This is a genomic window from Amycolatopsis sp. NPDC051716, from assembly GCF_040681595.1.
Classification (GTDB): Bacteria; Actinomycetota; Actinomycetes; order Mycobacteriales; family Pseudonocardiaceae; genus Amycolatopsis.
The window spans coordinates 1-111,112 of sequence record NZ_JBFAZA010000037.1; the positions used below are offsets into that span (position 1 = coordinate 1).

Sequence of the window (111,112 nt, forward strand, 5' to 3'; positions counted from 1 at the left end):
GAAGGCCGCCTTGGGTGCGTTCAACGCAACCAAGGCCACATTGGGGCGCTCGGGGACCGGGTCGCTGTCACTGAACTTCGGACGCGCGACACTAGCGGAGCAGCTTCGCCAGCGGGGCCGCCAACTCTCCCCGCGCGCCCACTGCCACTCCCGACAAACCCAGCCACTCCGCCATGTGACGCAACTCCGCCGCCAGCTCCGGCAGCACGCGAGCCACGTCCGCACCCTCCTCCGCGAACGCTCCTTGGACCCGCAGCACCCCCGCCGCGCGGTCGGCCTTCAGGTCCACCCGGGCGACCAGCGAACCGTCCAGGAGGAACGGGAACACGTAATACCCGTACACCCTCTTCGGCTCCGGGACGTAGATCTCGATCCGGTAATGGAAGCCGAACAAGCGCTCGGTGCGGGCTCGCTCCCAGATCAGCGGGTCGAACGGGCACAGCAACGCCCGGCCCGCCACGTTCCGCGGTGTCCGAGCCGAAGCATGGCGGTACGCGACTTGCTTCCAGCCGCGGACCGCGAGGGGCTCCAGCTCTCCCGACTCCACCAGCTCCGCCACCGCCTGGCGGGCCGGGGCCGGGCCGAGGCGGTAGTAGTCGCGCAGGTCCGTCTCCGTTGCCACCCCCAGCGCCCGCGCCGAACGCGAAATCAAGCCCCGTGCGCCCTCCTCCGCGGACACCGAACGGGCCAGGATCTCCGGCGGGACCACTCGCTCGGTCAGGTCGTAGAGCCGCTCGAACGACCGGCGCGTGCCCGTGGTCAGCTGGCCGATGCCGAACAGGTACTCGCAGACGCGCTTGACCTCCGAGCGCTCCCACCACGAGCCCGGGCCGCGGCGCTGGGCGTCCGCTTCCACCGCGCGCTCGATGCCGCCCGCGCCGATCGGGCCCAGCTCCTTCACCACCGACAGGATCTCCTCGACCAGGCCCGGCGACTTCTCGATCAACGGCCCGTAGTGCCGCCACCAGCCGTCGCGCTTGGCGCCCGAGCGGATCAAGGGCCAGTCCTCGATCGGGAGCAGGCTCGCCTCGTGCGCCCACGTCTCCACCAGCATCCGCGGGCGACGCGCCGAGTGCGCCCACGCCGCTTCGTCGAGCAACGCCGGGTCGTACGCGCCCAGCCGCGAGAACACCGGCATGTAGTGCGCCCGGACCGCGACGTTCACCGAGTCCAGCTGCAGCAGCTGAACTCTCGACAACACCCGTTTCAGGTGCTGCCGCGAAGGCACGCCGGACGGACGCGGGTCGGTGAAGCCCTGTGCGGCCAGGAACGTCTTCCGGGCCGTCGAGACGCTGATCGTTTGCATGGTGTGCTCATGGTGCCACCCACCACCGACAAAAACCGGCGCCCCAGTATCTTCGGCCCATGAGCGACGCCGCCGTCCGTCCCGCCGATCTGTCCGACGCCGCGGAGATCGCCCGCATCCAGCGCGAAACCTGGCACGCCGCCTACGAGGACCTGCTCGGCAAGCAGGCCCTCGCGCAGCTGGACGCCACCGACCTCGCCGGCACCTGGACCGAGACCATCGACTACCCCGGCAGCCTCGTCTACGTCGCCACCGAGGGCGAGTTCACCGTCGGCTTCTGCGTCGCCGGCCAGGCCCCCGAAGACGAGGTCGCCGCCGCGGACGGCAGCCTGCCCGAGGACGCCGCGACCACCGGGCTGATCGCCACCCTGCTCGTCGAGCCGCGCTGGGGACGCCGCGGGCACGCCGGACGGCTACTCGCGACGGCCGCCGCGGGCCTGCGGGCCGACGGCGCCTCCCGGGGCATCGCCTGGGTCGCCCAGGGCGACCACGCCACCCTCGGCTTCTACCGCCGGGCCGGCTGGAACCCCGACGGCACCGTCCGCACCCTCGACACCGGCGAGCGCACCCTCCGCGAGGTCCGGCTCACCGGCACCCTCGACCTCGGTCTCAGCTGAGTCGCGGAAGATCACCCACCGCATCACGGCGTACATGAACACGCCCTCGCCGACGCCCGCGAGCACCCGCGAGACGTGGTATTCGACGCCCAGCGCCGTCAGCCCCGCGCCCACACCCAGCAGGAACGCCGCATAATTGACAACAATCGCACCTATGTAAAGCGCCAGTTGGATTCCGACGGCGGCGTGGGAATGGAAGTTGAACGTCCGGTTCAGCGCGAAGCTCAGCCCGAAGGCGCAGACGTACGCCAGCGTGATCGCCAGCCACACCGGCCAGCCGAGCACGCCGTGGAAGACGGTCAGCAGCGTGAGGTCGACACCGAACGTGAACCCGTTGATCAGGCAGAACCCGAGAAACGTCGGCGCCACGATCCGCGACAGACCCAAGGGCAGCACACGCACGACGGCCCGACACAGGGCGCCGAATCGGTCAGCGGGCGTACGGGGTTGCTCGGCGGCCACCTCGTCAGTGTTCCGGCGGAGAGTGACGGGAAGCCGTCCGGCAGGTGATCTTCTGGTGCGGACCACCGGCCGAAGACGGGGGCTAACCCCCGTGCGCGGAGATTTCGAACTGATAACTTGGAAGAACGCGAGCGGTTTTCAGGAGGTGACACGATGAGCTGGATCCTGCTGACGCTGGGCGTCGCGTTCGGTTCGGCCATCGTGCCGCTGATCAACGCCGAGGTCTTCCTGCTCGGGCTGTGCGCGAGCCAGCCGGGGCTGCACTGGCTGTGGCTCGGGGCGGCGGTGGCCGTCGGGCAGATCGCCGGGAAGACGCTGTACTACCTGGCCGCGCGCGGGACGATCAAGCTCCCGAAGCCATTGCACGACCGGCTGCACCGCGAGCGCCCGATGACGCCCCGGCGCGTGCGCTGGCAGCTGCGGACCAAGCGGATCCGCGGGTGGGTCGACGGGCTGCGCGAGCGCTGCCACCGGCACCCGCACTGGATGGCCGGGACGTACGGCGTGAGTTCCCTGGTCGGCCTGCCCCCGTTCATGGCGACGAGCGTGCTGGCCGGCCTGGTGCGGATGCGGCTCGCGACCTTCCTGACGACGGGGCTCGCCGGAAGGTGGATCCGCTTCAGTCTGATTGCGGCTTCACCCGCGGTGTTCGCGGGCTGGCTGCACCACTGAGAGCAACGCGGTCCACGCAGAGCGCGAGACGGTGAGCTGGCCGAGGTGACGGGCTTTCGTGTCCCGCACGCCAACAGTCTCGGCGAGGAGAACCTCGACGCATTCGATGTTTGCCGTATAGCTCGACTTCCGCCACGTCGACACGCTGCCTCCGACCTATCGCGCTGCCTCCCGAAGCAGTTCTCGCGAGACATCTTCGGACAATGCCTTGTCCAGCAAGACTTTAACGAGCTTGCGGTAGCTCGCGATAGCCTCCAACTCGTTGACGAAGGCGCTGGCGTGGTGGTGCTCGAGGAACACGATCGACGGATCGCTGGGGAAGTCGTAGAGAGCGAACATGCCGATCTTGCCGGGGTGGTAACCCACATCCGCGGGCACGATGCGCACTGAAATGTTAGATGTAACAGCTAAGGCGAGCAGGTGGTCGATCTGATCGGACATGGTGCCTGCTTCTCCGACCACCTCACGAATCGCCAGTTCGGAGATGATGGCCTTGAGTCGAACCGGCTCATACCCGGAGAGGATCCGCTGGCGTTTCAGCCGGGCCACCAGCCGCTCATCGACCACCTCCGCCTTGGTCTCGGCGGCGGACAGAAGAGTGCGGGCATAGTCGGGAGTCTGCAGCAGCCCGGGAATGATCTGCGGGGACCAGTTGGTGATCAAGCTGGCCGACCGTTCGCACTGCACCACCCCGGTGAGCGCCGCGGGGAGATCCGACGGGTTGGAGTCCAGCCAGTTGGGGTTCCTCACGTGCTGCACCAGGGCCAGAATCCGGTTGGTCACCACCCGATCCACCCGGAGGTACCCCAGAATCCGGGCCACCTCCTCGATCGGCGGCACCCGGATCCCCAGCTCCCACTGGGACAGCAACCGCGGATCAACCTCGAGTGCCCGCGCGAGCTCGCGCAACCCGAACTTCCGCGCTTCACGCACTTCGCGCAGCGACGCGGACAACGCCCGTGAACCAGGAGAAGACGAAGTCGGTTTCATGCGGGCGATAGTACGAAGCCCCCTCATTTCCCGAATGAACGACAACTGTCAGCGAATTGCCACACCACCGTCCCGGCGACCGCAACGACGAAAGCCCACCCTCCGATCGGCTCCACCAGCACCACCGTCAGAAAACAAAACGCCGAAAACCCGCCGAGCCCGCGCAGCACACCCCGCACCGTCGCCGCGGCCGCCGGCGGGCCGCCTTGCGCGTGCGCGAACACCGCCACCACGCTCGTCCCGGTCGGGAAGGGGGCCAGCACGCCCGTCAGGTCGGGGCCGAGGCGTCCGGCCGCCGCCGTCAGGGCCACCACGAGCCCGGCCGTTGCCGCCGCGCGGGCGGGCAGGTCCCACCACGGCAGCGTCACCGGCCCGGCTTCCCCCGGCTCCGGCAGCAACCGGCTACCCGCCCAAGCCGCCGCCAGCGCCAGCCCGAGCGCCACCCACACCGGCACCGGCGCATACGACAGCGCCAGATCCAGGGCCAGATCCAGCGCCAGGCACACGAGCCAGCCGGCCAGCAGGGTGCCGAGCCAGCCCCGGGCCCGGGACACCCGCGCGAACACCACCGCGAACGCGGCCAGCGACACCAGCCCCAGCAACGACGCCGACGCCGCCCGCGCGACGAACGCCGCCCCGTGCTCCAGGTACGTGATCAGCAGGATCGGGCCCGCGACCACGGGCATCGCCACCAGCAGACCCGTCACGCCCGCGCCCCAGCGCCGTCCGGCCAGCGACGAGCCGACCACCAGCAACGGCGCCAGGACGAGCTTCAGCAGCAGCGTCACCGGTTCGCCGCCGCCGCGATGCGCACGAAACCGCGCACCAGCGGGCTGCTCGCCGCTTTCGGCCACGCCACCACCAGCTCGCTCGGCGGGCGATCGGCCACCGGCACGATCCGCAGTCCGGGCGACACCGGCTGGTCGACCGGGGCGAGGGCGGCGATGCCGTTCCACAGCACCGCCTGCAGGCACTCCTGGATCGTCCGCAGGACCGGGGCGTCGGCACCGGGCGGGCCGCCCGTCCAGTAGGCCGTCCAGCGGGCGTCGGCGCTGTCCGGGAGCCGGACCCAGCGGCGGCCCGTCAACTCCGCCGTCGACACCTCGGGCCGGTCGGCCAGGGGGTCGTCGTCGCGCAGCACCACGCCCACCCGTACCTGGCGCAGCACGTGGACGCCGAGTCCCGCGCTGGCGAACGGCGTCCGGGTCAGCGTCACGTCGACCAGGCCGGCGCGCAAGCCCGCCGTCGGATCGGCCAGGTCCGTTTCGTGCACCCGGACGTCCACGTGCGGGTACTGCTCGCGGAACAGCGGGACCAGCCGGGCGCCGACCTGCTCCGCCGCGTCGGCCAGGGTGCCGATCGTCAGGGTCGCCGCGCCCGCCGCCGCGGTCACCCGGTCGCGGATGCGGCCCGCCTGGGCCAGCAGCGCGACGGCCTCGTCGAACAGGGCCGTTCCCGCGGCGGTGAGCGCGACGCCCTTGGGCGTGCGCTCGAACAGCGTCGCGCCCAGCTCGTCCTCCAGCCCGCGCACCGCCCGGCTCAGCGGCGGCTGCGCCATGTGCAGGCGGCTCGCCGCGCGGCCGATGTGCCGCTCCTCGGCCACCGCGACGAAGTACCGGAGCACCCGCAAGTCCATACCCCCACGGTATCGAGTTGCCGCAACCGGTCTTGGACGCCCTCGTCCCCGCGCGCCGATGATCGGACCATGCGCATCGGCACCTTCACCTACGACACGACCCGGGACCTGGCCGCCACCGTGGAAACCGCCGCCACGCTGCCCGAGATCTTCGAACGGGCGGTCCGCGGCGAATTCGACGTCGCCGAACTCGGCCTGACGTTCTACCTCCGGCTCCTCGAAGCAGGCACGCCCTTCGTGGCACTGCCGATCTTCCCCAACCGCGTCTTCCGGCACTCGTGCGTCTTCATCAACACGCGGTCGGGGATCACCGGTCCCGGCGACCTCACCGGCCGGACGATCGGCGAGTTCGGGACCTACGGGCAGGACTCCGGCGTCTGGGCCAAGGGCATCCTGATGGACGAGCACGGATTCCGGCCGGAGACGAACCGCTGGGTGATCGGCGGCCTCGAACACCCTTCCGAACCCTTCGGCTTCATCCCCCACCCGCACCCGGCCGCCGTCGACGTCACCACGGCCGGAGGGGGAAAGACGCTGAGCGCGATGCTCGCCACCGGCGAGATCGACGTGCTGTTCTCCGCCAACGTCCCGCAGTGCGCGCTCGACGGGCACCCGGACGTCGCCCGGCTCTTCCCGGACTTCGTCGCGCGGGAACGCGACTACCACCGCCGCACCGGGATCTTCCCGATCATGCACACCGTCGTCGTCCGGCGGGACCTCCTGCGGGACGATCCCGGCCTGGCCCGCCGCGTCTACACGATGTTCGAAGCCGCGAAGGACGCCGCCGCCGAGCGCTACCGCCGCGGCCGGCGGCTCTACCAGGTCCAGACCATGCTGCCGTGGACGAACGCGCTGGTCGACGAAACGCTCGACGAGTTCGGCGAAGACTGGTGGCCCTACGGGATTTCCGCCAACCGCGCCACCCTGGACACGTACCTGCGGTACCACCACGAACAGGGCTTGTCGGCACGCCGGTGGCGGATCGAAGAGATCTTCGCGCCGGAACTACTCGGCACGTGAGCGTTCGGCGGCTTCCAGCTCGATCGCCTTCTTCATCGTCTCGCGCGCCCGGCGGCGGTCGCCCGCGATGTCGTACGCGTACGCGAGCTTGTACCAGGCCCGCCAGTTCTCCTGGTCGGCCTCGAGCTCCGCGCGGCGCTGTCCGAACCACGCGTCGGCCGCCTCGCGATCCACCCGGCCCGACGGGCGACGCGGAAGGTCGGCGACGTCGGGGAGCGCCCCCTCGGCGTCCAGCTGCCGGGACAGGCGCTGGACCTGCAGGCCGTTGCGCCAGGTCACGACGACGACCCAGATACCCAGGACGGGCAGCAGCAGCACGCCCGCGCCGAGGGCGATCCCGACGCCCGTGCCCGTCTTGAACAGGGCGAACGCCCGATCCGCCAGCAGGAACAGGTAGACGATCAGCGCCGCCGTCAGCAGCAGCGCCACATTGCGAGCCTTCACAGGTCGAGGACGTTTTCCAGGCCGACCGTCAGGCCGGGGCGGTTCAGCACCTCACGCACGCCGAGCAGCACGCCCGGCATGAACGACGTCCGGTCGAGGGAGTCGTGCCGGATCGTCAGGGTCTCGCCCTCGCCGCCGAACAGGATCTCCTCGTGCGCGACCAGGCCCGGCAGGCGGACCGAGTGCACCCGGACCTCCTCGACCGAGGCGCCGCGGGCGCCGTCCAGCTCCGCCGTCGTCGCGTCCGGGCCCGGCGTCACGCCCGCTTCCGCACGGGCCGCGGCGATCATCCGGGCGGTGTGCGCCGCGGTGCCCGAAGGGGCGTCGGCCTTGCGGTTGTGGTGCAGCTCGATGATCTCGGCCGAGGCGTAGAACTTCGCCGCCTGGGCCGCGAACCGCATGGCCAGAACCGCGCCCAGGGCGAAGTTCGGCGCGATCAGCACGCCCAGCGACGGCTTCGGCTCGAGCAGGGCGCGCAGCTGGGAAAGGCGCTCCTCGCTGAAGCCCGTGGTGCCGACGACCGCGTGGATGTCGTGCTCGACCAGGTACTCCAGGTTGCCCATGACGGCGTCGGGGTGGGTGAAGTCGACGACCACCTGGGCGTCGGCCAGCGGGGCGAAGTCGTCGCCCGCGTCCAGCGCGGCCACGAGCTTCAGGTCCGAAGCGCCTTCGACGGCGTTCACCACCGTCGCGCCCATCCGGCCGCGCGCGCCGAGCACACCGACGTTGATGGTCATGAAGCGATCACCTCGTGCAGGTCGTCAGGAAGGTCGTCCGCGTGAGCGTACGGCCCGACGACCGCCGCCGCCGAGACCCCGCCCGGCCGCGCGAACAAAGTGCGAGCGAGCGCACACACGTCGTCGGTGGTCACCGCGTCGATGCGGGCGATCGTGTCGTCGACGCCCAGGTAGTGGCCGTAGTTGAGCTCGTTCTTGCCGATCCGCGACATCCGCGACGACGTGTCCTCCAGGCCCAGCACCAGGCCGCCGCGCAGCTGGCCCTTGGCGCGGGCCACCTCGGCGTCGGTGAGGCCGTCGACGCCGACCTTGTCGAGCACCTCGCGGATGACGCCGGCGACGTCGCCGAGCTTCTCCGGCTGGCAACCCGCGTACACGGCCATGTGCCCGGTGTCGGCGTAGCTCGCCACCGACGAGTACACCTGGTAGGCCAGGCCGCGCTGCTCCCGGATCTCCTGGAACAGCCGCGAGGACATCCCGCCGCCGAGGGCTGCGTTGAGCACCGACAGCGCGAAGCGACGGTCGTCGTGGCGCGACAGCGAGCGCAGGCCGAGCATGACGTGCGCCTGCTCGGTGTCGTCGGTGTGCAGGGCCAGCTTCGGCACGGTCTTGATCCGGGCGCGGCCCTCACGCGGCGCGATCGGCGACGCGGTCCCGTTCAGGCGCTCGCCGAGTGCCTTGCGGACCAGCCGCAGCACCTGGCTGTGGTCGATGTTGCCGGCCACGGAGAGGACCATCCGCGGCAGCGTGTACCGGCGCTTGTAGAAGTTCCGCAGCGCCGCGGGCGACATCTCCACGATCGACTTCTCGGTGCCGAGCACCGGGCGGCCGAGCGCGTGCTCGCCGAGGATCGCCGTCACGAACGTCTCGTGCAGCAGGTCCTCGGGGTCGTCGTCGCGCATCGAGATCTCTTCGAGGACGACGCTGCGCTCCATGTCCATGTCGCGGTCGGTGCACAGCGCCTCGAACACGACGTCGGTGACCAGGTCCACGGCGAGCGGGAGGTCGGCGTCGAGCACCTGCGCGTAGTAGCAGGTGTGCTCCTTCGCCGTGAAGGCGTTGAACTCACCGCCGACGGCGTCGATCTCCTCGGCGATCTGCGTGGCGTCGCGGTGCTTGGTGCCCTTGAACAGCAGGTGCTCGAGGTAGTGCGCGGCGCCGGCGACGGCGGCGGGCTCGTCGCGGGAGCCGATGCCGACCCACAGCCCGACCGTGGCCGAGCGGGACGCGGGAACGTGCTCGGTGATCACGCGCAGGCCGCCGGGCAGGACACTGCGCTTGACGACCGCACCGTCCGGAGTGGACTCGAGCGTGCGGGTGGTGCCGACGGGCTGCTCGTGCCCGGAAACCTGCCGTGCCATGGGTTCCTTACTCACCTTGCCGTGAAGGCCACCTCGGGAGTCCCCCGAGGTGGCCTTCACGGACCGATATTTCGCAGAACTGCGGCCTTACTTGGCGTCGGCCTTCTCGGCGTCGGCGGCGGGAGCCTCAGCGTCGGCGGGCTTCGCGGGCTCGTCTTCCTTGACGACGATCAGGCTGATCTTGCCGCGGTTGTCGATGTCGGCGATCTCGACGCGGAGCTTGTCGCCCACGTTGACCACGTCTTCGACCTTGTTGATCCGCTTGCCGTTGCCCAGCTTGGAGATGTGCACCAGGCCGTCCTTGCCCGGCAGCAGCGAGACGAACGCGCCGAACGCGGCCGTCTTCACCACGGTGCCGAGGAAGCGCTCGCCGACCTTGGGCAGCTGCGGGTTGGCGATGGCGTTGATCAGGTCGATCGCCGCCTCCGCCGACGGGCCGTCGGCCGCGCCCACGTAGATCGTGCCGTCGTCCTCGATGGAGATGTCGGCACCGGTCTGCTCGGTGATCGAGTTGATCATCTTGCCCTTCGGGCCGATGACCTCGCCGATCTTGTCGACCGGGATCTTCACCGAGGTGACGCGCGGCGAGTACGGGCTCATCTCGTCCGGGCTGTCGATCGCCTCGGCGATGACCTCCAGGATGGTGAGCCGGGCGTCCTTCGCCTGCTTCAGCGCGGCCGCGAGGACCTCCGACGGGATGCCGTCGAGCTTCGTGTCCAGCTGCAGCGCGGTGATGATGTCCTTGGTGCCGGCGACCTTGAAGTCCATGTCGCCCAGGGCGTCCTCGGCACCGAGGATGTCGGTGAGCGCGACGTAGCGCGTCTCGCCGTCGACCTCGTCGGAGACCAGGCCCATCGCGATGCCCGCGACCGGCGCCTTCAGCGGCACACCGGCGTTGTACAGCGCCATGGTGGACGCGCAGACCGAGCCCATCGAGGTCGAGCCGTTGGAGCCCAGCGCCTCGGAGACCTGGCGGATCGCGTACGGGAACTCGTCCCGCTTCGGCAGCACCGGCACCAGGGCACGCTCGGCGAGCATGCCGTGGCCGATCTCGCGGCGCTTCGGCGAACCGACGCGCCCGGTCTCGCCGGTGGAGAACGGCGGGAAGTTGTAGTGGTGCATGTAGCGCTTGTGCGTCTCCGGCGACAGCGAGTCGATCTGCTGCTCCAGGCGCAGCATGTTCAGCGTGGTGACGCCCAGGATCTGGGTCTCGCCGCGCTCGAACAGCGCCGAACCGTGCGCCCGCGGGATCACGGCAACCTCGGCCGAGAGCGACCGGATGTCGGTGAGGCCACGGCCGTCCATGCGGATCTTCTCCGTGAGGACGCGCTGGCGCATGATCTTCTTCGTCAGGGCCTTGAACGCCCCGCCGATCTCCTTGTCGCGGCCCTCGAAGGCTTCGCCTTCGCCCAGGCCGACCTTCGCCAGGACGGCGGCCTTGACCTCGTCGGTCGCGGCGTCGCGATCCTGCTTGCCCGGGATCTGCAGCGCGCGGGCCAGGTCGTCGGTGGCGATCGCCGCGACGGCCTCGTAGACGTCCTGCTCGTAGGCCAGGAAGACCGGGAACTCGCCGGTCGGCTTGGCGGCGACGTCGGCCAGCTTCTGCTGGGCCTCGCACAGCACCTTGATGAACGGCTTCGCGGCTTCGAGGCCCGCGGCGACCGCGGCCTCGTCCGGCGCCTTGCCGCCGGCGGCGATCAGGTCGAGCGTGTGCTCGGTGCCCTCGGCCTCGACCATCATGATCGCGACGTCTTCACCGACGATGCGGCCGGCGACGACCATGTTGAAGGTCGCCTTCTCCAGCTGCGACCAGGTCGGGAACGCGACCCACTGGTCCTCGACCAGCGCGACGCGCACGCCGCCGACCGGGCCGGAGAACGGCAGGCCGGCGATCTGGGTCGACGCCGACGCGGCGTTGATGGCCAGCACGTCGTACGGGTCGTCCGGGTTGAGGCTCTGGACGGTGATGACGACCTGGATCTCGTTGCGGAGACCGTCGGTGAACGACGGGCGCAGCGGCCGGTCGATCAGGCGGCAGGTCAGGATCGCGTCGGTCGACGGGCGGCCCTCGCGGCGGAAGAACGCGCCGGGGATGCGGCCGGCCGCGTACATGCGCTCCTCGACGTCCACCGTCAGGGGGAAGAAGTCGAAGTGGTCCTTCGGGTGCTTCGACGCGGTCGTCGCCGAGAGCAGCATGGTCTCTTCGTCGAGGTACGCGACGACGGCGCCGGCGGCCTGCTTGGCCAGGCGGCCCGTCTCGAAGCGGACGGTGCGGGTGCCGAACCGGCCGTTGTCGATCACGGCTTCGGTCTCGTGCACGGTGACTCCGGTGGAGTCGGTCATAGATTGTTCTCCTCTTTGGTTCCTTCGTACGACGCGAGTCTCCCACCCTGGGACCCATTTCGCCTGAGGACGCTCGAGGAATGAGGCCGGTCTTCGATCGAAGCCCCCGGGACGCTTCCCGGGAACCACTACCGAGGACCGGCGGACGGACCCTCGTGCGCGCTCGCGCCGTTTCTTCGGTTTGCCTAGACCAGGGGGGAGCGACCGGCGGCCACTCCCCCCTGGGTTCGAGCTATCGGCGCAGGCCGAGGCGCTGGATCAGCGCACGGTAACGCTCGATGTCCACCTTCATCACGTAGTTCAGCAGCCGGCGGCGGCGGCCGACCAGCAGCAGGAGCCCGCGACGCGAGTGGTGGTCGTGCTTGTGAGCCTTGAGGTGCTCGGTGAGGCCGACGATCCGCTTGGTCAGCAGCGCGACCTGGGCCTCGGGGGATCCCGTGTCCGAGTCGTGCACGCCGTACTCGGCCAGGATCGACTTCTTCTCTTCGGTGGACAGCGCCACTTGTGTTGCTCCTCGAAATAATCAGTGCCGTGCGGCCCCGGGCGTGGATGCACGCCGGGAAGACGGTCACGGCCGCCACGGACTGCAGCCGGACCCGAACGTTGAGGTTACCAGCCCGCTGAACAGCGCCTTCAGGTGCGTGCGTTCAGCCGCGGTCCAGCTCGAAGGCACGGGCCACGCGGTACCGGGGGCCACCCGGCTCGCGCTCGCTGGCCATCAGGACCACTTCCGCGGCCTGCCACCACCGGCTCGTGAAACCACCGAAGCACTTGGTCCAACGCGCGGCGAGCCCGGGTTCTTCCCGGGGGAACCGCGCCAGCGTGAGGTGGGGCACGTACGGCCTCGCCTCGGCACCGGCCCCCCGCGTCGAGCGCGAGCGGCGTCAGCTCGCTTCCGGCGGCAGTCAACCACAGCACTCCGGGGAACGTCGCGGCCTTTTCCAGCCGGACGTCGACCGCCGGGCGCCCGGCCAGCCGCTCGCCCAGCCAGGCGGCGCGGGTTTCGACGTCGTCCGGCCCGTAGTAGGCGAGGGTGACGTGCCAGCGCTCCGGCGGCTCCCAGCGCAGGCCGTCGCCGGGTTCCCCGAGCACCTCGGCGATGGCCTCGACGACGTCGTCCGGCGGGAGCAGCGCGCTGAACAGGACCGGCATCAGGCGCCGTTGCCCGCCCGGCGGAGCAGGTCGGCGATGGCCGGGAAGTCGTCGTCGAGACGCTTGGCGGCTTCGCCGAGGTCCTCGTCCTCGGCCAGGTCGCGCAGGTAGGCGAGGACCTTCTGATCGTCGTTGACCACCGGGATGTTGTCGCGCCCGACGGTGGGGCGGGAGTCGCGGACGTCCTCCATCGCGGCCAGCATCGCGTCGCGGTTGCCGGCGGCGACCTCGGGCACCAGGATCTTGCGCTCGAGCATGATCATCCTGGCCAGCACGACCGGGTTGCCGATCTTCGCCCGCCGCCCGCTCATCACCTGGCTGAGCATGGGGGCGCTGATCCCGAGGACCTCGGCCAGGAACGCCTGCGAAACGTCGAACGCGACCACGAGCCGGCGCACGCGGTCACCGAGCGGCTCCCCGTACCACTCGCGCTGCAACGCGATGTTCCGCTGGACGATCTTGTGGTCCTCCACCAGTCTCCCGCTCCCCTGTTTCACTGCGCGCACACCGTCCGTGAGCATCTTGCCATCGCGGTCACGTGCGTGGACGCGGAATCCCCTATTCGTCCCCGGTCAGGGCGCCCGGGGGCAGTTCGAGTGCCTTTCTCGTCTCGACCACGTCGTCGTCGATCTGCGCGACCAGCCCGGCCGAGTCGGCGAACCGCACCTGATCACGCAGCCGCGTCACGAAGTCGATGGCCACGTGCTGGCCGTAGAAGTCCTCGTCGACGTCGAGGACGAACGCCTCCACGGTCCGCTCGCGCCCGGAGAACGTCGGGTTGGTGCCCACCGAGACCGCGGCCCGCAGCCGGCGCGCCGGGTCGGCCGAACGGGTGAACCACGCGCTGTAGACGCCGTCGGCCGGGACCGCGGCGAAGCGCGGGGTCGACAGGTTCGCCGTCGGGTAGCCGAGCTCGTGGCCCCGGCCGTCGCCGCGGACGACGATCCCCTCCAGGCGGTGCGGGCGGCCGAGCGCTTCGGCGGCGGCGACCACGTCACCGGCGTCGATGCAGGACCGGACGTAGGTGCTCGAGAACGTGATCGCCGATTGGTCCTCTTCGGACAGTTCCTTGCCCTGCAGCTCGGCGCCGAACGCGGCGAAGCCGAACCGGCGGCCCAAGGTGCGGAGCAGGGCGACGTCGCCGGCCGCCTTGGCGCCGAAGGTGAAGTTGTCGCCGACGATCACCGTGGCCGCGTGCAGCCGGTCGACCAGCACCTCGTGCACGAACTCCTCCGGCAGCAGCCGGGACAGCTCGAGGGTGAACGGCAGCACGCAGAAGACGTCGACACCGAGGCCCTCGACGATCTCGGCCTTGCGCCGCAACGTCGTCAGCTGCGCCGGGTGGCTGCCCGGGCGCAGCACCTCCGACGGGTGCGGGTCGAACGTCAGCATGACGCTCGGCAGGCCGCGCTCGGCCGCCGCCGTCACCGTCCGGCTGATCAGCTCTTGGTGCCCGCGGTGGACACCGTCGAACACGCCGATGGTGACCACGCACCGGCCCCAGCTGCCGGGAAGGTCCCCCAGTCCACGCCACCGCAGCACGTCACACTCCCGTCTCTCGAGCCCACCCTAGGCTGGCAGCAACACGACCACCGCGCGGGACACACCCTGTTCGTCGGCGGCCAGGGCGAGCACCCGGCCGTCGGGACCGAAGAGCCCGTAGGTGCCTTCGACGCCGGCCGCCGGGATGCGCTGGCCGTGGCGGACCGCTTTCGCCGTGGCGGCGTCGAGGTCGCGCCGCGGGAACGCGGCGGCGACGGCGGCGTCGAGGTCGAGGCTCAGTTCGGGCTGCTCTTCGAGCTGGTCGAGGGTCCTCGCCTTGGCGAGGGTGAAGGGGCCGACCGTGGTGCGCCGGAGGGCCTGCAGGTGGCCGCCGACGCCGAGGTCCGCGCCCAGGTCACGGGCCAGCGCGCGGACGTAGGTGCCGGACGAGCACTCGACGACGGCGTCGACCTCGACGTGGTCCTCCTCGTGGCGGACGGCGAGGACGTCGAAGCGGTAGACGGTGACCGGGCGGGCCGGGATGACGACGTCCTCGCCGGCGCGGACGCGGGCGTAGGCGCGCTTGCCGTCGATCTTGACCGCGCTGACCGCGCTGGGCACCTGCTGCAGGTCACCGGTCAGCTTGGCGACCCCGGCCGCGATGTCTTCGTCTCGCACGCCCGCGGTGCCGGCCCGCGTGAGGACTTCGCCCTCGGCGTCGTCGGTCGTGGTGCTGCTGCCGAGGTTCAGGGTGGCCAGGTAGGTCTTGCGGTCCAGGGCCAGGTGGCCGAGCAGCTTGGTGGCGCGCTCGATGCCGAGCACCAGCACGCCGGTCGCCATCGGGTCGAGCGTGCCGGCGTGCCCGACCTTGCGGGTGCCCATGATCCGGCGGGCGCGCGCGACGACGTCGTGCGACGTCATGCCGGCGGGCTTGTCGACGATGACGAGGCCGGGAGGCGGGGCGGGACGGCGGGGCGGTTTCGGGCTGGACACGCGGCAAACCCTAGCGGCCGCTCGCTGTGGAACGGAGGACGCCTCGGGCGCCACGATGGAGGCGTGACGGAGATCGAAGTCCGGGCCGCCCGGCCCGCCGAACTGGAAACGGTCGCCGGACTCCGGTGGCGCTGGGTGGCGGAGCAGGACGGCCTCCCCGGCGACGGCCGCGCCGCGTTCGTGCGCGAGTTCGCCGCGTGGGTGCGGGAGAACGCGGCCACCCACCACTGCCTCGTCGTCGTGCGCGAGGGGCGGGTGCTCGGGATGGCGTTCCTGGCGGTCACCGCGCGCGTGCCGACCCCGGCGGCGTTCTCGCGGGCCTGCGGTGACGTGCAGAGCGTGTACGTCGTCCCGGAAGCGCGCGACGGCGGCCTCGGCGGCCGGCTGATCGACGGCGTCCTGCGGCTGGCCGGGGAGCTGGGGCTGGAACGGGTCACCGTGCACTCGTCGTCGCGGGCCGTGCCCGCCTACCGGCGGCGCGGGTTCGCGGTCGCGCCCCAGCTGCTGCAGGCGGTGGTTCCGGCAGACTGGGGGTCATGCGGATCAACCACCAGGTCGTCACCTTCGACGCGGCCGACCTCGCCGCCGAAAGCCGCTTCTGGGCCGGGGTCCTCGGCGGGGAGGTGAGCGAGGACGGCGACTGGCACATGGTCCTGGTGGCCGGCGCGCCGCGGATCGGCGTCCAGCTCGCGCCCGACCACACGCCGCCGCAGTGGCCGGACGGCCCGGCGAAGCAGCAGATCCACCTCGACCTGTGGGTCGAGGACTTCGCCGAAGCACACGAAGAGGTCATGGCGCTCGGCGCCACGGTGCTGAAGCCCGCGGCCGGCAGCACGTCCGGGGACGACTTCCAGGTGTACGCCGACCCTGCCGGGCACCCCTTCTGCCTGTGCTGGCTGGTCCCCCGGCGCGGGTGATCAGGCCGCGACGATCGGCGTCTCGGGGAGAGCGGCGTCCCAGCGGCGGCGGGTGATGCGCACCGGCAGCTCCTCGCCGCGGGCCTCGGCGAGGAACAGGTGGGTGCGGGTCCGGCGCCACCACACGAGCATCCGGACCGTGCCGAAGGCCAGCACCGCGACCAGCGCCAGCAGCGACCACCGGAAGTTGCCGCCGGTCACCTGCAGGAGCACGCCGACGGCGAGGGCGGCGATCGTCGTCGCCACGAAACCGCCGACGTTGACCACGCCGGTGGCCGTGCCGACGCGGCTGAGCGGGTTGTAGTCGCGGGCGAGGGCGAAGCCGATCATCGACGCCGGGCCGCCGAGGGCGAGGAAGGCGAACGCGGGCACCAGTACCGGCAGCGGCACCTGGCCCGGCCAGCCCAGCAGCACCGCCCAGACCAGCACGGCCCCGCCGATGTAGCCGCCGACCAGCGGCATCCGCAGCGATGGGCGGCGTCCGATCAGCCCGCCCAGCAGCGGGCCGCCCGCCATCGAGCCGAAGACGAACACGGTGAGCAGCGCGCTCGCCGTCGCCTTCGACTGCCCTTGGCCCTGCACCAGCCAGGGGACGCCCCACAGCAGCGTCAGGGCGTTCGGGGCGAACATCGTGCTGAAGTGGACCCAGAAGCCCAGGCGCGTCCCCGGCGTCCGCCAGGCTTCGGCGACCCGGCCGGCGAGCTCGCGCGGACGGACGTCTTCGCGGACGGGCGGCTGTTCGCCCGCCGGGACGTCGCGGACCCGGAGGGCCACGACGACGGTGTAGAGGACCGTGACGGCGCCGGCGGCCAGGAAGGTGGGGGTCCAGCCGGCGCTGTCGAGCACCAGCGAGAGCGGGACGGTGGCGGCGAGGTTGCCGATGTAGCCGACGGCCGCGGTGAACGACGTCAGCAGGGCGTACTGGCGGCCCGGGAAGTGGGCCGCGACCAGGCGCAGGACGCTGACGAAGGTGAGCGCGTCGCCGAGGCCGAGCACCCCGCGGGCGAGCAGGCCGAGGCCGTAGGAATGGGCGACGCCGAGCAGCAGCTGACCGGCCCCGAGGACCAGCACGGCGACGGTGAGGACGCGGCGGGGGCCGTAGCGGTCGACCAGGACGCCGGTCGGGATCTGCATCGCGGCGTAGACGCCGACCTGCAGGACGGTGAAGGTGCCGAGCGCGGCCGCGCCGACGCCGAAGCGCTCGGCGGCCTGCAGCCCGGCGACCCCGAAGGACGTCCGGTGGAAGACGGCGAGGAGGTAGACGGTGACAGCGGCGAGCCAGATCAGCCAGGACCGGGCGGTGGCACGGCCGGTGGCGGGCACAAGTTCCTCCAGGGTTTCGGCGTTCGTTCGTCCGGACGCCTGCGCTGCCGTCCCCACTACTTGTATCGCCTAAGCAACCGCGAACCATAGCCACGACCCGGGTGGTTTTCCCCACAGGTAACGGCCATCACCCGTGCTCAGAGGGTCGGCTCGCGTACCTGAACGGTCGGCTCGCGGACCTGGAGGGTCGGATGGCGTACCTGGAGGGTCGGTTCACCAGCCGACCCTCTAGGTGCGCGAGCCGACCGCCTGGGTACGCAGGCCGACCGTCCGGGTACGGGTCAGGTGGGGCGGGTGGCGCCGGTCACCGCCCAGTTTCCGGAGCGCCAGCGGACCAGGACCGCGGCCAGGCGGAGGAGCATGAACAGCGAGAGGCCGGTCCAGATGCCCGTGAGGCCCCAGCCGAAGCCGAGGGAGGCCCAGATCAGGGGGAGGAAGCCCAGCGCCGCGCTGCCGAGTGTCGCGTTGCGGAGGAAGGCCGCGTCGCCCGCGCCCAGGAGGACGCCGTCCAGGGCGAAGACCACTCCCGCGATCGGCTGGAGGGCCACGAAGAACCACCACGCGTGCGGGATCTCCGCCAGCACGCCCGGGTCGGACGTGAACGCGTGCGGCAGCACCCCCGACAACGCCGCGAACAGCACGCCGAGGAAGCAGCCCATCAGCAGCCCGTACCCGGTGATCTGCGACGCGACCCCGCGCGCCTGCCGGGCCGCGTTCGCCCCCAGTGCCGCCCCGACCAGCGACTGCGCGGCGATCGCCACCGAGTCGAGCACCAGCGCCAGGAACGTCCACAGCTGCAGCACCACCTGGTGCGCCCCGACGGCCTCGGTCGACGTCCGGGCCGCCACGGCCGCCGCCGAGACGAAGCACGCCTGGAACGCCAGGCTGCGCAGCACCAGGTCGCGGCCGAGACCGAGCTGCGCGCGCATCACCTTGAAGTCCGGCCGGAGCCCGACCTTCTCCCGCGCGAGCGCCACGAAGAACAGCGACGCCGAAATGACCTGCGCGACGACGTTCGCGATCGCCGAACCTTCCAGCCCCAGCCCCGCCCAGTAGACGAGGACCGGGCACAGCACGGCCGAAATCCCGTTGCCCGCCAGCACGTACCGCAACGGCTTCGCGGCGTCCTGCACCCCGCGCATCCAGCCGTTGCCGGCCATGGTGACCAGGATCAGCGGCGCCCCGAACAACGCGATCCGCAGCCACGACACGGCGGCGGACGCGATCTCGTCGCTCCCCGAAAGGACCCGCGCGATCGGCCAGGCCAGCAGCTGCCCCGCGGCCAGCACGACGAGCCCGACGAACACCGCCAGCCACGTCGCCTGGACGCCTTCGCGGACCGCGTCGGCCCGGCGGCCCGCGCCGTGCAGCCGGGCGGTGCGGGACGTCGTGCCGTAGGACAGGAACGTCAGCTGGCTCGACACCTGGGCCAGCACGACGCCGCCGAGCGCGAGCCCGGCCAGCGACAGCGCGTCGAGGTGACCGACCACGGCGGTGTCGACCAGCACGTACAGCGGCTCGGCGGCCAGCACCCCGAGCGCGGGCACGGCCAGGCCGAGCACGCGCTTCGCCGGGACCCGCTCGATCTCCTCCACGTTCACCACGAACCGGACTCTAACCGCCGCCACCGACCGTCCTGACCGGCGGGAACCCGGGAACTTTCCGGCCCCGCCGGCCGACGCGCTACAGCAGCGGCGCCCGCTCCAACGCCGCGCGCAGGCCCGCGACGACCTCGTCGGCGGAGCCCGCGATCGTGCAGCCCGCGGCCTGCCGGTGCCCGCCGCCGCCGAACTCGGCCGCCACCGCCGAGACGTCGATCCCGATCGAACGCAGCGAAATCTGCCACTGCCCCGGGTGCGCCGGGTCCTGTTTGAGCACCGCCGCGACGGCCGCTTCGCGCACCGAGCGGACGACGTCGATGACCGACTCGACCTCTTCGGCGCGCACCGTGCGGGCCGCGTCGACGCCGACCACCGCGTGCACGAAACCCCGGCCCTGCGCGGCTTCCGGCTCCAGCCGCGCCTCGCGGAGCACCGACGAGAGCATCGGCAGCCAGGCGAACGGGCGCTCGTCGACGATCCGGCGCACGATCGCTTCCGGATCGGCCCCCGCTTCGAGCAGCCGGGCCGCCATCCGGTGCGTCTCCGGGCTCGCCCGGCGGAACCCGCTGGTGTCGGTGACGATCCCGGCGTAGAGCCCGCGCGCGATCGGCTCGTCCAGCTCGGCGCCCAGCGCCTCCAGGACGCGGAACACGAGGACCGCGCTGGCCTCGGCGCTCTCGTCGACCACGTGGCAGGTGCCGTAGAACGTGTTGGTCGCGTGGTGGTCGATCACCAGCACCGCGCCGGCGAGCTCGACGCGCCCGGCGAGCCGGCCGAGCCGCTTCGGCGTCGGCGTGTCGACGCAGACGAGCAGCTCCTCGGCGTCCGGGAGGTCGTCCGGGTGGGTGAGCAGGCCGTCCTCGTCGAGCCAGCGCAGCGTCTCCGGGGCCTCGTCGGGCTCGCCGAAGGAGACGCGCACGCGGGCGCCGCGCTGCCGCAGGGCGCGGCCGAGGGCCAGCGCGCTGCCCAGCGCGTCCGCGTCCGGCCGCACGTGGCCGAGGATCGTCACGTCGGTGGCCGGGGCGAGCAGCGCCGCCGCGTCCCGGATGTCCTGCGCCGAAGTAGAGGTCACGGTGCGTCACGCTACGCTCTGCGGGATGCCTGAGTACGCGATGCTGGTCTACCCCTCAGCCAACCGGGTCTACGCCGCCTCCTCCCCCGCGCTGCTGCGCGCCGAGCTGGCGGTGTTCGGCGCGCGCCTGGCGGCCGAGCTGTCCGCGATCGACGAGGTCGAGCTGGGCGGCGTCGGCTACGTGCGCTTCACCAGCTCGGCGCCCCTCGGCGAGAGCGATCTCGCGCTCCTGTCGAACGTCTCGTCGCTGTACGCACTGTTCGAGCTGGGTGACGGCGTCCTCCGTCCGGTGCCCGTGACACCGCTGGCGAAGGCCGACTCGGACCTGCTGACCATCCAGAAGTACGCGGGCAAGACGAACGAGCTGTTCACCAAGCTGCTGGTGAACGTGACGCTGCTGGCGACGGCGGACCCGTTCTCGGACCGGCCGAAGTACCTGCTCGACCCGCTGTGCGGCCGCGGGACCACGCTGAACCAGGCGATGATGTACGGCCTGCACGCGACCGGCCTGGACGTCGACGCCAAGGACTTCGAGGCCTACGAGGCGTTCATCAAGACGTGGCTGCGGAACAAGCGCGTCAAGCACACCGCCGAGTCGGGACAGCTGCGGCGCAACAAGGTCCGGCTCGGCCGGCGGCTCGACATCGAGTACGCACTGGACAAGGAAGCGTACAAAGCGGGCGACACACGCAAACTGACCTACTTCAACGCCGACACCCTGACCACCGACGAGGTGCTGCGCGCGAACTCCTGCGACGTGATCGTCGCCGACGCGCCGTACGGCGTCCAGCACGGCAGCCACCGCGAGGCGGGCCTGCAGCGCAGCCCGCGCGACCTGCTCGCCGCGGCCGTCCCGGTGTGGACGCGGGTGCTGAAACCCGGCGGGGCGCTAGGGATTGCGTGGAACACGACCGTGCTGCCGCGCGAAGAGCTCGTCGAGGTGCTCCGGAAGGCCGGCCTCGACGTCCGCGAGGGCGGGCCGTGGGACGAGTTCGCCCACCGCGTCGACCAGGCCATCCTGCGTGACCTGGTCGTCGCGGCGAAACCCGCTTCCTGAGTCGACAAAGCGCTTTCAGGACGCGGTGAGCTCGCCCGGCTTGGGCAGCTGCCCGTTCGCTTCCGGCGAGGCGGCGGGCGCGGGCGCGGGCGAGGTGCTCAGGCCGCGCTTCACCGAGTCCAAGATGGACAGTCCCTGGCCGACGAGGCCCGCGGCCATCTCGCCGAGGCCGTCGGCGCCGTTGAGGATGTTGACGTTCGCTCCCGACAGGCCCCGGCCGGCTTCCTTGACGATCTGCGGCAGCTGGTCGATGAGCATCCGGTCGAGCGCGACCCGGTTGTTCGACGCGGCCGCCTCCGCCTGCACGCGCATCTTCTCCGCTTCGGCGAGCGCCAGGATGCGGATCCGCTCGGCCTCGGCGTCGGCGGGCTTGATGACCTCGGCGACCAGCTGCTGCTGCCGCAGCTCGGCTTCGCGCTGGGCCAGCTCGGTGCGCGCGTCGATGACCTCCTGCTGCGCCTTCGCCTGCGCCAGCGGCCCGGCCTGGGACGCCTGGGCCTGAGCCGCCTCGACTTCGGCCCGGTACTTCGCCTGCACGATCGACGTCTGCCGGGCGTACTCCGCCTGCGTCCGCTGCGATTCCTGCTCGGCCTCCGCCGCGGTCTTGTTCGCCACCGCTTGGGCGATTTGGGCGTCCCGCTGGATGGCGGCGTTGTGCGGCGCGGCCATGGCGGCGATGTAGCCGAGCTTCATGTCGTCGATCGACTGGATCTGCAGGGCGTCGACGGTGAGCCCGATCTTCGCCATCTCCACGGCCGAGCCGTCCAGCACCTCGGTGGCGAGCTTCTGCCGCTCGGTGATGATCTCCTCGACGGTCATCGAGCCGATGATGGACCGCAGGTGCCCGGCGAAGATCCGGCCGGTCAGCACGGACATCTGGTCCTGGTCGGAGAGGAACCGCTGGCCGGCGTTGACGATGCTCTCGGTGTCGTTGCCGACCTTGAACGCGATCACCGCCCGGACCGTGAGGGCGATGGCCTGCTTGGTGACGCACACTTCGGTCACTTCGGCCTCGCACATGGCGAGGGTGAGGAACCGGACTTTCCGGAAGACCGGCATGACGAACGCGCCGTGGCCGGTGACGACCCGGAACGGCGCCGCGCTCTTGCTGTTGCCCCCGGAGATCAGCATCGCCTCGTTGGGGGCCGGCACGCGATAACCGAACATCGATTTTCCTTCTGCGAGCACTAGGAAGCGGGATCCGAGGCGTCCCACGCCACGACGTCGACCGTGCGCCGGCCCCGGGTTTCCACGACCAGGACGGTCGTGCCCTTCGGCAGCTCCGTGTCGGACCAGGCCAGGAAGGTTTCCAAGCCACCCCTGATCCTGATCAGCACCTCCCCGGGGCCCCGCTGCCCGCGGGTGCCGACCAGGAGGACTCCGGTGCGGCCGGACGGGGAAAGGTCGGAGTGCATGGTGCCGACCTCCCCTCGGTGGCCGTCTCGGTGCGGGTTCACCCCCGCTGACACCATTGTGCTCCCGGCCGGCCCCCGAGGTGGGCACTGTGAGGTTCCGATCAGAAGGCAACCAGGCGGGCCGCTCAGGCGTACACGGTTATACTCGCGGACCGTGACCGTCGAGCAACGTCCCCTGCGCGCGGACGCCCGCCGCAACCGGGAAGCCCTGGTCGCGGCGGCGCGGGAAGTCTTCGGCGCCAAGGGGGTCGACGCCCCGCTCGACGAAATCGCGCGGCGCGCCGAGGTCGCGATCGGCACCCTCTACAACCGGTTCCCGACGCGGGCGGACCTCGTCGAAGCCGCCTTCCTGCCGACGCTGGAAGAGGCTCAGGCCGTGTTGGAAGAAGCCCTCGCGTGCGAAGACCCCTGGGAGGGTTTCGTCCTGTTCCTCGAGCGTTCGGTGCTGATGCAGGTCTCCGACCGCGGCTTCACCGAAGTGTGCTCGCGGACCTTCGACCCGGCGTCGGGGCTGGAGAAAGCCAAGCAGGCCAACGGTTCCCGGATGAACCGGCTCATCTCGCGCGCCCAGGAAGCGGGCGCGTTGCGGCCGGACTTCCGCGGGCCCGACCTCGCGATCGTGTTCGCCGCGGCGACCGCCACCCCGGACTGGCGGCGCGCGCTCGGCATGGTCCTCGACGGCCTGCGCGCGCGATGACCTGGCTCGCGGACACCGCCACCTCGTACGACACGGTGGCGTCGAGCTACGCCGAGTTCGTTTCCGGCGCGCTCGAGGAACAGCCGTACCTCAAGGCGGCGCTGACGCTGTTCGCGTCCCGGGTCGACGGCCCGGCGGTGGACGTGGGCTGCGGTCCGGGGCACTTTACGGCGTACCTGGCTTCGCTGGGCGTCGACGTGTCCGGCATCGACCTGTCACCGGGGATGGTCGACCTCGCGCGCCGGTCGCACCCCGGGCTGTGGTTCGAGGTGGGGTCGATGACGGACCTCGCGCTGCCCGACGCGTCGGTCGCGGGCGTGCTGGCGTCCTGGTCGCTGATCCACGTCCCGGACGAGTCGGTGCCGGTGACGCTGAGTCACTTCCACCGCGTGCTGCGGCCGGGCGGGCTGCTGATGATCGGCTACCACGTCGGCGCGGGCACCCGGCTGAAGACCGAGGGCTACGGCGGGCACCCGATGCGCGTCAACATCCACCTCCGGCAGCCGTGGTGGCTGGCCCGGCGGGTGCGGGACGCCGGGTTCACCGTGGAAGCCGAATGGCTGCTGCGTCCCGGGGCCGAGGTGCCACAGGCGATTTTGTTCGCTGCGAAATAGTGTTGATGACTCTCGCTGCCCCGCGCAGATCGGGGTTTTCCGCCGGTTCGGCGTGTTCGTCAAGCGAACGCCTGCTCGGCGAAGCCGAGGCCGCCGCGTTGGGACATGGTCAAGACCTGGTGGTCGACGTGCTGCGGGGGCGTGCGCAGGTACTGGCGGAAGCCGCCGGCCCGGAGCTTGAGGTCGAACCCTTGCCCCTCCAGGTGCCACAGCGGGTACCGTCCGTCGCCGTCCGGAGGGTCGAGGCGGGTGGAGGTCCGCGATCTCCAGGCTGCCGTGCAGCGGGCCGATGTCGCCGGTGATGTCCCAGGCTTCGTCGAACACCAACGTCGCGGGGGTGATCCAGAACGTGAAGTGCTTCTCGCGCCGGGCGGGCTCGACCCAGCGGACGATGTAGTCCAGGTCCAGCAGGAGCCGGCCCGGTGGCGGGTCGTCGTCCTCGAGGAAGGCGAGTGCGTGGATGCGGCAGTCGTGCCAGCCCATCTGCGGGAAGTCGGCGTCGGTCCACACCGCCTTGGACAGGCCGGACGGGTCGGTCATGACAGGCGCTCCCCCACGAACTTCACGATCTCCGGCAGTACGCCCCGCCAGTATTCGTCATCGTGGCCGCCCGGCGAGAACCGGGACACAGCCGGCGAAACCGCCTTCACCAACCGGCGATCCGCCCCCAGGAACGGGTCCGACTCGCCGCACCACACACCCAAGGCGCCGGGGTGCAGCTCGGCCGGGTGCAGCAGCGGTTCCGAGTCGCGCCAGTTCGCCTCGTCCGCGAAGACCTTGCGGCTGCGGGCGTCCGGCCAGCTGACGAACAGGGCCGCGCTCGCCGTGGCCACCGCCTTCAGGTCCGGGTGGGCGCGGGCGAAGCGCAACGCGCCGAAGCCGCCCATCGAAATGCCGAACACCGCCGACGCCGGGCGCAGGTCGCGGCTCGCCAGCCAGCCGGGGACTTCGTCGGTCAGCATGCGCTGCGGGTCGTCGTCCGAACCGACGTTCACCCAGTAGTGGTCACCGTCGATCGCCGCGATGGCGAACGGTGGCGTCCCCGCGCGGACCGCCGCCGTCAGCAGCGCGGGCACGCCGAGCGATAGGAAGGTCCGTGCCTGGGCGCCTCGGCCGTGCAGGGCCAGGCACACCGGCAGCCCCGAGGCCGGGACGCCTTCGGGCGTGATGAGCACCAGGTCGACGTCGGTCCCGCGGGCCGCCGAGTGCATGCGCTGGACCGTCACCGGGTCGCGCAGCGCCGACGGGTGGGCCGGCTCCGGCACGGCGGGAGGGCCGGGCGGGGGCCCGGCGGGCGGAGACGAGCAGCCCGCCAGCAGCGCGAGTGCGCTGCCGGCGAGCAGACCGCGGCGGGAGAGCACGAGGGTCAGCCCCGGCTCTCCTCCTCCGCGAGCTCGTCGTCTTCGGCGCCTTCGGTCTCGCGAGGAGCCTTGTACGGGTCGGCTTCGCCCGCGTGCTGAGCTTCGGCCGCGCGCCGCGCGACCTCGGCGTCGGCCTCACGGGCCTTCGCCAGCAGGGCCTCGATGCGCTTCGACTCCTCGGGAATCGTGTCGGCGACGAAGGTCAGCGTCGGCGTGTAGCGGACGCCGGTGCCCTGCCCGACCTTCGTGCGCAGCACCCCGCGCGCCGATTCGAGCGCGGCGGCCGCACCGGCGAAGTCCGGGACGGAGTCCAGCTTCTCGCCGAGCACCGTGTAGTACACCGTCGCGTCGTGCAGGTCGCCGGTGACCTTCGTGTCCGTGATGGTCACGTAGTCGAGCCGGGGGTCCTTGACCTCGTGTTCGATCGCCGACGCGACGATCTGCGAGATCCGCTTGGCGAGCTTGCGAGCCCGAGCCGGATCGGCCATGTCGTTCTCCTAGGAAGATCTAGTCATCTGGGCCGAGCAGCCGGCGGCGGGCGGACAGCAGTTCGAACTCCGGCCGGCTCGCCACGTACCGCTCACACGAGTCGAGCACGTCACGGACGTGCTCGCCACCTTCGGCGACCACGGCCACCCCGATGAGGGTCCGGCGGTGCAGGTCGGCGTGCCCGGCTTCGGCCACCGACACGGCGAAGCGCTTGCGCACCTCGGCCAGCACCGGACGGACCACGGATCGCTTCTGCTTCAGCGAATGGACCTCGCCGAGCAGGATGTCGAGCTCAAGAGCTCCGACGAACATAGGCAAATTTTGGTGGTGTAGTAGGGAGACACCGGGTGTGCGCGAGAACGCACACCCGGTGTCGATCGTCCTTACGCGCGCGGCTTCTCGCGCTGCTCGTACGTCTCGATCAGGTCGCCGACCTTGAGGTCGCCGTACGAACCGAGCGTCAGACCGCACTCGTAGCCCTCGCGGACCTCGACCACGTCGTCCTTGAACCGCCGCAGCGAGCTGACCGGCAGGTTCTCCGCGACGACAGTGCCGTCGCGCAGCAGCCGGGCCCGCGCGTTGCGCCGGATCTCGCCGGACATGACCAGGCAACCCGCGATCGTGCCGATCTTGGAGGACTTGAAGACCTCGCGAACCTCCGCGCGGCCCAGCTCGACCTCTTCGTACTCCGGCTTGAGCATGCCCTTGAGGGCCTGCTCGATCTCGTCGATCGCCTGGTAGATGACCGTGTAGTACCGGACGTCGACGCCCTCGCGGGTGGCCCGCTCGGTCGCCTTGCCCTGGGCGCGGACGTTGAACCCGAGGACGATCGCGTCGGACGCGGTCGCCAGGTCGATGTCCGACTCGGTCACGCCACCGACACCGCGGTGGACCACGTTCAGCTCGACCTCGTCGCCGACGTCCAGCTGGAGCAGCGAGGCTTCGAGGGCCTCGACCGTACCCGAGTTGTCACCCTTGATGATCAGGTTGAGGCTGTTCGTCTCCTTCAAGGCGGAGTCGAGGTCCTCGAGGCTGACCCGCTTGCGGCGCGACGCGTTGAGCGCGTTCCGCGTACGAGCCGACCGGCGCTCGGCGATCTGCCGGGCCACGCGGTCCTCGTCGACCACCAGGAAGGTGTCACCCGCACCCGGCACCGAGGTGAACCCGATGACCTGGACGGGACGCGACGGCAGCGCCTCGGTGACGTCGACGTTGTGCTCGTCGACCATCCGGCGGACGCGGCCGTAGGCGTCACCCGCCACGACCGAGTCACCGACGCGCAGCGTGCCGCGCTGGACCAGGACGGTGGCCACCGGGCCGCGGCCGCGGTCGAGGTGCGCCTCGATCGCGACACCCTGGGCCTCCATGTCCGGGTTGGCCCGGAGGTCCAGAGCGGCGTCGGCGGTCAGCAGGATCGCCTCGAGCAGGCCGTCGATGTTGATGTTCTGCCGCGCGGAGATCTCGACGAACATCGTGTCGCCGCCGTACTCCTCGGCCACCAGGTTGTACTCGGTCAGCTGCTGCCGGATCTTGTCCGGGTTCGCGCCTTCCTTGTCGATCTTGTTGATCGCGACCACGATCGGGGCCTTGGCGGCCTGCGCGTGGTTGATCGCCTCGACCGTCTGCGGCATCACACCGTCGTCGGCCGCCACCACGATCACCGCGATGTCGGTCGAGTTCGCACCACGGGCACGCATGGCGGTGAACGCCTCGTGACCCGGGGTGTCGATGAAGGTGATCAGGCGCGGGTTGCCCTCGAGCTCGGTCTCGATCTGGTACGCACCGATGTGCTGCGTGATGCCGCCGGCCTCGCTCTCGCGGACCTTCGTCTTCCGGATCGTGTCGAGCAGGCGGGTCTTACCGTGGTCGACGTGACCCATGATGGTCACGACCGGCGGCCTGACCTGCAGGTCCTCTTCGCCACCCGCGTCGTCGCCGTAGGTGATGTCGAAGGTCCCCAGCAGTTCGCGGTCCTCCTCCTCGGGGCTGACGACCTGAACGTGGTAGTTCATTTCGCCGCCGAGCAGCTCGAGGATGTCGTCCGACACGGACTGCGTCGCGGTGACCATCTCGCCGAGGTGGAAGAGCACCTGCACCAGCGAAGCCGGGTTGGCGTCGATCTTCTCGGCGAAGTCGGTCAGCGAGGCACCACGCGGCAGCCGGATCGTCTCGCCCTGGCCCTTGGGCAGGCGGACGCCGCCGACGCTGGGCGCCTGCATGTTGTCCATGTACTCCTGGCGCTTCTGCCGCTTCGACTTGCGGCCCTTGCGCGAGGGACCACCGGGACGCCCGAAGGCACCCGCGGTACCGCCACGGCCACCGGGGCCGCCACGACCGCCGCCGCCACCGCGGAAGCCGCCGCCACCGGCCGGGGCACCGCCGCCGCCACCGGGACCGCCGCCACCCGGACGGAAGCCGCCGCCGCCACCGCCGCCGCCACCGGGACGGAAGCCGCCACCGCCGCCACCGCCACCGGGACCGCCGCGGAAACCGCCGCCGCCACCGCCACCGGGACCGCCACGAGCGCCGCCACCGGGACCGCCACGGGCACCGCCACCGGGACCACCGCGGGCGCCGCCACCGGGACCGGCGGGACGCTGCGTGCGGCCCGGCATCATGCCGGGGTTCGGCCGCGGGGGCATGTTGCCCGGGCTCGGCCGGTTGCCACCGGCGCCACCACCCGGCCGCGGGGCCGGACGGTCACCGCCGGCGCCACCGCCGGGACGCGGGGGCCGGTTGTCGCCGCCCTGGCCGCCACCGGGGCGCGGGCCCTGCGGACGCGGCGGGGCGCCGGAACCGACGCCGAACGGGTTGTTGCCGACACGCGGGGTGCGCGGGCCGGGCTTGGGACCGCCGGGCTTGGGGCCCTGCGGCTTCGGCGGGACGACCGAACCGGTGCCGCCCGCGGGGGGCGTGGCCGGGGTGTCCTGCTTGGGAGCGGCGGGCGCGTCCGCTTTCGCGGCCGGGACCTGCTCCTGGGGTGCGGGCGCGGCGGGCTGCTGACGCGGGCCGGGCCGGGGGCCGGGGCGCTGCCCCGGGGAAGCCGGCTTCGACGCCGCGGGCGCCTGCTGCTGGGGTGCGGCCTGAGCCGCGGCCGGGGCCGGAGCCGCCTTGGCCGCCGGAGCCTGCTGGGCAGGCGCGGGGGGCTTCGGGGCGGCGGGCGCACCGGGCTTGGCGGCCGGCGGGCCGGGGCGCGCCGACGGACCGGGGGTGGGCTTCTTGGCGCCCTTGGGCGCATACGCGTCGCGAAGACGGCGGGCGACGGGCGCCTCGACCGTGGACGACGCGGACTTGACGAACTCGCCCTGTTCCTTCAACTTCGCGAGCACGTCCTTGCTGGTGATGCCGAGCTCTTTCGCGAGCTCGTGTACGCGGGCCTTGCCTGGCACAACTCTCCTCATCTAGGGGAGGCCAGGCGGAAAACCCGCTGACCTCGTCCTTATTGTCTGACGCTCATGGCTTCAGCTTCACGGCTGACTCATGACGGGTCGACCTGCTTCCTTGAATCCTCGCGACCCCGGGGATGTCCCGGGCTCGTGGTGCGGGGTGGTGCGCCCGACGTGCTCGCGGACCTCGCGGGCATCGAGCGCCCCGAGAGCCCGCAAGGCTCTCGGGAAGGCTCGCCGCCGTTCGGCCTTGGCCAGGCAGTCCGGGTCGGAGTGCAGCCACGCTCCCCGGCCCGGCAGCCGCCGACGCTCGTCGACGACCACCCGCCCGGCCACTGCGACCACGCGCAGCAGCTCACCGATCAACGCCCGCCGCTTGCAGCCGACACAAGTCCGCACCGGGGAAATCCGGTGGGGCTGGTGCTCGGCTACCCGCCGCGGGCTTCGAACCACTCCTGAGTCTAGCGCTTCGACCTTCACTCAGCCGAACCGGTTGTCGCGGCGGGCCGCGGCGGACGGGCGTGGTCTTGATCACCCTCGTCGTCCACCGGTGCGGCGTCGCTGCGGATGTCGATCCGCCAGCCGGTCAGACGGGCGGCGAGGCGGGCGTTCTGGCCCTCCTTGCCGATCGCCAGCGACAGCTGGAAGTCCGGCACCACGACCCGGGCGGTCTTCGCCCGCTCGTCCACGACTCGTACCGAAACAACCTTGGCGGGCGACAGCGCATTCCCGACGAAGCGGGCGGGATCCTCGGAGAAGTCGATGATGTCGATCTTCTCGCCGGCCAGCTCGCTCATCACGTTGCGCACGCGCGCGCCGACCGGGCCGATGCAGGCGCCCTTGGCGTTGACGCCCGCCACGGTGGACTTGACCGCGATCTTCGTGCGGTGTCCCGGCTCGCGCGCCACGGCGGCGATCTCGACCGTCCCGTCGGCGATCTCGGGCACCTCCAGCGCGAACAGCTTGCGCACCAGGTTGGGGTGCGAGCGCGAGAGCGTGATCTGCGGGCCGCGGTTGCTGCGCGACACGGTGACCACGTACGCCTTGATCCGGCTGCCGTGCTCGTAGGACTCCCCGGCGACCTGCTCGCCGGAGGGCAGCACGCCCTCGGTGTCACCCACCTGGACCACGACCATGCCGCGCGCGTTGGCGCGGGCGTCGCGCTGGATGACGCCGGCGACGATCTCGCCCTCCTTGGTGGAGAACTCGCCGAAGGTCTTCTCGTGCTCGGCGTCACGCAGCCGCTGCAGGATGACCTGGCGCGCGGTGGTGGCGGCGATCCGGCCGAACCCCTCGGGGGTGTCGTCCCACTCCTCGTCGACCTCGCCGTCGTGGGTCAGCGTGTGCGCGAGCACGCGCACCAGGCCCGTCTTGCGGTCGATGTCGATGCGGGCGTGCGACTGGTGGCCCTCGGTGTGCTTGTAAGCGGTGAGCAAGGCCGTCTCGATGGCCTCGATCACCGTTTCGAAGGGGATGTCCTTGTCCCGTTCGATCGCCCGCAACGCGGCGATGTCGACGTTCACTTCGACCCCTTCTCCGTCTCGGCCTGACCGGCAGCGATCATGCCGGACGCGTCGTCTTCGAGCAGTTTCAGGTCCTCGGCGGGCGGCTGCTTGAACTCGATCTCCACGACCGCCTTCGCCACGTCGGCGTAGCGGACGTCGCGGAGCTTGCCGCCGGCCAGGACGCGGGCGGCGTCCTCGCCCGCGTGACCGACCCGGCCGACGAAGGGCGCGCCCTCCGCCGGGCTGACCTTCACCAGGCGGAATTTCGCGCGCCGCCAGTGCCGCGGCTGGGTCAGCGGCCGGTCGAGGCCCGGCGAGGTGACCTCCAGCGTGTACGCGCTCGCGAGCACGTGCTCGTTCTCGTCGAGCGTCGCCGAGACCGTGCGGCTGATCTCGGCGATCTCGTCCAGCCCGACCCCGTCGTCGGAATCGACGACGACCTTGACCAGCTGGCGCCGGCCGGCCTGCTGCACCTCGAACGAATCGAGGTCGAAACCCGCGGCGGTGACGGCTTCGGCCACTATCGGCTGAAGCCGGCTGGCGAGTTCTCCTGGCACGTGGGGCTCTCCTTGGTTCGGACCGGGGTTGCGCGGGTCGGTGGTGGACCAGCTTATCCGGTCGCCCGCTCGGCCCGCGCGAGCGGCGGGGCCGCCCCGGGCCTGGCAGGATGGGGCGGCGTGACCGGAAGACCGACCGAGCTGACCCGCCGCGGCGCCCTCCGTGCGGGGGCGCTGGCCGCATTGGCCGTGCCCCTCGCCGCCTGCGGGCCCGGCTACGACGAAAGCCCCGACCCGTTGCAGCCGCTGCTGGCCGCCGCCCAGGCCGACGCCGACGCCGCGCGGGCGCTGGCCAAGGGCGCGGACGCCGACGCCGCCGGCCAGCTGGCCGATGCGCGCGCGGCCCACGCGGCCGCGTTGAAGTCCGAAGTGGACCGGCTGAACCGGCCCAAGCCGTCGCCGTCCGCGGCCCCACCGGCCCCCGCGGCGCTGGGCGGCTTGAAAGACCGGCTGGCGGCCGCCCGCAAGCAAGCCGAAGACCTCGTCGGCGGGCTGCCGCGCTACCGCGCCGGGCTGGTCGCGGCGGTGGCGGCGGGCTGCGCGGCGCTGCAGCGCACCGCCCCCGCGCTGGGCCCGGGCGAGGACGCCCCGAAGGTGGGGACGGCCCCGGCCGGCGCGGTGCCCCCGGAAGCGGTCGACCCGCTGCAGGTGGCACTGGCGGCCGAGCACGCGGCGATGTGGGTGTACGGGCTGGTCAGCGCGTTCCTGCCGGGCGAATTCGGCGACGCGCAGAAGAGTGGCACGGCGGAGCACGCCCTGCGCCGCGACTACCTGCAGACGACCCTCTCGGCGGCCGGGGCGACCCCGGTGGCCCCGGAGGCGGCGTACGTGCCGAAGACCCCGGTGACGGACGCGAAGTCGGCGTCCCAGGTGGTGGCGACGGCCGAAGCGGACTGCGCGGCGGCGTGGCTCGCGGTGATCGACCACACCGACGACGCCGGCCTGCGCACGACGGCGCTGCACGCCCTGGTGGCGGCCTCACGACGAGGCACGCCGTGGCGATCCGAGGCGGGCGAGAAGCCGGTGGCGATCGCCATGCCCGGCCAGACCGGCTGACCCCATCGTGAGCGCCCCAATGTGGCCTTCGGTGCGCTCAACGCACCCAATGTGGCCTTCGGTGCGTTGGACGCACCCAAGGCCACATTGGGGCGCTGGGGGCCGGGGTGACGGTCAGGGGTGGAGGTCGGCCGAGAGGCGGAGGGCGTCGTCGGCGATGCTCTCGATCAGGTCCTTGTCCTTGTGCTTGGCGTAGAAGTCGGCCAGCACGATCGTCGTGTTCGTGCCTTCCACCTTCGACGCGTACGCCGCGTCATCGCTGCTCACGCTCGGGGTGCCGGGGGCGGCGAACGTCTTGTCGCGGACCATGTCGGTGACGTTGCCGGTGCCGTCCTTCTCGGTCAGCGCCTTGAGGGCCTTCGCCTTCGCCGAGTCCGGCATGCCGACCACCACCACGGACACCAGCGCCTTCGCCCCGCCCGACTCCGTCGTGTACAGCGCACGGACCAGCGATCGGCACGGGTTGTCCTGGAAGAACTCCTTGGTCTTGGTGTAGGACTTCGCGACGCAGTCGTCGGACTTCTCCGGCCCGGCGACCTTGGTGAACTTGAACTGCCCGGTGTTCTGCGCCGGTGGCTGCGCGACCGGCCCGTCCGGCGTCGAGTCGTGCCGGATCAGGAACCACAGCAGCCCGGAGACGACGGCGATCGCGACCAGCCCGGCGCCCCTGAGCAGCAGGGACCGGGTGTCGCGAGCCGGCGGTCCCGGCACGGGCGGGCGGGGCTGCGGGGGTACCGCGCCCAGCGGGGCCGTGTCGGACGGGCCTGGGGTGAAATGCGCACCAACCACGGGGTCATACGGTAGTTCACCCGTGTTCCGAGGTTCACTCGAATGCGGGTAAGACGCGTTCGACGTCGTCAAGGGTGTTGTAGAGGTGGAAACCGACCCGCACCCGGCCGCCGCGGACGCTCGACACGACGCCCGCCTCGGCGACCCGGGCCGGGTCGCCCTCGAGCGACACGATCGCGGTGCCGCGCGGCGGCCGGCCCAGCTTCTCCAGCAGCGTGTCCGCGAGGCCGGTGTTGTGCGCCCGGACCTGGGCGAGGTCGAGGCCGGCGAAGTACTCCAGCGCCACCGCCGAGCCGACCTGGGCCAGCCAGGCGGGCGAGAGGTCGAACGCGCGGGCGTCGCCGGCCAGGCGCAGCGGGAGGCCGTAGACCGTGGCCCAGGGGTCCTCCCCCGCGTACCAGTTCGCCGCGACCGCGTGGGTGCGCTCCTGCGCGTCCGGCCGGACCGCGAGCCACGCGCTGCCGCGCGGCGAGCCGAGCCACTTGTAGGCCGTCCCGGCCACCCAGTCCGCCCAGGCGAGCTCCAGCGGCAGCCAGCCGACCGCCTGCGTGGCGTCCAGCAGCACCGCCGCCCCGGCGGCCTCGGCCGCGGCCCGCAGCGCCGGGAGGTCCACGATCCGGCCGTCGGCGGACTGGACGACGCTCACCGCGACGACGTCGTGGCCCTCGACCCGCGCGGGCAGTTCGGCCAGGGGCACCTCGGTCACCGTGACGCCGGGGTGCACCGCGAAGGGGAACGTCACGCTGGTGAAGTCGCCCTCGGCGACGAGCACGCGGGTGCCGGCGGGCAGCGCCGCGGTGACGTTGGCGATGAGCTGCGAGACCGACGCGCCGCTCGCGACGCGCCCGGGCTCGACGCCGACCAGCCGGGCGAACCCGGCCCGCGCCCGCGTGACGTACTCGTCGAAATCGTCCGGCCGGACCGCGCCGGTCCGCCACCGTTCCACCGATTCGGCCACGGCCTCGGCCACCGGCGCGGGCGGGATGCCGATGCTGGGCGTGTTCAGGTATCCGGGCGGGGCGGCGAAGTCGGTTCCGAAGGCACGCATACCCCCGAGCCAAGCAGACCGGGCCGGGCCGGCTCACCCGAATTTACGGCAGCAGCGCGGTGACGTCGGCGTAGGCCGGCGGGCTCAGCGGCAGGTCACGGCCGTCGCGCACGGCCAGCGCCGTTTCGGCCGCGGCGGCGAGCGCCATCCGGTACGGCAGCGAACCGAGGCTGACCCGCGCGACGCCCAGCTCCGCCAGCCCGGCCACGGTGACCTTGCCGGGCAGGAACAGGAGGTTGAGCGGCAGGCCGGCGCCGACGATGCGCTCGACGTCGGCCGGCTCGGCGAGGCCGGGCACGAAGACGCCGTCCGCACCCGCCGCCGCGTACGCCCGCACCCGCCGCTCGGCCTCGGCGAGCGAGCGGTCGCCCGCCCAGTGCGTGTCGGTCCGGGCGTTGACGAACAGGCCGGGTGCGCGCTCCTTGACCGCCGTGACCAGGGCGCACTGGACCTCGACCGGGGCGAGCGAGCCGTCGATCCGGCCGTCTTCGAGGTTGACGCCGACGACGCCCGCGCCGGCCAGCTCGGCCGCGAGATCCGCGACCGCGGCCGGGTCCGCGCTGAAGCCGTCGGCGATGTCGACACTGACGAGCGCGTCCAGCCGCGCCAGGCGGGCGGCGAGGGCGACGGTGGCGTCGCGCGTCGACGGCGCCCCGTCCGGCTCCCCCGCCGCGGCCGAGACGCCCAGGCTGGTCGTACCCAGGGCGCGGAAGCCTTGCGCGGCGAGGAAGGCGCCGACGCCGAACTCCCACGCGTTCGGCAGCAGCAGCGGGGAACCGGGGACGTGCAGGGCACGGAATTCGTCCATGCCCCGAACCTAGGCCCGCGTCGCTTCGGCGGGCGCCGAAGCGAACTGCGCCAGCAGCCCCGGAACGACCCCGGCCGCGAAGGCGAGCCCCTCGGCGGCATCGGCGTCGCGGATCGCGTAGGCACCGGCGCCCGCCGCGGTGGTCGCGGTGAACGTCGCCAGCCCGCGACGGCGCTGGAACACCGACTGCTTCACGGTCCAGCCGATCACCCCGTCCCGGGTCAGCACGGCGGTGCTCCGCCGGACCGAGCCCGCACGCGTCACCAGGTAGCGGCCGCGCGTGCCGTGCCCGAGGCCGCGGTAGGCGTCCAGGGCCAGCAGGACGGCCACCGGCAGCGCGACGACGGCGAGCACCCCGCCGAGCACGAGCAGGACGCCGGTGAGCACCGTGCCGAGCAGCAGCAGGACGAGCACCGGCGCGAGCACGGCCGCCGACGCCCAGCGCAGCCGCCGTCCGCGCGCCGCCGGCGGGTGCGGCACCAGCGCGACCGCGTCGATGCGCTCGCCCAGGACCTTCGCGGCGACGTCGTGCGCCACGGCCCGCGGCGCCGCGGGCAGGAGCGTCTTGGACTCCGTCTCGTCGTCGGCACGCTTCATGCCGGTGGCGACGGCGTCCACCCGGGCGGCCCCGGCGAGCCGGGCCCCGAGCGGCTCGACCAGTTCGACGCCGCGCAGGCGCCGTTCTTCGACGGTGGTGGATCGGGTGGTGAGCAGCCCGCGGCGGACGCGCAGGGTTCCGCCGGGTTCGCGGTCCAGCCGGTAGTGCCACCACATCTCGGCGAACAGGCCCACGGCGCCGGCCACGCCGGCGACGTTCGCCAGGGCCGGCAGGAGCAGGATGCTCACGGTCAGCGGAAGATCGCCGAAGAGGTGCAGCAGCCACTTCAGCAGCCCGCCGCCGGCGCCGAACCAGTCCGCGACCTTGAAGAGGGTCCCGAATGCGGCCAGGCCGAGCGTCGGCGCCACGAAAGACATCGGCGCGTACCGGATCCAGCGTGGATCGAGTGTCGCGAGTGGACCGTCCTCCGTGGTCTGCTCCGGGAGCCGGTGCAGGAGCTCGGCGCGCAGGGCTTCGGCGTCCGCTCTGGCCAGCGGGGAAAGGATGATCTTCTCCTGCTGCCCGGTGCCGATGGCCAGCGCCGCGACGCCGAACGCGCGGTGCAGCGGGTTGGCGGTCAGGTCGGCGCTGCGGATGCGTTCGCGGAGCAGGGACTTGCGGGTGTGGACGGCGAAGCGGAACTCGATCTCGAGCCGCTCGGCCGTGCAGCGGAACCGGGTGTGGCGCCAGCGGACGTATTCGGCGAGCACACCCGCACCGGCGAGGAGGAGCGCGGCGGCCGGGACGAGCCAGAGGGAGCGGGTGCCGATGGCGGTCGGGGTGCCGGCGGAGACGGCGACGCCGGTCAGAAGGACCGCGGTGACCCCGAGGGTGCGCCGGTCGAGCCGGCGCCAGCCGCCCGGGTCGCGGCGGTCGGCCTGTGTCGGGTCAGCCGCGGAGGCGTGCTCGGGCGAGGGGCTCATACCGCTGCCGGGGACAGGCGTCGGGCCAGCCGCGGAGGCGTGCTCGGAGCTCGTGCCGTTGCTGCGGACAGGCGCCGGGGCGGCCGCCGAGCCGGACTCGGGCGCCGGACCCATACCGCTGCCACCGACAGGCGCCGGGACGGCCGCGGAGGCTCGCTCAGGCGAGGGGCCCGTGCCGCTGCCACCGACAGGCGTCGGATCACCCGTGGAGGCGTGCTCGGGCGAGGGGCCCGCGCCGCTGCCACCGACAGGCGCCGGGTCAGCTGCGAAGCGCGTTCCGGGCTCAGGCGAGGGGCTCGTGCCGCTGCCGCGGACGGGCGTCGGGGCGCCGGCGGAGCCGGGCTCGGGCGAGGGGCTCATGTCGCGTCCCCCGGGGTGGCGTCCGTGCGCTCGGTCAGCCGCTCCGCCACCTCCGCCGCGAGCCGCGCGTCGAGGCCGACCAGTCGTACCGCGCCGCGGGCCGAGGCCGTTGTCACCGTGACCGTCGCCAGGCCGAACCGCTGCTGGAGCGGGCCGCGCAGGGTGTCGACCGTCTGCACGCGCGACAGCGGGGCCACCCGCCACTCCTGCCACAGGAACCCCGAGCGCACGTAGACGGCCGTTTCGGTCACCTCCCAGCGGTGCAGGCCGAACCACCACCGCGGCAGGACCGCGCACCAGGCCGCACCGAAGACGGCGACCACGGCGGCCGGGACCAGCAGCCAGAACGCGGCCGGCGGGATCAGCAGGCCGAGGCCGGCGAGCACGAGCACGGCAGGCCCGAACGTCAGCGCGCCCTGGGTCCGCCACCAGGCGATCGCGCGGTGGTCGACTGCGTGGCGCGGTGGCCGCAGCCGTAGTTCTCCGGTCTCCACCGGAACCCCCCGAGGTTGTTTTACAATGCGATCGCATCGTAACGGCGGAGCCCGGGTTTTCGCAATGCGATCGCATGACAACGGGAGCGGACGTGCCGAAACAGGTGGACCACGAGCAGCGCCGGGCGCAGATCGCCGAGGCGCTGCAGCGGCTGACCACGCGCGCCGGGCTGGAAGGCGTCAGCCTGCGCCAGGTCGCGGCCGAAGCGGGCATGTCCATGGGGTCGGTGCAGCACTACTTCAAGACGAAGGACGAAATGCTGCGGTACGCCCTCGAGCACCGCCACAAGCTCCGCAGCGAGCGGATCACCGCGAAGGTGCTGGCCGAGGGACCGCCGACCCCGCGGTCGATCCTCCGCGCGTGCCTGGTGGAGATCCTGCCGCGCGACCCCGACAGCGAGGCCGACTTCCTGATCGGCGTCGCGTACTTCATCCGCGCCGTGGCGGACCCGGCGATGGCGAAGGCCTTCGGCGAGGGCATGCCGGAACTCCTGGACTTCTTCGCCGACCAGGTCCGCCAGGCCCAGGAGGCGGGCGACGTCGCCGCGTCGGCCGACCCGGCGACCGAGGCCGTCCTGCTCTGGGCGATCGCGGACTCCCAGGGCACCGAAATCCTGATGGGGCACCGCACCCCGGCCGAGGCGATCTCCACAGTGGACTACTACCTCGGCCGCCTCTTCACCCCCTGACCGTGTCGTCCCGGCCATCACGCGTGTCGGCTCCTCAATCACGCGTGCCGGCCCTTCGCGCACGAACGGCGTGTGCGGGAACGGTCGACGCGCGTGATCCCGGGGTCGACACGCGTGATCGGAGGGACGACACGACGTCAGCCTCCGCCGCCGCCGGAGGCGGCGGAGATCGCTGCCGTGCGGGCGGCGCGGAGTTCGCGGATCACCTTGCGCAGGGCCGGGACCGCGGCACCCGCCTGCTCCTCCAGCCGGGCGAGCCGGTCGCGGTGGCGGCGGCGCTCGGCGCGCGGGAGCACGTCACCCAGCTCGACCGCCGCGGCCAGCGACGTCAGGGCCGCGATGTCCGCGGACACCGGCGCGTCACCGCGCAACGCCGCCCGGACCTCGTCCCGCAACGCGGCCGCGGAAGCCGGCTCGCGGACCTCCGGACGGCGGCGCGGGAACAGCCCCAGCACCCGGGACGTCCGCAGCGTGATCACCCCCGCCGCGTCGAGCTGCGCCTCCAGCGAGTGCAGCGTCCCGCGCGCCCCGCGGCGCACCCAGGCGCGCCACTTCCGGTGCGGTTCGGCGGTGAGCTCGGCGAGCAGGTCGTCGAGCACCAGGTGACCGGTGCCGCCCGCGCCGGTCACCGCCGGCCGGCCGCCGTCGTCGGCGACCTGGCCGCGCAGCACCAGGTCCGTCAGCGCCGCCGCGCGGACCAGCAGCGCCACGCGCTCGCGGTCCGGCAACCGGTTCCGCGCGGTGTCGCACGCCAGCAGGTACGCCCGGGCGGGCAAGGACAGCTCGGTCATCTCAGGTTCCGTCCCTCGTCGTCGGGTCCCCAGTCCACCGGTTCCGGCGCCCGGGCGGAACCGGACGACGGCGGTGATCGCGGCGACGAACGTTGCCGCCTCCCCGGGCGGGCCGCAACTTTGGTTGCGCATCCGGGGCGACGGCCCGGGACAGCCGTTACCGTGACCGCGTGACCACCGCCCGGCGGCCGCTCTGGCCGAGCCGCTCCGACGCCTGCTGGCTGATCTTCGCGGCCCTCGCGTTCGCCTGGATGAACGTCCTCTTCCACGTCCTCGGCGACCGGACGACCGGCGCATGGGGCCCGGCGGCCGGGCTGGTCCTGCAGCTCGCCTGCGACCTCTCGCTGGTGCTGCTGTTCCGGTTCCCCGGCCCGGTCTGCGCGTTCGTCACCGCGGCGGCGTTCGCGATGCTCGCGGCCGACACCTTCGCGCCCGGCCTGCTCGTGCCGCTCCACCCGCTCGCCCTGACGACGGTGCCGACGATCACCCCGGTGATCCTGTCCCAAGCGGCCCGGGTGCTGGACAAGCGGACCGTGCTGTGGGTGGCCGGCATCCTGGCCGTGCTGGCCGCGCGGCCGTGGACGCCGAACTGGGCGACGACGTCGTTCGGCCTGCTCAACACCGCGCTGCCGGCGCTGGCCTCGCTGTACTTCGAAGCCCGCCGGCAGCTGCTGCAGTCGCTGCGCGACCGGGCGGAACGCGCCGAGCGCGAGCAGCACCTGCTCGCCGAGCAGGCCCGGGCGGCGGAACGGCGGCGGCTCGCGGGCGAGATGCACGACGTCGTCACGCACCGGCTCAGCCTGATGGTGCTGCACGCCGGCGCGCTCGGCGTGACGTCGGCCGACCCGGCCGCGCGGACGGCGGCCGAGGACATCCGCCGCGAAGGCGCGCTGGCGCTGGACGAGCTGCGCGACCTCGTCGGCGTCCTGCGCAACGGCGCCGAGACCGGGCCGCGGACGCTCAGCCCGGAGGAGCCCGGCGATCCGGCGCGGCTGGTCGAGGAGTCCCGGTCGGTCGGGGTGGCGACGGACCTCGTGGTGGACGGCGATCCGGCGCAGGTGTCGCCGACCGTCGCGCGCACCGCGTACCGGCTCGTGCAGGAGGCGCTGACGAACGTGCGCAAGCACGCGCCGGGCGCGTCGGTGACGGTGTCCCTGCGCTACCACCCGGGCGGCCTCGACGTCTCGGTGGCCAGCACGGCGGCGGCGCACCCGCCGGACCCGGCGCTGGCGGGCAGTGGTTCCGGCGCGGGGCTGGCCGGGCTGCGGCAGCGCGTCGAACTGGTCGGCGGGCGCTTCGACGCGGGCCCGCGACCCGGCGGCGGGTTCCGGGTCGGTGCGATACTGCCCGCCTACGTCCCGACGGCGGAAGGCACGCACTGTGATCCCGGTGCTCGTGGTCGATGACGAGCCGATGGTCTGCGCGCACCTGCGCACGATCCTGGGTTCGGCGGCCGACATCGAAGTGGTCGCCCAGGCCGCCGACGGCGCCGAAGCCGTCGAGGCCGTGGTCCGGCACCGGCCGCGCGTGGTGCTGATGGACCTGCGGATGCCGGGCGTGGACGGGCTGACGGCGATCGCGCGCATCACGGCGCTGCCCGACCCGCCGGCGGTGGTCGCCCTGACGACGTTCGACGCCGACACCTACGTGATCCGGGCGCTGCGCGCGGGTGCGGCCGGCTTCCTGGTGAAGTCGACGCCCCCGGAGGACCTGATCGGCCTGGTCCGGGTGGCGGCGGACGGCCACACGGTGCTTTCGCCGTCGGCCGCGCGCCGCCTGGTGGCGTTGTCGTCGGACAGCCGCGAACGCGGGGAAGACGCCCGTCGGCGGACGGCGGTGCTGACGGAACGGGAGCGGGACGTCTTGGCCTGCCTCGGTTCCGGACTGTCCAATGCGGACATCGCGGCGAGGCTGCACCTGGCCGAGGCGACGGTGAAGAGCTACGTCTCGCGGATGCTCGTGAAGCTGGACTGCGCGAACCGGACCCAGGCCGGGCTGCTGGCCCACGAGGCCGGGCTGGTGGCCCGCTAACGAAACAGCAGCGGCGCGGCGTGCCAGATCGCCCAGCCGTTGAGCAGGAACCACCCGCCGATCCACAGGGGCGAGGGCATCTTGGTGCGCTTGGCCAGTGCGGCGGCGTCGTCCTTCTGGGACTTGTACCCGTTTTGCTTGCGGTTGACGGCCAGGATCCGCACGCCGTCGAGCTCACTGGTCAGCAGCAGCCAGGCTTCGGTGTACGCGATGCCGGTGCGCAGCCAGCCCGGGGCGTAGCTCAGGGCCGAATACACGACCGCCCCCACCAAGACGATCAGGACGACGGTGAGCAGGTCCCGGGCGAACAGCAGCAGGAACGCCAGCGCGGCGAGGGTCAGGACGAGCACGGCCTGGACGTGCCCGCGGTGCAGCAGGACGGCCGCGCCCAGCCCGGCCAGCGGCGGCATCGCGTACCCGGCCGCCCCGGCCAGCACGGCGCCGAGCCCCGAGTCGTGCTTGCCTTCGACGTGGCCGGAGCCGGCGCTGGTGATGGCGACGCGGGCGACGTCACCGCCGGTCAGCAGGATCACCAGCGCGTGGCCGCCTTCGTGGAACAGGGTGCCCAGGACGTTGGCGTTGCGCAGGAGACTCCGCCGCCCACTGGGCGGCGTGACGACCGAGGTCAGCGACACCGCGAAGGCGAACAACGCGGCGACCGCAACGACTCCCCAGCCCGGTGTGGGCACGGTCTCGTTGAGCACCGCGACAGTGTCCCTGCGGACGGGACGGCGGAACCCGGAACGCTACGGATTGTCCAGGAGCTGTCCAGCCGAGGTGACTACGCGGACGCGGGCGTGTGCTCCGCGTCATAGGCGTCCCGGGCCTCCTGGACCGACGACATGTGCCGCCGGGCCCAGCGGTCGAGCACGTCCAGCGGCTCGGACAGGTTGCGCCCCAGCGCGGTCAGCTCGTACTCGACCTTCGGCGGGATCGTCGGGTACGCCGTGCGGGTGAGGATGCCGTCGCGGACCAGGCTGCGCAGGGTCTGCGTCAGCACCTTCTGGGAGATCCCGTCCACCCGGCGGCCGATCTCGGTGAACCGCAGCGGGCCGGCGGAAAGGGCGCCGACGATCAGCACCGTCCACTGGTCGCCGATGCGGTCGAGCAGCTGGCGGGTCGGGCAGTTGCGGTCGTACGGATCGGGCTCCACGGCACGCCTCCTCACTCTCCCCGGGAGAGTAACACGCCGATCAGGCGGTGGCGGCCAGCCCGGCGGCCACCCGCTTGATGAAGGAACCGAGGAACCACCGGTAGAACCAGCCCGTGCCGGGGATCTTCGGCGTGAACGTCGAGTGCCAGTGGATGTCGGTGCCGCCGTCGCGGGGCGAGAGGTCGACGTAGGCCACGTAGTCCCGCAGCGGCAGGCCGTGCTCCAGCGCGTAGCCGAACCGGCGGCCGGGCTCGAGCGCGACGATCTTTTCGTACGAGCGGACCCCGTTCGTCTTGAACAGCCGGACCGCGCCGAGCCCTTCCGGCTCGCCCTCCCCCGCGCGGACCAGCTCGAACGACCCCAGCGGCGACCACGCCGGCCAGCTCCGGCCGTCTCGCAGCAGGGCGTAGACGGCGTCGGCCGGAGCAGCCGTCCGGGCGTGGACCGAAATGCGTTGTACCATTTGGTACGTGTACCATCTGGTACATGATCGACGCAAGCCCGCGCGCCAAGCTGCTCGACGCGGCGATCGACCACATCGCGCACCACGGCGGGGCCGGCCGGAGCCTGCGGGCACTGGCCGCGGACCTCGGCACCAGCCACCGCATGCTGATCTACCACTTCGGCTCGAAGGAAGGCCTGCTGACGGCGGTGGCGCGGGAGGTCGAGGCCCGGCAGCGCGCCGCGCTCGCCGGCCTCGACCCGGCGGAGTTCTGGCGCCGGCTCACCGACGACGACCTGCGCGCCAACGAAAAGCTGTTCTTCCAGCTCTACGGCCAGGCACTCGGCGGCACCCCGGGCACGGCCGAGTTCCTCGACGGGGTGATCGAAAACTGGCTCGGCCCCATCGAAGCCCGGCTCGCCCAGCTCGGTGTCCCGGCGGCCGACCGGCCCGCCCACGCCCGCCTCGGGCTCGCCGTCGCCCGCGGCCTGCTGCTCGACCTCGTCACGACCGGCGACCGCGAAGCCGTCGACGCCGCCATGGAGAAGTTCCTGGCGATGTACGAAAAACCGTGATGTTCTGGCTCGATGCGACTGCTACCGGGGTTCTTGGCCGCACTGCTCACGACGGCGGGGCTCGCGCCCGCGGCTTCCGCCGCACCACCGGAAAGCCGGCCGGTCTATTCCTACGCCGACGCGATCCGCCAGACGGCGTGGGTGGAGACCGGCACCGACCACGATCGCGACGGGAAGCCCGACCGCGTCGCCGCCGACGTCATCCGGCCCGACGCGCCGGCGCGCGTCCCGGTGATCCTCGACGTCAGCCCGTACTACGCGTGCTGCGGCCGCGGCAACGAACAGCAGAAGAAGACGTACGCGCCGGACGGCACGCCGCAGCAGTTCCCGCTGTTCTACGACAACTACTTCGTGCCGCGTGGCTACGCCGTCGTGCTGGCCGACGTCGGCGGGACGAACCGCTCGTCCGGGTGCTTCGACGACGTGGGGTCCGGCAACGCGGTCGTGAACTGGCTGGGCGGCCGGGCGAAGGCCTTCGACGCCCCCGAGGGCGGGCGTCCGGTGCGCGCGGACTGGGCCACCGGGGACGTCGGCGCGATCGGCAAGTCGCAGGACGGCGCCACCGCGATCGGGATGGCCGCTTCGGGCGTCGCCGGACTGAAGACGATCGTGCCGATCGAAGGCGTCGCGGACAACTACGCCCAGGTCATCGCGAACGGCGCTCCCCTGGCCACGCCGGAGAACACCGGGTCGACCTTCACCTACAACGAGCGGGCCGCCGAGCTGTGCAAGCCGTTCGAGGCGGAGCTCAAAGCGCGGGCGGGCACGAACGGCGACTACAACGCCTACTGGCAGAGCGTGAACTACGTCCCGCGGGCCGGGCAGGCGAGCGTGCTGACCGCACAGGGTTTCGGGGACTGGGTCGTGGCGCCGAACCAGTTCGCCCGCTACTGGGACGCGCTGGGCCGGGCCGGCCTCCCGCGGAAGGCGTGGCTGAGCCAGGCCGGGCACACCGACCCCTTCGACCTGCAGCGCGCGCAGTGGGTCGAGACGCTGCACCGCTGGTTCGACCGCTGGCTGCTCGGCCTGCGCAACGGCGTCGAGCGCGAGCCCGCCGTGCACCTCGAAACCGCGCCGGACCGGTGGACCGACGTCCGGAGCTGGCCGCCCGCCACGGTGCCGGCGACCTTCCGCCCGTCGGCCGACGGCACGCTGGCCCGGCACGGGTCGGGCTCGGCGAGCGTCGTCGACGACCCCGCCGTCACCCGTGAGGACTGGACGACCCGGTTCACCGGTGCTCCCCTGCCCGCGCCGGTGCGGATCGCCGGATCGCCGTCGGTGACGATCACCGCGTCGTCGGACAAGACCGCCGCCCGGCTCGGCGTCGCGCTCGTCGACTACGGCCCGGCCGGCCTGCGGAACACCGCGACCTACGGCAGCGGGGTCGAGAACCTGGCCACGCGCTCGTGCTGGGGCGTCAGCAGCGACGCCGACAGCGCGTGCTTCCTCGACACAGTGGCCGACGTCGTCTCCGTCGACCACCGGATCGTCGCCGCCGGCTGGGCCGACCTCGGCCACCACGCGTCGCTGGAGCACGGGGAACCGCTCGTCCCGGGCCGGGCGTACACGATGACGTTCGACCTCACCGCGCTCGACCACGTCGTCCCGGCGGGGCACCGGCTCGGGCTGCTCCTCGGCGGCACCGACGGGCTGCTGTTCGACCCGGCGCTGCCACGCCTCGGCGACACGGTGACGTTCGACCTCGCGCGGACGTCGGTCACCGTCGGCCTTACAAAGCCCGAACACTAGGCGGACGCCCTCCGTACACCGCCCCGCCAGAGTTCTCCTCGTACCCCGGAGCACTCCGGAACGGACACGAGGGAGAGACGATGCGAGGAACCACCTGGACGCGGCTGGCGCTGGCGGGCGGCGCGAGCGCGGCCTGCCTGCTGGTGGCGGCGCCGCTGGCGTCGGCCCAGACGACGTCGCCGGCGCCGGTCGCGCCGATCACGCTCAGCCTGCAGGAGTCGCAGCAGGTCTGCTCGGACTGGGTGCCGAAGCTGCAGAAGCGGGCCGACAACCTGAAGAAGCGGATCAACGGCGGCGCCGAGATCAAGGGCTCGGTGGCCAACCTCAAGGCGCGGGCGGCCGACCAGCGGGCGGCGGGGCACACCGCTCGCGCCGACCAGCTGGACCAGCGCGCCACCAAGCGGCAGGGCCGGATCGGCGAGCTGGACACGGCCAAGCAGAAGCTGGACGCCTTCGCGTCCGCGCACTGCAAGCCGGCCAAGTGAGGGGCGCGAGGATCGCGGCAGCGGTCGGGGCCGCCGCGGTCATCGCGCTCGGCTGCTCGGCCTGCCGCGACAACCTGATGGGCTCGCCCTCCGGGGACGCGCCCGCGCCGTCGTCGGTGTCGTCTTCGTCGCCGTCCGGCGAGCTGAGCGGGATCGAGTCGACACTGAACGGTATCGAGTCGGACATGAACAGCGATGGCTCGCCCTGACCGGCTAGCGTCTCCCCTCTGAACACGGCGGAGACGGGAGCAGGCATGGGGTCACCGGGACGCGGCCTCGTCCTCGTGGTCGAGGACGAGGCCGCGATCGCCGAGCTGGCGGCGCTCTACCTCAAGCGCGACGGTTTCGGTGTGCACGTCGAGGCCGACGGCGGCCGGGCTCTGGACGCCGTCCGGCGCCTCAAGCCGGTGGCGATCGTGCTCGACATCGGACTGTCCGGAATGGACGGCATCGAGATCTGCAAGGCGTTGCGCGCGGCCGGGGACTGGACGCCGGTGCTGTTCGTCACCGCCCGCGACGACGAGCTCGACCGCCTGCTGGGCCTGGAGATCGGCGCGGACGACTACCTCACCAAGCCGTTCAGCCCGCGCGAGCTGGCGGCCCGGGTCCGGACGGTGCTGCGCCGGGCCTCCGGGGTGGCGCCGGCCGCGGAGACGTTCGCCGTGGGCGGCGCACGCGTCGACGTGCTTTCCCGGCGGGCGTGGGCGGGTGACGCCGAAATTTCCCTGACTTCCACGGAGTTCGACCTCCTCACGCACCTGCTCCGGCACCCGGGGCAGGTGCTTTCGCGCGACCAGCTGCTGAGTGCCGTCTGGGGGTACGCCGCGGCGGCGGGGACGCGCACGGTGGACGTCCACGTGGCTCAGCTGCGGGCGAAACTCGGGCCGTCGAGTCCGATTCGGACGGTGCGGGGCATCGGTTACGCGGCGGACCCGGCGTGAAGTACCGGGGAACGCTGACCGGGCGGATCACGCTGGTGTGCCTGGCCGTCGCGGGCATCGCGGTGATCGTGGCGGCGCTGGTCGCGTCCCGGCTGATCCGGACCACGGCGGACAACGTGCTGCAGTCGACGCTGGCCGCGCAGGCCGACGTCGTCGCGTCGCAATTGGACGAAACGGGCATCGGCAACCGGCTGGGCGTCGGCAAGGTGGCCGACGTGGTGCGCGGCCAGGGCATCTCGGTGGTGGTCCGCCGCGCGGGCGGGCAGGCGCTCGGGGACGCCGTCGCGGTCCAGGCCGCCGGGAAGCTCGGGCTGGCGGCGGACCACTCGGGGCGCGTCACGGTGGCGGGGTCGCAGTACCTGGTCGAGACGCGGGTGGTCGGCGCGCGCGGGGCGGCGTTCGCGCTGGTCCTGCCCGCGCGCAACGCCCAGGCGACGCAACGGGCGCTGGTGCGCAACATCCTGCTGGCGCTCGGGATCGGGCTGCTGGTGGCCGCCGTCGCGGGCTTCGTCTCGGGCCGGCTGCTGGGCCGTCCGCTGCGCCGGGCCGCGCTGGCCGCGGGATCGCTGCGGGCGGGGCGGCGCGACGTGCGGGTGCCGGTGCAGGGGCCCCGCGAGGTGGCCGAGGTGGCCGGGTCGCTGAACTCGCTGGCCGACGCGCTGGCCGTCAGCGAGGCGCGGCAGCGGGAGTTCCTGCTGTCGGTGTCGCACGAGCTGCGGACGCCGCTGACCGCCGTGACGGGCTTCGCGGAGGCGATCGCGGACGGCGTCGCCACCGGGCCGGACGCGGTGCGGGCCGGGCAGACGATCCAGCGTGAGGCGGTGCGGCTCGAGCGGCTGGTCACGGACCTGCTGGAGCTGGCCCGCCTGGGCGCGGACGAGTTCCGGCTGGACATCGCGGTGCTGGACCTGGCTTCGCTGGTTCGCGACTGCGCGGAGGTGTGGCAGCTGCGGTGCAGCCGGGAGGACGTCCGGCTGTCGGTTTCGGCGCCTCCTTCCCCGGTCCCGGTGCTGGCGGACGCGCGGCGGTTGCGCCAGGTCGTCGACGGGCTGGCGGAGAACGCCCTGCGCGTCACGCCCTCGGGGGCGCCGATGGTGTTCTCGCTGTCGGTGTCCGATTCGTCGGCTTCGCTGGCGGTCCGCGACGGCGGCCCGGGCCTGGCGCCGGAGGACTACCCGGTGGCGTTCGAGCGAGGCGTCCTGAACGCCCGCTACCGCGACCGCCGTCCGGTCGGCTCCGGCATCGGCCTGTCCCTGGTCCACGCCTTGGTCACCCGGATGGGCGGAACGTTGTCGGCGGGTCCCGCCCCCGAAGGCGGCGCGGCGTTCACGATCACGTTCCCCCTGACCTCGTCCACAGCCACGGTCCCGCTCCCCCGTCCCTGACCGTGTCGACCCTCCAATCACGAGTGATGACCCTCTGATCACGTGAGATGCCTCTCCAATCACGAGTGAAGCCCTTCCGGACACGCGACCGACCCTCCAGGTACGCGAGTTCGCCGGTCCGGTACGCGGAACTCGCGTGATCGGAGGGGCATTACGCGTGACTGGAGGGGCATCACGTGTGATTGGGGGGACAACACGGGTGGGCCGTAGGGTCGGGGTATGGAGATGCTGCACCTGCGCTACTTCGTCGCGGTCGCCGAGGAGCTGAACTTTTCCGCGGCCGCGCGGAAGCTGCACATGGCCGCGTCCCCGCTCAGCCAGCGGATCAAGGACCTCGAACACGAGCTCGGGCAGCAGTTGTTCGACCGCAGTACCCACCACGTCACGCTCACCGAGGCCGGGACCGCGCTGCTGCCGCTCGCGCGGGACGTTCTCGAGCAGGTCAGCGCCATTCCGTGGAAGCTCGAAGAGGCCACCAAGCCGCAGCGCAGCACCGTTTTCCTCGGTATGCCCGCCGGGGTGCACCCCGATCTGCGGGACCGGGTCAAGGCTCTCGCCGAGCGGGTGAAACAAAGCTACGAGCTCAAGCGCTGGCCCGGCACCACCGCCGACCTCGTGCAGGGCGTGCACGACGGGAAGCTCGCGCTCACCCTCGCCCGGCTGCCGGTCACCGATCCCGCGCTGGAACAGCTGCCCGTGATGACCGAACGGCTCGGCGCCGTCGTCCCCGCCGACCTGTTCGCCGGCCGGGACTCGGTCAGCCTGGCCGAGCTGACCGAATTCCCGTACGTCGCCTCACCAGGGGAAATCGTCCCGGCCTATTTCGAGCAGCTGGACCACCAATTGAGCGAACTGGGCGTCAAGAAACGCATCCGATTGAGCAACACCGGGTACGGCGGGACGTCGGAAATCATCTCCAGCGGTGAAGCCTTTTCCATTTCCATGCTCGACGCCAAGAGCCCGATGCACGGCTACCGGCTCGACAACGTCACCGTCCTGCCCTTCACGGATTTCCGCCCCCAGCTGGACACCGGCCTGCTCTGGCGGCGCGACCGCACCGACGGCGACCTGCGCGAGCTCGTCGACGCCGCGAAAGAGATCTTCGCCGAGCCGCTCAGCAGCTAGAAGAATAGTATGACCACCAGAGTCATACCATTGTGCGCATCATGATCATTCCCTTTCCCGCCGGACGCGCCTACGTTCGTAAGTAGAGCGAAACAGCAAGGCGCGAAAGGACGACAAGATGACGGACATCACGACCGGACCTCTGGACGGCGTGCGCGTGATCGACCTCTCGACCGTGGTCATGGGCCCGTACGCGGCGCAGATCCTCGGCGACCTGGGCGCCGACGTGATCAAGATCGAGTCCCCCGCGGACACCGTGCGGGTGGGCGAGTACCGCACCACGCCGGGCATGACGGCGCTGAACCTCAACGTCAACCGCAACAAGCGCAGCGTGGCCCTCAACCTCAAGGACGAGACCGAGCGCGAGCAGGCCCTCAAGCTGATCGACACGGCCGACGTGCTGATCACCAACATGCGCCCCGGCGCGCTGGCCCGCCTCGGCCTGAACTACGCCGACGTCGCCGCGCGCAACCCGCGCCTGGTCTACGCCCACGCACAGGGCTTCCGCAGCGACTCCGACCGGGCCGGGAACGCCGCCTACGACGAGACCGTGCAGGCCTCCTCCGGCCTGGTCGACGTGACCAACCGCGCGCTCGGCGAGCCGGTTTACCTGCCGACGATCATCGGCGACAAGGTTTCGTCGCTGACCATCGCCTACAGCGTGCTCGCCGCGCTCGTCCACCGCGACAAGACCGGCCAGGGCCAGCAGATCGAGATCCCGATGACCGACACGCTCATCGCGTTCAACCTCGTCGAACACCTCGCCGGGCACACCTACGAGCCGGCCACCGGCCCCACCGGGTTCGCGCTGTCGATGACGAAGGGCCACGCCGCTGTCCGCACCAAGGACGGCCTCGCCTGCGTCATCCCCTACAACCCGCAGAACTTCCGCGACTTCTTCGCCGCGGCCGGGCGCCCGGACCTCGCCGCCGACCCGCGAGTGAACGACGACGCCATCAACCGGGCAGACAACGAGTGGCTGAGCGCGCAGATCGCGGTGTGCGCCCCGGCGCTGACCACCGAAGAGTGGGCCGAGGTGTGCGCCAAGCACAGCATCCCGATGGCCCCGGTGCTGGAGCTGGACAACGCCCACGAAGACCCGTACGTCCGCGACGGCCACCTGCTCGACACCGTCGAGCACCCGAGCGAGGGCACCATCCGCACGGTCGGCATCCCGGTGAAGTTCTCCGCGACGCCCGGCTCGATCCGCCGCCTGGCCCCGCTGGCCGGCCAGGACACCGCCGAAGTCCTCGCGGAACTCTGAAAGAAGCAAGTCATGACCGAAGTACGCACCGAACGGATCGGCAGCACCCTGCTGATCACCATCGACCGGCCCCAGGCCCGCAACGCGGTCAACGCCGCCGTCGCGGCCGGGCTGGCCGCGGCCCTCGACGAACTCGAGAGCGACCCCACCCTCCGGGCGGGCGTCCTGACCGGCGCCGAGAACACCTTCAGCGCCGGGATGGACCTCAAGGCCGCCCTCAAGGGCGAGTCGCCGGAGATCCCCGGCCGCGGGTTCGGCGGCCTGACCGAAGCCGAGCTGACCAAGCCGCTGATCGCCGCCGTCGAAGGGTTCGCCATGGGCGGCGGGTTCGAACTCGCGCTGGGCTGCGACCTGATCGTGGCCGCGGAAAACGCCCGGTTCGGGCTTCCGGAAGTCAAGCGCGGCCTGATCGCCGCGGGCGGCGGCGTGATCCGGCTGCCGAAGCGGATTCCCCACCACCTCGCGATGGAGTTCCTGCTCACCGGCGAGCCCGTCACCGGCCGCCGCGCCGGCGAGCTCGGCCTGGTCAACCGCGTGACCGCGGACGGTGACGCCGCCGCGGTCGCCGTCGGCCTCGCCGAGAAGCTGGCCGAAAACGCGCCCCTCGCGCTCGCCGCCGTCAAGAAGATCGTGCGCGGCTCGGAGGCGGAAGCCTTTGCCCTGCAGCGTGAAGAGACCAAGAAGCTGATGCAGTCCGCCGACGTCCGCGAGGGCATGACCGCCTTCGCCGAGCGCCGCGCTCCGAAGTGGACAGGCGAATAACCATGAAGATCGAAGAAGTCCGCCGGCACGTGACGACCCCGCTGACCGCCCCGGCGTTCGCGCCCGTGGTCCCGAGGTTCACCGACCGCGAATACCTCAACATCGTCTACCGGACCGACGCCGACGCCCTGCGCGCGGTCGTCCCGGAGCCGCTGCGGGTCGAAGAACCGTTGGTGCGCTTCGAAGTCATGAAGATGGGCGACGTCTCCGGCTACGGCCCGTACACCGAGTCCGGCCAGGCGATCGAGGTCAGCTTCGACGGCGAGCGCGGCGAGTACCTGCACGCGATGTACCTCGACAACTTCCCGGCCACCGCGTCCGGGCGCGAGGTCAGCGCGTACCCGAAGACCGCCGGCAGCCCGAAGCTCTATGTCGACAACGGCGTTCTCGTCGGCACGCTGGACTACGGGACGCTGCGGGTGGCGACCGCGACGATGGGCTACAAGCACCACGAGCTGGACGTCCGCGAGGCCGAACGCCAGATCACCGTCCCGACGTTCATGCTCAAGACGATCCCCGGCTACGACGGCGCCCCGCGCGTCCAGGAGCTGGTCCGCACCGAGATCACCGACGTCGTGGTCAAGGAGGCCTACACCGCCCCGGCCCGGCTGCAGCTGTTCCAGCACGTCCTGGCCCCGCTGGCCGACCTGCCGGTGCTGGAGGTCGTCTCCGCGAGCCACATCCGCACCGACCTGACGCTCGCTCCGGTCAAGCCGGTCTTCGACTACCTGAGGGGAGACCGGGCATGAAGAACGCCGCAGTCATCGGTGCCGGCACCATCGGCCTGTCCTGGACGGCGCTGTTCGCCGGCCACGGCCTGACCGTCCGGGTCACCGACCCCCGCCCCGACCTCGCCGACGCCGTCCTGAAAGCGCTCGAGGAGTTCACGCCGCACCTGGCCGCCCGCGGCCTCGACGTCACCGGACTCGCCGACCGGGTCATCATCGCCGCCGACGTGGCCGAGGCCGTGAAAGACGCCGATGTCGTGCAGGAGAACGGTCCCGAGAACGCCGAGTTCAAGAAGGACCTGTTCAAGCAGCTCGTCGAGGAAGCGCCGGAGCACGCGCTGCTGCTGAGTTCGTCCAGCGCCATCCCCTCGACGGCGTTCACCGGCGACCTGGCCGACGCGAGCCGGATCCTCATCGGGCACCCGTTCAACCCGCCGCACCTGATCCCGCTGGTCGAGGTCGTCCCGGGCGAGCGCACCAGCGAAGAGTCCGTGCGGAAGGCCGTCGACTTCTACACCTTCCTCGGCCGCACCCCGGTCGTGGAGCGCAAGGAGATCCCCGGGTTCGTCGGCAACCGGCTGCAGAACGCGCTGAGCCGCGAGGCGATCTACCTCGTCGAGCAGGGTGTCGTCACCCCCGAGGACCTCGACAAGGTGATCACGAATTCGCTCGGTATCCGCTGGGCCACGGTCGGGCCGTTCCTCGGCTCGCACCTCGGCGGTGGCCCCGGCGGCTACCGGCACATGGCCGGGCACATCGGCAAGTCCATGAAGAAGATGTGGGCCGGGCTGGGCAACCCCAGCCAGAGCCCCGAAGAGCAGGAACAGCTCATCGAAGCTGTCGAAAAGGCTTACGGCTCCTCCACGTACTCGGAACTCGCCGAGACGCGCGACCGCAAGCAGCTCGCCGTCCTGACCGCATTGGAGGAGAACTGACATGACCATGGAAGCACTCGAAGGCCAGCTGACCGCCGACTTCTACAACTTCGAAACGCTGCTAGGCGACGACGAGCGCAAGCTGCTCGTCAAGGCGCGCGAGTTCATGCGCACCGACGTCAAGCCGCTGGTGAACGAGAACTGGGAGGCCGGCACCTTCCCGAAGGAGCTGATCGGCCTCTTCCGCGACTCCGGCCTCGCGGGCCTGCCCTACGAGGGCTACGGCGAGCACAAGCCGGAAGTCAGCCACCTCCTCACCGGCATGATGGCGATGGAGATGAGCCGCACGGACGCTTCGGTGGCGACGTTCTTCGGTGTCCACAACGGACTCGCGATGTACTCGATCTACAGCGGCGGCAGCCAGGAGCAACGCGACCGCTGGCTCCCCGAAATGGCCGCGATGGACAAGATCGGCGCGTTCGCGATGACCGAACCGCTCGGCGGTTCCGACGTCGCCGGCGGCATGCGCACCACCGCCAAGCGGGACGGCGACAGCTGGGTCCTCAACGGCGCCAAGAAGTGGATCGGCAACGCGACCTTCGCCGACTACGTCGTGGTGTGGGCGCGCGACCTCGATGACAACCACGTCAAGGGGTTCGTCGTCGAGAAGGGCACGCCGGGCTTCGTGGCGGACAAGATCCAGGGCAAGACGGCGTTCCGGATCGTCGAAAACGCCGAAATCACCCTGACCGACGTCCGCGTGCCGGAGGAGAACCGCCTGCAGGGCATCGACTCCTTCCGCGACGTCGCCGAGATCCTGCGCGCCACCCGCGGCGGCGTGGCCTGGCAGGCGCTGGGCGTGATGATCGGCGCCTACGAGCTCGCGCTGGACTACGCCAAGGAGCGCACCCAGTTCGGCCGGCCCATCGCCCGCTTCCAGCTGGTGCAGGACCTGCTCGTGAAGAGCCTCGGCAACATCACCGCCTCCTGGGGCATGCTGGTGCAGCTCGCCCGCCTGCAGGACGCGGGGATCTTCCAGGACGAGCACTCCTCGCTGGCCAAGGCGTTCGTCACCTCGCGGATGCGCGAGGTCGTCGCCTGGAGCCGGGAGATCTTCGGCGGCAACGGGATCGTGCTCGACTACGACGTCGCGCGGTTCTTCGCCGACGCCGAGGCGATCTACTCCTTCGAGGGCACGCGCGAGATGAACACCCTGATCGTCGGCAAGGCGATCACCGGGCAGTCCGCGTTCGTGTAACGGGCTAGCTCACGCAGCCGGCGGCCGCACTGGCCGCCGGCTGTTCCGTGTCCGGAGAAGGGCCCGGCGCCGGCGCCTTCGTGCCGGTGGCGGCCACCGGCTTCACGTCGCCGCCCGGGTCGTCACCGGCGGCCTGGACCGCCGCGGTGCTGATCGCCGTGGTGACGAACTGCTGGACCTGCGCCGGGTCGACCTTGACCGCGTCACCGTCGGACGGCGTCGCCAGCGACAGGCTCTGCACCGGGATGGTGGCGAAGGCGATCGCGCCCGAGGTCATCCCCCGCAGCTGCTGCGCGAAGCTCAGGATGTCCCAGTCCTTGTCCAGCACCACCGAGCCGTGCACCGCGGCGACGAGCGAGTTCAGCTTCGACGGGTCGGTGAACGTGCCCGCGCTCAGCACCTTCTTCGCCATCCCGGACAGGAACGCCTGCTGCCGCGCGATCCGGTCGAGGTCGCTGGTCAACCCGTGGCGCTGCCGGACGAAGGCGAGCGCCTGCGCCCCGGACAGCGTCTGCGGGCCGGCCGCGAAGTCCGCGCCGGAGTAGCGGTCGTGCACCGGCGCCTTGAGGCAGACCTCGACACCGCCGACGGCCTGCGACAGCGCGTCGAAGCCGGCGAGGTTGATCGCCGCGTAGTGGTTGATCGTCAGCCCGGTGAACTTCTCCACGGTCTGGATCGTCGTCCTCGCGCCCGCCTCGTTCGCCGCCACCTCCAGCTGCGCGCCGGAGAGCCCTTGGGTGCGCAACCCGGACATCGCGGCGTTCTTGCCGCGGCTGTAGGCCGAGTTGATCTTGTGCTTGCCGTACCCGCCCGCGATGTCCACATAGGAATCACGCGGGATCGAGATCGCGGTGGCCGCGGCGCCGCCCGCCGGGATGTGGACCACGATGATCGTGTCGGTGGTGTCACCGCCGTCGTCGCCACCGCCGGCGTGGAGCGCGTCGAGCACGTTCTGTGGCAACGGGTTGCCGTAGGTGTCGGTCCGCGCGTCGATCCCGACGAGCAGGAGGTTCTGGGCGACCTTCAACGGCTCGCCCGGCGGGGTGTCGTCGGTGTCGACCTGCGCCGCGGGCGGGATGACGTCGGCGGTGACGATGCCGGCGTCCAGGGAACTCAGCTGCGTCCACAGGTAGCCGGTGGCGCCGAGCACCACCGTCGAGACGACGCCGAGCGCGACCCGGCCGCCGATCCGGCGCCCCCGCGACGACAGCAGCACGTCTTTCCCCTTGCTTCCCGCTCGTGTTCCCCTTCTTCGAGGATCACCGTGTTAGCTGGGAATCAGCTGAGAAAGTTGTCGGAAAGCTGTGACGCTGCCCGATCGGCCGAGCCGGATCCGGGCCCTGGACCGGTTTTGCCACGCACGGTAGGGGTGTGCGTACGCCGATGTGCTGTGGCACCGGCCACAGTGGCCCACGCTATCGCGTCACCGCGGCAGTTTGCGCCAGATCGCGCGCGGCAGCAGGCGCATCACGAAGAAGACCGGACGGAGCAATCCGGGCACCCAGACGACCCCGCGGCCGCGGGCCAGCGCCGCGACCGTCGCCTCGGCCACCTGATCCGGGGTGCTGGAGAACGGCGCCGGCGTCATGCCTTCGGTCATCCGGCCGATGACGAAGCCGGGGCGGACGAGCAAGAGGTGGACGCCCGAGCCGTGCAAGGCGTCGGCGAGGCCGCTCGCGAAGCCGTCGAGGCCGGCTTTGGCCGAGCCGTAGACGTAGTTCGCGCGCCGCACCCGCACCCCGGCCACCGAGGAGAACACGACGAGCCGGCCGTGCCCCTGTGCGCGCAGCAGGTTCGCCGCGTGGGTCAGCACGCCGACCTGGGCGACGTAGTCAGTGTGCACGATCGCGGCGGCGTGGGCGCTGTCCCGTTCGGCAAGCGCCTGGTCGCCGAGGACGCCGAAGGCGAGCACGACGGTCTCGAGCGGCCCGTGCCCGGCCGCCACCTTCTCCAGGAAGGGACCGTGCGCGGCGAGGTCGTCGGCGTCGAACTCGGCCGTCTCCACCGTCTCGGCGCCGGCCTCGCGCAGCGCGGCGACCTCGGCGGTCAGATCGCCACCCGGCCGCGCGGCCAGCACGAACCGCCGAGCGTCTCCGCTGACCAGGCGTTTCGCCACGGCCAACCCGATTTCGCTGCGTCCGCCCAGTACCAGCACCGTTCCGCTCACCGCCGCATTCTCCCAGTCCGGGTGCGCTAGCGTGCCGGGGTGGGTCACGCTCCGGATTTCGAGACGCTCGTCGAACGGCACCGCCGGGAGATCCAGGTGCACTGCTACCGGATGCTCGGCTCCCTGGCCGACGCCGAAGACCTCGCGCAGGAGACGTTCCTGCGCGCGTGGAAGGGCCGCGACGGGTTCGAGGGCCGGGCGAGCGTGCGCACCTGGCTCTACCGGATCGCGACGAACGCGTGCCTCGACGTCCTCGCCCGCCGTCCGCGGCGGGTGCTGCCCGACCAGCTCGGCCCGGCCGGGGAGCCCGCCGGGCCGATCGCGGCCGCCGACCTGCCGTGGCTCGAGCCGTACCCGGACCGGCTGCTCGACGGCGCGGCTCCCGGCAACCCCGGCGACCCCGGTGCCGCCGTGGTCGAGCGGGAGACCATCGAGCTGGCCTACCTCGCCGCCGTCCAGTACCTGCCGCCGCGGCAGCGGGCGACGCTGATCCTGCGGGACGTGCTCGGCTGGTCGGCGAAGGAGACGGCGGCACTGCTGGAGACGAGCGTGGCGTCGGCGAACAGCGCGCTCCAGCGGGCTCGCGCGACGTTGCGTGAGCGGTTGCCCGCGCGGCGTGCGGAGTGGACGGCCGGCGACCCGACGGCCGAGGAAACGGCGCTGCTCAAGCGGTTCATCGCCGCGTACGAGGCCGGCGACCCGGCCGCGGTCGCCCGGCTGCTGCACGAAGACGCGCAGGCGATCATGCCGCCGTACACGCTGTGGTTCGGCAGTCGCGCCGCGATCATCCGGGCGCTGTCGCTCTCGATGGACCCGGCGTCGCCCGACTGCATCGGGCGGTTCCGGATGCTGCCCGTGCGCGCCAACCGCCAGCCCGCGGTGGCCACTTACCTGCGGCGCCCGGATGAGCGCGAGCATCGGTGGTTCGGCGTCACGCTCCTCACGATCGAGGGCGGGGTGGTCACGGCGATGGCCGCGTTCGAGTCGCTCGGAGCGGCGGCGTGGGGCCTGCCGGAGACGTGGCCGGCCGGCGACGGTGCCCGCCGCTCCGGGGAAAAGATGCAAAGTGACGCATAGATATTGCGCGCAAAAAAGCCCGGGTGGGTGATTCGCGGGGAATCACCCACCCGGGCGCGCACGCGGCCGGAATGGTTTTCTTCCGGATTCGGTGCTTATGCTCGAGGCCGCCGGGAAGAGGTCACCGGGCGGCGCGTCAGGCCGCTCGGTGCCGCTCGGGCGCGGTGCGCACCAGCCGTCGGCGTTCGACCGCGGTGATGCCACCGAAGACGCCGTGGTCAAGGCCGTTGTCGAGCGCGTAGCCGAGGCATTCGGCGCGCACGGGGCAGCGCGCGCACACGGCCTTCGCCTGCGCCGTCTGCCGGGCGCCGGGGCCGACCTCGGAGATCGGGAAGAACAGTTCCGGGTCCTCGTCCTTGCAGGCCGCGAGTTCCGCCCAGCCCGTCATCGTGGCTTCCATTTCCTTCGTTCACCTCCTTTGAGCTTCTTCTACTGCTTCCCATTGTTGGGGCGCGTCAACCGACTTAACCGCGGCGGGCGCGCGAGCGTATCCGCCTGGGTCAAGGGGGTTTTGGCTTCGGTCCCCGGCTCACCCTCCGGGCAACCAAGACTGCAACACATGAGAGTACGCCTTTCTTCCTGGGATCTCGATGTCGATCACGTCACCCGATCGACGACGTCCGCGGGCCGCCGAGGGGTCGCGGGCCGGCCGGCACCGGTCCGCTTCCGCGTTGTCCGGTACGGGTTTCCGGTCGGGAGTGATCGAAACGCGGTCGCGGGGGACGATCTCCGCCGCGTGTCCGGAACCCGCCGTTCGCGGAGCCGGGCGGCACCGCTCACGGAAGGCTCCGACCACCGCCGCGGCCGTTCGTCACGAGCCGTCACCGAGCCAACGCGGTCCATTACTCCTACCGAGCAGTCTTGATCCGATCGTTACACGTAGCGGGCTCCTCAGTGCACCTGTCCTTGTGAGGGCGAGGGGTGGTGGGGTTTCCGTGTGCGGTCACGACGAGTTCGACGCGTTCTTCCGCGCCGACTTCCCGGCGCTCGTGGCGTTCCTTTGCAAAGCCGGGTTCGAAGTCGAGGCGGCCCGCGACGTCGCCGCCGAGGCGATGCTGCACGCGCTGGAGGCGTGGCCGATCGTCGAGGACCCGCGGGCCTGGGTGCGCCGGGTCGCCGGGCGGCTGATCGACGCCCCGGGCGACGCGCGAGCGGACTGGACCCTCGCGGGCGACCCGCACGACGACGACGAGCTCGCCGGGCTGGTCGAACCGCACGCGGGGCTCATCGAGCTGCTCGCCGCCCTCCCGGGCAAGCAGCGGATGGTGCTGGCGTGGTCGCTCGACGGGTTCACGCCGTCCCAGATCGCGGAGGCGCTCCGGGTCGCCCCCGCGACGGTCCGGTCCACCCTCCGCCACGTGCGGGAACGCCTCAGGCGACTCCGGGCCGCTCGGCCCGGTGACCAGCGGGACAGGAAAAGGTGAGCGAAATGCCGGCAACCGAGTACGGGGATCGGGCGATCACCGAGCAGCTGCGGGAGTCCAACGCCGCGCTGCACGACTCGCTGCGCGCCGGGCTCGACGTGGAGGGAGCCCTGCTGCGCGTCCGCAGCCGGGCGCTGGTCCGGGAGATCGCCGCGACGCAGCCCGCCGAGGTGTTCCCGCCGCACTGGCGGCGCCACGACGAGCCGGTCGCCGCCGCGATCGCCGGTGACGACGCCGCGATCGCACGCCTGCTCGCCACCGTCCGGCCGCTCGTGGTCCGCTACTGCCGCGCGCGCGTCGGCCGGCACGAGCGCTCGTTCACTTCGGCGGACGACGTCGCCCAGGAGGTCTGCCTCGCCGTGCTCACCGCGCTGCCGTCGTACCACGACCAGGGCCGCCCGTTCCTGGCGTTCGTCTACGGCATCGCCCAGCACAAGGTGGCCGACGCCCACCGCGCCGCGGCCCGCAACCGCAGCGACCCGGTACCGGAGGTGCCGGACAGCGTCAGCGAGACGGCCGGGCCCGAGCAGCGGGCGCTGCGGTTCGAGCTGAACGAGCGGCTGGCCCGGCTGCTGGACATCCTGCCCGCGAAGCAGCGGGAGATCGTGGTGCTGCGGGTGGTGGTCGGGCTGTCGGCCGAAGAGACGGCCGCGGCGGTCGGGTCCACGCCGGGGGCGGTGCGGGTCGCGCAGCACCGCGCGCTCGGCCGCCTGCGCCGGTTGCTCACCGGCCAAGAGACTTAGTGCCGGACGCGCTCCAGGACGAACTCGGCCAGTGCCGCCGCCGGGCCTTCCATCGACTCCCGGGCGAGCAGCATGAACTCGATGTCGCCGGGCTCCGGCAGGCCGTCGAGCTCGGTCAGGTCGGCCGGGATCAGGCTGCGCGCGTGCAGGGTGACGCCCAGGCCGGCCGCCGCCGCGGCGCGCAGGCCGGTGAGGCTCGACGTCTGGCACGCCGCGCGCCACTCGAGGCCGGCGCGTTCGAGGCACTCCACGGCCAGCTGCCGGGTGATCGACGGCATCGGGTACTGCACCAGCGGCACCGGTTGGCCCGGCTCCAGCACGGTGGCGGCCGACCCGATCCAGACCAGCGGCTCCCGCCAGAGCAGCCGGCCGTGGTGCGCGCCCGGGCGGCGTTTGCCCAGCACCAGGTCGAGCTGCCCGGACCGCAGCCGCTGGGTCAGCACGTCCGACAGCTCGACGGTCAGCTCCACGTCCACCAGCGGGTGGCTGCGGCGCAGCCGGTGCAGGATCTCCGGTAGCTCGCCCAGCGCGAAGTCCTCGGAGACGCCGAAGCGCACCCGGCCGCGGAGTTCGGCGCCGCGGAAATGCCGCTCCGCGCGCTCTTCGGTGTCGACGACGGTCTGCGCGAACCCGAGCATCGCCTGCCCGCGCGCGGTGAGCTCGACGGTGTGGGTGTCGCGGGCGAACAGCAGGCCGCCGGAGTCGCGCTCGAGCCGTCGCACGTGCTGGCTGATCGTCGGCTGGCCGACTCCCAGCCGCCGGGCGGCCGCGGTGAAGCTGCGCGTCTCGGCGACGGCGAGGAACGAACGGCACAGGCGCGGGTCCAGCACCGGGCGAGCTTATCGTGATTCCCGATGACAGTCAGTCCGGTCATCGGGGTTCCGAATGAGCACCGGGTCGCCGAGAATGGTCGTGGAAGGAGATCCATGTCCTGGTTACGCCTCGACCCGTTCGTCCTCGCGATCCTCGCCACCGTCGGCGTCGCCACCCTGCTGCCCGCCTCGGGCGCGGTGGCCGGCGGCTTCGGCGTCGCCACCACGATCGCCGTCGGCCTGCTGTTCTTCCTGTACGGCGCCCGGCTGTCGACGCAGGAAGCCCTCGACGGGCTGCGGCACTGGCGGCTGCACGCGGTGGTGCTCGCGGCGACGTTCGTCCTGTTCCCGCTGCTCGGCCTGGCGCTGTTCCTCCTGCCGCCGTCGATCCTGCCGGCCCAGCTGGCGGCCGGGGTGCTGTTCCTGGCGGTGCTGCCCTCGACCGTGCAGTCCTCGATCGCGTTCACGTCCATCGCCCGCGGCAACGTCGCGGCGGCGATCTGCAGCGCGTCGCTGTCCAACCTGGCCGGCATCGTGCTGACGCCACTGCTGGTGGCCCTGCTGCTGGCCGGCGACGGCGCGGGCGTCGACGGTTCCGCCGTGCTCGGGATCGTGCTGCAGCTGCTGGCGCCGTTCGTGGCGGGTCAGCTGACGCGCCGCTGGGTCGGCGGCTGGATCACGCGGCACGCGGCGCCGCTGAAACTGGTCGACCGCGGCTCGATCCTTCTGGTCGTCTACACGGCGTTCAGCGCCGGCATGACGGAGGGCATCTGGCACCGGCTCGACCTGGGCCACCTCCTCGTGCTGGTCGTGGTGTGCTGCGCGCTGCTCGCGGCGGTCCTGGCGGCGACGGGCCTGGGCGCGCGCCTGCTGGGCTTCGCCCGCGCGGACCGGATCACGATCGTGTTCTGCGGGTCGAAGAAGAGCCTGGCCAGCGGCCTGCCGATGGCGACGGTGCTGTTCGGGCACGCCCAGGTGGGCCTGATCGTGCTGCCGCTGATGCTGTTCCACCAGATCCAGCTGATCGTCTGCGCCACCCTGGCCCGCCGGTACGCCGCCGAGCAGGAGCGGGAACTCCTGCCGGCCTGACCGGCGAATCCTTTGTGGACGATCAGCAGCACAGCCGCATACACAAGACGTACAAAGGGATCCCGAGTAACGGCGGCGGCCGGCGCAGCGATGCGCGGTGCATCACCACTCAGGAAGGATCTCCATGGGGAACACAGCACGAACCGCGCTCGCCGCACTCGCCGGCGCCGCGGCGGTCACCGCGGGCGCGGTGGCGTTCGCGGGCGCGTCGGCCGCGGCCGGCCCGGCACCGGCACCGGCCGTCCAGGCGGGCCAAGCCACCTGCGTGATCGACAGCGGTGGCTACTGCACGGTGTCCCACGGCCTCGGCGAAGTACCGGAGGCCATCGTGGTTTCACCGATCACGCCGGACGCGGCCGACGGGTATCTGCTCAGCACGGTCCAGGACTCCGCCACCGCCACCACGTTCCGGGTACGGGCGATGGCCACCCAGGACACACCGAAGACGTCCGGCCGGATCCGGTTCAGCTACGCGGCCTACGCCGCGGCGTCGGTACCGGGCACCCCGACACCGCCGGTCACCTCCCGCACGCCGACGTCGGACCTCCCGACCCCGACCTCGACGCCCGGCACCTCCCCCACCCCGACGTCGAACTACCCGACACCGGGCACCTCGCTCGAGCCGACTCCGCCCTTCCCGACATCGGCACCCAGCAGCCGCTGAGCGGAATCCGCGGTCTTCGCCCTGCCCGCCAAGGCTTTCCGTCAACGCGGACGGGGCGAAGGCTTGGTTCCCAGCTCCTCCGCGAAAATGGCGTCGACACGAGAACCCGCGCGCCGCAACGCACGCGCGACCGCCCGCACCAGATAACCGGCCGCGAACACGAGCAACAACGCCAAACCGATGACCCCGGGGTTCGCCACGACGACCTCCCGGTACTCGTGCGCGAGATAGCCCAAACCGGCCCCCGCGGTGAACGCGTTCAGCCACGCCAGCCGGGTGGCCCGGGAAGAGGACGAGGTGGCCGAGCCCATTGCTTCCTCCCGCCGTTCCGGTCAGCGGTGACGCCCTTGCAACCTAAACGAGCCTGCGCCGGTCGGCGGCCACTTCAACCTGTTTGGCCTACCGGATCTGCCCGGATGGCCGCTGTGATAACTTGAAGCGAACTGAGTGTTCTGTGCAGATGCAAACCTCGGGTTGTTCGGGAACCCCGAGGCGAGGGGGCGGTAGCTCAGTTGGTTAGAGCAGGGGACTCATAATCCCTTGGCCGCGGGTTCGAGCCCCGCCCGCCCTACACTCGTGAGCCCGGGCTCGTTGCTTCGCTTCCTCACCCGGGCTCTCTCGTTTCGTTGTTTTCTTCTGGGGGTGCAACCCCCAGACCCCGCCCGGCGGGCTCTGCCCCCGGACCCCCGTCTGGGTCGCCTTGGGTGGCTGGCTCACTGTGTCGTTGGGGGTCGGCTGGGTCACCGTGTTGCCGGGACAGCTTGGGGCGGCTGGGTCACCGTGTCGCTCGCTGGGTTGCGAGAGGGCATGCTCGGAGTTGCGTGCGGGTGCGATGGGGTGGCTAGGTGGTTCATGACCTTGAGCGCGTACCACGTCAGAGCTTCTGTTGCCGTGTCCGATATTGGACGGGCGGTTGCCTTCTACGAAGGGAAGCTCGGGCTGCGGGCTCTGCAGTCCGGGCCCAGTGCCCACATCGCCGAAGGCAGCCGGACCTACGGAGCCGGTGGCGGACCGGCGCTGAACGTGTACCAGTCCGATACCGCCGGGAAGAGCCCAGCCACGCTGGCGACCTGGTACGTCGATGATATCGACAAGGTTGTCGGCGAGCTCACTTCGGCCGGTGTTGAGTTCGCCCGGTATGAGCAACTCGAACACGATGCGCAGGGGATCACCGCCCGGGCCGGTGGTGGACGGATTGCCTGGTTCCAAGACCCGGATGGCAACACCTTCGCCATCGAAGCCGACGTCTGAGCGGGCCTTTGTGGATTCTCTCGTTGTCAGCGCGCTCGGTCGTAGACCATTGCCGTCTCGCCCTTCGCGCCCGCTTCATGGTGGGTCAAGTGCCACTTCGAGGGCGGTAGGCCGTCTTCGAACAAGTGGGGACCCGCTCCCGCTATTTCGGGGCAGATCATCAAGTAGAGGCGGTCCAGCAAGTCCGCTGCCAGGAGTGGTTTGATCACGCTCGCGCTGCTGTTGACGAGGATGTCGCCGCCCCGTTCGGTTTTCAGCTCCGCGATGATTTGCGGGGCCGGTGCGTTCACCAGGCGGGTGTGGTCCCACGGGGCGCTCGGCAACGTTGTCGAGAAGACCACCTTTTCCGCGTCCACCAGCCATTGCGCGTAGGCGCGGTCGCGCGGGTCCGCCTTCTCGTCCGCCGCCACCGTCGGCCAGAAGCCCAGGAAACCCTCCGCGTTGCGGCGACCGAGGACCGCCGTCGTCGCCCCCTCCCAGATCCGGCCCAAGTGGCGGCGCGCGGTTTCCGTCGTGGCGTACGGGAGGATCGCGCCCAGGTCCGCGGGGCCGGCGGGGCCGTGGTAGCGCCCGTCGAGAGTGAGGCTCAGGTTCGCCGTCACCCGGCGGCCGGTCGGCTCGGTCATGGAAGTCAGGCCCTTCGCTCGGAAAGCACGGCGGTGAGGTGGTCGAGCACGTGGCTCCAGCCGGTTTCGATCCCGGCGATGAACGGGACGGCGCCGACGGTCGTCGCGGTGATGCGCAGACCCAGCCGCAGCCGGGTGCCGGCCGCGTCCGGGAGGAGCTCGAGGTCGTAGTGGCCGGTGAACGACGCCGGGCCGGTCACCGCCAGGTCGAACCCGAGGTGGCCGGGCTCGTCGGCGACGCGCACCCGGCCTTCGGCGTGGTACTCGCCGTCGGCGTCCCGGTAGCCGAGCACCACCCGGCCACCCGGCCACGACTCGAGGGTGCACGCGGTCACCGTCATCGACGGCGGCACCCACCAGGACGCGAGCAGGTCCGGGTCCGTCCAGTGCCGCCAGACGGCACCCACCGGCGCGGGCAGCAGGCGGTCGAACGTGAACGAGCGCCCGTCCGCCCACCGGTCCCGGTCCGCGGCCGCCGCGTCCGCCTCGATCGTGGCGCGGTACCGCGCCACGGCGGCCCGCTCACCGGCGTGCGCTTCGGTGGCGTCAGCCAGCTCCCCCAGCCGCGCGGCAAGCGCTTTCAGGGGATCGGCTTCGAGAGCGTGGACGCGCCGACGGCCGAGGGGGAAGACGGTGACCAGGCCGGCGCGGGCGAGGGTCTGCAGGTGCTTGGTGGTCTGCGGCTGCCGGAGCCCGGTCAGTTCGGCCAGCTCCCCGACCGAGCGGGGTCGCTCGGCGAGGAGTTCGACGATGCGCCACCGCGCGGCGTCCCCCAGTGCGGTGGCGATCTCGTCCATGGCCCAAGTATTCACACAGCAGAATATTCACGTCAAGGAATATTTTGGCCGGGTAGCCAGCGCAGCCCGTGCGCGTACCCCAGCTGAGGCGCTGCGAAGGCCTGCGCCACCTCGCACGCGCCGTCCAGGGGCAGCGGCTCGCCCGGTTGGGGCGGATCGGCGAGCACCGAGGGCGGGACGCGGTCCAGGCGCCAGACCACCCGCGGCGGCCGCCGCGGGTCGAAGCGGACGCGCACCTCGAACGACTCGCACGTCACCAGCGGCACGAACACGTACGACGGCCGGATCGGGAGGCCGTCCCGGATGCGGTACACCAGCGAGTACGTGTGGCTGTCGCCGCGGGACAGCGGCCGCGGCAGGTCGAGCAGCCAGCGGAAGTGCCGCTGACCCTCCCGGACGCCGGCGCTGATCCGGACGCCGTGCCGGGCGTCCGCGGCGACGTCGCGCTCGCCGTCGCCGTCCTCGGTGCGGGGCACCGTGAACTGCGCGGCGATCCGGCTGAGGGCGTCGCGGGTGGCCACGATCAGCCGTTCCTCGGTCACCTCCGGCTCGGCGGTGTCGAGCCGGACGAGCACCTTGAGCCGCTTGACGAACCAGCCCTCCTCCGGGTCGGGCACGCCGTCACCCGGCCGTGTGCCGGCCTCGATCTCCGCGGCGAGCCGGGCGAACGACCGGTCGACGCGGCGCCGGGCCGTGCGCTCCGAGACGCGCAGCTGATCCGCGAGCACCCCGATCCGGTCGCTCAGCAGGGCGTGCTGGGTGCCGGGGGCGATGCCCAAGGCGACGTTCACCGCCAGCCTGTCGTCGGCCGGGAATTCCGCGATCGCGGAAGAAATCGCTTCGCGCAGAACGCGGCGCGCGTCGCGATCGCTCGTCGTCCGGTGGATTTCACACCAGCCGGAAACGAGCGGCCCGAGCCGGCTGCGCAGCCGCTCGGCCTCCAATCCCCAGCCGCGCCGTAAGGTGGTGAGTTCCCGGAGCAGCCCGTCTTCGTGTGCCATGGATTTCCAGTGTGGCACGCGCACTTCGGAGCGATCGGCGGCACCGGCTGCGCCGATCAGGTGATTCCGTGGTGGCCACGCATTGGCCAGTTCCCCGCCATTTCGGCCCGGCCGCGGCCTTTTCCGCATCCGCGGCTGCCCGACCATTTCCCCGTCGGGTTTCCGTTCGGCATCGGGGAGGAAGGGTGCTCGACACCACCGGCCCGGCCGACGTCGCCGGCGTCCGGCAGCTGGCCCGCGACGGCCTGCTCGCCGGCTCGGCGGCGGCGGCCCGGCCCCGCGCACTCGCCCGCTTGCGCGGCGGGGTCTACACGGTGGCGTGGCCGCTGGTCTTCACGCGGATCACCAAGCCGATGGAACACCGGCGCCGGCACGCGGACTGCGCCCGCGGGCTCGAATGGCTGCGCCCGGACTGCCTCGACCGCTTCCACGACGACGTTGAGGCGGTGGTGGACCACGCGCTGCGGCGCGCGACGAGCCCGATCGAGAACCTCGAGGGCTGGCTGGCGACCCGCCTCACCCCGGCCACGGTCGACGCGCACCGGCGTCGCCGCGGGGAGATCGGGGCACTGCAGCGGCCGCGCCTGCCGGCGTGGCTGGCCGGCGCGCTCGGGGATGATCCGTGGCTGTGCGACCTGGCTGTGCAGATCTTGGTCTGGGTGGGAGTGCCGGCCACGGCGGGCGCCGAGCTGTGGCCCCTGGACGGCTGGGCGGCGAGGCGCGCCGAGGTCACGGGCGAGCCGCCGGCCACCCGCGACGCCCTCGACCGCGAGGTCGACCGGGTCCTGACCGCGATGCGCACCCGGCCGGCGTGGCACGCGGAGCACGTCGAGCGCCCGCTGGGGCACAAGCAGGCCCCGGTCGCCCCGACGCCGGCCGAGCTCCCGGCCCTGGAACTGGTCGGCGAGCACGAACTGGCGGACGCCCGGCTCGCGGGCTTGGCCGAGCAGGCGTTGCGGGCGATCGAGACCCGGCTGAACCGGGGAGAAGCCCCGGCGGCGGCGGTGACGACGGTGGTCAGGACGGTGTTCGGCGGCCGCGCCCCGGACACCACCGCCCGCGACGATTGGCTGGCGGCGGCGCTGGCGAACCAAGAGCGGCTGGCGGGGATCGTGACCACGGTCCTGGCGATCCTGGACCGCTGAGCCCGGCGGCCGAGCGGCTCTGGCGGCCCCCGCGCGGCCGGGCAACCCGGCGCGGCCGAGTAGCACCGCACGCTCGATCAGCCGCGTGCGGCGGCGCAGCACCGCACGCTCGAGCAGCCCCCACCCGGCCAACCAACCAAACCCACGCGGCCAGCAACCCGGCGCGGCCAAGCAGCCGCGTGCGGCGGCGCAGCACCGCACGCTCGAGCAGCCCCACCCGGCCAACCAAACCCACGCGGCCGAGCAACCCGGCGCGGCCAAGCAGCCCCGCAGCCAAGCAGCCCCGCAGCCGAGCAGCCCGGCGCGGCGGAGCAGCCCGGCGCGGCGGAGCAGCACCGCACGCTCAAGCAGCCACCACGCGGCCAAGGAGCCCCCGCGGCCGAACAGCGCGGCGCAGCGAATATCCCCGCGCGGCTGAGCAGCCCGGCGCGGCCAAGCAGCCCCGTAGCCGAGCAGCCCCGCGCGCACCGACACCAACAGGGCCGACGACGTCATCTCGACCACGCTGACCACCAGCCGACACCGCCGGGGGCGGGAAGGCCCGGTTCCCTGGGAGGGGAACCGGGCCTTCTTCCCGCGTCCACCGGGGCACTCGAGCGTGACTCCCGGTCAGCCGTCCTCGACCGAACGGCGCCGGGCCTCGAACACCGCCGTCAGCACCTCGGGCGCGCAGCCCGCGGCCGTCGCACGCCGGCCCGCCGCCGTCAGCTCGGCCAGCAGGAGCGCGCGTACCGCCGCGCGGGTTGCCTCCGGGAGTCTCGAACAGGGGTCGCTCACTCCCGGCCTCCTCTCTCCCCTCGCACCAGCCTTCCCCTGACGGACACGGGCGTCAGCGCCACCACGGCGGCGGGGGCGACGGGAGCCGCAGCGGGCAGCCGGTGTGGCGGCCCGTCCAGCAGTCCGCCAGCCAGCGGGCCAGCGCGACCGGGCCGAGCAGGCTGTCCTCCCACACCGGCGTCAGCTCGCCCGCCCGGCGCAGCACCGCTTCCGCCGTGCCGCAGAAGGAAACCACCGCCGCGACGGCCGCGTCGGCCCGCTCCCCCGGCCAGGCGACCGCGGCGCCCGGCAGCCGGGCCGGGAAGGCCAGGCCGGTGCCGATGGTGCAGTTGCGCGCCAGCTGCACGGCGAGATCGAACTCGACCGCTTCGGCGTGACGCTGTCTGGCCCGCCAGCGGGGTGAAGCGGCCGCGGCGTACAGCCCGGCCAGCCGGGCGGCTACCAGCCCGTCCCACACCGTCAAGAGCACCGCTCGCGTGTCGGCCGGAGGGGCGTCGGCGAGCTCGTGGGTGACGGCGCTGAGCCAGGCACACGGGTCCTTGACTTGACGATCAGCGACGACGGTCACGGCTGTCAGTTTCCCACCGCCACCCGCGGGCAACCCCAAGATGATCATGGTTCACCCGAGGACCACCCGGTCGGTGGCGGACCGTTGAGCGGCGCCGTAACCCGATCGGGCACTGGGCGTGACCGAATCGTCACAGGTGTGCGATCATGTCGGCGCTCAGTGCCGAGCACATCCCCTCGCCCCTCCCCGCGAAAGGCCCCGAACACCCGTGATCAAGATCAGCAAGAGCCGGGCCGGCACCCCGCGCGTCACCTTCAGCCTCCCGATCGGCGCGCCGCCCGGCCGGGTGAGCGTCGTGGGCACGTTCAACGACTGGACCCCCGGCCGCCACCACCTCACGCCGCGGTCCAACGGCCGCCGGTCGGCGTCGGTCGACGTGGCGCCGGGCACGGTCCTGCACTTCCGCTACCTCGGTGAGGACGGGCACTGGTTCGACGACCCCGACCTGCCCGACCGCGCCGACGGCAACTGCGTCTGCGCGACCTCCTGACAGCGCCGGCAGCTCAGGCCCGGCGGCGGCGCTTCCCCGCGCCCCCGCCCGTGTTCCGCCGGGCCGGTTTCGCCGCCTTGGCCGCTTTCGCCGCGGCGGGCTTGCGCTCAAGCCGCTGACGTTCGGCCGGTGCCGCCGGGCGCCCGCGCGTGCTGTTCACCGTCCGGCCGCGAACGATCCCGATGAACTGCTCCATCAGGTCCGTCGTCTCCTCTTCCGGCCACGACAGCGCGACGCTCGACTGCGGCGCGTCCTCCACCGGCCGGTAGGTGAGGTCACGGCGGTGGTGCAGCCGGGCGATCGACTGCGGGACGACGAGCACGCCCACGCCGGCCGCGACCAGCTCAATCGCGTCGGCCGTGGTCTCGGGCCGCGAAACCGCCGGGCGGCCCGGCAGCGCCGGCCACTCCAGCGTGTCGTCGAGCGGGTGCAGCACGACCTCGTCCGCCAGGTCGCCGGTGGACACTTCGTCCGCCGCCGCGATCAGGTGGTCCTTGGGCACCACCACGACCGTCGTCTCGGTGTAGAGCGGGATCGCGTGCAGGCCGTCCCGGTCGATCGGGGAGCGCAGCAAGGCCGCGTCGGCGTCGCGAGCGCGCAGCAGCGCCGCGGCGTCCGCGGCGGCGACCGGGACGAGGGTCAGCGGCACCTCCGGGACCCGCTCGCCCCAGGTCCGCACCCACTTGGCGGGGGTCGCTCCCGGGACGTACGCGAGCTTGAAAGAGGTCACCGGGTCAGGTTACCGGGAGTGACGCTGGCTACCCTGGACGGCATGACGTCGCACAAGACCGCCCAGACGATGAAGCCCGCGACCGCGGCGAAGAAGCTGGGCGTGTACCTCGAAGCCACCCCCGCGGAGTTCCGGGAGGGCGTCGTGACGCGCGACGAGCTGAACGCGCTGCAGGCCGACCCGCCGGAGTGGCTGCGCGAACTGCGCCGCACGGGCCCCCACCCGCGGCCGGTGGTCGCGGCGAAGCTGGGCGTCTCCATCGGCGGCCTCACCCGCGGCGGCATCACCGAGCCGCTGACCACCGAACAGATCGACGCGCTCAAGGCGGAAAGCCCCGACTGGCTGGTGCGGGAGCGCGCCACCCAGGCCGAGGTGCGGAAGGAAACGGTGCGGGTGAAGGAAAACAAGAGCTGAGCCGGGCCACGAGGACATGACGACCGACGTTTCGCCCGAGCGAGCGGACCGCCTCGACGCCGAAGACGAACTCGCCGCCTTCCGCGAGCGGTTCGTGCCGATCACCGATCCCGGTGTCGTGGCCTACCTCGACGGGAACTCGCTCGGGCGGCCGCTGCGGGCCACCGCCGAACGGCTGCGGGAGCTCGTCGAGCACGAGTGGGGCGGGCGGCTCATCCGGGCCTGGGAGGAGCGCTGGCTCGCCCTCCCCGAACAACTCGGGGACGAGCTGGGCCGCGTCGCGCTCGGGGCCGCGCCCGGGCAGACCATCGTCGCCGACTCGACGTCCGTCTGCCTCTACAAGACGCTGCGAGCGGCCGTCGCGCTGCGGCCGGAGCGGGACGAGATCGTCACCGACACCGCGAACTTCCCCACCGACCGGTTCCTCGTCGAGAGCGTCGCCGCCGAACTCGGGCGCACCGTCCGGTGGATCGAGACCGGCGACGTCCACCCCGGAGCCGTCGCCGCGGTCACCGGGCCGCGAACCGCGGCGGTCGTGCTGTCCCATGTGGACTACCGGACGGCGGCGATCACCGACCTGGCCGCCGTCACGCGGGTGGTGCACGAGCGCGGCGGCCTCGTCGTCTGGGACCTCTGCCACAGCGTGGGCTCGCTCCCCGTCGAGCTGGACGCGGCGGGCGCCGACTTCGCCGTCGGCTGCACCTACAAGTTCCTCAACGCCGGGCCCGGCGCGCCCGCGTTCCTCTACGTCAACGCCCGCCACCACGCGGAGTTCGGCCAGCCCGTCACCGGCTGGATGGGCGCGGCCGACACCTTCGGCATGGCCGAGAAGTACGTGCCCGCGCCCGGCATCCGGCGGGCGCTTTCCGGCACGCCGCCGGTGCTCGGCATGGTGGGCGTCCAGGAAGGCGTGGCACTGCTGGCGGAAGCGGGGATCGACCGCGTGCGGGCCAAGGCCGTCGCGCTGGGCCGGTGGGTGCTCGCCCTCGCCGACGCGTGGCTCGTCCCGCTCGGGTTCACGATCGCCTCCCCGCGTGACGACGACCGCCGCGGCGGCCACGTCACCCTCCGCCACCCGGACGCCGAACGGCTTTCCCGCGTCCTCATCGAACACGGCGTGCTCATCGACTTCCGCCGTCCCGACGGCATCCGCATCGGGCTGAGCCCGCTCACCACCGGCTTCGCCGAGGTCCGGCGGGCGATGGACCGCATCCGCGAACTCGCCGGCTGACGGGCACCGAGCCGGTCCGGCCGGTCCACACGATAAATAGTAGCCATGTACTTAGTAGCCATGTACAGTTTCTGGCATGAGCACTCCCGGTCACCTCGTCTGGCGGCTTTCCACGAAGTGGCGGGTCGCGGTGGATCGCGCCCTCGCCCCGATCGGGCTGACGCACGCGCAGTACGTCTTCCTGTCCTCGCTCTCCGGGCTGGAGCGCGCCGGGGCGAGGCCGAGCCAGCGCGAGCTGGCCGACCACACCGGCCTGGAAGCGCTCTACGTCTCCAAACTCGCCCGCGCACTCGACGCCGAAGGGCTCGTCGAACGCACCCGCGACCCGGCCGACACCCGGACCGTCCGGCTGCGCCTCACCACCCGCGGGCGGGAGGTGACCGAGCCGGCGATCGCCACCGTGGCCGAACTGCTCGACCGGCTCCTCGCCCCGCTCGGCGGGCGGACCGGCGAGCGCACCGCGGCGCTGGCGCGCGAGCTCACCCTCCTCCTCGACACCCCGCTCGAGTCCTGAAAGGACTTCCATGCTGCACCACGAAGAAACCGGCACCGGCACCCCGATCGTCTTCCTGCACGGCAATCCCTCGTCGTCGCACAGCTGGCGCCACATCCTCCCGCACGTCGGCGCCGGGCGGCTGCTGGCTCCCGACCTGATCGGCATGGGCCGGTCGCCGAAGCCGGACATCGCCTACACCTTCGCCGACCACGCCGACCACCTCGACGCCTGGTTCGACGCGCTCGGCCTGGACGACGTCGTCCTCGTCGGCCACGACTGGGGCGGCGCGCTCGCCTTCGACTGGGCCGCCCGGCACCCCGGCCGGGTCCGCGGGCTCGCGTTCTTCGAGACCATCGTGAAGCCGATGGCCTGGGACGACCTGACCCCGCAGGCGGCCGAGCGGTCGCGCAAGATCCGCACGCCGGGCGCCGGCGAGGACTTGGTGCTGACGTGGGACCTCTTCATCCGCCAGGCGTTCACCGGCGGGGTGCGCACCCCGCTCGGCGACGAAGAGCTGGCCGCCTTCCTCGCCCCGTTCCCGACGCCCGAAAGCCGCCGTCCGGTCCTCGCCTGGGCGCGTCAGCTGCCCCTGGGCGGCGCCCCGGCCGAGCTGGTCACCCGGATCGAGGCCTACGACGAGTGGCTGGCGGCCGGCGAGAGCACCCCGAAGCTGCTCATCACGTTCGAAGGCTCACCGACGCTGCTGATCGGCGAGAAGATGGCGCAGTGGTGCGCCGATCACATCGCCGCACTGGAGGTCGTCGCCGGCGGGGAGGCCGGGCACCACGCCCAGGAGGACCGGCCGAAGGAGATCGCCGCGGAAATCGCGGCCTGGCTGGACCGGCACGGCCTTCGCTGACGTTCCCGCCGGCCTCACGTGTGCCGCAACGACGGGTTCGCCGTCACCCCGAGCACCCGCGCCGCGACCCACGCCAGGCCGTCGGCGGTGCGGGCCGGGGTGTCCGACGGTTGCATGACGTGGCTGAGGACCGTGCGGACGACCAGGTCGATCACCACGTCGATCCGATCGGCGGTGAGCGGCGGGCGGTAGGCCGCGACGCGATCGGCCACCATGGCCTTCGCCTGGGCGAGCAACGCGCCCGAGTCGGTGGTCAGCAGCGGGAGGAGCTCGGGGGCGGTGCCGTGCGTCGCCGAGACGATCGCGCGCAGCAGCGTGTTGTCGTGGGCGAGTTCGAGGACCGCGCGGACGGCGTCGTAAATCGCCTCGACCAGGTCGTCCGGGTGGCGGTCGAAGGCGGCGCCGACCACCGAGAGGAACCGGCCGAGCTCGTGCGCGACCATCGCTTCGGCCAGCGCGGCCTTGGAGCCGATCTCGTTGTACACGGTCTGGCGGCTGACGCCCGCCAGCTCGGCCAGGCGGGCCATCGTGACGGCCGGCCAGCCGGACCGGGCGGTCAGCTCGATCGCCGCCGCGATGATCGGCCGCCGGTGCTGACCACCTTCCGCCGGCACCGGAACCGCCCCGCTCATGATCGGCATTCTAGGTCGTGCCGCCCCCGGCCGGGGCAACCCGCCCCGGCGCGACGAAGTCGACCTTGTCGCGCACGCCGCAGTCCGGGCAGCACCAGGAGTCCGGGATCGCCGCCCACGGCGTGCCGGCCGGGAAGCCCTCCCGCGGGTCGCCGCGCTGCTCGTCGTAGACGTACCCGCAGCCGGGGCACATGCCGCCTTCGGTGGCGTCGCCGCGGGTGTCGGCGACTTCGCGCGCGGCCGCCGTGACGCGGGTTCCGTAGCGGGCCAGCACCTTCGCCCGCTTGCCCGGCTGGATGTTGGCGCGCGAGATGTCGCCGCCGTAGTGGGCGAGCACCCGCGGGTCCATCACCCGGCGCCACAGCGGCGGGACGAGCGCCAGCACGATCATCCCGGCGTACCCGGTGGGCAGCACCGGCGACTCGGCGAAGTCGCGAAGGGTCTGGTAGCGGCGGGTCGGGTTGGCGTGGTGGTCGCTGTGCCGCTGCAGGTGGTAGAGCAGCACGTTCGTGGCGATGTTGTTGGAGTTCCAGCTGTGACTGGGGTCGACGCGCTCGTACCGGCGCCGCCCCGGGGCGCCGACCCGCTGCCGCAGCATGCCGTAGTGCTCCATGTAGTTGACGACCTCCAGCAGCGAAAACCCGACGACGGCCTGGATCACGAGGTAGGGCAGGACACCCACGCCGAGCCAGGCGACCATCGCCGCCCACAGCACCGCGGACATCAGCCAGGCGTTGAGCACGTCGTTGCCGAGCCGGTAGGGGTGGCGATCGCGCCGGGCGTAGCGCTTGCGCTCCAGCCGCCACGCCGACTTCAGCGAGCCGAACACCGTGCGGGGCCAGAAGCGGTAGAAGCTTTCGCCGACGCGGCTGCTCGCCGGGTCCTCCGGGGTCGCCACGCGGACGTGGTGGCCGCGGTTGTGCTCGATGTAGAAGTGCCCGTAGCAGCTCTGCGCCAGCGCGATCTTCGACAGCCACCGCTCGTGGCTTTCCTTCTTGTGGCCCAGTTCGTGCGCGGTGTTGATGCCGATCCCGCCGACGCACCCGATCGACACGGCGAGCCCGATCTTGTCCACCACGGTGAGCTCACCCCGCGCGATCAGCCAGCACGCGGCCGCGAAGCCGAGGTACTGGACGGGCAGGAAGGCGAAGGTGATCCAACGGTAGTAGCGGTCGTTCTCCAGCCGCGCGATGACGTCGTCGGGCGGGTTGCTCCGGTCGAGCCCGGCGACCAGGTCGATGGCGGGCACGATCACGAGGATCACGACCGGCCCGATCCAGAACCAGCCACCCCACCCGGTGGCGGCGTGCAGCCCGATGGCCAGGAACGCCAGGGACGGCACGACCAGGCCGATCAGCCACAGGTACCGCTTGCGGTCGCGCCACAGCTCGGTCGAGCCGGCGGGCACGGTCCCGATCGCTTCGCCCATCACACCCTCCTTGGCGGACTGCGTTGACAGGAGGGTAAGCGATGTCCAGTCAGGTTGACAATGTTTGAGCACCTGTAAAGCTGCTCGCCCCACCCTCGGACACGCTGCGAGTTCGCTCATCCGCACCGGACTCCCCCGCCGGGAGAGACTTCCGGGCAGTGCCCGTTCCCTTCTTTGCTCCGCCGTCAACCACCGCACACACCGAAGCGGCGGAATTCACTTTCACCCGTTCGGACCAGCGATCGGCATCCCTAAATAGGTCACAACGCCAGTACCTGAGGAAATGCCGGTAATCGTCCCGAAGCAGACAGTAAACGCTGTTCGCCGTCGGGCGGACGAGTGTCCGGAAGCCGGGTCGCACCGACCGGGTGTCAGGGGTTCGTGGTAAAAAACGGACCCTGATCGATTCTGCGGCAACACGGAGGGTGAGGCGAAGACGGGTGACGGCGGCCGCTGTGTCCCATCGTCGTGTCCGCTTCCTCGTCCGGGTCCCCATTCCTCGCCGACCGTCACTCAGGAGTTCGTGAACCGCCGTGCTGAACAAAGACCCCCGGGACGAGTCGGACAAGCCGTACGACAAGTCGATCCGCAAAAGGCTGACCAGGACCGTTCTCATTCCCAGCGTGACGCTGCTGGTGCTGTGGATCGCTGTCTCGTCGTACTTCCTCTTCAATGGCGTTTACGTCCGGCTGGTCGCCGCTTCCGTGCGCGAGGTGTCGATCCCCGCCGCCACCGCGCTGGCCGAGTTCCAGAAGGAACGCCAGACCGCCCTGCAGTACCTTGATGACCCCGCGCTCGGCCCGGCCCGGCTCCAGCAGCAGCAGAAGGCCACCGACGCCAAGCTTTCCGAGCTGAAGGACGCGTTCGCCGCGACCATCTCCAACGCGCCGGACGAGATCGCGTCCAAGGTGAACGCGCTGAAGTCGCAGTTCGACCAGCTGCCCGTGCTGCGCTCGCAGATCAGCTTCCGCAGCATCGACCGGGCTCAGGTCAACAGCTACTACAACGGCGTGATGGACACCGCGTCCAACCTCTTCGACACCCAGGCCCGGATCGTCCCCGACTCCGAAGCCGCGACCGGCGGCATCACGGCGACCTCGGTCTTCCGCGCCGGCGACATGATGTCGCGCGAGACGTCGCTGGTCTCGACCGCGTTCTCCGCCGGTACCTTCGCACCCGACGACTTCGCCCAGTTCGCGCAGCTGTCCGGGCTCTACCGGACCCAGCTGACGCAGATCGCGCCCTTCCTCGACCCCAGCGTCCGCGACCGGTACCAGGCGCTGACCACCAGCACGGCCTGGCGGCAGCTGGGGACGGCCGAAGCGGCGCTGGTCAAGCACGGCCCGTGGACCGCCAGTGAGCAGAAGTCCGTGCCGGTGTCCGAAACGGACTGGGAGAACGCGACGAACCAGGTCGCCCAGGGCCTCAACGACCTCGCCATCACCCAGGCGGACAAGGTTTCGGCCGCCGCGATCGACTCCGGCGACGCCCAGCTGCGCAACGTCATCATCGGCAGCATCGTGGCCCTGCTGGCGTCGCTGGCGGCGATCATCGTCGCGGTGCGGGTGTCCCGCTCGCTCGTCGACCGCGCGCTGATGACGCGCCTCGCGCGGCTGCGCAACGACTCCCTCGACCTCGCCCGCAACCGGCTGCCGGACATCGTGGCGCGGCTGAAGAACGGTGAAGCCGTCGACCTGAAGGAAGAACTCCCCCGGCTCGACCACGGCCGCGACGAGATCGGGCAGGTGGCCGAGGCGTTCAACGTCGCCCAGCTGACCGCGGTCAACGCCGCGGCGAGCGAGGCCAAGGCCCGCAGCGGTGTGCACAACGTGTTCCTCGGCATCGCGCACCGCAACCAGGTCCTCGTCCACCAGCAGCTGCAGATCCTCGACGAGATGGAAGCGCGCGAGGACGACTCGACGCAGCTGGCGTCGCTGTTCCAGCTCGACCACCTCGCCGCGCGCGCCCGCCGCACCACCGAAAACCTGATCATCCTCGGCGGCAAGCAGCCCGGCCGCCGCTGGCGCAAGCCGGTCGCGCTGATGGAGGTGCTGCGCGCCGCCGTCTCGGAAACCGAGCAGTACGCCCGGGTCCAGGTCGAGCAGGTGGCCGACGTCGCGATCCTCGGCGCCGCGGTGGCCGACACGATCCACCTCGTGGCCGAGCTCGTCGACAACGCGACGTCGTTCTCGCCGCCCGGCTCGCCGGTCGAGGTGACCAGCCGGATGGTCGCGCGCGGTGTCGTCGTCGACGTGTCGGACCAGGGGCTCGGCATGAAGGACGGCGTCCGCGAGTGGGCCAACGCGATGATGGCCGAGGCCCCCGAGTTCGACGCGATGGCACTGCGAGCCGACTCCAGCCTCGGCCTGTTCGTGGTCGCGCGCCTGGCCGCCCGGCTCGGCATCACCGTCACCTTCGACCCATCCCGCTACGGCGGCCTGCGCGCCACCGTCCTCATCCCCACCCAGCACCTGGCCGGCGAGGACGCCGACCGGGCCGACGGCTCCGGGTCCACGCCGGCGGAGGACACCGCGGTCCTCGCGCCGGTCGGCGCCCCGGCGTCCCAGGCAGCAGCAGAAAGCCCGCTCCGCACGATGGACACGCCCAGCTCGTTCAGCGGCCAGATCCCGATGAAGCGAGACACCAAGCCGAGGCCGTACCCGGCACGTGCCCTCACCCCGCCCGACGCGCTGCCCTCCGTGCCGGCGGCGGCGCCGGAGCCGGTCGCCGTGAGTCCGGCAACGGACGTGCGGCCGACCGACGACCGGCCCCGGCTGCCCCGGCGGGAGCCGCAGCAGAACCTCGTCGCCCAGCTGGAGAACGAACCCGACGACAGCGCCGACGACGTCGTGGCGCCGGGGGAAGGCACCGCGCGCACGCTCGCGGCGTTCCACAAGGGCACCCGCCGCGGGCGCGGCGGACCGGACGACGACTCGTAATTCCCCCGACCACACACGGAAGTCCACACAGGAAAGTCAGGGTCTGAAGTCGAATGAACGAGTACGGGAGCCCCAAACCCGATCTCAACTGGCTGCTCGACGACATGGTGAACCGCGTGGTCGGCGCGCAGAACGCCATCGTGCTGTCCGCCGACGGGCTGCTGATCGGCAAGTCGGCCGGGATGAGCAAGGACGACTCGGACCAGCTTTCGGCCATCGCCTCCAGCTTGCAAAGCCTCGCCAAGGGGGTGAGCAAGCAGTTCAACCGCGGCCCGGTGCTGCAGAACATGATCGAGATGGAACGCGGCTACCTGTTCGTCTCCGCGGCCGGGCAGGGTGCCTGCCTCGCGGTGCTGGCCGCGGACAACGTCGACGTCGAAATGATCGCCTACGAGATGAGCCGGCTCGTCAAGCGGGTCGGTGACTACATGGCGTCCGCGCCGCGGGAAGCGGCGTCGGTCCTCCGGGAGGCCACATGAGTGCCGAAGACGGCTGGTACGACGAAGCCGCCGGGCCGCTGGTCCGGCCGTACACGATCACCAGCGGCCGGACGCCGGCCGGTACCGCGCGGCTCGACCTTTCCACGCAGGTGATGACGCTGCGGTCGGAGCAGGAGCCGGCCGGGCTGGGCCCGGAGCACGTGGCGATCGTGCAGCTGTGCCGCCACCCGGTGTCCGTGGCCGAGATCGCCGTCTACGTCAAGATCCCGCTCGGGGTCGTGCGGGTGCTCGTCGGCGACCTGATCGAACGCGGCCTCGTCATCACGCGCTCCCCTGCCCACAACCCGGCGCAGGCGCCGGACCTCGAAACACTCCAGGCGGTTCTCGATGGCCTCATCAAGTACTGACGGCACGGGGGCGGACATGGTCCCCACGCCGGTCAAGATCATCATCGCGGGCGGTTTCGGCGCGGGGAAGACCACGATGGTCGGTTCGGTCAGCGAGATCCCGCCGCTGACCACCGAAGAGGTGCTCACCGAGGCGAGCGCCGGCGTCGACGACCTGTCCGGCGTCGAGCGGAAGACGACCACGACGGTCGCGCTGGACTTCGGCCGGATCACCATCTCGCCGCGGCACGTGCTGTACCTGTTCGGGACGCCGGGCCAGGCGCGCTTCTGGTTCATGTGGGACGACCTGGCCCGCGGGGCGATCGGGACGGTCGTGCTGGTCGACACCCGGCGGCTGGAGACCAGCTTCGCCGCGATCGATTTCTTCGAACGCCGGAAGATCCCGTTCGTCGTCGCGGTGAACTGCTTCGACAACGCGCCGCGCTACACCGCCGACGAGATCCGCGAGGCACTGGTCGTCCCGGACCGTGTGCCGATCGTCATGTGTGACGCACGCGACCGCGATTCCAGCAAGCTCGCGCTGATCCGGCTCGTCAAGCACGCGATGACCGTGGTGCCGGCCGCCCGGGTCTGAGACCTGCGCGTTGTCCGCTTTTGTCCCGTCAGGACACCCGCCGGTGTCCGTTGTGGCCCTCCGTGGCCGCAGTGGACACCGGCGTACCCACATGGCGCAATTGACTGGACCACCCGGGTGCAGACTTTTAGTTGAGCAAGCATCCAACTGATAGCATCCGCTCGTGACGAGTCGCGTGCCGGAGTTTCCTGAATATATAAGGGAAAACTATCCGGCGGAGGGTCGTCTGTTCGGTGACTTTCTGTGCGGAATGTGGTCGACCGCGTGCGAAGCGCTCGACGTCCCCCTCGAACAGTCGGTCCGGACCACCGGGATGCTGCGGGCCCTGCTGCCGCCGTGGGCGCACGAGCGGATCGGCCCGGTCCCCGTCCAGCCGTCCTATGTGGCGGACGACGGCTTCCCGGCCGAGATGTCGGTCAACTGGTCCGGCGCGCGGCCGGAACTGCGAGTGCTGTTCGACAGCCTCGGCCACGAGGTGGTTTGGCCTGGTGAGAGCGTTTTCCGGACCCGGCGCCTCGACCACGTCCGCGAGACGTTCACCCCGCGCGCGGGCCGGCCGTCCCCGGCACCGCTGTGGCATTCGATCGCCTGGCGGCCCCCCTCCGGCGTGGTCCACAAGACGTACTTCGGGCTGTACTCGTGGCCGCACGCGCACCGCGAGGCCGCGGTGACCGAAGCCATGGCGCGGCTCGGGTTGGCCGCGGCCTGGGCCGACGCCCGCCGGCGCGTCGAAACCGTCGAAGGCGACCGCGAGATCGAGTTCTTCGCCGTCGACCTGACCGACGACGCCCAGGCCCGCGTGAAGATCTACTACCGCAACCACGACGCCGACCTCGCCGAGGTCGAGCGCGTCGCCGCGGTGGCGCTGCACCACGACTCCCGCCAGGCGCGAGCGGCCTACCGGACGCTGGCCGGCGAAGACGCCGACGCCGGCGAGGCGGCCTTGAGCTGCCTGGCGTTCCGATCCGGTGTGGACCGCGCCGCCGAGTCCACGACGTACCTCCGGCTGCCCGCCCTCGTGCCGGACGACCGCGAAGCCGTGGAGCGCACGGCCGCGCTGCTGCACGACCACGGCGTCGACCCCGGCCGGTTCCGCGCCCTCGCCGCCGCGCTGGCGCCCGGGCCGCTGAGCGGCAGCCGGGGGGTCCTGGAACTGGTGAGCTTCCGCGCGGCGGGCCGCCACGGCGACGTGACCACGTACTTCCGGTTCCCGGTCTACGACCGGCCGCCGCCCTCCCCCCTTTCGCCCGTCGATCTCGGATAGTCCACCGTGAAGGAGCAGATCGTGACCGAGCAGGACGTCGAGCGGGTCGCCCGCCACAACGAGCAGCGGCAACGGGAGTACGAGGCGTCGGACCTGATCCGGCTGCTGACCGACGAGAACACCACGGCCGAAACGAAGAAGGCGGTCCTGACGTACCTGCAGCCGTGGTCGAACGCGTTCCAGCGGATGATCAGCGCCCGGGTCACCTTCGAGAGCGACCCGGAGCTGCGCGCGCTCGCCTGCGAACACCAGGCGGAAGAGGTCGGCCACGACAAGATCCTGGCCCGCAGCCGCGCGGAGGACCGGGAGCTGGTCTGGGACCCGGTCATCGAGATGGGCGCGTCCTGGTTCGTCGACCAGTTCGCGATCCTGCCCGGCGTGCAGCGCGCGGCCTTGGCCCACCTGGCCCTGGAGGCCGGCAGCCTGGTGTTCAGCCAGGCCGGCACGCGCGCGTTCCCCGACGACGAATACTTCGAGCTGCACGACGAAGCGGACGTCGAACACCTCGAGATGGGCTACGAAGTGCTGCGGCGGCGCGGCGACTGGACGCCGGAAGCGGTGATCACGGTCCTGGACCGCGCGTGGCAGGTGATCGGCGTGGTCTCCGACCGCATCGCCGAGTGCGCCCGCCGCGATACGGTGGCCGCATGACGACCACCGAACCGGCGGCCGCGGCGCGCGAAATCGCCGCCGAGGCCGCCCGGGCCTACCAGGAAGCCTTGGGAGAGCGCCTGATCGGCGCCTACGTGCTGGGCAGCCTGTCCTACGGCGGCTACTCCGCGGCCGCCAGCGACATCGACCTGGCCCTGGTCCTCACCGAAATCGGCGACGGCGACCGTTCGGCGGTCGAGAGCACGACGGCGGCGTTGCAGGAACGGAGCCCGTTGCACCGCAAGCTTTCGGTGTTCTGGGCCTCGTTGCCGGCCTTGCGCGAAGGCCGCGACGACGGCCGCTTCCCGGCCCTGGACCGCTTGCAGCTGGCCGACGACGGCCGGGTCCTGGCCGGTTCGGACGTCCGCGCCGAGATCGCCCGGCCTTCCGCCGCGGAGCTGCTGCTGGAGAGCGCCGGCTTCGCGATCGCGGTGCTGGCGACGGACGAGGTGACGGCCGAGTTCCGCACACCGAAGCGGCTGCTGGTGGACAAGGTGTGGTTCACGAAGGCGGTGCTGTTCCCGGTCCGCTTCCTGTATTCGGGAACGACGCCGACGGGCCGCGCGGCGAACAACGACGAAGCGATCGACTGGTACCTGGGATTGGCCGACGCACCGGCGGCGTCACTGGTCCGGTTGGCGCGGGAGGTCCGCGCCGGTCACCCGCTGGAGCCGGCCGAGGTGGAACCGGAGCTGGCGGCGGGGCTGGTTCCGCTGTACCGCTATTACATCGAGGCGGAGACCCGGCGGCTACGCGAGACCGGAGCACCCGAGGACCTGGTCGACGCGTTCACCGACTGGGACAAGCGGCTGAGCTGAGGCACCTCCCGGCGGCGTGCGGGGAAGCACACCGCCGGGCCGCTCTCCCCTCCGCACGGCCGGCGTGTCAGCGCAGGGTCAGCGGCGTCTCCGCCTCCACCCGGGTCAGCTTCTCCGGGTTCCGCACGAAGTAGAGCCCGCTGATCCGGCCGCCCTCGATGCGGACCGCCATGATCCCGTCGAACGAGCCGTCCACGTGCAGGGCCAGCGCCGGGTTGCCGTTCACCACCACCGGTGCGCTCGTCAGCTCCACGGCGACCTTGCCGATGCCGCCGATCATGAAGCGGCCCACCTTGTCCGCCCCGGCCACCGGGCGCAGGGCCGCCTGCTTGACCCCGCCGCCGTCGCTGAGCAACACCACGTCCGGCGCGAGCAGATCCAGCAACCCCTGCAGATCCCGGCCCTCGATCGCCCGCTGGAAGCTTTCCAGCACCGCCCGGGTCTCCTGAGCCGAAACCACCTCGCGCGGACGTCGGGCATCGACGTGCCGCCGCGCGCGATGGGCGATCTGGCGGACCGCGGCCGGGGTCTTCCCCACGGCTTCGGCGATTTCGTCGTACCCGAGGTCGAACACCTCGCGCAGCACGAACACCGCGCGTTCGGTCGGCGCCAGCGTCTCGAGAACCAGCATCAACGCCATCGACACGCTTTCCGCCAGCTCGACGTCCTCGGCCACGTCCGGCGTGGTCAACAGCGGCTCCGGCAGCCACGGGCCGACGTAAGCCTCCTTGCGGCGCTTCATCGTGCGCAGCCGGTTGAGCGCCAGGCGGGTCGTGATGCGGACCAGGTACGCGCGCTCGTCGCGCACTCCCGGCTGGTCGACGTCGGCCCAGCGCAGCCACGTCTCCTGCAGGACGTCCTCCGCGTCGGCCGCCGAGCCGAGCATCTCGTACGCGACGGTGAACAGCAGGTTCCGGTGGGCGACGAACGCCTCGGTCATGACCTCTCCTCTGCTCATGCCGGGAAGGGACCGAACCGGCCCCAGGCGACGAACGCCGCCACGGCCAGGTAGGCCAGGTTCAGCAGGGCGAACGCGGCGCTGCCGTGGCGGACGTGGGTGATCATCGCACCCACCATCAGCAGCACCCAGCAGACGGCGGTCACCGGCACCAGCGCCGGCGCGATCCCGGTCAGCGCGGGCAGGATCAGCCCGGCCGCCGCGAGCAGCTCCAGCGCTCCGAGGCCCTTGACGAAGCCGGGAGCGGCGTCGGCCGTCCATTCCCCACCCGGGGCCGCGGCCAGCTTCTCCTGGCGCACGAACACTTTGCTGACACCTCCGGTCAAGGCCACGACGGCGAGCAAGCCGGCCGCGATCCACAGGACCAGATTCATGACGTTCTCCTCTCGAACGGTGTGCGGCCTCAAGACACCGGCCGGGGAGAACCTGTGACAGCGTTGATTCTGTACCTACTAGTATGTACAGTTACGTCTCATGGGAACCCGGGACCAGCTCGTCGACAGCGCTCGCGAGCTGCTGTGGGAACGCGGCTACGTCGGCACCAGCCCCAAGGCCATCCAGCAGCGGGCGGGCGCCGGCCAGGGCAGCATGTACCACCACTTCGCCGGCAAGAAGGACCTCGCGCTGGCCGCCGTGCGGCGCAGCGCCGAGGAACTGCTGGCCGCCGCCGACACGCAGCTGCGCTCGCCCGGCACCGCCGTCGAGCGCATCACCGCCTACCTGCGGCGCGAGCGCGAAGTGCTCCGGGGCTGCCCCCTCGGCCGGCTCACCCAGGACCCCGACATCGTCGCCGACCCGATCCTGCGCGCCCCGGTGGACGAGACCTTCGCGCACCTGCGCGCCCGGCTGGCCGAGGTCCTCGGCGAAGGCCGCGACGCGGGTGAGCTGCCCGCCACCCTGGACCCCACCGCCCTCGCCGCCACGATCGTCGCCGTCCTGCAGGGCGGTTACGTGCTGGCCCGCGCCGCGAACTCCCCCGAGCCGTTCGACCAGGCCGTCTCCGGCGTGCTCGCGCTGCTCACCACCCGCTAGCCCCAGGAGAACGCCAAGTGCACGTCCGCCACGTTCCGGCCACCAGCACCGCCGCCCCCGCCGAGGCGGTCACCGGCAGCGCGTGGATCACCGCGCTCGCCGTCCCGGAAGGCCCGTCCCGGACCCGGGTGGACCGCGTCCACTTCGCCCCCGGAGCCCGCACCCACTGGCACCGGCACCCACTCGGCCAGGTCCTCGTCGTCACCGAAGGCACCGGCTACGTCCAGCGCCGCGGCGGCCCGGCGCAGCTGATCCGGCCGGGCGACACCGTCCGCGTCGCCGCCGGCGAGTGGCACTGGCACGGCGCCACCGACACGACACCGATGACCCACCTGGCGATCGAGGAACTCCCCGCCGACGGCACCCCGGCCGAAATCGGCGACCCGGCGGGCGCGGGCGAACCCGCCGCCGTCCCGGCCGTCACCCGCACGCTGCTGCTGGACCAAGGGCTCCCGGCGCCCCGCGTGATCGACCACGTCGAGGTCCGCCGCATCACCATCGCCCCGGACGAACACCCCGGCCTGCACGTCCACAACGGACCGGTGTTCGGCAGCATCGAAACGGGCTCGGCCGTTTACCAGGTCGAGGGCGAACCCGAATCCGTGCTCACGCCCGGCGACGTCTTCTACGAGCCGGAGTCGGCCCGGATCGCCCGGTTCGACGCCCGGGGCGACGGCGTCACGTTCCTCGCCTACTTCCCCGTCGGACCAGGCGAAACGCCGAGCCTGACCCTGCTGGACAGCTGATCCCGCACTCCTCGCCTCACCTGGGTACACGGCTCCCGGTTCAATGCGGTTCACCACATTTCCGAACTCTTTCCTCACGGGACAAAGCTCTGGACAACGGGCCGCGCGCGGGTCACGATTACGCCGTGCTCGCCCCTCGTTGATCCCCCGGAAAGAATCGGTTAACTCTTCACAAGGCGGGCATTGTTATCGCTAACAGAGAACCGCCCACTGGTGTCGGGCCAGTGGAATCTCTTCCCTTTGAACCCATCGGAGTCCCTTCATGCCCGGAAACACCGGAAAGCACCGCATCTCCCGACGCACCAAGATCGCCACCGGTGTCCTCGCGCTCGCCGTGGCCGCCGGCGGGATCGCGGTGTCGACGACGTTCGGCGACCCCGGCCAGGCCAGCGCCGACGAGGCCGACCCCGCGCTCTACATCGACATCCTCAAGGTCGCCCCGAACAACGCCGAGCCCGCCAACGCCCGCGGCGCGTCCACCGGTACCTTCACGGTGAACTGCGGCCGCAACGAAAACCAGCACTTCAACCCGGACAACTTCGTCGCCCAGCCCGGCATCCGCAACGGCGCCCAGCACCTGCACGACTACGTCGGCAACCTCTCGTCGAACGCGGATTCGAACAACAAGAGCCTCGACGCCGCCGGGACCACCTGCAAAAACGGGGACAAGTCCGCCTATTTCTGGCCGGTGGTGCGCATCGACACCGGTGACGAAGAGAAGAACCCGCCGGCGAAGTCGCCCGACGGCGACCGCGACCAGGCCGCCCAGGACGCCGCCTCCCCGGTGATCAGCTGCCCGGACGTCGCCAGCAAGCTGCCCGACGTCCCCGACTCGGCGATGGCCGAGGTGAACCGCAACCTGGACCTGCTCGACACGCAGATCGACGAGGCCAACAAGCGGCTGATCAGCACGCGGGGCCAGGGCGGCCCCAACTTCGTCCAGAACGCCATCCTCGGCCCGCTCAAGGACAAGCGCGTCGCCACCATCGACCGGATGGCCATCGCCATCGGCCGCACCGCCGCCAAACCGCAGGGCCTCGACGCCCTCGCCCCCTGCGCGCTCAAGGAGCAGGCCGGCACCGGTGGCAACCCCGCGAGCAACGGCGGCGGCGCCCCGGCCGGCGCGCCGCAGCAGATCACCTGCCCGGACGTCGCCGGCAAGCTCCCCGCCGTCCCGGCCTCGGCCAAGGCCGAAGTGGACCGCAACCTCCAGCTGCTGAACACGCAGATCCAGGAGGCGAACCAGCGGCTCGTCAGCACCCAGGGCCAAGGCGGACCGAACTTCGTCCAGAACGCCATCCTCGGCCCGCTCAAGGACAAGCGCGTCGCCACCATCGACCGGATGGCCATCGCCATCGGCCGCACCGCCGCCAAACCGCAGGGCCTCGACGCCCTCGCCCCCTGCAGCCTCGGCCAGGGCGGCAACAACGGTGGCAACACCGGGAACAACGGCGGTGCGACGGCGACGCCGCCGCTGCCCGGCCCGGACGCCAACAACGAGCTGCCGGAAAACGACGGGGCGATCCAGCGCCCGGCGAAGGTCGGGATCACCTTCCGCGGCAGCCCGGCCGGCCAGGTCGTCGCGATGCCGAAGTTCCTGCGGGCCCTCACCGGTGACGCCAAGCCCTCCATCAACGGCGCCAAGAACACCCGGGCGGCGTGGACCTGCACCGGCTTCGAAAACCGGCTGACCGACAAGTACCCGATCTGCCCCGAGGGCAGCAAGGTCGAGCGGATCCACAACTTCCCGAGCTGCTGGGACGGCAAGAACACCGACAGCGCCAACCACCGCACGCACATCGTGTTCCCGGACAAGGCCGGTCGCTGTGCCGCGGGCTTCAAGGCGGTGCCGCAGCTGCGGATCACCCTCGTCTACGACATCCCGCACGACATCCAGGTCAAGAAGCAGTACAAAGTGGACTCGTTCCCGTCCGAAAAGCACAATCCCTTGTCGGATCACGACGACTTCGCCAACGTGATGTCGCAGAGCATCATGAACCAGCTCGTCAACTGCATCAACCGCAACAAGACCTGCAACGCCTGACCCCGGGCGCCCGGCACGGGTGCCCGCCGCCGCCATCCCCGCGGCGGGCACCCGTGAGGAGCCACCGATGACGGTCCCGATCGTTCCGGGATTCCACCCCGACCCGTCGATCTGCCGGGTCGGCGGCACGTACTACCTGGCGAATTCGAGTTTCGAGTTCGTGCCGGGCGTGCCGATCCGGCGCAGCACCGACCTCGTCTCCTGGGAGCTCGTGGGCCACGCGCTGACCCGGCCGAGCCAGCTGCCGCCGAGCGAGGGCGCCGCGAACACCGGCATCTACGCCCCGACCCTGCGCCACCACGACGGCCGGTTCCACCTCGTCACCACGAACATCCTCGAAGCCGGCCGGGGGCAGCTGATCGTGACCGCCGAGGACCCGGCCGGGCCGTGGTCCGACCCGGTGCACGTGCCCGGCACCGACGGCATCGACCCGGACCTCTGCTGGGACGACGCCGGCGGCTGCCACCTCACCTGGGCGTCGTTCCGGCCGGAGCTGCGGGGCATCGCGAGCGTGCCGGTCGACCCGGCCACGGGAGCCGTGCTCGGCGAGCCGCGGCTGCTGTGGAACGGCACCGGCCTGGCGGCGCCGGAGGGCCCGCACCTGTACCGCGTCGACGGCTGGTGGTACCTGCTGCTCGCCGAAGGCGGCACCGAACGCGGCCACGCCGTCACCATCGCGCGCGCCCGCAGCCTGGCGGGCCCGTACGAACCGGCGCCCACGAACCCGATCCTGACCCACCGCAGCACGACGCACCCGGTGCAGAACACCGGGCACGCCGACCTGGTCGAGTGCGCCGACGGCAGCTGGGCGATGGTCCACCTGGGCGTCCGGCCGCGCGGCAAGACCCCGCAGTTCCACGTCAACGGCCGCGAAACCTTCCTGGCCGGCGTGGACTGGGTCGACGGCTGGCCGGTCGTGGCCGAAGGCCGGTTCCCGGTCGAGCCGGCCGACCAGAGCTTCACGGACGGCTTCGCGAGCGCCGGGTTGCACCCGCGCTGGGTGGCCCCCGGCGCCGGACCCGAGACGTTCACCCGCTGGGCGGGGCCAGGCGAGCTGGTCCTGGCGGCGGGGCGTCCGCTGCTGACCCGGGCCCTCGACGAACAGTGGACGGCGGTGGCGCGCCTCGACGTTTCCCGGGGCACCGCCGCGTTCGTCGTGCGCATCGACGACCGGCACTGGTACGGCCTCACGGCGGGCGGCGGCACCGTCACGGCCACGCTCGCCATCGGCCCCGCTCGCGAAGTGGTCGCGACCGTCGCGGCCGGTTCCGTCGTCTCGCTGCGCATCCGGGCGCTGCGGCCTCCCGTTTCCGGCCCGTTCCAGGAGGTCACCGAACCGGACCTGGTCGAGCTGTCCGTGCTCGGCGAGGACGGCCGGGCGCAGGTCCTCGGCGCGTTCGACGGCCGCTACCTGTCCACGGAGGTCGCGGCCGGCTTCACCGGCCGCATGATCGGCGTCGAAGCCCTCGCCGGAACCGTGTCCCTGCGGGAATTCCGGTACTCGACCGACCGGGACGAACCCCAGCCGGACTTGCCGGGTTGACCGGGCGGCGTCGTCAGCCCAGCTCGGCCGCCTTGCGCAGCAGGACCGCGCGTTCCCGCTCGTTGGCGCACAGCCGGGCGGCCAGCTCCAGCTCGGCGCGCGCCTCCGGGCGCCGGCCGAGGCGGGCCAGCAGCTCGCCGCGCACGGTCGGGACCAGGTGCGAACCGGAGAGCCGGTCAGCGACGACCAGTTCGTCGACGATGGCCAGCGCCTGTTCCGGTCCCGAAGCCATGGCCACGGCGACGGCCCGGTTGAGCTCGACCACCGGCGAGGGCGCGACCCGGCCCAGCGCCTCGTAGAGCACCACGATCCGCTCCCAGTCGGTCGCCTCCACCGACGGCGCCGCCGCGTGCGTGGCCGCGATCGCGGCCTGCAGGCCGTACGGGCCCAGACCGCCGCCCGCGGAAGCCTTGACCAGCGCAGCGAGGCCGCGCTGGATCGCCGAGACGTCCCAGCGGCGCCGGTCCTGGTCCTCGAGCAGGACCGGCGAACCGTCGGAGGCGGTCCGGGCGGGGAAGCGCGCGGCCGTCAGTTCGCACAAGGCGAGCAGGCCGTGCACCTCCGGCTCGTCCGGCAGCAGCGCGGCCAGCGTGCGGGCCAGCCGGATCGCCTCGTACGCCACCTCCGGGCGCACCAGCCGGTCGCCCGAAGTGGCCGTCGACCCCTCGGTGAAGATCACGTAGAGGACGCTGAGCACGCCGCCCAGCCGCTCCCGGCGCTCGGCGGGTGGCGGCAGCTCGAACGGCACCCCGGCCGCCGCGATCGTCTTCTTGCCGCGGGTGATGCGGGCCTGCACGGTCGGCACGGGAACCAGGAACGCCCGGGCGATCTCCTGGCTCGACAGGCCGGCGACGACCCGCAGCGTCAGCGCCACCCGGGCCTCGGGCGAGAGCACCGGGTGGCAGCTGACGAACATCAGCGCGAGCACGTCGTCGATCCGGTCGGGGTCGACGTCTTCGACGGCCGCCGGCCCGGCCGCCGCGCCGACGGCCGGATCGGTCGCCAGCACGGCGTAGCGGTCCCGGAGGGCGACCCGGCGGCGGATCGCGTCGATCGCCCGCCGCCGGGCGGTGGCCATCAGCCAGCCGGCCGGATCGGCGGGCGGATCGAGCGGCCACGACACCAGCGCCTCGGCCACCGCCTCCTGGGCGGCGTCCTCGGCCAGCCCGAAGTCCCCGGTGAACCGGGTCAGCGCGGCCACGATCCGCGCCGACTCGATCCGCCAGACGGCTTCCACGTCGGGGGTGCTCATCGGATCAGTGCGGGGTCTCGTCGCTGCCGGGCACCCGCCGCACCTCGACCTTGGCCCCGGGAGCCGCGGGAACCCGCTTGGCCCACTCGACCGCTTCCTCCTTCGAGGCGACGTCGATCAGGAAGAAGCCCCCGAAGAGTTCCTTGGTCTCCCCGTAGGGCCCATCCGTGACCACGGGCGTCTCCCCACCGAAGTCGACGACGACGCCCTCGGCGGGATCGTCCAGCCCCTCGGCCGCCACGTAGACACCGGACTTGAGCAGGTCGTCGATGAACTGGCGGCTGGTGGCCATCATTTCGTCGATGTTCGCCATCATGGCGGCGTTCGAATCGTCGGTGCCCCGCATGATCAGCAGGTACTTCGCCATTTCGGTTCTCCTCGTCCGCCGGGCCGGCTCCGGCCCGTGCGCCCTCTGGTCGAACGGGCGGCTCGCGGATCGACACGCCCCCGAAGATATTTTCCCGCACCCCGGCGCCGGGGGGTTACCGCGCGAGGAACTCCAAGGCCGTGTCGACGAACTCGGCGTGGAACTGGAAGATGCCGCCGTGGCCGGCGTCGGGGTAGATGACCAGCTCGCTATCGGGCAGGCGGCGGGCCAGGTCGTGGGTGTTCTTCGTCGGCACCATCCGGTCGTGGTCGCCGTTGGCGACCAGCACCGGCTGGCGGACGACGGAGAGATCGGCCGGCTTTTCCAGGCCCCAGCGGTGGATGGCCTTGAGCTGGGCGACGTAGGCCCTCAGCGCGATCGGCTTGTCGCGGTGGTTCCGGCGTTCCTTCAAGCGCGCCAGGAACTCCTGGCCCGCCCGCTTCCCGTTCGCCGTCCGGGTGAAGAAGAGGAACTGCTTCGGGTCTTGGAGGGCCAGCAGCGCCCGGACGGTGTCGAGGTTCGAAATCCGGGTGACGTTCTTGATGCCCTCGCCCCCGGCGGGGCCCGTGCCGGCGATGATCAGCTTGCGGACCAGCTCCGGTTCCGTCTGGACGATCACCTGGGCGATCATGCCGCCCATCGAGAAGCCGAGCAGGTCGACCTTCGTCAGGCCGAGCGCGCGGATGAACGTGACGGCGTCGGCCGCCATCGCCTGGATCGACATCGGGGTGGTGCCGGTGCTGGCGCCCACGCCGCGGTTGTCGAAGGCGATGACCCGGTGGTGCGCGGCGATGCCGTCGACGACGCGCGGGTCCCAGTTGTCGAGGACCGCGGCCAGGTGGGTCAGGAAGACCACCGGGACACCGGTCTTCGGGCCGAGCTCGCGGTAGGCGAAGTCGACGCCGCCGGCGGAGACGGTGCGGGTCGGGGCGTCCTGATAGGACGAGACGACGTCTTGACTGCGGTTCATGGCTTGTCCTTTTCGGTCACTTGCCGAGGAAGAGGTCGACCTGGGCGGCGAACTCGTCGATGTGCTGGAACAGGAAGGCGTGCCCGGCGTCGCCGTAGAGGACCAGCGTGGCGTCGGGGACCTGTTCGGCCGCCTTGTAGGAGCCGATGGCGGGGATCATCACGTCGTGGATCCCGTTGGCGTACAAGACAGGCCGGCCGATCGCGCGCAGCTGGGCCTTCAGCTGCGCCCACTCCACGGCCAGGAGGCGTCCCACGGCGGCGAGCTGCCCCTGGGCCGCGTCCTCGGTCACCGCGGGACCACCCGCCTCCAGGCGCTTGGCGACCTTCGCGAGGTGCGCGAGCCCGGCGGCGCGGGCCGGTTCGGTTTCCGGGTAGAAGAGGTGGAGCAGGTCTTCGGCGTCCGCGTCCGGCTTGGCCATGATGGACAGCACGCGCTCGCCCATCTCCGGGGTACCGGGCGCGACGCCCGGCCCGCTGCTGCCGGCGACCACGATCTTGCGCACGAGACCGGGCCGGCGGAGCGCGACCAGCTGCGCCACGATGCCGCCGAGCGACCAGCCGAGCAGATCGACCCGCGGCAGCCCGAGTGACTCGACGAACTCGATCGCCCCGTCGGCGAAGCCCTCGGCGGTGTCGCGCGGCTCGCCGCCGGTGTACCCGATGCCGACGTTGTCGAACAGGATGACGTCGCGGTCCGCGGCGAGCCGGTCGACGAACTCCGGGTCCCACCAGTCGATGGTGCCGCGGAACCGCATGAGCAGGACCAGCGGCACACCACCCCGCGGACCGGTGCGGCGGTAGGTGAAGACCGCGGAGGGGCCGGCGGTGGTGTGGTTCTCGAGGGTGTCGGCTGCGTACGTCGTCATGCTTTGCATTATGACCATAATTCTATGAGCGGTGCAAGCAGCCTTGCGAACTCGATGGTCAAGCTTGAACGCGACGACGTCGCCGGATCCGCCCGGCGGCCGGTCAGCCCCCGGACGCGTCCAGCACCGTCAGCGCGTTGCGGATCCCCCGCTCCAGGATGTCGTCGGAGAGCTGCCGGTCGGCCAAGGCGCGAGCGAGTTGCAGGGTCCCGACCATCAGGGCGTAGATGCCGAGGGTCTTGGTGCGCGCCGACGGCGGGTCGTGCGGTGCCAGCCGGGCGGCGATGTCGTCGATGACGGCCACCACACTGGTGGTGTAGGTCTCCTTCGTCGGATCCGCGCAGCGGCTGATCTCGTCCAGCAGCGCGGCGGACGGGCAGCCCTCCTCGGGGTTGTCGCGGTGTTCGGGCGAGAGGTAGGTGCGCACCATCTGCTCGACACCGTCACGGCCGGGCGGGAACGAGGTGAGCCACTCGCGCTGGCCGCGCAGCTGCTCGGAAACCGCGGTGGCGACGAGGTCTTCCTTCGATTCGAAGTGGGCGTAGAAGGCGCCATTGGTCAGGCCCGCGTCCTTCATGAGCGTGGCGACCCCGGAGCCGTCGATCCCGTCGCGCTTGAGCCGGCGCCCGGCCGCGTCGATGATCCGCTGCCGCGTCACCTGCTTGTGCTCTTTCGCGTACCGCACCACGCGCGCCTCCACTCACCGGACCGGTGCCCTTATGTTAGTACGGTCATAATCCAAGTAGTGGCCAGCCCCTTGCGCCCCGCTCCCCTGGGTCATATTGTAGTATGATCATACTCTAAAGGCGGGTGGCTGGCATGAAGGCGTTCATCGTCGATCGTTACGAGAAGGGCAACGGTCTCCGAGCCGGCGACGTCCCGGAGCCGATCGTCGGCGAGCACGACGTGCTGGTCGAGGTCCACGCCGCCGGCGTCAACGCCCTGGACTCGAAGATCAGGGACGGCGAGTTCAAGCTCTTCCTCCCCTACCGCCGCCCGTTCGTCCTGGGCAACGACGTCGCCGGGGTGGTGGCCCGCGTCGGGGCCCGCGTGCGCGAGTTCAAGCCCGGCGACGAGGTCTACGCGCGCCCGGACAAGGACCGGATCGGCACTTTCGCGGAGTTCATCGCCGTCCACGAAGACGACCTGGCCCGCAAACCGGAGCGCCTCACGATGGAGGAAGCCGCATCGGTTCCCCTTGTCGGCCTGACCGCCTGGCAGGCGCTGATCGAACTGGCCCACCTGCGGAAGGGGCAGAAGGTCTTCATCCAGGCGGGTTCCGGCGGCGTGGGAACGTTCGCGATCCAGCTGGCGAAGCACCTCGGCGCGACCGTGGCCACGACCACGAGCACCGCGAACGTGGGCCTGGTCGAGCGTCTGGGCGCGGACATCGTGATCGACTACCGCAAGGACGACTTCGAAACCGTCCTGCACGACTACGACGTGGTTTTGCACAGTTTGGACGGTGAGGCGCTCAAGAAGTCGTTACGGGTATTGAAACCCGGCGGCAAGCTCATTTCCCTCTCCGGCCCGCCCGACCCGGAATTCGCCCGCGAGATGGGAAAGCCGTGGATCCTGCGCCCGGCAACGCGCGTGCTCAGCCACGAAATCCGGACGGCGGCCAAGCGCCGCGGGGTGGACTACTCGTTCTTGTTCATGCGGGCCAGCGGGTCCCAGCTTCGCGAGATCACGTCCCTCATCGAGGATGGCGTCATCGAGCCGGTCGTGGACCGGGTCTTTCCTTTCGACTCGACCAATGAGGCCATGGCGTATGTCGATGAGGGACACGTCAGGGGCAAGGTCGTCGTGAGGGTTCGCCAGGCGGAGTAGGACACCAGTTCATTGCTTGCCGTAACAAAAGATCCCCTCGGCGAGACATACCGGCGTCGACCATCATCACGTTGGAGGGGTTCGTGATCATCCGCCGTACCGTTCTCGCCGTTGGCGTCTCCGCGGCCGCGCTTTCGTTGGCCGCGTGCGGCAGCTCAGGCGGCACGCCGACGGCGACCGACTCGGCCGGTGTCGTCGCCCCGGCCGAGGCCGCCAGCGGCCCGAAGTCCGCCGACGACGTCACGAAGACGCTCACCGAGAAGATCCCCACGGTGAAGCTGTTCAAGACCTACACCGCGGCGGACGACCCGAACCACCTGCTCGGCCGGCCGAACGGCTACACGTCGAAGACAGCGTTCTCGGACTCGCGCGTCAAGGCCGACGACGTCGAGTACACGAAGGAGGACGCGGTAGAACGCGGCGGCTCCGTGGAGGTGTACGCGGACGAGGCCGGCGCGAAGGCGCGAATGGACTTCATCCAGTCGATCGCAAAGGGGCTGCCCGCGGTCGGCGAATACGACTACGTGAAAGGCGGCGTACTCGTGCGGGTGTCGCGGCTCCTGACGCCGGACCAGGCTAAGGAATATCAGGCGGCACTTGGCGGGGAGAGGTAGCAGCAAGAGGGCCCAGGTGGCGGCGAAAACCGCCCACCCCTCAAAGCCCCGCGCGTGTCCGCCGACCGGATCAGCCTTTGCGCATGCGCAGGATCAAGGCGACCGCGTCCTCCGAGTGAACCGCCGGCGTCAGCACCTTCTGCAACAGCAGGCCCCGCATCGCGGCAATGGTGACCGTGGCCAACGTCAGCGCTTCCTCGGCATCGAGCCCTTCACGTTCCGCGAGCGAGGCCAGCATCTTGGTCAGGTCGTCGAGCGAGTCGATGAACTCGCGAAAATCCTCCGGACTGTATGCGGCCAGTCCGACGACGTGAAAGAACCCGCGGACCCGCGACAGCTGCTCCGGGCGCGTGTAGGCCCGCCAGATCGCCCCGACGAGGTCGTCGAAGGAACCTTGCCGGGCGACCTCGAGCAGTGACTCGTTGTCACGAGATCGCTGAGCCTCGAGCATCGCCGCCAAGACTCCTGTGAGTGACCCGAAGTGGTATCGCAACAGGGCATGACTGGTCTCGGCCCTGGCGGCGATCTCACGCAGCGACACCTCCGGCGAGGGAAGGCCCTCGTCGAAGGCGTCGAGAAGCCGGACCAGGAGCCGCTCGCGGGCGTCGCCGTTGCGTTCCGTGCTTGACAGGATCACTCCCACAGTTTATCCATTGGAAAAGAAGCGCCGTGTTGCTCACACATGGTCGCAGCCGCTGCCAGTGGAGGGAACGACGCGTGGGACGGTCTCAAGTGGTCGGTGCGACGGTCGTCGACGGATCGGGTCGCGACCCGGTCGACGTCGACGTCAGCATCGAAGACGGGCACATCACCCAGGTCGGCGCCGCCGGTGCCCGCGGCGAGCGCCTCGATGCCGGCGGCCTGACGATGACGCCCGGCCTGATCGACGCGCACGTCCACTTGGGCCTGTCGAGCCCGATCCAGCCGCAGTTCTCGTTCCGGATCAGCGCCGCCGAACTCGCCGCGGACATCTTCGCCACCGCCGGCGCGACGCTCGACGCCGGCTTCACCACCGTCCGGGACACCGGCGGCGTCGACGGCGGCCTCGTCACCACGATCGCGAAAGGCAAGGTCAGAGGGCCGCGCGTCCTGTCGTGCGGACCGGTCCAGTGTCAGATCGGCGGGCACGGCTACTACGGAGCCGAGTGGGAACCCACCGAGCTGTGGAGCAGCCACCACCTCCCCGGCCTGTGCGCTCTGTCCATGATGTCCGGCAACGCGGACGAGCTGCGGCGCAACGTGCGCGAGGCCTTCCGCCGCGGAGCCTCCTTCCTCAAGCTCTGCGTGACCGGCGGCGTGGTCGGCGCGCACGACCGGCTGACCGACACCCAGTTCACCGTCGAGGAGATCGCCGTCGCGGTCCAGGAAGCCGCGGCGCGGGGCACCTACGTGACGGTGCACGCCCATAACAACGAAGGCATCCGGAACGCGGTCGAAGCCGGGGCGCGCTGTGTCGAACACGGAACCGACCTCGATGAACCCACCGCCACCCTGATGGCCGCTCACGACGTCGCCCTCGTGCCCACGTTCGCCGTGGTCGAGCAACTGCTGCACGACACCGCCGGCGCGGGCCTCGACGAATCCACCCGCGATCGGGTGCTCGGTGTTCGTGAACGGATGACCGAAGCGCTCGCCGTCGCCAAGGCGGCCGGGGTCCGGATCGGGCTGGGTTCCGATCTCATCGGCCCGGCCCAGGACCGCCGAGGCGAAGAGCTCAGGCTGCGCGCGAAGCTCGAAACACCGATGGACGCTCTCGTGGCGGCCACCAAGACCAACGCCGAGATCCTCGGCCTGTCCGGCCAGGTCGGGGTCATCGCTCCCGGCGTGCGGGCCGACCTCGTGTTGTGGAACGGCAACCCGGTCGAAGACCCGGAGCTGTTCGCCGATCCCGCCAATGCCGTCCTGGTCATCCAGGCCGGCCGAGTTGTGAAGGACCTCCGATGAGCACCATGTGGCAGGGCTGCCTCGCCGACACCGACTACTTCGAACTGCGGTCCAGCGGAGGCCACGACTACGGCGTCTGGGTCACCACACCACCGGGCTACGACCCCGCCACAGCACCGGCGCCGGCCGTGTACGTGCTCGACGGCAACTGGGCCGTGGGCATGACGGCCCCGCTCATCGTCACCCAGAAAGACCCCATGCAGCAGATCCGGCCCTACATCCAGGTCAGCGTCGGCTACGCGGGCGAGGACGCCCAGCACTGGGCACGGCTGCGCAACAGGGACCTCGTGCCGCCGGGCGAGCCCATCGCCCAGGAGTTCGTCGACGCCGTGGAGACGGGAATCCGGTCGGGCGCGATGACCCGCGAGGAAGCCGACGCCTACCTCGCCGAATTGAAGGACACCCAGGCCGATGCGTTCCTGGCCTTCCTCACCGCGGAACTGCACCCGCGGATCGAACGCGACTACGGCACCGCCGCGAGCGGTCACGGCCTCTTCGGCTACTCCTACGGCGGGCTCTTCAGCCTCTACACCTGGCTCACCGGCAACACGCTCTTCGAAAGCATCGGAGCCGGCAGCCCCGGTGTCGTCGGTGAAGACAGCCAGGTCTTCTCGATGCTCGAAGAAAGGGGTGACAGCCTGCCCGCCGCCAAGCTCCACCTGACCGTCAACGACCGAGAGCTCCTCGGAGACCTGGCCGTCTACCAGAACCTCGCGAAGAACGCGGCCACCGTCCTGCACCGCCTGACCGCCCGCGGCGGCGCCGTCACCAGCGCGGTCCTGCGCGAAACGCACGTGACCGGCCTGCAGGCCTCGTTCCTCAGCTACCTCAGGACCTGCCGTGCCCGGTGAGCGCCCGAGTGCCGAGGTGGTCGTGATCGGGGCCGGGGTGATCGGTGCGTCGATCGCCCTCGAGCTCGCGCGGGCGGGGCGCCGGGTGATCGTGCTCGATCGGGCCCCCGGAGCCGGCCAGGGGTCGACGTCGGCATCGAGTGCGATCGTACGGTTCAACTTCTCCACCACCGCCGGGGTGGCGACGGCCTGGGAGGCGCACTTCGGCTGGCTCGACTGGGCCGGCCACCTCGGGCACGACGTCGGCGACCTCGCGGTGTTCCGCAAGAGCGGGCTGGTCATGCTCGACGTCGAGGCGGCGCCGCGTGCTTCATGGCTTCCGTTGTTCGACGAGATCGGTGTCCCCTACGAGGAATGGGACAGCTCGACCTTGGCCGAGCGCGTTCCGGGCATCGACACCGGCCGCTATTGGCCGCCGAAGCGCCTCGACGACGAGGAATTCTGGGAGGACGCCAAAAATTCGCTCGGTGGCGTGTACACCCCGGATGCCGGTTACGTCTCGGACCCGAGCCTCGCCGCCGTGAACCTCGCATCCGCGGCCTCGGCGTGCGGGGCGGAGTTCCGCTTCCGCAGCACGGTGACCGCGGTGGAGAAGGCCGGCGGCCGCGTGACGTCGGTGCGGCTGTCGGACGGCACCCGGATTCCCTGCGCCGTCGTGGTCAACGCGGCCGGCCCGTGGTCGGGCGCGCTGAACCGGTTGGCCGGCGTGGGTTCCGACTTCACGGTCGGGGTGCGCCCGATGCGGCAGGAAGTGGCGCACGTGCCGGTCCGGGAAGGCTACGGCGGGCCGGTGGTGGCGGACATGGATCTGGGCACCTATTTCCGCGGTGAAACCGGAGGGGACCTGCTCGTCGGCGGAACGGAACCGGAGTGCGATCCGCTGCAGTGGACCGACGACCCGGACACCGTCGACATCCACCCGACAGCCGCGGTCTTCGAGGCTCAGGTGACGCGGGCCGCCCGGCGGTTGCCCGACCTGGCGGTGCCCAACCGGGCGCGCGGCGTGGTCGGCGTGTACGACGTCGCCGACGATTGGACGCCGATCTACGACCGCACCGAACTCGAGGGCTTCTACGTCGCGATCGGAACGAGCGGCAACCAGTTCAAGAACGCACCGGTCGTGGGGCAGCTGATGACGGAGCTGATCAACCAGGTGGAGAACAGCGCCGACCACGACGCGGTGCCCGTCCGGTTCCGGGCCCCGCGCACCGGCCTGGAGATCGACCTGGGCGCGTTTTCCCGCAAGCGCAACCGAAACACCGCGAACTCGGGCACGGTGCTGGGCTGAGCCACAACTCGATCGGCCAGCGTGCCGGACGTGGCGGCGGATGTGCGAGAGTGCTCGGCCATGAACCATCTCGAACAGTTTCGGAGCACGGCGATCGAGCGCGGCATCCCGGCCGAAGCGGCCGACCGGATCGGCCGCTTTCTCCGGGTGGCGATCTGGGTGTGCACTGCGAACCGGTACGGCATCGGCTCGGCCGAGCGGCACGGTGGTGTGGCCGGCCAGAACGGCGGGCTGCCCCGCCTGCCGGCCGGCACGGAATGGCCGTACGCCGACATCAGCGGCCTGGGCCGGTTGCCGCTGCCGTTCATCGCCTCGCTCGACTGCGCGAAGCTGCCGCGGGCGGACGGCCTCGAGCTCCCGGCGGACGGGTCGCTCCTGTTCTTCTTGGCCCACGAGCACGCTTTGCACGCGGACGACGAGCACGAGTTCGCCCGGGTCGTCCACATTCCGGCCGGCACCGCCACCGTGCAGGTGGAACAGCCACCGCCCCACGACGACGACTGGTTCGAATCGGGTTTCGTCCGGCCGCGGTCCGACCTGGTCGCTCTGGTCCAGCCGGAGATGCCGGGCTGGTTCGACGAACCCGAGAACCTCGAGTTCGAGTCGGACGTCGTCCAGCGGCAGGTTGGCGACACCGCCCACCTCGAAGCTCTCCGCACCGTGTTCAAGGAGCTCTGGCCGCAGGTGACAACGGGCGCCGACCTCTACCTCGGCGGCTATTCGATGGAGCTGGGCATCGGCGAAAACGCCGAGTACGGCATGGCGGAGGACTCGATCGCGCGTGACGTCCCGGACCGCGACCGGCTCGTGGAGGAGGAGACAAGCCGGCTGATGAGCGAGTGGATACCGCTGGCCCAGTTCCAGCTGGAGGACCAGGTCCACGTCGGCCGCTTCCTGATCCGCCACGAGGACTTGGCCGCCCGACGCTTCGACCGAGTTCGGTCGCTGACCGTGTTCACGGAGTAGACGAGATCCGCCGTCCGGCTGCCGGCTAACGATCGGCCAGCCGGGCCGCGACCGCGTCGGCGATGCCGCTGTACACGCGGATCGCGGTGGCGTCGTCCTTGAGGTTCCGCGCGTAAAACACGCTCAGCTCGACGGTGCTGCGGCCGGACTTGAATGCCAACGGGGACTGGCGGCCGCTGCCCATGTTGATCAGGCAGGTCAGCCCATCTCCGGAGGTGAACGGAACCGGTTTGGGTTCGCCGGCCGGGTGCCGATAGCCCTTTCCGATCGCGCAGTCGTAGTCGTTGGCCTCGGCCGCCATCTGCGAGGTCAGGTAGTTCTCCATCGTGACCGTGACGCTCTGAGCCGGCGTGGAGCCGACGCCGGAGTTGGCTGCGGCTTGGTTCTCCTGCGTGCAGCCGGTGGTGACGAAGAAGTGCTCGGTATGCCCGGTGGTGCCGGACATCGCGTCCGCGGTGATGTGCTTCTTCGCCAGGTCGAACTGCTCGGTGGCGCGGCCGTCGGTGCTCAACCCGACCGCCTGCTGGAAGTCCGTGCCGGTGAACAACTCGCACGGCGGCGGAACGTGGGCGAATTCGCCTTCGTAGGAGTAGGTCGCCGGGCCGGTCGGCGCGGTGTGGAGGCGTTCAGCCGCGTTCTCGACCAGGCGGGCCAGCCGCGGGTTCTCGGGCTGGGCCGGGTCGCGGGCGTTGAGGTGGAGGATCGCGTAGAAGTTGTCGGCGAAGATTCCGGTCGTCCACGTGTGCAACTCGGTCGTCGTAGTGGACAAGGTGCGGAAGCCCGCTGCTTGGCCCTCGCGGCCACCTTGGCGCAATGACTTCTCGTGTTCTTCCCGGCTGTCGGGCGAGTCGAACGGCGCCTGGTAGATGGTGAAGGTGAGCGCCTCGCCACGCGAGCCCGGGTACTCGCACCGGGTGATGCCGGCGTCGGCCACCGAACCGCGCGAGTTCGGGTCGTCCTGCCCGTCGGCGGTCATGTGGGCCGTCTTCATGAACGGTCCCGGGCCTTCAGAGGTGTCGAGCTCGATCCCGCTCGCCCGGACGACATCGAACGGCAGCACCGTGCACGCGTCGAAGATCGGAGTGCCGCCGAAGGTCTTCGCCGGCCCGCTACCCGGCTGCTGGCGCAAGACCATCCCGGGCTCGGCAGCCGAGTTTCGACTGGTGTCCGGCGGCGCCGGCACGGCGGCGCCGCGCACCGCCGTGCTGCATCCGGCAATCATCAGCGCGAACACGGCGATCAGGGCCGCTCGCCGACGACCCGGCGTGAGCACGCAGCCGTGGTAAAGCATCATTCAATCCCCTCGTACAGCCCGGTCACGCACCACACATCGCGGCGACCCGGAAGTGCTCTCCGTCTCGGCGGCTGCGCCTACCGCCTCTTCAGCGCGTCCCAGCCTCGCTTGAACAGTATTCCGACGCCGGCGACGAGGAAGATCGCCGCCGTCAGCACAGTCGCGAAGATCAGGGAAAACCCGAGATCGCTCAGACCGAACGGCATCGTCATCAGAAAACAGCCACCCCAGACGATGGCCAGCACACTGGCCACATTCGCGGCTCGCTTCACAGCGCACCACTCACCTGAGGAACCTCCAACTGTGCCTGGTGCTGGCCAGGTGCCAGCTTACCTCGGCGTGATGCCCCCACTTGGTGCCGTCGAGTCGATACCGAAAGACCCTGCCAGCGACGCCCAGGCCGAGTACCTCAGCCGTCTGAGGAACATCGGGAACTCGCGCTCACGCCGATGAGCGGACGTTCGCTGCCACAGCCGGCCGGTTCAACCGTCCTGCCGAGGAGCGGCCGCGAACAGAAGGACCACCCGTGCCGATCCGCAGCGTTCTCTACCCGGACATCATGTCGGTCATCAAGCGCACTTCCATGGTCTTGAGATTCGCCGAGCGTCCTGCAGTCCCAGGACGGACGCAAGCGCCCAGAATCATCCGTCAACGGCTCGACGACAAATACGTCTGGCGTTCTTCGGAGGTGAGTTCTCGGGTGACATGGCGGTTTACCTGACCGAGGACTTCTGCGATGGGGCCACAAGCGAGGCATCGCCAGATCCGGATCACACCGTCGTCGTGAGCGGTGACGTACCGACCGTCGGCGAGAGAAGCGACATCCGAAGCGGCGGCACGGAATCCATAGAACACCAGTGGTTCAGTGGTACCTGCTACGTTCCAGACTCGCACGGCGGCGTCAACGCCGACGGTGATCAGCTGGCGGTTGTCCTGGCTGAAAGTGATGTCCCGGACGGCATCGTCGTGGCGGCCTCGCAATGTGACCGGGCCGGTGCGGTGGGCCGGGTCGGCGATGTTCCAGATGTGGACGGTGCCGTCGCCAGCCGCGCCGGCGAGGTGGGTTCCGTCGAAACTGAAGGTCAGTGTCTGAATTTGGCTGGCGTCGCCGGGCAACTCGATGGGGAAGCCGCGGCCTTCGAGATCCCAGAGCAGGATGCCACCCTGCACGATCTCGGCGATGTGGCGTCCATCGGGACTCAATCCGATCCGGAGCTCCGGCACAACTACGGGGCTACCGAGAAATGGTTCCGGCACCGGTTCAGCCGGCGAGTCTTCGGGTGTGTTCCAGATGGACGGGATGCCGTCTGCGGCGAAGCCGACCAGCCGGTCGCCGTGCGCCATGAAGCCTACTTTCCGCACCGGGCTACCCGAGTTGGGTTTCTTTAGTCGAGTCGGCGCGGCTGGGTTGGCGGTTTTCCAGATGTTGACAGTGCCGTCCTCTTGGACAGCGGCCACCTGTCGCCCGCTGGGACTGGCAGCCACGTGAATCACCGGTTTTCCGTCGCCGGCCAAGACGATCGAAGGGCGGCCACCGGGGACGTCCCAGATGCGGACGGTTCCGTCCTGGCCGCCGCTGACCACCAGACGGCCGTCCGCGCTGGCTGTGATGCCGGCTACCGGGCTTTTCATCTCCGGGCGCCCATACGGGCTGGGCCCGGCGATGACGGGCCGTCCTCGATGACCGCGCAATACCACCAGGTCGCCGACCGGGTCGACAGCCCATATCTTGGCTGTCCCGTCGAAGGCCACGCTGGCGACGGACCCTCCGTCGGGACTGAAGGCGACAGACCAGACCGCGCGGCGGTGCCCTCGCAACACCGTCGGGCCGACGGTGTTGCCGGCGCTCCAGATTTCCACTGTCTTGTCGTTGCCGGCACTGGCGATCGAGGATCCGTCCGGGCTGTAGGCGACGTCGAGGACGCCGCCCACATGTCGGCCGAGCACGACCGCCTCCGCCGGGTGAACAAGGTCCCATACTCGGATCGCGCCATCGACGCCCGCCGACGCCAGGTGGACGCCGTCCGGGCTGAAAGTCACCGCCTCCACCGGCCCCTCGTGACCGAGTAACACAAGCGGATCTCCGCCTTCGGCAAGGTTCCAAAGCCGAACTGTGCCGTCTTCTCCGCCGCTGGCCAGCCACTTCCCATCTCGGCTGAACGCCACACCGACGACCCGACCGGAGTGCCCGCGGAGCACAGCCGGCTGGTCGTCGCCGACCGCATTCCAGATCCGGACAGCACCGTCGCCACCTACCGCCACGCGTTCACCGTCCGCACTGAGCGCGACCTTGTCCCGCGAGATCAGGCCCTCGACGGGGTGGATCGCGGCCGGCTGTGCTTGGCCGGCCAGGACCTTCTTCCACTCCCAAACCCACACGCCTCCAGCGCCCCACGCCGCAATTCGGCGGCCGTCAGCGCTGAACACCGGTCTCGCCAGCCATGAGGCGGTGGGCAGTATCTGCGTCGTGGCCCCCATACCGTGTTCGGCGTCCCATGTCCGCACTTGAAGCGTGCCGCCGCGAACACCGCTCTCACTGGCGACGACATACTTCCCGTCCGGGCTGAAGGCCGCGCCTTCAAACCAACTGCTTTCCTCAGGCTTGGCCTCGGCGCTGCTTCCTTCCAGTGTGGTACGGATGTGTGAATCGATAGTCGCTTGCCGGAGCACGGCTTCGGTGTCCTCGGACGGGGCAGTCCGATACGCCTCACGAGCCAACAGCAAGCCGAGCTCGGGGTCGACCAGGAGTTGCGCGCGAGCGTCGGCGATCAACTGACGTCCCACTGCCAGCTTCCGCTGGTCATCAGCGCGCGCAGCCATCACCAGCGCGACCACGGCGAGAACGCTCACGATGACAATTGCCGAACTCAAACCACCGACCGTGAACCGGGTCCGGCGCCGCCGAGCCCGGCGTTCCCTCTCCTCGGCGTCGCGGCTGGCGGTGAGGAAAGTGCGTTCGGTGCCGTTGAGCCGCTCTGTCGGGCGTCCTTCCCACGTGCGGATGCGTGCTCCGCGATACAGCAAGCCGGTGTCCCGTTCGTGGCGGTCCCACTCGGCGGCGGCTTCGGTGAGCCACCGGTGGATCCGGTGCCCGTCCCGGTCGTCGGCCAGCCAGCTCCGCAAGCGGGGCCAATGCCGGATGAGAGCCTCGTGCGCGATTTCGACGCTGTCGTCCCCGAGCGCGATCAAACGTGCCTGCGCCAGCGTGTCGAGGACCACGGCGGTGTCGGGGTCGTCGAGGTCGAGTTCGTCCGGCGTGATCCGGCGTTTGGTGTCTTCGGTGCCCTCGCCCAGGGCCGTGAGACGCAGGAAGATTTCGCGGGCGATGTGCTGTTGGTGGGTGTCGAGAGCCTGGTAGGTCTGTTCGGCGGTGCGGGCCAGTGCGTGCTCGATACCGCCGGCCATCTCGTAGCCGGCGACAGTCATGAGCGTGCCCTGCCGACGCAGCCACGTCTGCAACAAAGCATGGGACACCAGCGGAAGCATTCCTGCTTGGCGCGTGGCGTCGCCGATCAACCGAGCGACCAGGGCCGTTTCCAGCCGGTATCCAGCCTGCTCGGCCGGTCCGACGATGGCCTGACGTAACTCGTCGACGTTCATCGGGCCGACCAGCACCTGCGCGTCGTACAGCGCCGACACCAGCCGGTGCTGGCGCCCGCAGTGCTCGAGGAAGTCCGCCCGGACGCCGAGAACGACTCTCGTCCGGCTGGCCGGGTCGGTCGCGGCGGTCACTAGTGCGTCGATGAACCGTGCTCGCTGCGGCTCGTCACCGCAGAGGGTGAAGAGTTCCTCGAACTGGTCGACAATCAGCACGACATCGCTCTCGGCTGCGGTGCCGGCCGCAGCTTGGCGGATACGCAGATGAAGATTACGTGGGTCTTCGGAGAACTCGTCCCGCAGCATCCCCGGTGATTCGCCAAGGAACTGCGCCAAATGGATCGCGCATTCCTCAAGCGGGCGTTCGCCGGGAGTGAACACCACGACCGGAGCGTCGGCCTGTTCGTACTCGGCGGCCAGGTGGGCAGCCAGCCCCGCGCGAAGCACCGAGGACTTGCCACAGCCGGACGGCCCGAAAACCCCGAGAAACCGACGCCGGTGCACCCGGTTAACCAGGTCAGCGACCAGTTCGCCCCGACCGAAAAATCGGTCGGCGTCCTCCTGTTCGAACGCGGCCAAGCCCAAATACGGCGCCTGCCCCTGGCCATTCGTGTCGGACGGTTCTGCATTGGTTGCAGCCAATTCGGCCGCGGTCGTCCGCCACCGTGTCGCCCACTCGGCGGTATCACCACCGCACGCAGCAACATAGGCCACCGTGACCGACAGGGTAGGCAACTTGCGTCCGCCCGCCGCCTCCGACAGCGCTGCTGCGGAGTAGTGCGCCCGCGCACCGAGCTCCCGATACGTCGGGCGCCCGGCCTTCTCCCGCAGTTTCCGCAGGTCACGAGCGAACCGCACGACCACACCGTCCCCACCCTCCAGCGGTCGCTCGCCACGCGGCACCGCCACCACCTCCCACGCCATTGTTCAGCGACCGTTGTCCAGAGTCCAGTACCTGACACTGAACAACCCACACGACGTACACAGACATAGCAACGATCTGCTGGATTGCCTGGACTGCTGATTCAGCAAATGACAGACAGGCCATGGTGCGGGGGAACGGGGGAGGTGAAGTGCCGGTGATCGGCTCCTGCACAGCCGATCACCGGCACTTCCGGTGCCAGCTCCGTCGAATCAGGAAGAAATGACGGGAATTCTTGAACCGACGGGAGTTTTTTCGGCAGCGTGCCGCGCTGGGCTTTCAGCCGACTTTGTCACTCGCGCCGATCGGCAGGAAACCCGACCGACCGGATATCGCTTGACCGCCTGGGGCGGACCGAAACCGGACACCCGCACTGCGCGGGTGATGCGAAACCAAGGAGGAAAGAGAACGATGAACGTTCTGTACAGGACAGGTGCGGTCGCAATCGCCATCGCGGCCATCGGCGTCGGGACGAGCCTGCCGGCGCTGGCGGACCCCGCGCCACAGCCGGCCGGAGGCCTGACCATCATGTCGGGGTCCTCGACCCAGAGCCGCGGTGGTCTCACATGCCACAACCAGTGGTTCAACACGTTGGGCAAGACCAGCTGCACCGGCAGTGGCAGCCAGAAGTGGAGGTTGAAGCTCACTTGCCAGTTCCAGAGCGACATCTACGGAAACTGGCAATACGGGCCGGGAAGCGACCAGAACGAGTGCAGCATTCGCATCTCCGGTGCCAGCATCAACTGGGGCTGACGCAGCGGGTAGGAGTCGTCGGTTGACAGGGCGGTGCTCCGTGGTGACGACCACGGAGCACCAACTGCTGGACCGCGGCTGTTCCCCCGAGTAGGCGTCTCCAGCAAAGATTGACAGGCATCCGTTTGCAAGCCGTGAAGTGCTCTCCGACTTCCTCTCATGCCGCCGGTCGCGCGCCTACGTCCGCTGACGCCGTCGAGTGCAGCAAACTCGTAACAGATGCTGCTGGCGTTTGAGGACCTTGATCATCAGCTCGTGACGATGAGCGGATCTTGACAGCGTGTACGCCGGCTGAATCAAGACACGTTCCACAGCAGTACCCGGCCCTTGTCACCGGCGACGGCCACGTTGTCGCCGTCCGGGCTGAAGGCGATGTCGAAAATCGGCGTTCCATCGGTGGCCGACGGTTTTGCCGCAGCAAGTCCGCCTAGCCGCACGCTTCGGCGATCGAAAGGGGCGGGCTACACGGCATCCCGGCGGGCCACCACCCGATACGCGTTGGACCACCCGCGCCGCCGGCCGAACGGCGCGCTGATCCGGTCCGTCACCGAGGCCAGGACGAACAACGGCACGCACGCGATGAACGTGGCCTTGCGCAGGATCCGCCGCCACCGCGCCGGCGGCGCGTCCCGCCACGCCAGATCCTCCCCGCCGATGGTCAAGGCGTTGACCGCCATGATCGCGGCGGCCAGCACGTCGATCGCGTCATGTGGCTCGGCACGCTGCTCGGCGACCACCGTGAATCCGCGGTCCGCGAGCTCCGCGCGGAGGTTGCCGATCGGCATCAGGTTCAGGTGCTGGGGTTGCAGCCAGGGCATCCACCACCGGCCGAGCAGCTTCGCCCAGCGACATTCCGGATCGGGCAGCTCGATCGCCAGCAGACCGCCTGGCCGCAACACCGCCATCGCGGCCGCCAGCTCTCGCTTCGGTTCCGCGGTGTGTTCCAGGTAGTGATACATGCTGATCACGTCGTAGCGGCCGGCGAGCTCCTCGGCCAGGTCCACGAAAAAGCCCCGATAGCCGGTACGGATCCAGCCCTCCCGGCGCGCCAGCTCCACCCCTTCGCCGAGATCGAGACCATCGAACTTGACACCGGGCAGCACCGCGGCGGCTTCCTTGCAGAAATGCCCGTGTCCCATGCCGACGTCGAGCCACTCACCCGATGCGCCGATGTCCCGGACCAGCTCGGCCCGGGAGCGATAACCCGCCCGGTTGCTTTCGAACATCCCGGCCATGTTCTTTTCGCCGAGCCCGTCGTAGCAGTCCCGGTAGTAGAACTCGAGCCCGGCGGGGTTCAGCCGGGGGTTCTGGAAGACGTGCCCGCAGTCCCGGCATTCGTCGAGCCGGAACCGGCCCGGCTTGTGCAACAGCAAGTCGGTCGTGCGCAACCGGCCGCGAAGGGCCGCGGAGCCACACCACGGACAGCTGGTGCGACGCGGTTCGAAGAACCGATCCACACCGCCGGCCAGATCCGCCAGGTAGGCCGGGCGGCGCGAGGCGACCGGATCGGCTGGCGCGTCGTCCTCGATCATGGAGGCGGATCCTAATGCGCGCACCACCCGGACGTGCACCTTCGAACGGACGAATGTGGCGCGCCGGCCTCGCGAACTCCGTCTCGCCCCGGACACCTCGGCTGAAGGAGGAACGTGCCGCGGCTGTTTTTGGAGTTGACGACGCGATCAACAGTCAGAACACTGCGAAGCCGGACGTGTCCGGCTGAACACAGGAGGTTTCCGTGGCCAAGGGCTACTGGGTCAGTGTCTACCCCGCCATTTCCGACCCGGAGGTTCTGACCGCCTACAACAAGCTGGCCCGTCCGGCCGTCCAAGCCGGGGGCGGGCGAACCCTCGCCCGCGGCGGCGGCCGGGTCGTCGCCCACGAAGCCGGAATCACGGAACGCGTCGTCCTGATCGAGTTCGACAGCTTCGAACAGGCCGTCGCGGCCTACGAGAGCGAGGCCTACCAGAAGGCGCTCGCGGCCCTCCCCGACGGCTTCGAACGCGACTTCCGCATCGTCGAAGGCATCGACTGACCGACGGGCTCACCCGCCACCACCGAACAGAGCACGCTCGTCCTCCTCGATCTTCACGGCGGCGTCGTCGACCTGCGATTCCAGTTCACTTCGGACGGTGAGCTCATCGCCGCGCCGGTGATCGAGCCGTGAAGCTCAAGGAGCGTGACGCCGAGGCTGCGTGGCCCGGTAGGAGCCGGGTGTCCGCCCCATGGTGCGGGTGAACGTTTCGACGAACGCGCTCGGCGTGGCCCAGCCGCACCGGTGCGCGGTCCGGGTGACGCTGGCGCCCTCCGCGAGCTGGATCATCGCGTGGAACACGCGGGTCGTGGTGCGCCACTGCGGATAGGTGGTTCCGAATTCGACGCGGAACAGCCGGGACAGCGTGCGCTCGCTGGTCCCGGTGCGACGGGCCAGCCACGCCGTCGTGCGGGGCCGGCTGAGGTCTTCGGTGACGAGCCGGCACGCGTGGGCCAAGCGGGGGTCGCGGGCCACCGGCAGCGTCAGCGGCCGGTCCTGGGCGCGGCGCAGGCGATCGCGGAGCACCAGGTGGAGCCGGTCGGCCTCGGCGGCACCGAGGCCGGGTTCGGTGGCGGCGATGAGGAGCTCGCGCAGCAGCGCGCTGACGGCGATGACCGCGGGCGCGGTGCCGTCCAACGGCGCGTCGTGGCTCGGGAACATCAGCGTCAGCACCTCGGAAGCGCCGTAGACGCGGTGTTCGTGCCAGGTGCCGGCGGGCATCCAGACGGCACGGTCGGCGCAGGCGACCCACGCGCCGCGGTCGGTGCGGACCGCGAGAACGCCCCGGATGACGTACACCAGCTGGTGCTCGTCGTGCCGGTGCCGCTCGATGACATGGCCGGCCGCGTGCTCGTGGCGGTTTTCTGACACAAGTCGACAGAATATCGGAAGTGCGGCCCGGCGGTGGCTGCGAACGTGAGCGCATGACGACCAGCGCTCCGAAGAACCGCCTCCGCCGGATCGCCGTGGACGTCCAGCCGCTGGCGCATCCCGTGTTCCGCCGGACCTTCTTCGGTCAGGGCGCCGCGGTGGTCGGGACGGTCGTGACCGAAGTGGCCGTGCCGGTGCAGATCTACGACCTGTCGCACTCGTCGTTCGACGTCGGTCTCTCCGGACTGGCCGGGCTCGTCCCGATCCTGGTGTTCGGGCTCTACGGCGGCGCGATCGCCGACGCCGTGGACCGGCGGCGCCTGTACCTGGTCTCCTCGGCGCTCACCTGGACGGTCACGCTCGCGTTGTTCGCCCAGGCGGTGGCCGGGCTCCGGTCCGTGCCGTTGATCCTCGCGCTCGTCGCTGTGCAGTCCGGTGGTTTCGCGGTGTCGTCCGCGGTCCGCGGCGCCATCGTCCCGGCCCTCGTCACCCCGGAGCTGGTGCCCGCGGCCAACTCGCTGAACTACACCGCCTCGACGGTCGGACAGGTACTGGGCCCCCTCGTCGCGGGCGTCCTCCTCGGACTGCCGAACGGATTCCGCTACGCCTACGCCGCCGACGCGGTGCTGTTCACCGCGGCGCTCTACGCGACGTTCCGGCTCCCGCCCCTGCCTCCGGCGGCGCCCCTCGGCCGCCCCGGCCTGCGCTCGGTCCTCGACGGCCTGCGTTTCCTCGCCGGCCGCCAGGTCCTGCTGATGTCGTTCCTGGTCGACATCGCCGCGATGGTGCTGGCCATGCCGACCGCGCTGTTCCCCCAAGCGGCGGAGACGCGGTGGCACGGCGGAATCGGCCTGCTTTATTCAGCGATCGCGATCGGCTCGGTGCTCGCCGGCCTGTCCAGCGGCTGGATCGGCCGGGTGCGGCGCCAAGGAGCCGCCCTCACCGCGGCGGTGGTGGTCTGGGCGGGCGCCGTCGCGCTGGCCGGGCTCGCTTCCACGCTGTGGCTCGCGGTCACGCTGCTCATCGTCGCCGGCGCGGCCGACCTCGTCAGCGCGGTGTACCGCCAGACGATCCTGCAGACAGCCGTCCCCGACCGCATGCGCGGCCGGTTGCAGGGCGTGTACACGGTCGTCGTCACCGGCGGTCCCCGCCTCGGCGACCTCCGCGCCGGCATCATGGCCTCGGCGCTCCCCCTCGCCATAGCCTGGTCGGCGACCGCACTGACCTGCGCGGTCCTCGTCCTGATCGGCGCGGTCCTGGCGAGGTCGTTCTGGCGTTACACGCCGGGCGAAAGATCGAGCGGCGAGAGCTCTCAAGGCTCGCACGACGGAGGATGATCCACGCATGCATCCGGTAGGCGGCTGGATTTTCGAGGACAACCTGACCAAGGTCGTGGAGTACATCGCCGCCCTCGTCGGTTACAGCTGGGACGAGCTCGACGACGGTGCCCTGGAAGCCGGTATCCCGAAGACGGACGCAGACCTTCCGCCCGACACATGGTTTGAGTATCCGGTCACAGGCGCCCCGGACCTCACCCTCCGAATCGCCCGCGATCACGACGCCGGAATCCTGAGCATGATCATCGACGGTGACGTCGACGACGTGCTTGCCGCTCGCTTCGAGACGCTGCTGGATCTCCACTGACAGACACCGTGTGTATCCGCTTCTGCCGCGAAGAGAGGGTGACGCGCCTGAGCGTGAACATGCCACCCGAGACGCAAAGAAGACCCAAGTCGTTGACCTGGGCCTCTGCTCCCCCGCTTGGACTCGAACCAAGACCCTCCGGTTAACTGGAGGTTCTAGTCGTGGGTCGATGTCAGTCGATCCAGCTGGAATGTTTGCATTCGCTCATGCCCTGATTCGGCGTCAATCGACACCGATCGTCGCCGTTTGCGGAGCATAAATGCTCCCTCGTTCGTGAATCATCAAGCGGCGAAACCGGCCGGCTAGGGCGACCGGGTCGTGGTGACCGGGAACTGATCGGCCGATCCCCGACTGTCGCAACTACGGCCCGCAGCAGGTTGCGATCCTCGCCGGCCGCGGACGACCAGCGCTGGCCCGTCCCCTCGCCCAGGCGCAGGTTAACGTCCCTCCGCGCCGTCGCCGTGGTTACCGCAGCGTGGTACGTACCGGCGGTACGCCGCCATGAGGGATCTTCATGTTCTTTGGTGGAGGCGCATGCCGGCCGCGTCGGCTTTTCTTGCTCCATTCAGGTAGAATTCCCGCTATTGCCGTTCATGTCCGCTCTGCCCGTGCTTCTCCTTGATCGAGGGCACCGTCGTGAGCGGTCGGAGGGCGGAACATGAATGGTCTCGACCCGCTGTTGCGGGAAGTGCGCGAGCTGATCGACCGCCCGCGCTGGAGGTGGTCCGAAAAACACCGGGACCTGCGCGGGGAACAGGCTCTGCCGTTGCTGTGCCTGATCGGCGAGCCGGGCGCCACCGAAGCCGTGGCCGAGGCACTGGCCGCCCGGCTCAACCCGGATCCGGCCCGGCTCGACCGGGTGCCGTCACGGCTGATCCCGTCCGCCTCGGTCGACGCCGCCATGATCACCGTCGATGCCGGGGACGGCCGTCCCGTGCTGCCGTTGCTCAACCACCTGGTCAAGAACCTGAGCTCGGACCGGTTCGGAGCGGGCAAGGAGATTCCGTTCCACACCTTTCGCCTGGTGGACTGGCTGACCCGGCACCGCCAGTCCACGCTCGAACGCAACCAGCAGGCCCCGCTGCGCTCGAAGCTCCTCGAGTGGTACGCCCCGACCTCACCCGAGGGCGACGGCACCGAACTGCTCAGCCGCATGGTGACCGCGGTGGCGCCGGAGAAGGCGCTCGACCTGACCAGGCTGATGCCGCGGCTGCTGTCCCGGTTCGGGCGGTGGCTGTGGTTGCGGGGGCTTCGCGGCGGTGAGCCACGGTGGCTGATGCGTCAGCGGTTCATGGTGCCCAAGCATTCCGCCGATTTTCTGGGATTCGCCCGGCGGCTCACCACCGACGCCCGCGAGAACGAGAATCTCGAACAACTGAAACTTCTCCTGGTCCGCGCCTTTCTGCGGGATCTGCGCCGGTTCTACGGCACTCGCACCTGGTGGCTGCGCCGGTGGCGGCGCACCGCCTACCTCACCGCCGTCCTCCACGGGATCACCGAGGCCAACGGCGGCTGGGAGCTCCTGCACCTGATCAACGACGTGCGCAACCAGACCGGCGAGCACGACCCGTTGCTGGTGGTCGCGACCGCGACGGACCTCCCGGACAGCCTTGACGTCAAACCCGGCTCGGTGCGCACGATCCAGGAGGACGTTGCCGGCTGGAAGAAATACCT

The 111,112-nt window shown here is 71.2% G+C and carries 117 protein-coding genes, 1 tRNA gene and 3 pseudogenes (1 of these 121 cut by a window edge); 59 read left to right on the top strand and 62 right to left on the bottom strand.

The annotated features are described in order from the left end of the window. Positions 1 to 91 precede the first annotated feature (91 nt). The gene (locus AB0M30_RS37375; RefSeq protein ID WP_364594176.1) at positions 92 to 1,306 is read right to left on the bottom strand and encodes a crosslink repair DNA glycosylase YcaQ family protein; all 1,215 of its coding nucleotides are present in this window, start codon (positions 1,304 to 1,306) and stop codon (positions 92 to 94) included. Positions 1,307 to 1,365: 59 nt separating this feature from the next. On the opposite strand from AB0M30_RS37375, the gene AB0M30_RS37380 reads away from it, so the two are divergent. Beyond that, a complete protein-coding gene (locus tag AB0M30_RS37380) occupies positions 1,366 to 1,923 on the top strand; it encodes a GNAT family N-acetyltransferase (RefSeq protein ID WP_364594179.1) in 558 nt (185 codons plus the stop codon). Between the two features lie 66 nt (positions 1,924 to 1,989). Here the strand turns inward: AB0M30_RS37380 and AB0M30_RS37385 are convergent. Further along, positions 1,990 to 2,451, bottom strand: a pseudogene (locus tag AB0M30_RS37385) (GtrA family protein); the annotation flags it as partial. Positions 2,452 to 2,538: 87 nt separating this feature from the next. Here AB0M30_RS37385 and AB0M30_RS37390 point away from each other — a divergent pair. After that, on the top strand, positions 2,539 to 3,057 hold the full coding sequence (locus tag AB0M30_RS37390; protein WP_360179913.1) for a hypothetical protein: 519 nt from the start codon (positions 2,539 to 2,541) through the stop codon (positions 3,055 to 3,057). Here the strand turns inward: AB0M30_RS37390 and AB0M30_RS37395 are convergent. The 4 genes from AB0M30_RS37395 to AB0M30_RS37410 are packed head-to-tail and all read right to left on the bottom strand — an operon-like array spanning position 3,022 to position 5,683. Further along, positions 3,022 to 3,201, bottom strand: a complete 180-nt coding sequence (locus tag AB0M30_RS37395) for a DUF397 domain-containing protein (protein WP_364594181.1) — start codon at positions 3,199 to 3,201, stop codon at positions 3,022 to 3,024. The genes AB0M30_RS37390 and AB0M30_RS37395 overlap by 36 nt on opposite strands. A gap of 12 nt (positions 3,202 to 3,213) precedes the next feature. After that, on the bottom strand, positions 3,214 to 4,047 hold the full coding sequence (locus tag AB0M30_RS37400; RefSeq protein ID WP_364594184.1) for a Scr1 family TA system antitoxin-like transcriptional regulator: 834 nt from the start codon (positions 4,045 to 4,047) through the stop codon (positions 3,214 to 3,216). 23 nt (positions 4,048 to 4,070) lie between these two features. After that, complete coding sequence (locus tag AB0M30_RS37405; protein ID WP_364594187.1) at positions 4,071 to 4,835, bottom strand: hypothetical protein; 765 nt, start codon at positions 4,833 to 4,835, stop codon at positions 4,071 to 4,073. Next, on the bottom strand, positions 4,832 to 5,683 hold the full coding sequence (locus AB0M30_RS37410) for a LysR substrate-binding domain-containing protein (protein ID WP_364594190.1): 852 nt from the start codon (positions 5,681 to 5,683) through the stop codon (positions 4,832 to 4,834). Before AB0M30_RS37410 ends, AB0M30_RS37405 begins: the two co-directional genes overlap by 4 nt. A 69-nt stretch (positions 5,684 to 5,752) precedes the next feature. Between AB0M30_RS37410 and AB0M30_RS37415 the strand changes: the two genes are divergently transcribed. After that, a complete protein-coding gene (locus AB0M30_RS37415) occupies positions 5,753 to 6,703 on the top strand; it encodes a 4,5-dihydroxyphthalate decarboxylase (RefSeq protein WP_364594192.1) in 951 nt (316 codons plus the stop codon). On the opposite strand, the gene AB0M30_RS37420 is transcribed toward AB0M30_RS37415, so the two are convergent. The 9 genes and pseudogenes from AB0M30_RS37420 to truB all read right to left on the bottom strand — a co-directional run bounded on the left by AB0M30_RS37420 (position 6,689) and on the right by truB (position 15,215). Further along, the gene (locus AB0M30_RS37420) at positions 6,689 to 7,147 is read right to left on the bottom strand and encodes a tetratricopeptide repeat protein (RefSeq protein WP_364594195.1); all 459 of its coding nucleotides are present in this window, start codon (positions 7,145 to 7,147) and stop codon (positions 6,689 to 6,691) included. The two genes, AB0M30_RS37415 and AB0M30_RS37420, sit on opposite strands and share 15 nt — an antisense overlap. Next, complete coding sequence (gene dapB, locus AB0M30_RS37425) at positions 7,144 to 7,884, bottom strand: 4-hydroxy-tetrahydrodipicolinate reductase (protein WP_364594198.1); 741 nt, start codon at positions 7,882 to 7,884, stop codon at positions 7,144 to 7,146. Before dapB ends, AB0M30_RS37420 begins: the two co-directional genes overlap by 4 nt. Further along, entirely contained in the window at positions 7,881 to 9,245 is a 1,365-nt protein-coding gene (locus tag AB0M30_RS37430; RefSeq protein WP_364594201.1) for a pitrilysin family protein, read from the bottom strand. The genes dapB and AB0M30_RS37430 overlap by 4 nt, the downstream gene beginning before the upstream one ends. A gap of 87 nt (positions 9,246 to 9,332) precedes the next feature. Beyond that, positions 9,333 to 11,588 (bottom strand): polyribonucleotide nucleotidyltransferase, encoded by a 2,256-nt coding sequence (locus tag AB0M30_RS37435; protein WP_364594204.1) that lies wholly within the window; start codon positions 11,586 to 11,588, stop codon positions 9,333 to 9,335. Between the two features lie 232 nt (positions 11,589 to 11,820). Further along, the gene (rpsO, locus tag AB0M30_RS37440) at positions 11,821 to 12,090 is read right to left on the bottom strand and encodes a 30S ribosomal protein S15 (protein ID WP_003084034.1); all 270 of its coding nucleotides are present in this window, start codon (positions 12,088 to 12,090) and stop codon (positions 11,821 to 11,823) included. A gap of 145 nt (positions 12,091 to 12,235) precedes the next feature. Continuing rightward, positions 12,236 to 12,740: pseudogene (thpR, locus tag AB0M30_RS37445) on the bottom strand (RNA 2',3'-cyclic phosphodiesterase). After that, positions 12,740 to 13,213, bottom strand: a complete 474-nt coding sequence (locus AB0M30_RS37450; RefSeq protein ID WP_103335084.1) for a helix-turn-helix transcriptional regulator — start codon at positions 13,211 to 13,213, stop codon at positions 12,740 to 12,742. The pseudogene thpR and the gene AB0M30_RS37450 overlap by 1 nt, the downstream one beginning before the upstream one ends. Positions 13,214 to 13,298: 85 nt before the next feature. Further along, positions 13,299 to 14,282, bottom strand: a complete 984-nt coding sequence (locus tag AB0M30_RS37455) for a bifunctional riboflavin kinase/FAD synthetase (RefSeq protein ID WP_364594207.1) — start codon at positions 14,280 to 14,282, stop codon at positions 13,299 to 13,301. A 27-nt stretch (positions 14,283 to 14,309) separates the two neighbouring features. After that, the gene (truB, locus tag AB0M30_RS37460) at positions 14,310 to 15,215 is read right to left on the bottom strand and encodes a tRNA pseudouridine(55) synthase TruB (RefSeq protein ID WP_364594210.1); all 906 of its coding nucleotides are present in this window, start codon (positions 15,213 to 15,215) and stop codon (positions 14,310 to 14,312) included. Between the two features lie 63 nt (positions 15,216 to 15,278). Between truB and AB0M30_RS37465 the strand changes: the two are divergent. Both AB0M30_RS37465 and AB0M30_RS37470 read left to right on the top strand, forming a co-directional pair. Further along, positions 15,279 to 15,725, top strand: a pseudogene (locus tag AB0M30_RS37465) (GNAT family N-acetyltransferase); the annotation flags it as partial. Between the two features lie 26 nt (positions 15,726 to 15,751). After that, entirely contained in the window at positions 15,752 to 16,132 is a 381-nt protein-coding gene (locus AB0M30_RS37470; protein WP_364594213.1) for a VOC family protein, read from the top strand. Here AB0M30_RS37470 and AB0M30_RS37475 read toward each other — a convergent pair whose 3' ends face one another. From AB0M30_RS37475 to AB0M30_RS37485, 3 genes are all read right to left on the bottom strand, one after another. Then, positions 16,133 to 17,455, bottom strand: coding sequence for an MFS transporter (locus tag AB0M30_RS37475; protein ID WP_103335175.1), 1,323 nt, complete (start codon positions 17,453 to 17,455; stop codon positions 16,133 to 16,135). Positions 17,456 to 17,736: 281 nt separating this feature from the next. Then, positions 17,737 to 19,056: an MATE family efflux transporter gene (locus tag AB0M30_RS37480; protein ID WP_364594467.1), complete on the bottom strand. Its 1,320-nt coding sequence runs from the start codon at positions 19,054 to 19,056 to the stop codon at positions 17,737 to 17,739. 82 nt (positions 19,057 to 19,138) lie between these two features. Further along, on the bottom strand, positions 19,139 to 20,128 hold the full coding sequence (locus AB0M30_RS37485; RefSeq protein WP_364594216.1) for a bifunctional oligoribonuclease/PAP phosphatase NrnA: 990 nt from the start codon (positions 20,126 to 20,128) through the stop codon (positions 19,139 to 19,141). 25 nt (positions 20,129 to 20,153) lie between these two features. On the opposite strand from AB0M30_RS37485, the gene AB0M30_RS37490 reads away from it, so the two are divergent. Beyond that, positions 20,154 to 21,185 (top strand): SAM-dependent methyltransferase, encoded by a 1,032-nt coding sequence (locus AB0M30_RS37490; RefSeq protein WP_364594219.1) that lies wholly within the window; start codon positions 20,154 to 20,156, stop codon positions 21,183 to 21,185. A 15-nt stretch (positions 21,186 to 21,200) separates the two neighbouring features. Here the strand turns inward: AB0M30_RS37490 and AB0M30_RS37495 are convergent, their stop codons facing one another. Together AB0M30_RS37495 and AB0M30_RS37500 are read right to left on the bottom strand one after the other, a co-directional pair. Further along, positions 21,201 to 22,352, bottom strand: coding sequence for an SPFH domain-containing protein (locus tag AB0M30_RS37495; protein WP_364594222.1), 1,152 nt, complete (start codon positions 22,350 to 22,352; stop codon positions 21,201 to 21,203). A gap of 20 nt (positions 22,353 to 22,372) precedes the next feature. After that, positions 22,373 to 22,600 carry a hypothetical protein gene (locus tag AB0M30_RS37500; protein WP_003084005.1) on the bottom strand — a complete coding sequence of 76 codons (228 nt, stop codon included), beginning with the start codon at positions 22,598 to 22,600 and terminating at the stop codon, positions 22,373 to 22,375. Positions 22,601 to 22,754: 154 nt separating this feature from the next. Here AB0M30_RS37500 and AB0M30_RS37505 point away from each other — a divergent pair, with 154 nt between their 5' ends. Beyond that, entirely contained in the window at positions 22,755 to 23,297 is a 543-nt protein-coding gene (locus AB0M30_RS37505) for a helix-turn-helix domain-containing protein (RefSeq protein WP_364594225.1), read from the top strand. Beyond that, the gene (locus AB0M30_RS37510; RefSeq protein WP_364594228.1) at positions 23,294 to 23,911 is read left to right on the top strand and encodes a class I SAM-dependent methyltransferase; all 618 of its coding nucleotides are present in this window, start codon (positions 23,294 to 23,296) and stop codon (positions 23,909 to 23,911) included. Before AB0M30_RS37505 ends, AB0M30_RS37510 begins: the two co-directional genes overlap by 4 nt. Before the next feature lie 536 nt (positions 23,912 to 24,447). On the opposite strand, the gene AB0M30_RS37515 is transcribed toward AB0M30_RS37510, so the two are convergent. From AB0M30_RS37515 to rimP, 7 genes are all read right to left on the bottom strand, one after another. Next, positions 24,448 to 25,272 (bottom strand): alpha/beta hydrolase-fold protein, encoded by an 825-nt coding sequence (locus AB0M30_RS37515; RefSeq protein WP_364594231.1) that lies wholly within the window; start codon positions 25,270 to 25,272, stop codon positions 24,448 to 24,450. Positions 25,273 to 25,277: 5 nt separating this feature from the next. Further along, the gene (gene rbfA / locus AB0M30_RS37520) at positions 25,278 to 25,760 is read right to left on the bottom strand and encodes a 30S ribosome-binding factor RbfA (RefSeq protein ID WP_364594234.1); all 483 of its coding nucleotides are present in this window, start codon (positions 25,758 to 25,760) and stop codon (positions 25,278 to 25,280) included. 19 nt (positions 25,761 to 25,779) lie between these two features. Then, positions 25,780 to 26,073 (bottom strand): DUF503 domain-containing protein, encoded by a 294-nt coding sequence (locus AB0M30_RS37525; RefSeq protein ID WP_364594237.1) that lies wholly within the window; start codon positions 26,071 to 26,073, stop codon positions 25,780 to 25,782. A gap of 71 nt (positions 26,074 to 26,144) precedes the next feature. Further along, entirely contained in the window at positions 26,145 to 29,150 is a 3,006-nt protein-coding gene (gene infB, locus AB0M30_RS37530) for a translation initiation factor IF-2 (protein WP_364594470.1), read from the bottom strand. A 78-nt stretch (positions 29,151 to 29,228) separates the two neighbouring features. Beyond that, a complete protein-coding gene (locus AB0M30_RS37535) occupies positions 29,229 to 29,546 on the bottom strand; it encodes a YlxR family protein (RefSeq protein ID WP_364594240.1) in 318 nt (105 codons plus the stop codon). Between the two features lie 77 nt (positions 29,547 to 29,623). Further along, entirely contained in the window at positions 29,624 to 30,670 is a 1,047-nt protein-coding gene (nusA, locus tag AB0M30_RS37540) for a transcription termination factor NusA (protein ID WP_103335063.1), read from the bottom strand. Continuing rightward, positions 30,667 to 31,209: a ribosome maturation factor RimP gene (rimP, locus tag AB0M30_RS37545; RefSeq protein ID WP_364594242.1), complete on the bottom strand. Its 543-nt coding sequence runs from the start codon at positions 31,207 to 31,209 to the stop codon at positions 30,667 to 30,669. Before rimP ends, nusA begins: the two co-directional genes overlap by 4 nt. Before the next feature lie 120 nt (positions 31,210 to 31,329). On the opposite strand from rimP, the gene AB0M30_RS37550 reads away from it, so the two are divergent. Further along, complete coding sequence (locus AB0M30_RS37550; RefSeq protein WP_364594245.1) at positions 31,330 to 32,265, top strand: ferritin-like domain-containing protein; 936 nt, start codon at positions 31,330 to 31,332, stop codon at positions 32,263 to 32,265. A gap of 114 nt (positions 32,266 to 32,379) precedes the next feature. On the opposite strand, the gene AB0M30_RS37555 is transcribed toward AB0M30_RS37550, so the two are convergent. From AB0M30_RS37555 to AB0M30_RS37575, 5 genes are all read right to left on the bottom strand, one after another. Further along, positions 32,380 to 32,976 carry a hypothetical protein gene (locus tag AB0M30_RS37555; RefSeq protein WP_364594472.1) on the bottom strand — a complete coding sequence of 199 codons (597 nt, stop codon included), beginning with the start codon at positions 32,974 to 32,976 and terminating at the stop codon, positions 32,380 to 32,382. 112 nt (positions 32,977 to 33,088) lie between these two features. Then, complete coding sequence (locus AB0M30_RS37560) at positions 33,089 to 34,102, bottom strand: aminotransferase class V-fold PLP-dependent enzyme (protein ID WP_364594247.1); 1,014 nt, start codon at positions 34,100 to 34,102, stop codon at positions 33,089 to 33,091. 43 nt (positions 34,103 to 34,145) lie between these two features. Next, complete coding sequence (locus AB0M30_RS37565; RefSeq protein ID WP_364594249.1) at positions 34,146 to 34,910, bottom strand: isocitrate lyase/phosphoenolpyruvate mutase family protein; 765 nt, start codon at positions 34,908 to 34,910, stop codon at positions 34,146 to 34,148. 9 nt (positions 34,911 to 34,919) lie between these two features. Further along, entirely contained in the window at positions 34,920 to 36,431 is a 1,512-nt protein-coding gene (locus AB0M30_RS37570; protein ID WP_364594251.1) for a PH domain-containing protein, read from the bottom strand. 356 nt (positions 36,432 to 36,787) lie between these two features. Further along, the gene (locus AB0M30_RS37575; protein ID WP_364594253.1) at positions 36,788 to 37,285 is read right to left on the bottom strand and encodes a PH domain-containing protein; all 498 of its coding nucleotides are present in this window, start codon (positions 37,283 to 37,285) and stop codon (positions 36,788 to 36,790) included. A gap of 92 nt (positions 37,286 to 37,377) precedes the next feature. On the opposite strand from AB0M30_RS37575, the gene AB0M30_RS37580 reads away from it, so the two are divergent. Further along, entirely contained in the window at positions 37,378 to 37,974 is a 597-nt protein-coding gene (locus tag AB0M30_RS37580; protein ID WP_360184539.1) for a TetR/AcrR family transcriptional regulator, read from the top strand. Between the two features lie 137 nt (positions 37,975 to 38,111). Here AB0M30_RS37580 and AB0M30_RS37585 read toward each other — a convergent pair whose 3' ends face one another. Beyond that, positions 38,112 to 38,765 carry a GPP34 family phosphoprotein gene (locus tag AB0M30_RS37585; RefSeq protein ID WP_364594257.1) on the bottom strand — a complete coding sequence of 218 codons (654 nt, stop codon included), beginning with the start codon at positions 38,763 to 38,765 and terminating at the stop codon, positions 38,112 to 38,114. A 170-nt stretch (positions 38,766 to 38,935) separates the two neighbouring features. Between AB0M30_RS37585 and AB0M30_RS37590 the strand changes: the two genes are divergently transcribed. Together AB0M30_RS37590 and AB0M30_RS37595 are read left to right on the top strand one after the other, a co-directional pair. Next, positions 38,936 to 40,171, top strand: a complete 1,236-nt coding sequence (locus AB0M30_RS37590) for a histidine kinase (protein WP_364594260.1) — start codon at positions 38,936 to 38,938, stop codon at positions 40,169 to 40,171. Beyond that, positions 40,146 to 40,796: a response regulator transcription factor gene (locus AB0M30_RS37595; RefSeq protein ID WP_360184548.1), complete on the top strand. Its 651-nt coding sequence runs from the start codon at positions 40,146 to 40,148 to the stop codon at positions 40,794 to 40,796. The genes AB0M30_RS37590 and AB0M30_RS37595 overlap by 26 nt, the downstream gene beginning before the upstream one ends. On the opposite strand, the gene AB0M30_RS37600 is transcribed toward AB0M30_RS37595, so the two are convergent. The 3 genes from AB0M30_RS37600 to AB0M30_RS37610 form a co-directional block, all read right to left on the bottom strand. After that, positions 40,793 to 41,500, bottom strand: a complete 708-nt coding sequence (locus AB0M30_RS37600) for a M50 family metallopeptidase (protein WP_364594263.1) — start codon at positions 41,498 to 41,500, stop codon at positions 40,793 to 40,795. The two genes, AB0M30_RS37595 and AB0M30_RS37600, sit on opposite strands and share 4 nt — an antisense overlap. A 77-nt stretch (positions 41,501 to 41,577) precedes the next feature. Next, entirely contained in the window at positions 41,578 to 41,949 is a 372-nt protein-coding gene (locus tag AB0M30_RS37605; protein ID WP_360184553.1) for a helix-turn-helix domain-containing protein, read from the bottom strand. Positions 41,950 to 41,989: 40 nt separating this feature from the next. Continuing rightward, positions 41,990 to 42,412 (bottom strand): SRPBCC family protein, encoded by a 423-nt coding sequence (locus AB0M30_RS37610; protein ID WP_364594267.1) that lies wholly within the window; start codon positions 42,410 to 42,412, stop codon positions 41,990 to 41,992. A 23-nt stretch (positions 42,413 to 42,435) separates the two neighbouring features. Here AB0M30_RS37610 and AB0M30_RS37615 point away from each other — a divergent pair, with 23 nt between their 5' ends. The 12 genes from AB0M30_RS37615 to AB0M30_RS37670 all read left to right on the top strand — a co-directional run bounded on the left by AB0M30_RS37615 (position 42,436) and on the right by AB0M30_RS37670 (position 53,538). Beyond that, a complete protein-coding gene (locus tag AB0M30_RS37615; protein WP_360184559.1) occupies positions 42,436 to 42,966 on the top strand; it encodes a TetR/AcrR family transcriptional regulator in 531 nt (176 codons plus the stop codon). Positions 42,967 to 42,978: 12 nt separating this feature from the next. Then, a complete protein-coding gene (locus AB0M30_RS37620) occupies positions 42,979 to 44,715 on the top strand; it encodes a CocE/NonD family hydrolase (protein ID WP_364594270.1) in 1,737 nt (578 codons plus the stop codon). 80 nt (positions 44,716 to 44,795) lie between these two features. Beyond that, positions 44,796 to 45,200: a hypothetical protein gene (locus AB0M30_RS37625; protein WP_364594273.1), complete on the top strand. Its 405-nt coding sequence runs from the start codon at positions 44,796 to 44,798 to the stop codon at positions 45,198 to 45,200. Continuing rightward, complete coding sequence (locus AB0M30_RS37630) at positions 45,197 to 45,409, top strand: hypothetical protein (protein WP_364594276.1); 213 nt, start codon at positions 45,197 to 45,199, stop codon at positions 45,407 to 45,409. Before AB0M30_RS37625 ends, AB0M30_RS37630 begins: the two co-directional genes overlap by 4 nt. 45 nt (positions 45,410 to 45,454) lie before the next feature. Next, a complete protein-coding gene (locus tag AB0M30_RS37635) occupies positions 45,455 to 46,141 on the top strand; it encodes a response regulator transcription factor (RefSeq protein WP_103335039.1) in 687 nt (228 codons plus the stop codon). Next, a complete protein-coding gene (locus AB0M30_RS37640; protein ID WP_364594279.1) occupies positions 46,138 to 47,526 on the top strand; it encodes a HAMP domain-containing sensor histidine kinase in 1,389 nt (462 codons plus the stop codon). Before AB0M30_RS37635 ends, AB0M30_RS37640 begins: the two co-directional genes overlap by 4 nt. A gap of 219 nt (positions 47,527 to 47,745) precedes the next feature. Then, on the top strand, positions 47,746 to 48,651 hold the full coding sequence (locus tag AB0M30_RS37645) for a LysR family transcriptional regulator (protein WP_364594281.1): 906 nt from the start codon (positions 47,746 to 47,748) through the stop codon (positions 48,649 to 48,651). 118 nt (positions 48,652 to 48,769) lie between these two features. Then, complete coding sequence (locus tag AB0M30_RS37650; RefSeq protein WP_364594284.1) at positions 48,770 to 49,915, top strand: CoA transferase; 1,146 nt, start codon at positions 48,770 to 48,772, stop codon at positions 49,913 to 49,915. 12 nt (positions 49,916 to 49,927) lie between these two features. Continuing rightward, positions 49,928 to 50,677, top strand: a complete 750-nt coding sequence (locus AB0M30_RS37655; protein WP_364594287.1) for a crotonase/enoyl-CoA hydratase family protein — start codon at positions 49,928 to 49,930, stop codon at positions 50,675 to 50,677. Positions 50,678 to 50,679: 2 nt separating this feature from the next. Beyond that, positions 50,680 to 51,426, top strand: coding sequence for an acetoacetate decarboxylase (locus tag AB0M30_RS37660; protein ID WP_364594290.1), 747 nt, complete (start codon positions 50,680 to 50,682; stop codon positions 51,424 to 51,426). Then, complete coding sequence (locus AB0M30_RS37665) at positions 51,423 to 52,340, top strand: 3-hydroxyacyl-CoA dehydrogenase NAD-binding domain-containing protein (protein WP_364594292.1); 918 nt, start codon at positions 51,423 to 51,425, stop codon at positions 52,338 to 52,340. Before AB0M30_RS37660 ends, AB0M30_RS37665 begins: the two co-directional genes overlap by 4 nt. A gap of 1 nt (position 52,341) precedes the next feature. Further along, complete coding sequence (locus AB0M30_RS37670) at positions 52,342 to 53,538, top strand: acyl-CoA dehydrogenase family protein (protein ID WP_364594295.1); 1,197 nt, start codon at positions 52,342 to 52,344, stop codon at positions 53,536 to 53,538. A gap of 4 nt (positions 53,539 to 53,542) precedes the next feature. Here the strand turns inward: AB0M30_RS37670 and AB0M30_RS37675 are convergent, their stop codons facing one another. Beyond that, positions 53,543 to 54,754: an LCP family protein gene (locus AB0M30_RS37675; RefSeq protein ID WP_364594298.1), complete on the bottom strand. Its 1,212-nt coding sequence runs from the start codon at positions 54,752 to 54,754 to the stop codon at positions 53,543 to 53,545. 207 nt (positions 54,755 to 54,961) lie between these two features. Beyond that, on the bottom strand, positions 54,962 to 55,705 hold the full coding sequence (locus tag AB0M30_RS37680; protein WP_364594300.1) for an SDR family NAD(P)-dependent oxidoreductase: 744 nt from the start codon (positions 55,703 to 55,705) through the stop codon (positions 54,962 to 54,964). A 39-nt stretch (positions 55,706 to 55,744) separates the two neighbouring features. Here AB0M30_RS37680 and AB0M30_RS37685 point away from each other — a divergent pair, with 39 nt between their 5' ends. Beyond that, a complete protein-coding gene (locus tag AB0M30_RS37685) occupies positions 55,745 to 56,782 on the top strand; it encodes a sigma-70 family RNA polymerase sigma factor (protein WP_364594302.1) in 1,038 nt (345 codons plus the stop codon). A gap of 136 nt (positions 56,783 to 56,918) precedes the next feature. Here AB0M30_RS37685 and AB0M30_RS37690 read toward each other — a convergent pair whose 3' ends face one another. Continuing rightward, positions 56,919 to 57,182 (bottom strand): WhiB family transcriptional regulator, encoded by a 264-nt coding sequence (locus tag AB0M30_RS37690; RefSeq protein WP_285993589.1) that lies wholly within the window; start codon positions 57,180 to 57,182, stop codon positions 56,919 to 56,921. A gap of 535 nt (positions 57,183 to 57,717) precedes the next feature. Here AB0M30_RS37690 and AB0M30_RS37695 point away from each other — a divergent pair. Further along, entirely contained in the window at positions 57,718 to 58,206 is a 489-nt protein-coding gene (locus AB0M30_RS37695; protein WP_364594306.1) for a sigma-70 family RNA polymerase sigma factor, read from the top strand. 170 nt (positions 58,207 to 58,376) lie between these two features. Further along, positions 58,377 to 58,949, top strand: coding sequence for an RNA polymerase sigma factor ShbA (shbA, locus tag AB0M30_RS37700; protein ID WP_364594475.1), 573 nt, complete (start codon positions 58,377 to 58,379; stop codon positions 58,947 to 58,949). On the opposite strand, the gene AB0M30_RS37705 is transcribed toward shbA, so the two are convergent. Continuing rightward, positions 58,946 to 59,779, bottom strand: coding sequence for a LysR substrate-binding domain-containing protein (locus AB0M30_RS37705; protein WP_364594308.1), 834 nt, complete (start codon positions 59,777 to 59,779; stop codon positions 58,946 to 58,948). The two genes, shbA and AB0M30_RS37705, sit on opposite strands and share 4 nt — an antisense overlap. A gap of 96 nt (positions 59,780 to 59,875) precedes the next feature. On the opposite strand from AB0M30_RS37705, the gene AB0M30_RS37710 reads away from it, so the two are divergent. Both AB0M30_RS37710 and AB0M30_RS37715 read left to right on the top strand, forming a co-directional pair. Continuing rightward, positions 59,876 to 60,850 (top strand): bile acid:sodium symporter family protein, encoded by a 975-nt coding sequence (locus AB0M30_RS37710; RefSeq protein ID WP_364594311.1) that lies wholly within the window; start codon positions 59,876 to 59,878, stop codon positions 60,848 to 60,850. A 124-nt stretch (positions 60,851 to 60,974) separates the two neighbouring features. Beyond that, positions 60,975 to 61,514: a hypothetical protein gene (locus AB0M30_RS37715; protein WP_364594314.1), complete on the top strand. Its 540-nt coding sequence runs from the start codon at positions 60,975 to 60,977 to the stop codon at positions 61,512 to 61,514. 41 nt (positions 61,515 to 61,555) lie between these two features. Here AB0M30_RS37715 and AB0M30_RS37720 read toward each other — a convergent pair whose 3' ends face one another. Continuing rightward, the gene (locus AB0M30_RS37720) at positions 61,556 to 61,825 is read right to left on the bottom strand and encodes a hypothetical protein (protein WP_364594317.1); all 270 of its coding nucleotides are present in this window, start codon (positions 61,823 to 61,825) and stop codon (positions 61,556 to 61,558) included. 186 nt (positions 61,826 to 62,011) lie between these two features. On the opposite strand from AB0M30_RS37720, the gene AB0M30_RS37725 reads away from it, so the two are divergent. Further along, a tRNA-Ile gene (locus AB0M30_RS37725) sits at positions 62,012 to 62,085 on the top strand. Positions 62,086 to 62,366: 281 nt separating this feature from the next. After that, positions 62,367 to 62,765, top strand: a complete 399-nt coding sequence (locus AB0M30_RS37730; protein WP_364594319.1) for a VOC family protein — start codon at positions 62,367 to 62,369, stop codon at positions 62,763 to 62,765. Positions 62,766 to 62,791: 26 nt separating this feature from the next. Here the strand turns inward: AB0M30_RS37730 and AB0M30_RS37735 are convergent, their stop codons facing one another. The 3 genes from AB0M30_RS37735 to AB0M30_RS37745 are packed head-to-tail and all read right to left on the bottom strand — an operon-like array spanning position 62,792 to position 65,189. Further along, entirely contained in the window at positions 62,792 to 63,391 is a 600-nt protein-coding gene (locus AB0M30_RS37735) for a dihydrofolate reductase family protein (RefSeq protein WP_364594322.1), read from the bottom strand. A gap of 5 nt (positions 63,392 to 63,396) precedes the next feature. Continuing rightward, positions 63,397 to 64,188, bottom strand: coding sequence for a metalloregulator ArsR/SmtB family transcription factor (locus AB0M30_RS37740; RefSeq protein ID WP_364594325.1), 792 nt, complete (start codon positions 64,186 to 64,188; stop codon positions 63,397 to 63,399). 32 nt (positions 64,189 to 64,220) lie between these two features. Next, entirely contained in the window at positions 64,221 to 65,189 is a 969-nt protein-coding gene (locus AB0M30_RS37745) for a hypothetical protein (protein ID WP_364594328.1), read from the bottom strand. Between the two features lie 185 nt (positions 65,190 to 65,374). Here AB0M30_RS37745 and AB0M30_RS37750 point away from each other — a divergent pair, with 185 nt between their 5' ends. Beyond that, positions 65,375 to 66,334: a hypothetical protein gene (locus tag AB0M30_RS37750; RefSeq protein WP_364594331.1), complete on the top strand. Its 960-nt coding sequence runs from the start codon at positions 65,375 to 65,377 to the stop codon at positions 66,332 to 66,334. Positions 66,335 to 66,943: 609 nt separating this feature from the next. On the opposite strand, the gene AB0M30_RS37755 is transcribed toward AB0M30_RS37750, so the two are convergent. Both AB0M30_RS37755 and AB0M30_RS37760 read right to left on the bottom strand, forming a co-directional pair. After that, entirely contained in the window at positions 66,944 to 67,111 is a 168-nt protein-coding gene (locus AB0M30_RS37755) for a hypothetical protein (RefSeq protein WP_364594334.1), read from the bottom strand. Between the two features lie 52 nt (positions 67,112 to 67,163). Further along, positions 67,164 to 67,679 (bottom strand): hypothetical protein, encoded by a 516-nt coding sequence (locus AB0M30_RS37760; protein WP_364594337.1) that lies wholly within the window; start codon positions 67,677 to 67,679, stop codon positions 67,164 to 67,166. A gap of 208 nt (positions 67,680 to 67,887) precedes the next feature. On the opposite strand from AB0M30_RS37760, the gene AB0M30_RS37765 reads away from it, so the two are divergent. Then, positions 67,888 to 68,169 (top strand): isoamylase, encoded by a 282-nt coding sequence (locus AB0M30_RS37765; protein ID WP_364594340.1) that lies wholly within the window; start codon positions 67,888 to 67,890, stop codon positions 68,167 to 68,169. 13 nt (positions 68,170 to 68,182) lie between these two features. Here AB0M30_RS37765 and AB0M30_RS37770 read toward each other — a convergent pair whose 3' ends face one another. Further along, positions 68,183 to 68,899 carry a LysR substrate-binding domain-containing protein gene (locus AB0M30_RS37770; RefSeq protein WP_364594343.1) on the bottom strand — a complete coding sequence of 239 codons (717 nt, stop codon included), beginning with the start codon at positions 68,897 to 68,899 and terminating at the stop codon, positions 68,183 to 68,185. 42 nt (positions 68,900 to 68,941) lie between these two features. Between AB0M30_RS37770 and AB0M30_RS37775 the strand changes: the two genes are divergently transcribed. The 4 genes from AB0M30_RS37775 (at position 68,942) to AB0M30_RS37790 (ending at position 71,899) form a co-directional block, all read left to right on the top strand. Further along, entirely contained in the window at positions 68,942 to 69,313 is a 372-nt protein-coding gene (locus tag AB0M30_RS37775) for a DUF5997 family protein (protein WP_364594346.1), read from the top strand. 16 nt (positions 69,314 to 69,329) lie between these two features. After that, on the top strand, positions 69,330 to 70,544 hold the full coding sequence (locus tag AB0M30_RS37780; protein WP_364594349.1) for an aminotransferase class V-fold PLP-dependent enzyme: 1,215 nt from the start codon (positions 69,330 to 69,332) through the stop codon (positions 70,542 to 70,544). A 76-nt stretch (positions 70,545 to 70,620) separates the two neighbouring features. Further along, entirely contained in the window at positions 70,621 to 71,058 is a 438-nt protein-coding gene (locus AB0M30_RS37785; protein ID WP_364594352.1) for a MarR family transcriptional regulator, read from the top strand. Positions 71,059 to 71,068: 10 nt separating this feature from the next. Beyond that, on the top strand, positions 71,069 to 71,899 hold the full coding sequence (locus AB0M30_RS37790) for a haloalkane dehalogenase (RefSeq protein WP_364594355.1): 831 nt from the start codon (positions 71,069 to 71,071) through the stop codon (positions 71,897 to 71,899). A 14-nt stretch (positions 71,900 to 71,913) separates the two neighbouring features. Here AB0M30_RS37790 and AB0M30_RS37795 read toward each other — a convergent pair whose 3' ends face one another. Together AB0M30_RS37795 and AB0M30_RS37800 are read right to left on the bottom strand one after the other, a co-directional pair. After that, the gene (locus tag AB0M30_RS37795; RefSeq protein ID WP_364594358.1) at positions 71,914 to 72,540 is read right to left on the bottom strand and encodes a TetR family transcriptional regulator; all 627 of its coding nucleotides are present in this window, start codon (positions 72,538 to 72,540) and stop codon (positions 71,914 to 71,916) included. 1 nt (position 72,541) lies between these two features. Beyond that, a complete protein-coding gene (locus AB0M30_RS37800) occupies positions 72,542 to 73,960 on the bottom strand; it encodes a fatty acid desaturase (protein ID WP_364594361.1) in 1,419 nt (472 codons plus the stop codon). A gap of 533 nt (positions 73,961 to 74,493) precedes the next feature. Between AB0M30_RS37800 and AB0M30_RS37805 the strand changes: the two genes are divergently transcribed. The 7 genes from AB0M30_RS37805 (at position 74,494) to AB0M30_RS37835 (ending at position 81,053) form a co-directional block, all read left to right on the top strand. Beyond that, positions 74,494 to 76,899 (top strand): nitrate- and nitrite sensing domain-containing protein, encoded by a 2,406-nt coding sequence (locus AB0M30_RS37805; RefSeq protein ID WP_364594364.1) that lies wholly within the window; start codon positions 74,494 to 74,496, stop codon positions 76,897 to 76,899. A gap of 53 nt (positions 76,900 to 76,952) precedes the next feature. After that, positions 76,953 to 77,378 (top strand): roadblock/LC7 domain-containing protein, encoded by a 426-nt coding sequence (locus tag AB0M30_RS37810; RefSeq protein WP_013228184.1) that lies wholly within the window; start codon positions 76,953 to 76,955, stop codon positions 77,376 to 77,378. Further along, on the top strand, positions 77,375 to 77,746 hold the full coding sequence (locus tag AB0M30_RS37815) for a DUF742 domain-containing protein (RefSeq protein ID WP_103338558.1): 372 nt from the start codon (positions 77,375 to 77,377) through the stop codon (positions 77,744 to 77,746). Before AB0M30_RS37810 ends, AB0M30_RS37815 begins: the two co-directional genes overlap by 4 nt. Positions 77,747 to 77,762: 16 nt before the next feature. Then, positions 77,763 to 78,320 carry an ATP/GTP-binding protein gene (locus AB0M30_RS37820; RefSeq protein WP_013228186.1) on the top strand — a complete coding sequence of 186 codons (558 nt, stop codon included), beginning with the start codon at positions 77,763 to 77,765 and terminating at the stop codon, positions 78,318 to 78,320. 250 nt (positions 78,321 to 78,570) lie between these two features. After that, a complete protein-coding gene (locus AB0M30_RS37825; RefSeq protein WP_364594367.1) occupies positions 78,571 to 79,584 on the top strand; it encodes a hypothetical protein in 1,014 nt (337 codons plus the stop codon). 21 nt (positions 79,585 to 79,605) lie between these two features. Continuing rightward, positions 79,606 to 80,235, top strand: coding sequence for a hypothetical protein (locus AB0M30_RS37830; RefSeq protein WP_364594370.1), 630 nt, complete (start codon positions 79,606 to 79,608; stop codon positions 80,233 to 80,235). Beyond that, positions 80,232 to 81,053, top strand: coding sequence for a hypothetical protein (locus AB0M30_RS37835; protein ID WP_364594373.1), 822 nt, complete (start codon positions 80,232 to 80,234; stop codon positions 81,051 to 81,053). Before AB0M30_RS37830 ends, AB0M30_RS37835 begins: the two co-directional genes overlap by 4 nt. 67 nt (positions 81,054 to 81,120) lie before the next feature. Here the strand turns inward: AB0M30_RS37835 and AB0M30_RS37840 are convergent, their stop codons facing one another. Continuing rightward, a complete protein-coding gene (locus AB0M30_RS37840; RefSeq protein ID WP_364594376.1) occupies positions 81,121 to 81,993 on the bottom strand; it encodes an RNA polymerase sigma-70 factor in 873 nt (290 codons plus the stop codon). Positions 81,994 to 82,007: 14 nt separating this feature from the next. Further along, positions 82,008 to 82,385 (bottom strand): DoxX family protein, encoded by a 378-nt coding sequence (locus AB0M30_RS37845; RefSeq protein ID WP_364594379.1) that lies wholly within the window; start codon positions 82,383 to 82,385, stop codon positions 82,008 to 82,010. A 100-nt stretch (positions 82,386 to 82,485) separates the two neighbouring features. Between AB0M30_RS37845 and AB0M30_RS37850 the strand changes: the two genes are divergently transcribed. The 4 genes from AB0M30_RS37850 to AB0M30_RS37865 all read left to right on the top strand — a co-directional run bounded on the left by AB0M30_RS37850 (position 82,486) and on the right by AB0M30_RS37865 (position 87,376). Then, positions 82,486 to 83,043 (top strand): TetR/AcrR family transcriptional regulator, encoded by a 558-nt coding sequence (locus AB0M30_RS37850; RefSeq protein ID WP_364594382.1) that lies wholly within the window; start codon positions 82,486 to 82,488, stop codon positions 83,041 to 83,043. Positions 83,044 to 83,060: 17 nt separating this feature from the next. After that, positions 83,061 to 83,789: a cupin domain-containing protein gene (locus AB0M30_RS37855; protein ID WP_364594385.1), complete on the top strand. Its 729-nt coding sequence runs from the start codon at positions 83,061 to 83,063 to the stop codon at positions 83,787 to 83,789. A gap of 262 nt (positions 83,790 to 84,051) precedes the next feature. After that, complete coding sequence (locus AB0M30_RS37860) at positions 84,052 to 85,833, top strand: DUF1996 domain-containing protein (protein ID WP_364594388.1); 1,782 nt, start codon at positions 84,052 to 84,054, stop codon at positions 85,831 to 85,833. 67 nt (positions 85,834 to 85,900) lie between these two features. Further along, positions 85,901 to 87,376 (top strand): family 43 glycosylhydrolase, encoded by a 1,476-nt coding sequence (locus AB0M30_RS37865; protein WP_364594390.1) that lies wholly within the window; start codon positions 85,901 to 85,903, stop codon positions 87,374 to 87,376. Positions 87,377 to 87,389: 13 nt separating this feature from the next. Here AB0M30_RS37865 and AB0M30_RS37870 read toward each other — a convergent pair whose 3' ends face one another. The 5 genes from AB0M30_RS37870 to AB0M30_RS37890 all read right to left on the bottom strand — a co-directional run bounded on the left by AB0M30_RS37870 (position 87,390) and on the right by AB0M30_RS37890 (position 91,521). Continuing rightward, positions 87,390 to 88,628 (bottom strand): DUF6596 domain-containing protein, encoded by a 1,239-nt coding sequence (locus AB0M30_RS37870; protein WP_364594393.1) that lies wholly within the window; start codon positions 88,626 to 88,628, stop codon positions 87,390 to 87,392. Between the two features lie 4 nt (positions 88,629 to 88,632). Next, positions 88,633 to 88,995, bottom strand: a complete 363-nt coding sequence (locus tag AB0M30_RS37875) for a YciI family protein (RefSeq protein WP_364594396.1) — start codon at positions 88,993 to 88,995, stop codon at positions 88,633 to 88,635. A 115-nt stretch (positions 88,996 to 89,110) separates the two neighbouring features. Next, positions 89,111 to 89,965, bottom strand: coding sequence for an alpha/beta hydrolase (locus tag AB0M30_RS37880; RefSeq protein ID WP_364594399.1), 855 nt, complete (start codon positions 89,963 to 89,965; stop codon positions 89,111 to 89,113). Positions 89,966 to 89,981: 16 nt separating this feature from the next. Then, complete coding sequence (locus AB0M30_RS37885; RefSeq protein ID WP_364594402.1) at positions 89,982 to 90,833, bottom strand: alpha/beta hydrolase; 852 nt, start codon at positions 90,831 to 90,833, stop codon at positions 89,982 to 89,984. A gap of 103 nt (positions 90,834 to 90,936) precedes the next feature. Then, on the bottom strand, positions 90,937 to 91,521 hold the full coding sequence (locus AB0M30_RS37890; RefSeq protein ID WP_364594405.1) for a TetR/AcrR family transcriptional regulator: 585 nt from the start codon (positions 91,519 to 91,521) through the stop codon (positions 90,937 to 90,939). Between the two features lie 131 nt (positions 91,522 to 91,652). Between AB0M30_RS37890 and AB0M30_RS37895 the strand changes: the two genes are divergently transcribed. Together AB0M30_RS37895 and AB0M30_RS37900 are read left to right on the top strand one after the other, a co-directional pair. Continuing rightward, a complete protein-coding gene (locus tag AB0M30_RS37895) occupies positions 91,653 to 92,663 on the top strand; it encodes an NADP-dependent oxidoreductase (protein ID WP_364594408.1) in 1,011 nt (336 codons plus the stop codon). Between the two features lie 71 nt (positions 92,664 to 92,734). Continuing rightward, entirely contained in the window at positions 92,735 to 93,277 is a 543-nt protein-coding gene (locus tag AB0M30_RS37900) for a hypothetical protein (protein WP_364594411.1), read from the top strand. A 70-nt stretch (positions 93,278 to 93,347) separates the two neighbouring features. Here AB0M30_RS37900 and AB0M30_RS37905 read toward each other — a convergent pair whose 3' ends face one another. Then, a complete protein-coding gene (locus AB0M30_RS37905) occupies positions 93,348 to 93,914 on the bottom strand; it encodes a TetR/AcrR family transcriptional regulator (protein WP_364594414.1) in 567 nt (188 codons plus the stop codon). 80 nt (positions 93,915 to 93,994) lie between these two features. Here AB0M30_RS37905 and AB0M30_RS37910 point away from each other — a divergent pair, with 80 nt between their 5' ends. The 4 genes from AB0M30_RS37910 to AB0M30_RS37925 are packed head-to-tail and all read left to right on the top strand — an operon-like array spanning position 93,995 to position 98,326. Beyond that, positions 93,995 to 95,221, top strand: a complete 1,227-nt coding sequence (locus AB0M30_RS37910) for an amidohydrolase family protein (protein ID WP_364594417.1) — start codon at positions 93,995 to 93,997, stop codon at positions 95,219 to 95,221. After that, positions 95,218 to 96,072 carry an alpha/beta hydrolase-fold protein gene (locus AB0M30_RS37915; RefSeq protein ID WP_364594420.1) on the top strand — a complete coding sequence of 285 codons (855 nt, stop codon included), beginning with the start codon at positions 95,218 to 95,220 and terminating at the stop codon, positions 96,070 to 96,072. The genes AB0M30_RS37910 and AB0M30_RS37915 overlap by 4 nt, the downstream gene beginning before the upstream one ends. After that, positions 96,062 to 97,360, top strand: coding sequence for an FAD-dependent oxidoreductase (locus tag AB0M30_RS37920; protein WP_364594423.1), 1,299 nt, complete (start codon positions 96,062 to 96,064; stop codon positions 97,358 to 97,360). Before AB0M30_RS37915 ends, AB0M30_RS37920 begins: the two co-directional genes overlap by 11 nt. A gap of 60 nt (positions 97,361 to 97,420) precedes the next feature. After that, positions 97,421 to 98,326, top strand: a complete 906-nt coding sequence (locus AB0M30_RS37925) for a DUF1963 domain-containing protein (protein ID WP_364594426.1) — start codon at positions 97,421 to 97,423, stop codon at positions 98,324 to 98,326. A 25-nt stretch (positions 98,327 to 98,351) separates the two neighbouring features. On the opposite strand, the gene AB0M30_RS37930 is transcribed toward AB0M30_RS37925, so the two are convergent. The 3 genes from AB0M30_RS37930 to AB0M30_RS37940 all read right to left on the bottom strand — a co-directional run bounded on the left by AB0M30_RS37930 (position 98,352) and on the right by AB0M30_RS37940 (position 104,141). Beyond that, on the bottom strand, positions 98,352 to 99,620 hold the full coding sequence (locus AB0M30_RS37930; RefSeq protein ID WP_364594429.1) for a hypothetical protein: 1,269 nt from the start codon (positions 99,618 to 99,620) through the stop codon (positions 98,352 to 98,354). Positions 99,621 to 99,697: 77 nt separating this feature from the next. After that, positions 99,698 to 99,865, bottom strand: a complete 168-nt coding sequence (locus AB0M30_RS37935) for a hypothetical protein (RefSeq protein WP_364594433.1) — start codon at positions 99,863 to 99,865, stop codon at positions 99,698 to 99,700. A gap of 403 nt (positions 99,866 to 100,268) precedes the next feature. Further along, on the bottom strand, positions 100,269 to 104,141 hold the full coding sequence (locus AB0M30_RS37940; protein WP_364594435.1) for a hypothetical protein: 3,873 nt from the start codon (positions 104,139 to 104,141) through the stop codon (positions 100,269 to 100,271). A gap of 409 nt (positions 104,142 to 104,550) precedes the next feature. On the opposite strand from AB0M30_RS37940, the gene AB0M30_RS37945 reads away from it, so the two are divergent. Continuing rightward, positions 104,551 to 104,892, top strand: a complete 342-nt coding sequence (locus AB0M30_RS37945; protein ID WP_364594438.1) for a hypothetical protein — start codon at positions 104,551 to 104,553, stop codon at positions 104,890 to 104,892. A 461-nt stretch (positions 104,893 to 105,353) separates the two neighbouring features. Here AB0M30_RS37945 and AB0M30_RS37950 read toward each other — a convergent pair whose 3' ends face one another. Then, positions 105,354 to 106,463 carry a class I SAM-dependent methyltransferase gene (locus AB0M30_RS37950; protein ID WP_364594441.1) on the bottom strand — a complete coding sequence of 370 codons (1,110 nt, stop codon included), beginning with the start codon at positions 106,461 to 106,463 and terminating at the stop codon, positions 105,354 to 105,356. 164 nt (positions 106,464 to 106,627) lie between these two features. Here AB0M30_RS37950 and AB0M30_RS37955 point away from each other — a divergent pair, with 164 nt between their 5' ends. Beyond that, positions 106,628 to 106,924: a DUF1330 domain-containing protein gene (locus AB0M30_RS37955; protein ID WP_364594444.1), complete on the top strand. Its 297-nt coding sequence runs from the start codon at positions 106,628 to 106,630 to the stop codon at positions 106,922 to 106,924. Positions 106,925 to 107,059: 135 nt separating this feature from the next. On the opposite strand, the gene AB0M30_RS37960 is transcribed toward AB0M30_RS37955, so the two are convergent. Beyond that, positions 107,060 to 107,794 carry a helix-turn-helix transcriptional regulator gene (locus tag AB0M30_RS37960; RefSeq protein WP_364594447.1) on the bottom strand — a complete coding sequence of 245 codons (735 nt, stop codon included), beginning with the start codon at positions 107,792 to 107,794 and terminating at the stop codon, positions 107,060 to 107,062. A 53-nt stretch (positions 107,795 to 107,847) separates the two neighbouring features. On the opposite strand from AB0M30_RS37960, the gene AB0M30_RS37965 reads away from it, so the two are divergent. The 3 genes from AB0M30_RS37965 to AB0M30_RS37975 form a co-directional block, all read left to right on the top strand. Next, positions 107,848 to 109,131 (top strand): MFS transporter, encoded by a 1,284-nt coding sequence (locus tag AB0M30_RS37965; protein ID WP_364594449.1) that lies wholly within the window; start codon positions 107,848 to 107,850, stop codon positions 109,129 to 109,131. 7 nt (positions 109,132 to 109,138) lie between these two features. After that, the gene (locus AB0M30_RS37970; protein WP_364594451.1) at positions 109,139 to 109,438 is read left to right on the top strand and encodes a hypothetical protein; all 300 of its coding nucleotides are present in this window, start codon (positions 109,139 to 109,141) and stop codon (positions 109,436 to 109,438) included. Between the two features lie 658 nt (positions 109,439 to 110,096). Further along, positions 110,097 to 111,112, top strand: the 5' end (the start) of a protein-coding gene (locus AB0M30_RS37975; RefSeq protein ID WP_364594452.1) for a hypothetical protein. It continues 1,723 nt past the right edge of the window; 1,016 of the gene's 2,739 nt are visible here — the first part of the coding sequence; it begins with the start codon at positions 110,097 to 110,099; the stop codon falls past the right edge of the window.

Coding starts and splice junctions, on each gene's coding strand:
- AB0M30_RS37375 (WP_364594176.1), bottom strand. CDS start 1,306: ATGCAAACGATCAGCGTCTCGACGGCCCGGAAGACGTTCCTGGCCGCA.
- AB0M30_RS37380 (WP_364594179.1), top strand. CDS start 1,366: ATGAGCGACGCCGCCGTCCGTCCCGCCGATCTGTCCGACGCCGCGGAG.
- AB0M30_RS37390 (WP_360179913.1), top strand. CDS start 2,539: ATGAGCTGGATCCTGCTGACGCTGGGCGTCGCGTTCGGTTCGGCCATC.
- AB0M30_RS37400 (WP_364594184.1), bottom strand. CDS start 4,047: ATGAAACCGACTTCGTCTTCTCCTGGTTCACGGGCGTTGTCCGCGTCG.
- AB0M30_RS37410 (WP_364594190.1), bottom strand. CDS start 5,683: ATGGACTTGCGGGTGCTCCGGTACTTCGTCGCGGTGGCCGAGGAGCGG.
- AB0M30_RS37415 (WP_364594192.1), top strand. CDS start 5,753: ATGCGCATCGGCACCTTCACCTACGACACGACCCGGGACCTGGCCGCC.
- dapB (WP_364594198.1), bottom strand. CDS start 7,884: ATGACCATCAACGTCGGTGTGCTCGGCGCGCGCGGCCGGATGGGCGCG.
- AB0M30_RS37430 (WP_364594201.1), bottom strand. CDS start 9,245: ATGGCACGGCAGGTTTCCGGGCACGAGCAGCCCGTCGGCACCACCCGC.
- AB0M30_RS37435 (WP_364594204.1), bottom strand. CDS start 11,588: ATGACCGACTCCACCGGAGTCACCGTGCACGAGACCGAAGCCGTGATC.
- AB0M30_RS37470 (WP_364594213.1), top strand. CDS start 15,752: ATGCGGATCAACCACCAGGTCGTCACCTTCGACGCGGCCGACCTCGCC.
- AB0M30_RS37490 (WP_364594219.1), top strand. CDS start 20,154: ATGCCTGAGTACGCGATGCTGGTCTACCCCTCAGCCAACCGGGTCTAC.
- AB0M30_RS37495 (WP_364594222.1), bottom strand. CDS start 22,352: ATGTTCGGTTATCGCGTGCCGGCCCCCAACGAGGCGATGCTGATCTCC.
- AB0M30_RS37500 (WP_003084005.1), bottom strand. CDS start 22,600: ATGCACTCCGACCTTTCCCCGTCCGGCCGCACCGGAGTCCTCCTGGTC.
- AB0M30_RS37510 (WP_364594228.1), top strand. CDS start 23,294: ATGACCTGGCTCGCGGACACCGCCACCTCGTACGACACGGTGGCGTCG.
- rbfA (WP_364594234.1), bottom strand. CDS start 25,760: ATGGCCGATCCGGCTCGGGCTCGCAAGCTCGCCAAGCGGATCTCGCAG.
- AB0M30_RS37525 (WP_364594237.1), bottom strand. CDS start 26,073: ATGTTCGTCGGAGCTCTTGAGCTCGACATCCTGCTCGGCGAGGTCCAT.
- AB0M30_RS37560 (WP_364594247.1), bottom strand. CDS start 34,102: ATGCGTGCCTTCGGAACCGACTTCGCCGCCCCGCCCGGATACCTGAAC.
- AB0M30_RS37565 (WP_364594249.1), bottom strand. CDS start 34,910: ATGGACGAATTCCGTGCCCTGCACGTCCCCGGTTCCCCGCTGCTGCTG.
- AB0M30_RS37570 (WP_364594251.1), bottom strand. CDS start 36,431: ATGAGCCCCTCGCCCGAGCACGCCTCCGCGGCTGACCCGACACAGGCC.
- AB0M30_RS37585 (WP_364594257.1), bottom strand. CDS start 38,765: ATGACCGAGCTGTCCTTGCCCGCCCGGGCGTACCTGCTGGCGTGCGAC.
- AB0M30_RS37610 (WP_364594267.1), bottom strand. CDS start 42,412: ATGGTACAACGCATTTCGGTCCACGCCCGGACGGCTGCTCCGGCCGAC.
- AB0M30_RS37615 (WP_360184559.1), top strand. CDS start 42,436: ATGATCGACGCAAGCCCGCGCGCCAAGCTGCTCGACGCGGCGATCGAC.
- AB0M30_RS37620 (WP_364594270.1), top strand. CDS start 42,979: ATGCGACTGCTACCGGGGTTCTTGGCCGCACTGCTCACGACGGCGGGG.
- AB0M30_RS37625 (WP_364594273.1), top strand. CDS start 44,796: ATGCGAGGAACCACCTGGACGCGGCTGGCGCTGGCGGGCGGCGCGAGC.
- AB0M30_RS37635 (WP_103335039.1), top strand. CDS start 45,455: ATGGGGTCACCGGGACGCGGCCTCGTCCTCGTGGTCGAGGACGAGGCC.
- AB0M30_RS37645 (WP_364594281.1), top strand. CDS start 47,746: ATGGAGATGCTGCACCTGCGCTACTTCGTCGCGGTCGCCGAGGAGCTG.
- AB0M30_RS37650 (WP_364594284.1), top strand. CDS start 48,770: ATGACGGACATCACGACCGGACCTCTGGACGGCGTGCGCGTGATCGAC.
- AB0M30_RS37655 (WP_364594287.1), top strand. CDS start 49,928: ATGACCGAAGTACGCACCGAACGGATCGGCAGCACCCTGCTGATCACC.
- AB0M30_RS37660 (WP_364594290.1), top strand. CDS start 50,680: ATGAAGATCGAAGAAGTCCGCCGGCACGTGACGACCCCGCTGACCGCC.
- AB0M30_RS37665 (WP_364594292.1), top strand. CDS start 51,423: ATGAAGAACGCCGCAGTCATCGGTGCCGGCACCATCGGCCTGTCCTGG.
- AB0M30_RS37670 (WP_364594295.1), top strand. CDS start 52,342: ATGACCATGGAAGCACTCGAAGGCCAGCTGACCGCCGACTTCTACAAC.
- AB0M30_RS37690 (WP_285993589.1), bottom strand. CDS start 57,182: ATGGAAGCCACGATGACGGGCTGGGCGGAACTCGCGGCCTGCAAGGAC.
- AB0M30_RS37710 (WP_364594311.1), top strand. CDS start 59,876: ATGTCCTGGTTACGCCTCGACCCGTTCGTCCTCGCGATCCTCGCCACC.
- AB0M30_RS37715 (WP_364594314.1), top strand. CDS start 60,975: ATGGGGAACACAGCACGAACCGCGCTCGCCGCACTCGCCGGCGCCGCG.
- AB0M30_RS37720 (WP_364594317.1), bottom strand. CDS start 61,825: ATGGGCTCGGCCACCTCGTCCTCTTCCCGGGCCACCCGGCTGGCGTGG.
- AB0M30_RS37730 (WP_364594319.1), top strand. CDS start 62,367: ATGACCTTGAGCGCGTACCACGTCAGAGCTTCTGTTGCCGTGTCCGAT.
- AB0M30_RS37735 (WP_364594322.1), bottom strand. CDS start 63,391: ATGACCGAGCCGACCGGCCGCCGGGTGACGGCGAACCTGAGCCTCACT.
- AB0M30_RS37740 (WP_364594325.1), bottom strand. CDS start 64,188: ATGGACGAGATCGCCACCGCACTGGGGGACGCCGCGCGGTGGCGCATC.
- AB0M30_RS37745 (WP_364594328.1), bottom strand. CDS start 65,189: ATGGCACACGAAGACGGGCTGCTCCGGGAACTCACCACCTTACGGCGC.
- AB0M30_RS37775 (WP_364594346.1), top strand. CDS start 68,942: ATGACGTCGCACAAGACCGCCCAGACGATGAAGCCCGCGACCGCGGCG.
- AB0M30_RS37780 (WP_364594349.1), top strand. CDS start 69,330: ATGACGACCGACGTTTCGCCCGAGCGAGCGGACCGCCTCGACGCCGAA.
- AB0M30_RS37785 (WP_364594352.1), top strand. CDS start 70,621: ATGAGCACTCCCGGTCACCTCGTCTGGCGGCTTTCCACGAAGTGGCGG.
- AB0M30_RS37790 (WP_364594355.1), top strand. CDS start 71,069: ATGCTGCACCACGAAGAAACCGGCACCGGCACCCCGATCGTCTTCCTG.
- AB0M30_RS37795 (WP_364594358.1), bottom strand. CDS start 72,540: ATGCCGATCATGAGCGGGGCGGTTCCGGTGCCGGCGGAAGGTGGTCAG.
- AB0M30_RS37800 (WP_364594361.1), bottom strand. CDS start 73,960: ATGGGCGAAGCGATCGGGACCGTGCCCGCCGGCTCGACCGAGCTGTGG.
- AB0M30_RS37810 (WP_013228184.1), top strand. CDS start 76,953: ATGAACGAGTACGGGAGCCCCAAACCCGATCTCAACTGGCTGCTCGAC.
- AB0M30_RS37815 (WP_103338558.1), top strand. CDS start 77,375: ATGAGTGCCGAAGACGGCTGGTACGACGAAGCCGCCGGGCCGCTGGTC.
- AB0M30_RS37820 (WP_013228186.1), top strand. CDS start 77,763: ATGGTCCCCACGCCGGTCAAGATCATCATCGCGGGCGGTTTCGGCGCG.
- AB0M30_RS37825 (WP_364594367.1), top strand. CDS start 78,571: ATGTGGTCGACCGCGTGCGAAGCGCTCGACGTCCCCCTCGAACAGTCG.
- AB0M30_RS37835 (WP_364594373.1), top strand. CDS start 80,232: ATGACGACCACCGAACCGGCGGCCGCGGCGCGCGAAATCGCCGCCGAG.
- AB0M30_RS37840 (WP_364594376.1), bottom strand. CDS start 81,993: ATGACCGAGGCGTTCGTCGCCCACCGGAACCTGCTGTTCACCGTCGCG.
- AB0M30_RS37845 (WP_364594379.1), bottom strand. CDS start 82,385: ATGAATCTGGTCCTGTGGATCGCGGCCGGCTTGCTCGCCGTCGTGGCC.
- AB0M30_RS37850 (WP_364594382.1), top strand. CDS start 82,486: ATGGGAACCCGGGACCAGCTCGTCGACAGCGCTCGCGAGCTGCTGTGG.
- AB0M30_RS37860 (WP_364594388.1), top strand. CDS start 84,052: ATGCCCGGAAACACCGGAAAGCACCGCATCTCCCGACGCACCAAGATC.
- AB0M30_RS37865 (WP_364594390.1), top strand. CDS start 85,901: ATGACGGTCCCGATCGTTCCGGGATTCCACCCCGACCCGTCGATCTGC.
- AB0M30_RS37870 (WP_364594393.1), bottom strand. CDS start 88,628: ATGAGCACCCCCGACGTGGAAGCCGTCTGGCGGATCGAGTCGGCGCGG.
- AB0M30_RS37875 (WP_364594396.1), bottom strand. CDS start 88,995: ATGGCGAAGTACCTGCTGATCATGCGGGGCACCGACGATTCGAACGCC.
- AB0M30_RS37880 (WP_364594399.1), bottom strand. CDS start 89,965: ATGAACCGCAGTCAAGACGTCGTCTCGTCCTATCAGGACGCCCCGACC.
- AB0M30_RS37885 (WP_364594402.1), bottom strand. CDS start 90,833: ATGACGACGTACGCAGCCGACACCCTCGAGAACCACACCACCGCCGGC.
- AB0M30_RS37895 (WP_364594408.1), top strand. CDS start 91,653: ATGAAGGCGTTCATCGTCGATCGTTACGAGAAGGGCAACGGTCTCCGA.
- AB0M30_RS37915 (WP_364594420.1), top strand. CDS start 95,218: ATGAGCACCATGTGGCAGGGCTGCCTCGCCGACACCGACTACTTCGAA.
- AB0M30_RS37925 (WP_364594426.1), top strand. CDS start 97,421: ATGAACCATCTCGAACAGTTTCGGAGCACGGCGATCGAGCGCGGCATC.
- AB0M30_RS37930 (WP_364594429.1), bottom strand. CDS start 99,620: ATGATGCTTTACCACGGCTGCGTGCTCACGCCGGGTCGTCGGCGAGCG.
- AB0M30_RS37940 (WP_364594435.1), bottom strand. CDS start 104,141: ATGGCGTGGGAGGTGGTGGCGGTGCCGCGTGGCGAGCGACCGCTGGAG.
- AB0M30_RS37945 (WP_364594438.1), top strand. CDS start 104,551: ATGAACGTTCTGTACAGGACAGGTGCGGTCGCAATCGCCATCGCGGCC.
- AB0M30_RS37965 (WP_364594449.1), top strand. CDS start 107,848: ATGACGACCAGCGCTCCGAAGAACCGCCTCCGCCGGATCGCCGTGGAC.
- AB0M30_RS37970 (WP_364594451.1), top strand. CDS start 109,139: ATGCATCCGGTAGGCGGCTGGATTTTCGAGGACAACCTGACCAAGGTC.